Source organism: Streptomyces flaveolus (assembly GCF_044765825.1).
Taxonomy (GTDB): domain Bacteria; phylum Actinomycetota; class Actinomycetes; order Streptomycetales; family Streptomycetaceae; genus Streptomyces; species Streptomyces flaveolus.
In genome coordinates this window covers 211916-323815 of the sequence record NZ_JBIWKU010000009.1, presented here as the reverse complement: position 1 = coordinate 323815, position 111900 = coordinate 211916, and the positions used below count along the sequence as shown (strand labels likewise).

Below are 111900 nucleotides of genomic sequence, written 5' to 3'. Positions count from 1 at the left end.
GCGATCGCGCGCGAGATCCCCGGGGCGCGGCTGCTCGTCCTCGAGGAGGCCGCCACCGCGATCCCCGATGCGGCGGCCGAGGAGGTCGCCGAAGCGATGCGCACGCTCGGATAGAGGACGACGGGTGCCGCGCGGCCGCAACGATCGGCGCCGGAGTGCCGGACCTACCCGCGCGGCTCGGTAACACCTGTTACCATGACGGGATGGCAAAGACGCAACTGGGCGCGCGCGTGGACGAGGACATCGCGGACCTCGCGAAGAAGCGCGCCGCCGACCTGGGACTGAGCATCGGCGACTACCTCGCCCGCCTCGTGCAGGACGACGCCAGCGGCCTGCGTGCCCGCGCGGTGGACGCCGCCGCCCGCTTCCTGGCCGAACACCAGGCGGTCTTCGACGAAGCCGAGGACACCCGGCCGACGAACACGGCTCGGGGAGCACACGCGGCCTGATGGACCTGAACATCGACGTCCCCTGGATCCTGCAGGTCACCGAAGCCGCCGGAGCCAACGATCCGGCCCCCGACGACTACGGCGTTCCGCTCGCTGCGGTCGCCCGCCACCGGGCCGAGCTGTTCGAGCAGCCCGTCTACGACGGCCCCTACGCCAAGGCCGCCGCCCTGGTGCACACGCTGGGCCGCTGCCGCTGGCTGGAGCGCTCCAACCTGGCCGTCGCCGCCGCCACCGGCGTCATGTATCTCGAGGCCGCCGGGATCACCGTCAAACCCGCCCACGAGGACGCCCTCGCCCTCAAGGACGCGCTCCTGGATCCCGCCTGTACCGCCGGGAAGATCGCCGCCGTGCTGCGCAGCTGGCCCACCGCCACCTGACCAGAGGTCCGCTGCGAGGCGGCCGAGCGGCGTGGCCGGCCGTGACGTGAGCACCCGCGCAGCATCCCCGAGATGCGGCGCGGATGCCGGGCATGAGTCATGTCCCTCCCGAGGGGGCGTCCTCGGCCGCGGTGGGCGGGCGGAAACAGGCGATGACCGTCTTGCCGTCGTGACACGGCCGGGCCTCCCACTCGTCGGCCAGCGCGTCGACGAGGAACATGCCCCGCCCGCCGAGGCGTTGATCGCTCGGCGGGCGCGTTCTCGGCAGCTCGCTGGAGCCGTCCCGCACCGCGACGTGCAGACACTGGCCGTCCCACGTCATCACCAACTGCGCGTGGGAATGCGCATGGACGTGGGCGTTCGTGACCAGCTCGGAGACGGTGATCAGCACGGCATCCACTGTCTCTGGAGCGCTGTCGGTCCAGTCGAGCGTCTCCAAGTGCCCGAGCGCCCAGTCACGTGCCGCCTTCGGAGTGCTGTGCATGGGCAGCGAACGCGCCCAACCCACTGCACGTAGTGACGATTCCTCCACTGCGATTCCCCCAAGGTGATGGATACTCCCTTTCAGGTATCCCCGGAGCGCCGAATGAAGCAGCCGGGAGCGCCGAAATTACCGGCCGCTATCCAGGTGCTGCGCGGTAGCAGCCGTCCCGGTCGGTCGCATGGCCGCCGGACTTCACCAGTTGGCGCGGCCCATGAGCTGTATGCCGCCGGTGACCAGGACGCCGCGTACCAGGGCGGCGTCGATCAGGAAGGTCAGGGCGACGCCGAACCCCAGCTTCCGGAGAAGGGTGACGTCAGACGATCACCTGGTCCGGAGTTCCACCAGCCCTACCGCCCCGAACGGGGAGAAATGCCTCTGGGCCCGCCGTCCACCTTCCTGCGCGCTCCGTACGAGGCATCCCTGGCCGCACCGCGCCATCATGCGCAGGGCCCTCTGACCCCCTCACACAGAACGCCGTAAGGGGCAGCTCGCTTTGATAACCTGCGCCGATGGACAAGACGTTGGACGAGGGGCCTTTCTTTCACGGAACAAAGGCCGAGCTGCAAATCGGAGATCACCTCACCGCCGGTTTCCGTTCCAACTACCGGCCCGAAATCGTGATGAACCACGTCTACTTCACCGCCTTGCGTGACGGCGCGGGACTCGCCGCGGAACTCGCCGCCGGCGACGGAGCCCCGCGAGTGTATGTCGTCGAACCGACGGGGGAGTTCGAGAACGATCCGAACGTCACCGACAAGAAATTCCCCGGCAACCCCACCCGCTCCTATCGCAGCAGGGAACCGCTCCGGATCGTTGGTGAGATCACCGACTGGACGCGACAGACACCCGAAGCTCTCCAGATGTGGCGAGACCGGCTGGCCGCAATCCGTCAGGACGACCGCGCCGAAATCATCAACTGAAGGTTGTTCCGACACCACGCTGCGCTTTCTGTCCGGGCAGGCGCACGACGAGGGTCCCCCAACAGCACACACACCGCAGGCTGAATTTCGGGGCGGCACGAATCCCCCTCCTCGTCCGGGTTGCCGAGGCCGTAGAGGCACCCCTGCCGGAGCTGCCGGGGATGGGTGAGAAACCCCCAGGCGATGGAGAGCCGGTGGCCGAGGAGGCGGCCTCACTCGTAACGCAGGCGCAGCGACTCCCGTTCGGCCTCCTCGATCTGCTCGACGGTCAGGCCGGGCAGGTTCAGCTGGGCCAGCGTCACCTCGGCGCTGGTCGGCTGGGCGTCGGCAGGCACCCACTGCTCAGGCTGCCAGGCGTTGGCGCGCATCAGCGACTTCGGACAGTGCGGATAGACCTGCTCGGCCTGCACGACAATCGCCGCGACCGGCGGCTTGCCGACGGGAGTGAGCTGGGCGAGCAGCTCCGGCCGCGCCGAGACACAGGCGCGGCCATTGACGCGCAGCGTGGTCGGGCGGCCGGGGATGAGGAAGAGCAGACCGACGCGCCCGGTCTGCAGCACGTTGTGCACGGTGTCGAGCCGCTTGTTGCCGGTCGCGTCCGGGATCGCCAAGGTCCGCTCGTCCAGCACCGAGACGAATCCGGCCGGGCCGCCACGCGGCGTCACGTCCGCCCGGCCCTCGCCGTCCGCACTGCCGATGAACACCAGTGAGGAACAGCCGATCAGCGCCCGAGTCTCCTCGGTCAGGCGGTCGATCTCCTTGCGGAGTGCGGCCTCGTTCGGCTGCGGGTAAAGCTCCCGCAGCTCCTCCGGGCTGGTGAGGGCGTCCGCCCGGAGGGATTCGAAGAGCAGGCCGGGGGCCCCAGTGTCGATCATCATGGGGACGACCCTAGAAGACGACCGGCGCAGGGTCAGTGCGAATGAACAAGCTGCGCGCGTGACGGCCCCCGGTAGACCCGGCTGCTCGGTTCCCCGCGGGACGGTTGGCCCTGAAATCGCATCCACCGGTCGTGGGCTGTGCTCGGTCAGGGCCCCGTGGCCAGCCAGACGGTCACGGCCGCGGTGGCGGCGAGCCCGATGTTGAGCGTGATCCGGCGGTCTTCGCCGGTCAGATGGACGGCGATCGCACCGGTCTGCAGGACTACGAAGCCCACGGCCGCGGCCGGTGCCAGCGCGGGAACGATTCCGGTCAACGGCGGCAGGATCAGTCCGGTCGCGCCGAGCACTTCGACCGTGCCCAGCGCCCTGAGGGCGGGCAAGGGCACGCGGTCGACCCAGGCCATCATCGGGCGGAGCTGATCGCGGCTGCGGACCACCTTCAGCGCGCCGGAGTAGATGGAGAAGAGGGCCAGCAGCCCCGCGACGATCCAATAGGCGATGTTCATGGTTCCCGTTCATGGGCCGCCGGTTCGCGGGGCCCGTCGAGTGTGTCGATTGCCAGGGATCCCGGCAAGGCCCGGACTGTCACCGGGGCCCGGTCGGCTTCAGGTGAGGTCGGCGGCGGGTTCGGTCGCGTAGCGGCTCATCGCGTCGGCATTGGCCTGTGGCGTCAACGGCCGGCCGCCGGCGAGCACCTCCTGAAGGTCCCGGAAGTACTGCACGTACAGGTCGGGGGTGAAGGTGCTGAGCATGACGGCGGGGCGATCCGTCAGGTTGGCGAAGGTGTGCGGGGTACCGGGCGGAACCATCACGAGCGTGCCCGCGGTGGCGTCGTAGTCTTCATCCCCGACGGTGAACCTTACGGTGCCGGAGAGGATGTAGAAGCCCTCGTCGTGCTGCGCATGACGGTGCTGCGGCGGTCCCTGGGTGTGCGGGGCGAGGACGGACTCCGCGACGGCGAGGCGGTGTCCGGTGTGGCTGCCGTCCTCCAGCACGCGCATCCGCGTGGTGCCCAGAACGATCGTCTCGCCGTCGTCGGGGCCCACTACGGACAGGGCGGGTGCGGCCTGCGGCTCGCTGGTCTTCGCTTCTTCGGTCATGCTCACAAGTGCACCGCCGGGCCCCTGCCGGTGTCCAAGACCCATCCCGCGACGCCGATACCTGGACGGTATCGTCGCAGCGTGGAGCTACGGACCTTGCGCTATTTCGTGGCGGTCGCCGAGGAACTCCACTTCGGCCGGGCCGCCACCCGACTGCACATGAGCCAGCCACCGCTGAGCCGGGCGATCAAGCAGTTGGAGGCCGACGTCGGGGCCTTGCTGTTCGCCCGCTCGGCCACGGGGGTCACACTCACTCCGGTGGGGTCGGTGCTGCTCGACGAGGCGCGGGACCTGCTCGACCATGCCGACCGCGTCCGGGTTCGCGTGCGCGCGGCGGCGGGCGTCGCGACCCTCACCGTCGGCATCCTGGGCGACGGCACCGACCCTGGCGTGTCCAGGCTGGCGGCCGCCTACCGGCGCAACCACCCCGGCGTCGAGATCCGCATCCGCGACACCGACCTGACCGACCCGACGTGCGGGCTGCGTGCCGGACTGGTCGACGTCGCCCTCACCCGGGCGCCGTTCGACGAGACCGCCCTGACGGTGCGTGCGCTGCGAACCGATCCGGTCGGCGCAGTCCTGCGCGCCGACGATCCACTGGCCCGCCGCGACCTGCTGAGGCCGGCCGAGCTGGAGGACCGCCTCTGGTTCCAGTTCCCGCAGGGCACCGACCCCGTCTGGCAGTCGTACTGGAACGGGGGCAGACCGCGCGAGGGCCCCGTGGTACGCGCCGTCCAGGAATGCCTGCAGGCCGTGCTGTGGAACGGCACGGTCGGCCTGGCCCCGCTCGGACACGACCTGCCCGCGGAGCTGGCCGTGGTGCCACTGGCCGACATGGTGCCGAGCCGAGTGGTGGCGGTGTGGAACGAGGGGGACACCAACCCGTTGATCCGCTCCTTCGTCGAGATCGCGACAGCCGCGTACCGCTCCTGAGCGCTGCCGACCGGTGCCCGTGGTCGACCGGCACAGTGCCCACGGCGCCCCAAGGTTCGCCAGGGCCGAATGGACGCAGCACGCGGCGGCATCCACGAAGTTTCCCTCGGAGTCGCCGCGTGTCTGATCACCCACCGCGGTGTGCCGCCATCCGCGCACCCAGGCCCTGCCCCGCTGACTGCGCCCCCTCACAGTCGCAGCCTGAACTCGAGGGGGGCCTCGCCTCACCGTCGCCAGAACAGGTGGTGCGTCACGCCGCTCGGACTGGGCACCACCTCCAGGTGGAACCGGTCGAGCAGTTCCTCGGGGGACTCCCAGAGCCGCAGTCCGGACCCGAGCTTCAGCGGCGAGACCGCTACATGCAGGGTGTCGACGAGGCCGGCGTCGAGGAACTGCCGGATGGTGGTGACCCCGCCACCGAGTCGGACGTCCTTGCCCTGCGCCGCGTCCCGCGCACGTTCGAGGACCGTGGCCGGGTCATCGTTGACGAAGTGGAAAGTGGTGTCGGAGAGCGTGATCGACGGACGCGTGTGGTGGGTCATGACGAACACCGGAGTGCGGAACGGGGGCTCCTCCCCCCACCAGCCGCGCCATTCATGGTTCTGCCAGGGCCCCCGCTGGGGGCCGAACTTGTTGCGGCCCATGATCTCGGCACCGATGTTGCGCGCGAAGTCTCGCGTGAAGTAGTCGTCCAGCCCCCGGCTCCCCCCGGGGTCCGTGCGCATGGGCCAGCTCGCCGTGGCTCCCGCCCAGGCAAACAGCCTCTCAGGATGGTCGAAGCCGAACGGTCGCTCGAGACTCTGGTCCTCACCGGCACCGATACCGTCACTCGAGACGTTGAAGTTCATCACTCTCAGTAGTTGAGTCACGATTGTCCTCCTCAGGTCCTGTCGTGCGGCGATGCGCCGCACATCTTGACGTCGAACGGGACGCGGCCGGATCGACACCGGCCCGCAACTTTTTTCCGAGGCGTGCCAGGAAGCGGCCTCAGTGCCTGTGTGACCGACGGGGACGCAGAGGGCCGGCATGTTCGGCGCGGGGCAGCTCGGCGTACCCGGCCCGGGGCCGGGGGCCATGCGCGAACTCCTCGACCAGGCCCCGAACGCCGCTTGACGGTCAGGGCCGCTGAACGACCGTGACCGGACTGCTGCGCCGCCAGCCGTTGCGCATGCTACTCCTCGCCCCCGATACACACCCCTGAGCCGCCCCGATGAGGAGACGAGGACGTCGACCGGCGGTCGCCTCGCCGTCGCGCTTCAGCCGGGGAGGGGTGTGCACGGTTCCCCGCGGGGCAGGGGGTCCCTGCTGTGCGGCCTGCTCCAGGATCGCGGTCATCCGCGTGTCCGGCGCGAAGGGCCGGCCGGACTCGATGCCGAGCTCGGCGAGCAGGCCGAGCATCGGCTGCAGCTCTTCGACCGGCGGTTCGGCGTCGATCACCGTGTGCAGGACGCGCCAGTACTCAAGGCTGTCCTCTCAGGCCGGCGGGGTGGTGTCCACGGGCTGATCGTCGCGGTCACACCAGCGAGACTGACTCCCGCCGCCACTGACTGATCCGACATCGCCAGAGAATACCTGTGGCCAACTCCCGCCGGTCTCCCGGTTCGCCGGCCGGGTGCGGCTCGAGAGGCCCGCGCGCTGGGCGACGTCGCGGATGGTGACGCCGTTCGAACGTGCCACGGAGACCTCCTTGGGTGCCGTCCGCTGTCGCCTCACACGGCCGAACCGCAGTCGTGCGCCGACCGGGCGGCGGGCGGCTCACCTCGGCGGAACGGGCAAATAGTCCTCGATCGGACAGACCAGGGGCGGGTACAGCCGGAGCCTCGACACGCGTGGACGACCATCCGGTGCCGCTGACCCAGCTGGTCGGAACGCAGGCATCCCCACCGCGCTGCCACCATCGCCGACAGCGACCTCACTGCGGGCCGCACGATGGTGACCTTCCCCCGGACGGGCGGCCCGGTGTACGTCATCGCGGCCGCCCGCTCGGCAGCGTCCTCAACGCGTGCCGTTCCGCGCCGAGTCGCACCCCCGCGGCACGCTACGCTCCGGCCGTGCCGGAGGAGGTGACCTCCCAGGCCGCCTCGATCATCCGGAAGATCTCGTCCACCGCGGCCTTCGGATCGGCCTCCTCACGGGCCAGCGAATAGGCGTCGATCACGAATCTCGCGATCGCCCGGCAGGCCGTTGTGGTCCGTGACAGGTCGGTATCGGCGGCGATGGCCGTTGCCAGCGATTCCGCGTGGCGCAGCCTCATCGACTCCTCGTACTTCCGCAGGGCGGGTGACGCGTCGATCATGCGCCAGATCGGGGCGGCGCTGTCCGCGGTGCAGTGGTGCACCAGGGCCTGGATCTCGCGGCGCAGGGCGGGGATGAGCGGCTCGTGCGGGGCCCGGTCGGTGACCGCCCGTGTGAGGCGCTGCTCGAAGTCTTCGTCCTGCTCGAACACCAGGGCCTCTTTCGAGGCGAAGTGAGAGAAGAGCGTTGTGACGGCCACGTCGGCCTCGGCAGCCACGTCGCGGATGCCTACCGCGTCGTACCCGCGTTCCAGGAAGAGCCGCAGGGCGGCGTCAGCGATCTTCTGGCGGGTCACGGCCTTCTTGCGTTCACGGCGTCCGGTCGGCACGGTCATGCGCTCACGCTATCAGGTGCAACTCCGTAACGGATCCAAAAAGCTATCCGTTAGTGTTACGGTCGGAGCATGAAGAAAGTGATCTTCGCCGAGTTCGGCGGTCCGGACGTCCTGCACCTCATAGATGCCGACGAGCCCCACGCGGGCCGCGGCCAGATACGCATCGCCGTGCGGGCGGCGGGCGTGAACCCCGTCGACTGGCGGATCCGTGAAGGCCAGGTCCTTGGGGCCCATCCGATCGAGTTGCCCTCCGGGGTCGGGCTGGACGCCTCCGGGGTGGTGGACGAGGTCGGTGAGGGCGTCGAAGGGGTCGAGGTCGGCGACCGCGTGTTCGGTGAAGGGGCGAGTACGTATGCCGAGTTCGCCGTGCTGTCGGCCTGGGCCCGCATACCCGAGGGGCTGACGTTCGAAGAGGCGGCGGGCTATCCCTCCGTGGTGGAGACCGCGCTGCGCGTCATCCGCGAGGTCGGTGTGCAGTCCGGGCAGACGCTGCTGGTCAGCGGTGCGTCCGGGGGAGTCGGATCGGCGGTGCTGCAGATCGCCCGTGATCGCGGCATCACGGTGATCGGCACCGCTGGGGCCGCGAACCAGGAGTACCTGCGGAGCTTGGGTGCCATCGGCACGACGTACGGCGAGGGCTGGGTCGAGCGGGTGCGGGAGCTCGGCCATGTCGACGCGGCCCTCGACCTGGCCGGCTCGGGTGTGATCCGCGAGCTGGTCGAGCTGACCGGGGATGCGCAGAAGGTGATCTCCATCGCCGATCTCGGTGCGCCGGAGTTCGGTGTCCGCTTCTCCGGCGTGGCCGGGAGCGTGCCGGAAGCGCTTGCCGAAGCCGTCGGCCTCATCTCGCAGGGAAAGCTCCACATCCCGGTCGAGAAGTCGTACACGCTCGCCGAGGCCGCGGCGGCGCACATCGACAGCCGGGCCGGTCACACACGCGGGCGCCGGGTCCTGGTCGTCTGAAACCGGGCCGCCCTCACCGCTGCAGTTCCGGACGGCAGATGATGGGCGGGCGGTTCGGCCAAGGTCAGGCCGCCCGCCGGGCAGCCGCAGGGGCACCGTACTCGGCGTCGGCGACCGTCTCCGGGTCGCGGGCCACCGGCCGCGATGCCGGCCAGGCACCGCGCATGACGCGTACCGGCACCTGACGTTGCCGGCGGTCGTGACGAGGTGCGGTGTGGTGCCCTTGCCGTCGCCCGAGGGCCGCTGGCGGTGCGCGCCCCGAAGGGGGGTGTCCTTCGGGGCGCGTAGCCAGGGGCTCGGGGTCAGGCGTTGTAGCCGCCGTGGGCGTCCAGGACGGCGCCCGTGACGTACGACGCGGCGGGGCTCGCGAGGAAGGCGATCGCCGCGGCGATTTCGTCGGGGTGTCCCATGCGCTGCAGGGACAGCGAGCCGACCAGGACCTTGAGCGTCTCGGGGTCCGGCGGCTCCATGCCGCCCTCCATCAGCCCGGCCTCCACGACGTTGGCCGTGATGTTCCGGGGCCCTAGGTCGCGTGCGACGCCCATGGTGTACCTCTCGATCCCGGACTTGGTCGCCGCGTAGTCGGCAAGGCCGGGGGCGCCGACCCGGGAGCCCAGTCCAGAACTCACCGTGATGATGCGGCCGCCCGCGCGCAGCACTCGGGAGGCGGCCCGGATGACGGCGATCACGCCGAGGTAGTTGGTGGCGTGCATCCGGTCCAGTGCGGCGGTGTCGGTGTCCGGGTCGTCCACCGTGCCGGCCACGGAGATCGCCGCGTTGTTGACGAGGATGTCCAGGCCGCCGAAGTGCGCGACCACGTCGTCGATCAGCGCCGGCGCCCGACTCGTGTCCGCCTGGTCGGACTTGAAGGCGACAGCCTTCGCTCCCATTCCATGCACCTCGTCGACGACGGCCTGCGCCTGCTTCTCGGAGCTGACATAGGTGAAGGCGACGTCGGCGCCCTGCTCGGCCAGCAGTCGCACGGTCGCGGCTCCCAGTCCGCGCGACCCCCCGGTGACCAGGGCGACCTTGCCCGTGAGTGGCTTGCTCATTCTTCTCACCTCGTTGATTGACCCTTCCGATAGTCGTAACGTTAATCGTTACGACCGTCTGTTGCAACCTTCGCTGTTACGACTGTGCCGTCGTAACATAAAGCGTTGCGGTCGAGTCGAGAGGAGGGGTTCATGAGTGCCAACAGCAGGTTGACCATCGCCGCCCACGCACTGGCCTGGATCGGTCTCTACCAGCGCCAGGGCCATGAGATCGCCACCTCCGAGCAGATCGCGACCAGTGTGAACACCAACCCCGTGGTGATCAGACGACTGCTCGGCGAACTGCGCAGAGCCGGGCTCGTGGAGTCCCGGCGGGGGGCGGGCGCGGGCTGGTCACTGGCCCGCGAGCTGAAGTCGATGACCCTGCTCGACGTGTACGAGGCAGTGGAACCCGGCCCGCTGTTCGCGATGCACCGCACCACCCCGGACCAGGGATGTGTAGTGGGTTACGGCATCCAGCCGGCGATGCAGGGCATCTACGAGGGCATCGAGGAGACCCTGAGAAACGAGCTGGCCCGCGTCACGCTCGAAGACGTACTCCGGGACGTACTCGCGGCACCTCGTTAGCCTCCCCGTTACGCCCTGTTGACGGGCGGCCGTCGGGCGGGCTCAGCCGCCGCCGGTGAGCCAGGCATCCGGGTCCGTGTACTGGCCGTCGAGAAGGACCTCGAAGTGGAGATGCGGGCCGGTGGACAGACCCGTGGAGCCGACGAGCCCGACAGGGGCGCCGGTGCTCACGCTCTGGCCGGCGCTCACCTGGAGGGCAGACAGATGGCTGTAGGTGGTCTCCAGCCGTTTCCCGTCGATTGCGCCGTGGTCGATCACTACGCGGTAACCGTAGGCCGAGGTCATGCCGGCGAACTCGACCCGTCCCTCCCGCGCCGCGGACACCTGGGCCCCTTGCGGCGCGCCGAAGTCGACGCCCGTGTGGAGCTTGGTGACCTTGGTCAGCGGGTGGACGCGTGAACCGAACGGCGAGGTGACGGTGAGCGTGGTGACGGGCGGCCTCAACGGCGCGCCGGAGACCTGGGCGCTGTCTTGTTCGGGATTCTGCAGGACCAGGGCGTCGTAACGCGGTAGCCGCTTCTTGACCTCGGAAACGAACGCGCGGGCCGAGACGGGGGCCTTGCCGGCCTTTCTGACCTCGTCCACGCCGGCCGTGTACGCGGCGAGCGTGAGGTCGGCGACGTCGCCGCTGACAGCGCCCTTCGTGCGGAGTGCGGTCATCTTCTCCGCCAGGGAGCAGTCCTGCCGCCCCAACGCCATGATCGCGTCCACTGCATCGTGGGGCGAGGAGCTGCCGTTGCCGTCGTCGTCCCGGCCCCAGGTCTTCCAGCCGGCGTCCGTGAAACGGGCGATGCCCCGCTCGGAGAGGCTCGCACTGTCGTCCTGCCACCCGGAGAGCTGATCGATGTGCGCGGCGAGGAGCGCGGGCGTGATACCCGCGCAGTCCGCGGTCGCCGCGCGCAGCCAGGGCACGTAGGAGCCGTCCACATTGCTGATGTCCGACGGGCCCGGCTCCGAGGCCGGTGCCAGGGCCGTGCCGAGGCTGCCGCTCAGGGCGAGGAAGGCGAGGACCCCGGTGGCCGTCACCAGTCCGGGCAGCACGATCAGAACGAAGGGCCCCGGGCCCCGCCGACGGCGCACGGGTGCGCGAACACCGCGTTCCTCGACAGGTGGCGAGTCGTTCGCCGGTCCGGGCGCGGCCTCGAAGGCGGCCGACTCCGTCGTGGTGGGGTAAGTCGGGTCTTCCCTGTCCTTGGTCACTGCTGGGCCGGCCTCAGGAGGGTGCCACGGCGGGGCGTGATGCAGGCGGGGTGTATCGGCTCACAGGCCAGACGCTAAAGGGATGTTGACAGGGTGTCACCGGCCGCAAGGACATGGTGAACTGCCCGATAGGGCGCAGCCGATGCCCGCACGACGGCGTGGGCGGCGGAGCACGGGGGCAGGGGACGCGATCGTCTCCCGTGCGGGATCGCACACCGGCAGACGACACCGACGAGGCCGGTGATGATCTCGGGCGGCCGGAGGGTGGGGCCAGGACGCCGACGGGCTCTTGGCTACTGCCCGAGCCGATCGCCCCGCCGGGTACTCTCTCGGAGTGACGCAGCACCGTGTTCCCGAGGAGCAGCGGCCCGCGAACGAGGGGCGGAAGGCCGCGCCCCGTAATCGGGCCGCGCTGGTCGCTGCCGCGCGGGAGGTCTACTCCGAGTGCGGTCTGGACGCCCCGCTGTCCGCGATCGCGCGTCGCGCCGGGGTCGGCCAGGGTGTTCTGTACCGGCACTTTCCCGACCGGGAAGCCGTGGCGACTGCGGTGCTGGAGGAGAACGTCCGGCAGGTCGAGCAGGCGGCGGCCGTGAGGGGCACGGACCTGGCGCGAGTCCTGGGTGTCCTGACCTGGCACCTGACGGAGTCGGCGGCGTTCATCAGTGTCCTGCATGCCGACGGGGCGGGCAGCCCTTCCCACGTCCCCGCGTATGCGCACGCCCTGTCCGAGCGGGTCGAGCGTGCCCTGCGAGGACATCTGCCGGACGGGCACCGGCTGGCCGGGGCGGACGACGACCTCATGATCGCTGTCGCCATGGTCTCCGGTGCCGTCACCGGCCCGACCCGCGAGCAGAGGGAGCGCCGGGCGCGTGCGGCATGGCGGCTGCTCGGTGTCGATGTGGGACCGGTGCGGCCCTTCGAGGAGTAGGCGGAGGCGTCAGCCGCCGTTGGACTGGCGGATGCCCTTCGCGAGCGCGTCGAAGCTGTAGAGGTAGCCTCCGCCGGGCCCGCTGACGGTCATGTAAGCCTTGGTTCCACCGGGCGTGATGGCCACGTTGGTCGCGGATTCGAGTCCTCCGGCGGCGCGGCCCGGTACCTCGACGGTCGCCAGGCGCTCACCGTACTTGTCGTACACCGCCATCGCGGGGCGGCCGTGCAGGCCTTGGTACAGGTTGCCGTCCGCGTCCACCGCGATCGAGTCGGTCTGGGCGATCCCACCGTCGACGCGGATGGCGGTGTGCCGCGAAGCCACGCCGCCCTTGCCGTCCAGGAGGAGGTAGTTGATGCGGTTCTGGGTCAGCTCGCTGAACCACAGCCCGCGGTAGGCCGCGTCGAAGGAGATACCGTTCGGCGACGCCAGACCGTCCGCCAGGACAGTGGCACTCTTTCCCTCCCGGTCGATCCGCACCACGCGGCCCTTCGCCTCGCCCTCGGACATGCCGCGTGAGTCGCTGAGGTACAGGTTGCCCTCCCGGTCGAAGGCGAGGTCGTCGGGGTTCATCGGTGATCCGTCCACCTCGCCGGAGAAGAAGGTCCGCGGATCGCTGCCGTCCGCTGCCAGGCTCACGATGTCTCCGTGGGCGAAGTCGGTCAGGTAGATCCGTCCGTCGTGCGGGCTGATCTGGGCCGAGGTGTAGGCGCCGCGAGCGTCGGTGTGGACCGGTCGGGACGTCTTCTTCCGGACATTCACGCGCAGGACCTTCGGCTCGCCGGCCGGGGCGGTGACGTCGACGACGAGCAGCTTGCCGTCCTCGTCGAAGACCGGTCCCTCCAGCAGGGTCATCCCGGTCTGCTCGTGTACTTCCGTCAGGCGCATGACCTGTTGTGCGCGGACGGTCCGCTCGCCCCTGGTGGTTTCCGGGCCCTGCGGTGCACCCGCCGTCTGCGTCCCGCACCCTGTAAGGGCCAGCACGCCGATCGTGGCGGCCCCGGCGAGGGGACGGATCGGGAGTCGTCGCATGTGCATCTCTCTTCCTGTCCGAAAGTGTGCGGAAGCAACCCACAGCCAACCGGACAGTGTTGTCCGGTTGTTGTTACCGTAGAGCATGGCTGCTCAAGTCCTGAGACGTCCCCACCAGTTCACGGATGAGTGGCTCCTTGGCAGCGAAGCGGAAGAAAACGAGGCCCCCCACATGGCACATTCGCAGGAGTTGTCCCCCGAGGCGCTCGCCGGACTCAGGGAGCGTTACCGGGCCGAGCGGGAACGACGCGTGCGCCCCGACGGCGCGCGGCAGTACCTCGGCGCCGACGCCGAGTTCGGCTACTACGCTGCCGATCCCTACGCGGGGGAGACGTCCGAGCGCGGGCCGCTGCGGGACCGAGTGGACGTCGCGGTCATCGGCGGTGGATTCGGCGGCATCCTCGCGGGTGCGCGACTGCGCCAGCAGGGAGTCGGGCGCGTCCGCATCATCGAGAAGGGCGGTGACTTCGGGGGAACCTGGTACTGGAACCGGTATCCGGGCATCCACTGCGACGTCGAGTCCCATGTGTACCTGCCGCTGCTCGACGAGACCGGATACGTACCGGAGTGGAAGTACGCGCCCGGCGAGGAGATCCGCCGGCACGCGGTACGCATCGCCGAGAAGTTCGACCTCTACGCGGACGCCTTGTTCTCCACGGCGGTCACCTCACTGACGTGGGACGACACCAGCGAGACCTGGACCGTCACGACCGACCGGGGCGACACGTTCCGGGCCACCTACGTCGTCACGGCCACCGGGACCCTGTCCGAGCTGAAACTGCCCGGCATCCCCGGCATCGAAAAGTTCACGGGCCACACCTTCCACACCTCGCGCTGGGACTACGACTACACGGGCGGCACTCCGGACGGCGGCCTCACCGGCCTCGCGGACAAGCGCGTCGGCGTCGTGGGCACCGGCGCCACCGGCATCCAGGTGGTTCCGAAGCTGGCCGAGGACGCCGGCCACCTCTACGTCTTCCAGCGCACGCCCTCCAGCGTGGACGTGCGCGCCAATCGCCGTACTTCCGCCCGCGACGTCGGCGCCGACCGCGAGGGCTGGGCACGTGAGCGCCGCGACAACTTCCTGCGCATCGTCTCCGGGGAGCACGCCGAGGAGGATCTCGTCGCCGACCGGTGGACCTCGTCGGCGGGCCTTCTCGAGAAACTGTTGCCGAGCTTCCGCCGCCCGAGCGACCGGGCCGCCTTCGAAGCGGCCTACGAAGTGGCGGACGCCACCAAGATGAACGAGATCCGCGCCCGCGTCGAACGGACCGTCACCGATGCGGAGACGGCGGAGAAGCTCAAGCCCTGGTACCGCTATGCCTGCAAGCGCCCCACCTTCTCCGACACCTATCTCCAGGCGTTCAACCGCGGCAACGTCACCCTGGTCGACACCGCGGACACCCACGGCATCGAGCGCATGACCGAGAACGGCGTCGTGGTCGGCGGCACCGAGTACGCACTCGACTGCTTGATCTTCGCCACCGGCTTCTCCGTCGGGGTCTCCGGCATCCACTCCGGCAAGCTGCCCGTCCGTGGCCGGGACGGCGTGCCCCTGCTGCAGGCGTGGGCGGAGCGAGGACCGCGGACCCTGCACGGGTTCACCAGCAGCGGCTTCCCGAACCTGATCCAGCTGGGCGCCGTCCAGAGCGCCAGCAGCGTCAACTTCACCCACGTACTCGACGAGCACGCCGTTCACGCCGCTGCCCTCGTCGCGGCCGCCGAAGCCGAGGGCGCCCTCATCGAACCGTCCCACGAGGCCGAGGACGCCTGGATCGCCACCCTGGGTGAAGGCGCCCCCGATCACGCCTGGTTCCACGCCGAGTGCACCCCCGGCTACTACAACGGTGAGGGGCGGGGCCGACCGAACGGCCCGACCGCCTACCCGCAAGGCGCCTTCGCCTTCCACAACCTTCTGAGGAAGTGGCGTGCGGAGTCCATGGACGAGATCCTGAGGCCCAGGACCCCTGCGCAGGCGTAGATTCCTGTCGCGGGTTCCGCCGTGGACGACCGGCGCCGGATCAGACCGCCGACCAGCCGTCGTCCACGGGCAGAATCGCGCCGTTGATGTTGCTCGCGGCCTCGGAGGCGAGGAACAGGATCGCCGCGGCCTGTTCCTCCGGCCGGGACACACGGCCGAGGTTGACGAAGTGCGGCCCCAGCGCCGCCGGGCCGTGAGCCGTCCGGTCGGCCTCCACCGCGATGGCGGTCGCGGTGCCGCCCGGGCAGATGGCGTTGGCGCGGATGCCGTTCTTGCGGTACATCACCGCCAGCGACTTCGTCAGCCCCACCACGCCATGCTTGGACGCCGTGTACGCGGCGCCCGCCGCGCTCCCGCGCAGGGCAGCCTCGGAGGCGGTGTTCACGATGGCGCCGCGGCCCGCGGCCAGCATGTGCGGCAGTACGGCGCGGGCGAGGAGGAAGGGGGCGGTGAGGTTGACCCGGATGACCCGCTCCCATTCGGCGTCGCTCACGTCGGCCAGGGCCGACATGCTGTCCATGATCCCGGCGTTGTTCACCAGGACGTCCACGCCGCCGAACCGCTCCACCGCCGTCGCCGTGACGTGGTCCACCACCGCCTGTTCACTCAGGTCGCCGGTGACGGCCACCGCGGTGCCGCCCGACTGTCCGATCTCCTCGACGGTCGCCGCAGCCCCCTCGGCGTTGAGGTCCGCCACCACGACGCGGTCGCCCTGGGCGGCGAAAGCGAGCGCGGCCGCGCGGCCTATGCCCGACCCCGCCCCGGTGACGATCACGCTGCGCCCGTTCAGGCCCTTGGTCATCAACTGCTCCGTTCGCGAAAGTGCCGACGCGGCGGACTGCTGCCGCACCGTGCCGGCACCCTACAAGTTTATGTCTCTGAGTGACATAAAGTCGTGGGGCAGAATACGCATGACACCGATCACCGGCGCCGGAGGGCCAGATGACCGCAGCCCGTGGACGGACGGGGCGACCGCCGCTGACCGACGAACGCAAGGCCGCCATCCGGCTGGAGATCGCTCACGCCGCGGTCGGCCTGTTCATCGCCCAAGGCGTCGCCGCCACCACGGGTGAGCAGATCGGGCAGGCGGTCGGAATCTCGGCGAGGACTCTCTGGCGGTACTTCCCCACCAAGGAGAGCTGCGTACGGCCGCTGTTCTCGACCGGCATCGACACGATCGCCGCCGCGCTGCGGGAGTGGCGTCCTGGCCGGCCCCTCCAGGAGGCCTTCGACCACGTGTGGGCCGGCGACGAGGACCTGACCGGACCGGACGTCGGCGCTCTGCTGCGACTGACCCGGACCGAACCGGGCCTGCGCGCCGTCTGGCTGCAGACCCGCGACGAAGCGGAACCCGCCTTCGCACGTGCTCTCGCCGAGCGCGCCGGACTGCCCGACGACGACGTACGGCCGGCCGTCTGGGCCGCCATGCTCAACGCCGCGCTGCGCGCGGCCCTCGAGCACCACGCCTACCGATCGGCTGAGCCGGATTCCGGTCCACCCGCCCGAGCCGACCTCGCGGCGACTCTGCGCACCGCCTTGGTCCTCACGGAGGCCGGCCTCGCCTGACTGATCCCTACGTCGTTCTGCGGGACGTGGTGAGCCCTTCGTACGGTTCACCCACCCAGGGGCGCCGAGCAGGAACGTACGGATCGCGGCCGCACGCAGAGCCGTACGGTGCGGCGCGGATAGCCTGCCCGAATGAAGCGAACGCAGCGGGCCGCTGGCGCGGTCGTCGGCGCGGCGGTGGGTGACGCCCTGGGCGGTCCCTTCGAGTTCGGACCCGAGGGCGCGTTCTCCGCGCGGTTTCCCGTGCCTGGTGCCGGTGGGGAGATGTGCGGCGGCGGTGGCTGGGACCCCGGTGAGGCCACGGACGACACGCAGATGGCCGTTCTGGTGGCGGAGTCACTGCTGGACCGAGGTGGACTGGATCTGCCGGACATCTTCGCCCGCTTCCAGCGGTGGGCAGCAGCGGAACCGAAGGACATCGGCCTGCAGACCGAGGACGTCCTGACCAACGGCATGCCCTGGGACCTCGCCGCAGCGATCCATTTCCAGGTCAACCAGCGAGCAGCGGGAAACGGCTCGTTGATGCGGGCCTCGACCTCCGCGGTCTACTTCGCGCGCGCCGGCCAGGAAGCCACCATGGACGCGGCCCGCCGTATCGCGGCCCTCACCCACGGCGACCGCGCGGCCTGGGAAGGCACCGCGATCTTCCACGAACTCATCCGTCTCGTACTCGAGGACACCGACCCCCTCACCGCGCTCCCGGACACCCTCGCCGCCGTCCACCCCGACCACCGCGGCCGCTACGCCACCGTCCTCGCGCACGACTGGCACCCCGACCAGGCGACCGAGTTCAACGGCGCCGTCTGGCCCTGCCTGGGCTCCGCCGTCTGGGCCCTGCGCACCACCACCAGCTTCGAAGAGTCGCTACGCGCGGCGATCGACCTCGGCGGCGACACCGACACCGTCGCCGCGGTGACAGGCAGCCTCGCGGGGGCCTACTACGGGCTGGACGCCATCCCCCCGCACTGGACCCAGCCGCTCCACGTTCCCCTCCCTGGATTCGATCGACGGGTGCTGCGCCTGGCAGACCTGCTCCACCTCGCACACCGCCTCGAAAAGACGCCGGCGGCCTGATCCGCGAGGACGACACCGTGTGTCACCTCCAGAGGGAACCCGATCCGACCCCTGCTGCAATGGGCCCAGCCTGTGAGGGGGAGTGGCGCGTCTGCCACTCGGGAACGTCGGTGCCGCGTGGGGCCGTTACCCGTTGCGGCCAACTCGTACGAAACTGACCCCGCCGCCGACCTGACGCTCCTCGGGCGGTTGCGGCGGGATCACAGTTCGGCCTGCACAGGCGACCGCGTCTTCACCGTGGCGGCGCTGTGTGATCGGATCGGCCTGTATCAGCAGGCAGCGGCTCGGGGAGCGCCGCGCAGGAGGGGAAAACCGTGATGCCGGCCATCGCCGAAGAGACCACACAGCCATGCCCGGAATGCGGCACGGAGATCCGCGGCGACAGCCGGTTCACTGTCTGGTGCGCTGCCTGTGACTGGAACGTGGACCCCGAGGAGCCGCAGCCGGACACGGGACGGCTGGACCGGGCCGAGCGTGCCCTGGCCCGACGGCATGGCGAGCAGCTGCTCGCCGAGATGCTGAGCGGGCAGGATGCGCGCCCGCGGCGCGATGCCTCGGCGGTTACGGCCACCGCACTCGCTCTGACCGTGCACGGGATCACCCTCGCGCTCGCCATCGGCGGTGTCTGGTGCGTGGTGGCGGGCTGGGGAGGCGTCGGCATGGTGGCGGGGCTGGTCCTTCTGGCGCTGGCCTGGCTGTGCGCCCCGCGGTTCGGCCGCCTGCCCGACGACGGGCCCGTTCTGCTGCGGGCCGACGCGCCGGAACTGTTCGCCCTGGTGGACGAGGTGGCGCGGGCGGTCGGCACGCGGGGCGTGGACGCGATCGTCGTGGACGGGAGCATCAACGCCGCCGTCACGACGTACGGTGTGCGCGACCGGCGGCTGCTGGTGCTGGGCATGCCCCTGTGGGAGGTTCTCACGCCCGAGGAGCGGATCGCGCTGCTCGGCCACGAGTTGGCCCACTACGCCAACGGGGACACACGCAACGGCCTGGTGGTGGGCACGGCGGTGCGGACCCTGTCCGTGTGGCACCACATCCTCCAGCCGCTTCCGCACCCGACCGGGCTCGAGGTGATCGTCAACGCCCTCTACGTGCTGCCCCGCCTGCTGATCGGGGGGCTGCTGGTGCTGATCGTCCGGCTGACGTCACGGGCCGGAATGCGGGCCGAGTATCTCGCCGACCGGCTGGCCGCCCGCGCCGCCTCCACGCAGGCGGCGGTCGGCCTCATGGACCGCTTGCTCATCGCCGACTCGCTCGGCGTCCGGCTGCGCACCGAGGTCAACCGTGCAGCCCTCGGCGGACCCCGCTCCACCCGGAAGGCGACGGACCGGGCCGACGAGCTGTGGGAAATGCTCACCACGTACGCGACGTCCATCCCGGAGCACGAGTACGAACGACAGCGGCGCGCCGGAGCCCGTCGCGGACACCAGGTCGACACCACCCACCCGCCGACCCACCTGCGCCGCGCCTGCCTGCTCGCCGGCCGGCCGGAAACACCTGCGGTAATGCCGCAGGCGCACCGGACCGAGCTGATCGCCACGGAACTCGCCGCGGCCCGCACCGAGGTGGCCCGCCGCCTGCTGCGCGGCGGCTTCGGCGACTGAGGGCCTCCTGTGTGGAGCTCGCGGGGGTCCGGCACCGCACGCCGATCCGGCCTCATCCAACGAAGAAGCCCTGCCGCCCCGTTCGGCTGCGTGATTTCGTCGCGCCACACGGGTAGCCACCGGCGCTTCGCAGCACAACGGCGTCCGTCCCATCGGCCGTCGGGGAGCCGGGCTGCCCGGTGAGGGCGGCCTGCGTGCCCACGGAGCTGCCTGGCGCAGGCTCAGGCGGCCGGCCTTGGCGGCGTTCCCGGTCCTTGTCGGTCCGGTTGAGCCGCACGGCCGGCGCCGATGACAGGGCCTCGTCAGCAGCCGGCAGCACGCGCCCCTTGTGCCGGAGCGGGGGCCTCCCGCCGCCACCGACCCCGGTCAGGTGGTGCGTTCACGTACTCACCGTGCACGCGTCCGACCCCGTAGTGCTCCCGTCCCGCGCCTGGGTCCAGTCGATCGACGTCCGGCCTGCACGGACGATCCCCGGCACGGACGACGACCGGTGCGACGACGGAGACCCACGGCCGGGCCGGGGCCCTGGGCACGGTGCGGGGCGGTCAGCCGCGGGAAGGAGCGGGCGGCGGCCAGGAAACCGAGCGTCGTCAGCACGAACGGCCAGGTGAAGGCGTGCCCGCCGGACGGGGCGAGCAGCGCAGCGACGGCCGGGGTCAGAGCCGTCGCGGTCGCCGCGCCGAGCAGGGCGTACAGCAGCGTGGCCGGCGCCGCCGGCAGGAACACGCCGCACAGCGCCAGTGCGACCAGCACCGCGTTGCAGCCCAGGGTGCCGTCGGCGATCCGCTCGGCCGGTGCCCCGAGCGCCCAGGCGGTCACGATGCCCGTCACGCTGCCGGCGCAGGCGATCAGCCCGGCCGTCCGGCTCGCCAGGAAGACGCCCGCGAGCAACAGCGCGCCCACGTCCCACCGCTCCAGGAAGAAGAGCTGGGACATGGTGTGGAGGAACGCCCGGGGCAGGTCGTCCGGGTGCAGGGCGATCGGCCCGGAAACCGCGCCGGGCAGCGCGGCGAGGCCGTCGCCGTACGGCCAGATCCGTCGGAAGGCGGGCGCGGCGACGGTCACCGCAACCGCCAGGAGGCAGTACGGCAGGGTCAGCGGCGGCAGCTTCCAGACGCTCAGCAGACGCACCGTCGCCGCCGTGGCGACGGTGACGACGATGCACCCCGCGGCGGCGAGCAGTGCCGTGGCCGGCCTGTCGCGGCCGAGGAAAACGGCGAGGCAGAGGGCGAGCAACGCGGGGTTGAAGCCCTCAAGTCCTGCCTCCTGCCGGTCGCGTGGCACGCCGAGCCGGCGGGCGGTCCAGGTGCCCAGGACTGCGCCCCCCACCGCGTACGCGGCGTACCGCCAGTCGGCCATGCACAGGGCCACAGCGAAGACGGCCCCCGTCCATGGATTCACCTGGAACACCACTTGGCCCAGGCCGCGCAGCACCTGCGCGCAGAAACCCGGCACGTGTGCCGGACACCACCACCATCGGGCCCGCACCGACCGTCGCACGTCCCGCCCCCTCAGCCGGTTCTTCCGTGACACGATAATAACTTTCCGTATCACGGTATCTGCGGTTCGGGTGCGTCGAGGCGTCCGGAAGGAACTGACGGATGACCAAAGCCGGGTCACCGACGCGTGGACGTCAGGGACTCCGTCGGGCGCCGGTGCCCAGGCGTGGGTCGCGTCAGCCGCATCCGAGGGGCCCGCCGAGCGTGGCGATGCCGGTCCTCCCTCTCTGTCGGGCGATACGGTCATCTCCGGAAAGTCAGTCAAAAACACCTTGCTCGCTACCGTTCCGGGGAGTACTCGTGCCCGTGCTCGATCGTCTCGCCTCCGGCGTCCGGTCGTTCGCCGCGATGGCTGCGGACGGGGTGACGGACGGCGATCTGGCCGCGGCCCGGGCACAGATGGGCTTCTCACTGGCCTGGCACATCATCGTGGCCTGCCTCGGCGTGGGGTTGCCCGCCCTCACACTCATCGCCGAGTGGTACGGAATCCGCACAGGCGATCCGGCACACCGCCTGCTGGCACGCCGATGGGCCCGTGGAATGGGGGTCCTGTTCGCGGTGGGCGCTGTTTCCGGCACCATCCTCAGCTTCGAGATGGGGCTGCTGTGGCCGGGCCTGATGGGCAGGTACGGGCAGGTCATCGGTTTGCCCTTCGCGCTGGAGGGCATCGCGTTCTTCATCGAGGCGATCTTTCTGGGCATCTACCTCTACGCCTGGGACCGGATGCCGCCCAAGCGGCACCTGCTCATCGGCTTGCCGATCGTGGTGGCGGGCGTGGCATCGGCGTTCTTCGTCGTCTGTGCCAACGCATGGATGAACCAGCCCCGCGGATTCACGCTGCGGGACGGGGAAGTCGTCGACGTGGACCCCTGGGCGGCCATGTTCAACCCCGCGAGCCCGCCGCAGACCGTGCACATGATCCTGGCGGCGTTCATGGTGGCGTCGTTCCTGACCGCCGCGGTCTATGCGGTCGCCATGCTGCGGGGCCGTCGGGACGCCTATCACAAGGCCGGCTTCTTCATCCCGTTCACACTGGGAGCGGTGGTGACCCCTTTCCAGATCGTCGTCGGCGACTGGGCCGCACGGTTCCTGGCCGAGTACCAGCCTGCGAAGCTGGCCGCCATGGAAGGCGTGTACACCACCGGGTCCCACGTGCCCCTGACCCTCGGGGGCGTCGCCCGCGACGACGCCCTGCGCTACGGACTGGAGATCCCGAACGGACTCTCCCTGCTTGTCGGATACCACCCCAGCACCGTCGTCCAGGGCCTGGACAAGGTTCCGCGCAGTCAGTGGCCCGCGGTGACAGCGGTGCACTGGGCGTTCGACCTGATGGTGGCCGTCGGATTCTTCCTGTTGCTCCTGGGGGCCTGGCTGCTGTTCTCGTGGTGGCGTCGCCGACGCGGGCACGGTGAACTGCTCGACCAGCGTGGATCGCGACCGTTCCTCGGGCTGGCCGCGCTCGCCGGTCCGGCCTCGGTGATCGCGTTGGAGAGTGGCTGGTGCGTCACCGAACTCGGACGCCAGCCGTGGGTCGTCTGGGGGATCATGAGCGTGCGGGACGCCGTCAACCCGGCTCCCGGGCTGATGACCGGCCTGTGGCTGGTGCTGATCGTCTACGCCGCCATGACCGTCGCCACCGTGTACGTCCTGCGCCGTCTGGCAACGCGTACGGCCGTGCCGCTCGCGCCGCAGGAAGAGGACGTCGAACGCTACCCCGTCGTGTGACCGTGAGAGCTCCCGTCATCCGCTGCTGCGGTCCGGCATGAACCCATCCGCGCCCCGATTTCCCGGCCACCACTGGAGGTCACCGTGCTCGCAGACACGGCACTCGCTGTCATGTGGGTGGGTCTCACCTGCTACGCCGTCTTCGGCGGTGCCGACTTCGGCGCAGGCGTGTGGGACCTCCTCGCCGGCGGAACCCGACGAGGACGAGCCCAGCGCCAACTCGTCGAGCACAGCATCGGTCCGGTGTGGGAGGCCAACCACGTCTGGCTGATCTTCGTGGTCGTGCTGCTGTGGTCGGCCTTCTCACCGGTCTTCGCCGCCGTGATGTCCACGCTCTACCTGCCGCTGACCTTCGCGGCCTTGGGCATCATCGCCCGTGGAGCCGCCTTCGCCTTCCGCAAGGCCAGCACGGAACTGTGGCAGCAGCGTCTGTTCGGCGCCTGTTTCGCCCTTTCCTCGCTGATCACACCGTTCTTCCTCGGCACCGTGGCCGGCGGCGTCGCCTCCGGACGGGTCCCGCCCGGCCTCGCCGAGGGAGACGTCCTCACCAGCTGGCTCAACCCCACGTCGAGCCTCGGCGGCGTCCTGGCCGTGCTCACCTGCGCCCACCTCGCCGCGGTGTATCTGTGCGCCGACGCCGCCCGCGAGGGCCGGTCCGCCCTCGCCGCCGACTTCGCCCGCCGCGGCATCATCAGCGGCCTGGCGTGCGGTGCCGTGGCGTGCGTCGGCATCGCCGTCCTGAACGCCGACGCGCCGGACCTCTTCCACGGACTGACCCACCGCGGCCTGCCCCTGGTCGTCCTCAGCGCCGTGGCCGGTCTCAGCGGGCTTGCCCTGCTCCACAGGAGACGCTACGTACTGGCACGCCCCACCGCGGCACTGGCCGTCGCCGCGATCCTGTGGGCGTGGGGCGCGGCGCAGTACCCGGCCATGCTGGTGGGCGGTACGACGGTCGCCCAGGCCGCCTCCGACGGAGCGGTCCTCTCCGCCTGTCTGATCGCACTGGCGGTAGGAGCGGTCCTCCTGGTGCCCTCCCTCTGGCTGCTGTACGCGACCTTCCAGCGGCGCACCCCTGCCGAGCCGCCAGAGGCGCGCCCCCAGACCCCCGGCTCCCACTGAGCGGCCCATGAAGACGTACCAACGCGCCACCAGTTGCGGCAGGCCCGCGCACCGGTCCAGCCAGGTCACAAGGCGGTGCTGGCCACCAACTCGACGCAGCCGTCAGAACTGCCCCGGAGGGCCCGGACGCCGTCCGGGCCCTCCCGTACTTCGGAGCTGTGAAGCTCAGCTGACAGGCGTCAGCATTCGGACTCCGAGACCCAGGTACCCAGTGCGATCTCGGCGGTGATGCCGGGCCCGAAGCCGGCCATCAGCCCGCGGTGACCCTCGAGGGCTGATGCTTCGTCGAACATACGGCCCAGGGCGTCGAGTACCACCGCGCTGGCAATGTTGCCGTACTCGGTGAGGGTCGCGCGGCTGAAGCGGAACGCCTCGGGCGGCACGTCGAGGAAGAGGCTGAGGTCGTCCAGGATGCGCGGACCGCCTGCGTGGATGATGTAGAAGTCCATCTTGCTGGCGTTCCACTGGTGCTCCTCCGCGACGGCCTGCAGGACCGGGGCGAGGGGTTCCATGGTCCCGGGCACGCGCTTGTCGAGCTGGAAGTGGAAGCCCGTGGAGCGGACCGCGTAGGAGATCCACTCCTCGGTGCCAGGGATGATGTACGAGCCGTTGTGTTCCAGGCGCATTCCGGTGCCACCGTTGCCCCGGACCACGGCCGCGGCGATCCCGTCGCCGAACAGGCCGTTGGACAGCAGGGATCCCACGCCGAGATCGGTGGGCTGATAGCACAGCGAGCAGAACTCGCAGGCGACGACGAGCGCGTTGGCCTCGGGGTACGCCGTGCAGAAGTCGTGTGCCCGGTTGACGGCTGCGCCGCCCGCCGCACAGCCGAGCTGGGCGATGGGCAGCTGCCGGGTCTCCGGCCGGAAGCCCATCGTCTCGATGAGCCATGCGGTGGGCGGGGGCATCATGAAGCCGGTGCAGGACACGTAGATGATCATGTCGATCTGCTGGGGCTCCAGTTCCGCCTGGTCGAGAGCCCGCCGCACCACGGCCGGCACGCGGGCCTTGGTGTGCGCCTCGTAGGTGGCACTGCGGGCGTCGACTCCCGGGTGCTGCAGCACCTTCTCGATGGGCTGTATCAGATGTCGCTTCTGTACGCCGGTGTTCTGGATGAGCCTGAGGGCCAGTTCGAGCTGTGGATGGTCGCCGTGCAGCCGCTGCGCCAGCTCGAGTGTCTCTTCGTTGGTGATGACGTACTCGGGCACTTCGATCGCCGGCTTGCAGAGAACCGCCATGGAACGCCTCCCAGTGGACGTGGTCCACACGGCCGGACCGTGACCGGATACGGGCAGGTCGTTTCCCGGCCGCAGCCCACAGGGATCCGTCACACGGAAACGTGCGACACAGATCGCCTGTGGGCTCCGACGCCGGATTCGACATCCCAGGCACGGACGCGGTCGGGATGGACCGTCGAAGACTGAGTTCTCCCCGTTCGGACGGAAGATGATCCGCCACGGCTTGGTCAGCCGTCTGGTCCAAATTACGTCGGGAGGGTGAAGGCCGCATGTCGAGCGGAGCGCCCGACGGGACGGCCCAGGCACAGCCCGTGTTACCCGGTGGTGAGAGCGCCTCGGACGCAGGGACTCCATGCGCGCGCCGGGGCCGCGGCGGTCACCAGGTGACGGGCAGTGCGAGGGGATAGCGCCAGATCGACGTTTTGTTCCAGCGCACTTCTTCGGCGGGCTTCGCCAGCTTCAGGTCGGGGAAGCGCTTCAGAAGACTTCCGATCGCCACTTGGAGCTCGGTGGTGGCAAGCGGAGCACCGAGACAGTGATGTCCACCCCAGCCGAAGGTCATGTGAGACGGACCGGGGCGTTGCAGATCCAGCTCGTCAGGCCGGTCGAATTTCCGTGGGTCACGGTTGGCCGTCAGATAGGAGACGTGCACGATGTCGCCTGCCTTGATCTTCACCCCGCTCAACGTCACGTCTTCCGTGGCGACGCGGGGAATGCCGACGCCTTTACGGAAAGGGATGAAGCGCAACAATTCCTCTAGGGCCTGCGGAAGCATCTCAGGATCGGCACGCAGCATGGCGAGCTCTCGGGGACGAGTGAGCAGGGTGTAGGCGATGTTCCCGATCTCGTAGGTGGTGGTGTCCTGTCCGGTGATGAGCAGGACCATGGCCATGACCGCCAGTTCCTGGTCGTCGAGGAGCTCATCGCCGTCGCGTGCCGTGGCCAGCGCGCTGATCAGGTCGTCACCGGGGTTCTCGCGCCGGCTGCGGGTCAATACCTGGAAGTAGGAGCGGAGATCGGCTTTGGCCCGTACGGCGTTGTCCCGGTTGTCGATGCCGGTGTCCATCATGGTCCGTGCGTGGGCACGCAGTTGGGCCCGGTCCTCCTCGGGGATGTCGAGGACCTCGCAGATGGTGGCAAGGGGCAGAGGGTCGGCCAAGTGCTCGGTGAGGTCTGCGGGAGAACCGTGCTCCTCCATCCGGTCGAGCAGTTCGTTCACGACGTGCTGGGTACGTGCCCGCATGCGCTCCATGTGACGAGGTGCGAAACCCTTGGAGATCAGGCTGCGCAGGCGGCTGCTGGCCGGCGGGTCCATCACGTTGATGGCCTCGTCCTGAACGATGGGCTCAGGAGTCATGCGCGGAAAGTTCCGGCCGACGATGGCGCGGCGGCTGAACCGTCGGTCCGTAGTCACCGTGCGCACGTCGTCGTAGCCGGTGACGAGCCAGGCTTCCCCCTCACCATGGGGCAGCCGGATACGGGAGACGGGCTCTTCGGTCATCAAGTGATGGAGCATGGGGTCGAACTCGAGAGCCTCTGCAAAGTCGAACGGACAGATACGCGTTTCGGCGACTGGTTCCATGCGTGGCTCCCTCTGAGGATCTGACGAGCGGTGCAGAGCTTCCGAAGCAGGACGGAACATAGGTGCCCCATGACCCGCGAAGACACGCACCGGCCCGACCGTTCGGCCTAACGGACCCCGGCAAAGCCGTTGATCATGCGGCTGCGGGCGGGGCTGCTGCGGGCGCCAGGAGGTGCGGGAAACGGCGGTGCTGGGCGACCCTCCGCCTGCTGGGACCTCGACTCAAAGTCACCCCCATCTGCGGTGGGGTGTCGCGCGCATGGTCCCTGAGACAACCGACCGGTAACGGCATCTTCACCATCGCGGAGGCGTCGGCGGCCGGCCGTTCCCACGGCGACGTCGCTGACCACCCAGTCGGGCACCGCGTACGCCCCCTTACAGGCATACGCGGGCGAAGGCCGCCGAGCGCTGGGAGCCGCTGTGAGACGGCTGATGGTCGGAAGTTGACGTCAATGTCGCTATGACGTCGTCACCGCATGGCTTCGGCCACAGCCTGGTCGGACAAGAGGGCGAGGAGCTGTTTCGTGTGGCCGGGCAGTTCTGCCTCCGCCAGTCCGGTGACGATGTCGCGCAGCGGCATGGGCCGATCGGCCAGGAGAGTGTCGTGTGACAAGAGCCGGACGGGCACCAGCGTGCTCAGCTCGGCGTCGCTGAGGGCGCTGACGAGAGAGACGTGCGCAAGGATCTGGTCGGCGTTCCACTCGCCGTCCGGCGGGGTGGGGCCGGGGTCTTCGGCGTGGGCCGCGGTGGCGGCGTCGAGCAGCGCGTGGTAGGCGTTCCGAAGGGGGGGGCGGTGTCCAGCATGTCTTGCACCTCTCTGTGCGGGCGTCGTGCGGAAGGAACACAAAGAGGGGAGAGGTGTGGCTCAGGTGTGGGCGCGGGTCATCTCCCACGGGGCCTGCGGCAGGACCTCACCGGTTTCCAGCATCGACTTGAGGTTCGCCAGTACGGCCGGCCAGCCGGCCGAGATGCCGCCCAGCATCTCCTGGTTGGGGAGGTTCTCATGGGTCACGGTGAGGCGAACGATGTCCTGATGCGGTTCGACGAGGAAGGTGACGACCGACGGCTCTCTCGCCGATTCGGCATCGGGGGCGTCGTCGAAGGTGATGACCAGCCGGGTCGGGGGCTCGGCCTCCAGGACTTGGCCCACCACGTCGATCTTGCCTGAGCCGTCGGCTCGCTGGTGCTCCCAGGCCGAGCCCGGCTGCCAGTCGGAGACGTTGGCGTGTCCCCAGTAGCGCGCCGTCAGGTCGGCGTCGGTCAGGGCTTGCCACACCTGCTCCGCACTGGCGCGGATGTAGGTGACGTAGACGTAGTCCGGCACCGGAGTGGGTGCGTTGGTCATGGCGTACTCCTCTGCATGGTGCTTGATGGCGCTGATCGCTTGCAGGCGGGGCTTGTCGAAACCGGAGATCCAGCGCTCCTCGATCTCGTGGATCGGGGCCGGGTTGAGGTAGTGCAGCCGCTCCCGGCCACGCCGCACCACGGTGACGAGGTTGGCCCGCACGAGGATGTCCAGGTGCTGCGTCGCCGACTGGCGTGCCATGTCAAGGCGCTCGCACAGTTCGCGCAGGGTCTGCCCGTTGTGCTCGCGCAGCCGGTCGAGCAGGAGCCGCCGGGTGGGATCGGCCAGCGCCTTGAACACCGAGTCCATCGCTGTTGCTTCCAGGCTCACGCTTCCCATTATGCAGGTGTTCACCTGCCTATTGTCAAGAGTGAGGCCGGTGGTGCGAGCCGAGTCGCCCACGTCCGGGGTCGCTTCGTGGCGCCGTCGCACGCCGTTTCGTCAAGGCGGCACAGAACGCCTTGAGGCAGGCCGGGACCAGTGGACGGTCGAGCTGGTCCTCAGCGGACTGCTCACCAACTCCGGCCGGCCCGCACCCGGCCGCGCCCTGCTCAGCCTTACGGCGAGCCACACACGGTGGATGTCAGCGTCTGGGACAGTGCGCAGACCGCCCTCGTCCTGTGCCGCGGCGACGCCGAGCGGGGACACCACCGCTGCTGGATCTGGACCTGCACCGCTCGCTGTCGGTGACCGCCAGCGGCATGCGGCACCGCGCGGAAGACCACCATCTGCCCCCACCGGGCCGTCCCGGAGCCGCATCATGACCCCTCGCTCTTGGCCCGCCTTTGCCGTCTGTTTAGAATGGTCGCAGCGAAGGGGAGTAGTCCCGCAATACCGCTGGTCGACATACTGGACGGCTTGTCCGTCCCGGCCATCGGGCCCCGGCAGCACTGCCGCGGCGGACGAGACCTTCGGCCATGCATGACCACCGTGCCCGCGCACCCGTGCGGGCCGATCCGTTGTGCCGGGCCGAACTGGTTCTCGCCGCCCGCACGAGGTGCTGCGCGAACCGGTGGCCCGGCCCAGCAGAGAGCACCAGGATGACTTTCGATCCCGTCGCGATCCTCACTGCCTTCGGGCTGATCTTCCTTGCCGAACTCCCCGACAAGACGATGTTCGCTTCCCTGGCCATGGGCACCCGCATGCGCCCCCTGTACGTGTGGTTCGGCACCTCGACCGCGTTCATCGTCCATGTCGCCATCGCCGTCGGCGCAGGCAGCCTCCTCAGCCTGCTCCCCGACATGGCGGTCAAGCTCGTCTCCGCCGCCTTGTTCGCCTTCGGCGCCATCGTCCTGCTGCGCAGTGGCGGCGACGATGACGACGAGGACGGAGCGAAGACCGTAACGGGCTTCTGGCCCGTCTACACGACCGCCTTCATGGCCGTGTTCATCAGCGAGTGGGGCGACCTCACCCAGATCACCACCGCCAACCTCGCCGCCACCAACGGCTGGCTGCCCACCGCCATCGGCTCGGCCGCCGCACTCATGTCCGTCTCCGCCCTCGCCCTGCTCGCGGGCCGTTTCATCGCCAAGCGCGTCCCCCTGAAGACCGTCCAGCGCTTCGGCGGCCTGTGCATGGCCGCACTGGCCGTGTGGACCCTCATCGAAGCCTTCACCGGCTGAGACTCGCCCGCCCGATCACACGACTGTCTGACTGGTCGTTCGCATGTCAGGCACCATGCGGAGTGACTTCCCCGATGCCGAGTGGGAGCGGCTGCGGCCGTTCCTGCCGGTCAACACGAGCCGACGAAGCGCGCGGAGGCCAGCTTCGTGCTCAAGGGCCATCCATCTCGCTCAGTGAGACGGCGTCTCTCAGGCCAGACTGTGGCCGCCGCCACCGGGGGACCGGCGGAAGGTCCCGAGGCCCGCAGGGAGGCGGCCCCCACAGCTGCGGGCCGGGGCGACTGCACCGGAGCTGCCCGGACCATCATCTTTGGCATTCGCCGGCCTCGGGGCCAGGACGGCCTGGACTCCGGTGGCCTCGAGGCCGGTGAGGTAGCCGCTGAGGAAGGCTTGGTTCATGCCACACACCAGGTCGGGGGCCTTCGCGGCCAGCGGATGGAAGAGGCAGTTGAGCAGCCGCTGCCGGGCGGGGCCTTCCCGGCCGGGTTCGTAGTCGTAACCCTCCGGTAGCTTCTCGCCGACGGTCAGCCCGCGCTCGGGGCCCAGGCGCCCGCGCGTCGGCCTGCGAGATCGCCAAGCAGCAGGGTGCCTCGTTCGTGGAAGTGATGTCGGTGGGCTGTCTCGCGGATGCTCTGGCCGGGCCGTTCTTGCGCCGGCGGTCAGTTGGCCGGAGCCGCCCCCTCCTCCGCCCCTCGCGACAGTGGTCAGTTGCGGATGAGGAGAACCAGGCCGGCGAGCGCCGCGGCAAGCACCACGGCGATGACGCCGTACACCAGCCGATGCTCCTTCAGCCCGGGGAGGTACCGGTCGACGGCGAGCCTGCCGGGTCCGGTGAGAGCCAGTCCCGCCGCACCGGCCGCCAGCAGGACCTCGTACTCGACCCCCTCGGGTGCGAAGAACCCGCCGCCCCACTTGACCGCCAGCGCGTTGATCATGGTGCCGAGAACGGCGGCACCCGCGAGCGGCGTGAGGAGGCCGAAGAGCAGACCGAGCCCTCCAAGGGTCTCGGTAAGGCCCGCGACCACCGCCATCGCCTTGCCTGACGGATATCCGCTCATGGTGAAGAACTGGCCGGTGCCCTCGAGGCCGCCTCCGCCGAACCAACCGAAGAGCTTCTGTGCGCCGTGGGCAGCGATGGTCAGGCCCAGCGCCAGGCGCAGGACCAGCAGACCTACGTCGTAGGCGTGGGGAGACGAGACCTCAGGGCCACCAAGGGCAGTGGTATCGGCAGGGCGGGTGGTGACGGTCATGGGGAGATGGACCTTCCTGGACAGGAAATTGAAACTTCAAGCTATGGGCTACGACGATACCAAGTGCATGAAAGTTCAACAAACAAGCGCCCTGCCGCAGGTACGGCGCATCCGCGGACGCCGGGCACGCCATGGCGAATGCGGCCGCTACCAGCGGCGTGATGCTGGGCCTCGGGTACCTCCAGCGATGACCACGTCGCAGGTCTGCCCGCAGAAGGTCGCGGACGGCACCACACGCTGTCGCGCTGGAGGCGCATGCGGTCGCTGTGGCGAAGTTGGGGCCCTTCGCTTCGTACGCGGCCGTGACATGGCCCGCCGTCATGTTCACCGAGGCCATGGGAATCAACAGTGGTGAGACTGCGTCGGGGCCGTGCTCGCGCAGGCGGCCCTACTCGCGTTCCCAGGTCGTCATGCCGCCCGGAGCAGTCGCGAGTACCACTCCCACTCGTGCGCCGTCCCATTGTTCGGGGTCGAGGCCGGCCGGTGCAGTGCCTCGGTCGTCGCTGCCAACGCCATCTGCGTGCTGCGGTCGAGACGTCAGGCGATGCGCCGCCCGAGGACCGCGTCGCCGTCGAACTGCCGTGCCTGGCAGGCGAAGTCGACGGGCAAGCCTTCGAGCTCCGGCACGCGCCGGGCCGTGGGCCGGCCGGCTAGTAGGGCTTACCGGTGTCGGCCGCGCCCAGCCCGGCGGCGGTCACCATGCCGAAGCCGGTGACGGCGGGCCGGTGGTCGCCAGGACGGCGCTACCGTCGAGCACCTGAAGAATTGCGCCGTGTGCGCGTGCACGCACTGTCCCGCGGGTCAGAGGTTGTGCACCGACTACCTCACCCGGCTCCGTTACGGCTCGTGCCTGACTCAGTGCCTGTTCGTCACCCTGGCGAGGGAAGTTCGCGTCATCAGGAGGCGTCGCTGGAGAGGCGTCCTGAACGCGACCGTCGGCGCCAGGCCCGCGTCCGGCACCGGGGTGAGCAGTACTGGCTGTCTGATCGCTTGGCCCTCCCGATCGCGGTGTCCGCGGGCTGCCAGGCGCTGTTGCACTCAGGACAGGTGAACCGGGGCCAGGGGTGGCGACGACCTTCGAGCGTGGCTTCGAGGGCAACCCCACCGGCCTCGACCGCCCTACGTCGGGCCTTCATGGTGCGCCAGGCCCTCGTCCTGCACGCCGTTGAGCAGTACCGACGGCTCTTCCTGGACCCGCAGGGGAGAGGGGTTCCGCACTGGCTGCAACGCCGGGTCTTCCTGCTCACCACGTCTCCGGACTGCCCTTCTCCCATCGGTTCGCGACCATCTGGACTGATGCGCCGTTCGCCGAACAGCAGACCCTCTCAGTCAGCGGCAATGGCATCTGAGCAGGCGCGGAAAGGGTCAGCCCGCTTGCAGGCGGGTGGCCACGGGTGCTGGCCAACCTAAGACACCACCCAAAGCTGCTCGTGGCGGCGCGCTGAGGAATGCAGCGCCGCATCCGCACGACCCAGGTTCGTGGCTCAGGCCGCGCGATGTGCGGCTCCCTTCGGTCAGGAGCCGCACACCACGCTTATGTCACCATCCGATCACCGGCCCCCGCGTCCACCGTTGTCGTGGCCGCCGCGTCCACCGTTGTCATGGCCGCCGCGCCCGTTGTCGTGGCCGCCGCGCCCGTTGTCGTGGCCGCCGCGCCCGTTGTCGTGGCCGCCACGGCCGTTGTCGTGGCCGCGCCCGTTGTCGTGGCCGCGCCCGTTGTCGTGGTCGCCACGGCCGTTGTCGCGGTAGTCGCCACGGCCGTTGTCGCGGTAGTCACCGCGTCCGTTGTCGTGGCCCCTGTGGTGGTTGAAGTAGTCGCAGTCGTTGTCGAACGACCAGCGGTGGCCGTCGTCGCAGGAGCGGCTGTAGCTTCCGTGGCTGTCGTGCGACGAGTCGTTCGCCGAGGCGGTACCCGCAGTACCTATGGCGATGCCACCGGCCATCATGAGCCCGGCGGCCGACACCGCGAAGACACGCTTCGTGCGCTGTGCTCGCATGAGATTTCCCTTTCGTTCCATCGTCTCCCGCGCTTCCCGGAAGGGGATGGCGGGGAGTGGATGGCCGCTGCCGCACGGAAAGTGCGCGGCACGGTCTGGGCGTCACCGCATTTCACAGGGGGCACGGGAACAGACTGACCGCCGACGCCCTCGGACCGCCCGGAAAGGTTCACGGGCGGGCGCTCGGCCCTGGTCCGGAGCTACGAGGTCAGATCGGCCAGGTGCGCCGTGCCTGCGGCTTTCACTCACAAAGCCTAGCCCCGTATGGGCCGGCGAACCAGCGGAGCACAGACGCCACAGGGGAGACGGCCGTCCTGGGCGTAGATGGCGCCTGGAAGGGCCGGGCCACAGCCCTGACGCTCAAGAAGTAGCGCCCGGGCGCCCGAGCCGGTACTTGCCCGCGGCCGTCGGGAACGGCCCAGCGGCACTCACCAGTCACCGGACGCGCTGCTCACCCCACGCGATCGGAGGCCACTTGCTGACGACGCGTGCCTTCCCGCGCTGCCCGTAGCCGCAGTCGGTGGCGCGGACCAGCACCTTCACGGACCGCCTGTTCGACTGTCCCAGCGCCGCCGTACGCGGTGCCGTGGGCGCCAGGCGCACAGCCGGGCACTTCTTGATCCTTCCGGGATCGCCCAGCCGAGCCCGAACTCCGCCGGCTGCCCAGAAGCGGTGTTTCCGTGCAGCGTCTGGTGGATTCACCTGGACGGAATCAGTTTGCTTGCTGGGTGTGGTCGGGTGGCCCAGGGCGGTTCGATCGGGGCGCGCCGGGCGAGCGGTGGTTCTGATGTGCGGGGTCTGGTCTGCGGACTTGCCGGGGAGAGGTCCGGATGATCATTGGAGTAGCCGTGCCGCCCGGACTGCCCCGGCTACTACCCGGTAAGCGGCTGCCGCGTCCTCGGCCACGGTGGCGGTCCGCAGGGCGCCGGCCAGCCCGGTGACAGCGACGGCCCCACCCAGCCCACCTGGTCGACTGACCTCCGCCACTTCACCGTCGACCACCGGCCCCGCGCCCTGGACACGCCGTCCCGGGCCTGGCGGGGCTTGCCCCAGCGGGGAGGAGTGTCAGATCCACCGGAAGGGATGCTCGCGCACCGGCGTCCTGTGCGGTCGAGCCCCTCGGCCGGGCACCCCCGGGCGCCTGGACCAGTACCTTAGAGGCGATAGAGACGTATGGTCCCTATATGCCTGCTATTCAGCTTGCCAGCAGTCGCCGTGGCACGGGGGCGCCCCTGGTGGTGATCCGGCAGCTGGACAGGGAGGGTTGGGCCCCCGTCATCGACCTGCTGGCCCGCGAACGCGAGGTCGTGGCCGTCGACCTTCCGGGATTCGGTGACAGCCCACCGCTGCCGGGCATCAGGCCCACCGTCCAGGCACTGGCCACCGAGGTCGCTCGGTGGTTCTCCACGGCCGGCCTGACTCGGCCGCCCGTGGTGGGCAACTCCCTCGGTGGAGCCGTCGCACTCGAACTCGCCCGGGCCGGCGCAGTCACGAGCGCCGCCGCACTGTCCCCCATCGGCCTGTGGAACGGCCCCGGGGCCGCCTACGCCCTCGGCTCGCTCCGCATCGCGCGCACCATGGCCAGGGCCCTCGGCCACCACACCACACGGGTGACCAGGAGTCCGCTGGGCCGCACGCTCACGTTCTGGCAAGTCGTCGCTCGTCCGTGGCACATGACGGCAGAGGCGGCCGACGGTGCCATGCGTGACCTGGCCCGCTCGCCCGGCTTCGAAGCCACACGCGGAGCCGCTCGCACCTACCGGCTCTCCGGCTTCACTCCCAGCGTCCCGGTCACGGTCGCCTGGGGTACCCGAGACCTCCTGACACCCCCGCATCAGGCCAACCGCGCGGTCCGGCTCCTGCCTACAGCCCGCCATGTCCGGTTGCGCGGCTGCGGGCACTCACCCATGTCCGACGACCCCAGCCGGATTGCCCGCCTTCTGCTGTCCGCGAGTACCGGCTGAGGCAGGTGCCGCTGGATCACCCACGGCAATGACGGCTTCTTCGATCTCCTTCGGGATCGATATCGCGACGCGTTACCTGGACCTTGCCGGCGTCTCTCGTGTGCACTGCTGGGTGGCGCGGTGGCCCGTACGGCCGGCCTGGACCTGTTCGGATTCCTGGTGGTCGGCATCATTTCGGGTCTGGGCGGCGGCCTGATCAGGGATGTGCTGCTGCAGCACGGCACACCGGTCGCGCTGACCGACTACGCCTACCTGGCGACCGCCGTCGCCGGTTCCGTGGTCGTCTTCCTCATCAAGATCAGTGAGCAGTCCTGGAACCGGCTGTTCACCGCGCTCGATGCCGCGGTGGTCGGGTTCTGGGCGGTCGCGGGCGCCCATAAGGCGTTGGCGGTCGGCCTGGGCTGGCTCCCGGCCGTCCTTCTGGGCACTGTGACCGCTGTCGGCGGCGGCGCCCTGCGTGACGTCATTCTCGGCCGGGTGCCGGCTGTGTTCGGTGGCAACGGCCTGTATGCCACCGTCGCCGTCGCGGTTGCCGGCGTCATGGTGGCCTGTTCGTACCTGGGCGTCCCTCCGGTCGGCATCGGCCTGGGCGTCGCCCTGGCGCTGGTCTTCCGGCTCACCGCCGTGCACCACGGCTGGAACCTTCCTGACGGCCTGGACCGGCTTCCCCAGTCCAAAGTGGCCTTGACGGTGCGGCGGCACATCGATCCCTCCACCCGAAACGGGGAGGAAGAGTAGTCCCACCCGCGCAAGGAGGCAGCATGACCAATCGAGCCCACACTGTGCTGGCCGGCCTCGACGGCATCCGCTCCGACCTCGAAGGTCTCTATAAGGACGTGCATCAACATCCCGAGCTCGGCTTTGGGGAGCAGCGCACCGCGAAGAAGGCGTCGGACGCTCTGCGATCCTGCGGTTACGACGTGACCGACGGTGTGGGCGGTACCGGTGTGATCGGGGTCCTGGCCAATGGCGACGGTCCGGTCGTCATGGCCCGTGCCGACATGGACGCCCTCCCAGTACGGGAACAGACCGGCCTGCCCTACGCCTCTACCGTGACCGCGACCGATCCGGACGGCGCCGAGCAGCCGGTCATGCACGCCTGCGGGCACGATGTGCACGTGACGTGCCTGATCGGCTGTGCACGGCTGATGGCCCAGGCCAAGGACGCCTGGCGGGGCACCTTCGTGGCGCTCTTCCAGCCCTCGGAGGAGAACGGCGATGGTGCCGACGCCATGATCGACGACGGCCTGACATCCAGGGCGCCCAGGCCCGACGTGGTGTTTGCCCAACACGTCCTGCCCTATCCGGCCGGCTGTCTCGGGACCCGCCCCGGATCGTTCCTGTCGGCTGCGGACAGCTTGCGCATCACCGTGCACGGGCGAGGGGCGCATGGTTCCATGCCGCAGGCGGCGGTCGACCCGGTGGTGATGGCCGCGATGATTGTCGTACGCCTGCAGACCATCGCCTCGCGGGAACTGGCCGCCACCTGGGCCGGCTACGACACCCAGGGCGGGATTGCAGTACGAGCAGCGGGCGCACTGGATCCCCAGCGCCGGGGCCGGTCACCACGTGGGCGTCGACGGCCTGTCCCTGCCCCTGGGCGCCCTGACCTGTGCTGTTCCGGACCGTCGCCGTCCCACTCCTTGCGCGGGCCTTCTTGGTTCGGTGTGGATTGCGACATCTGCCGCCGACCGGATCGTGAGGATGTGTGGCGTGATTGGCGCCGTTGACCGCCTGGTCGGCGCCATGCCACCTTCGGGCATCGAAAGCCTTCACGGGAGGGACACGCGATGACCACAGGCAGCAGTGACAGAAGACGCGAAGCCGCCAGGATCGCCGTCGCGCTCACGGCAATCCTGGTCGCAACGGCCGTGGTGGGACCGGCCACGGCAGCCGCCGGCGGTGCGGCGACCGGCGCACCGGTGACCGCGCAGGCGACAGCGATGAGCGACCCCACGTCCGAGGAGCAGGAGCAGCTGCGGGCCATCGCCGGTGCCATCTGGACACCCGAGCTGGCGGCCGGATGGAACATGAACGCCGAGGTGGCCAACGTACTGTCAACGGCCACCGGCGAGATCCTCAAGTGCAGCGAGGCTTTCGCCCTCGTGCCGCGCCCGGCCGGTTTCGTGCCCGGACTCGGCTATCTGGTCAACTACTGGAAGAACCTTCGCGACTACTTCCTGGCCGTGAAGAGTGACCGGACGTACCGCGCCTGCGTGGTCACCGCCGCGGCAAACTACCGCTCACCCATCGAAATGGCCTCCATGGGAATCTGACCCGCCCGGCCGACGGGCCGCGAACCGCTGGTTGCACATGGCGCGAGCGGCCTCGCTGGTAAGTGATGTGAACTGAGGGCGAAGGGCGGACCGGCCGGTGATCCGACCCCGGACGAGAAGCTGACGGTGCCGGCCGTCCCGGTCTTCGGCATCCTCATCACGCCTACCGCGTTCGGGCAGGGCGTGCAGGACGCTATGGGGAAGATGGCCTCAGCATCAACGACCCTGATCGCCTACTCGCCGCCCGCAGCGGCGCCGGTCGGCTGAGCCGCCCGCCCCGCCGCGCGACGGGCAGGACACCGATGACGATGCCGATCACGACGGCGCTGATGATGCCGGAGAGCTCCATGTCTGCCCCTTCGTGGTTTTGACCCGCGCTTACGCATGCCCCTTCGACGCGCCGGCGGTCCCTCGCGGACGTGAGTCAGCGTGGGAGGGGGTGCCGGGAGGAGAGGGCAGCCGAAAGCGGCGATACCGGCCGGCGCGGCCGGAAGGCGTTCTTGCCGAGTGATCGCGTACGCAAGAGACTTCTACAGCACTGTAGTTGGCGAAGTGCGGTCGGTGACGCGTCCGTCTCCGGGCTGCGCCCGTCCTGGAAGGGAGCAGGCCAGGTGTTCGGTCTCAGTGAACTGGCCTTGGTGCTTCTCGTCGTGATCGTGGTTCTCGGGATCAAGAAGGGCCCGGAGCTGATGCGTTCGGCCGGGAAGGCGGCGCGCATCCTCAAGAGCGAGAAGAAGGCACTGAAAGACGACGATCGGTGAGCTGAGCGGACAGGGCAGGGGAGAGCCCCGGTCCTGCGCCGGGCGAGCGGGACCGGGGCGGGGTCCGATGTCAGACGTTGACGCCGAAGTCGGCGGCGATGCCGGCCAGGCCGGAGGCGTAGCCCTGGCCGACGGCGCGGAACTTCCACTCGGCGCCGTGGCGGTAGAGCTCGCCGAAGACCATCGCGGTCTCGGTGGAGGCGTCCTCGGAGAGGTCGTAGCGGGCGAGTTCCTGGTTGCCCGCCTGGTTGACGACCCGGATGAAGGCGTTGCGGACCTGGCCGAAGCTCTGGCCGCGGTTGGCCGCGTCGTGGATGGAGACCGGGAAGACGATCCGGTCGATGTCGGCGGGGACGGCGGCGAGGTTCACCTTGACGGTCTCGTCGTCGCCCTCGCCCTCGCCGGTGAGGTTGTCGCCGGTGTGCTCGACCGAGCCGTCCGGGCTGGTGAGATTGTTGTAGAAGACGAAGTGTCCGTCCGAGGGCACCCTGCCCGAGGCGTCCAGGAGCAGCGCGGAGGCGTCGAGGTCGTAGTCGGTGCCGGTCGTGGTGCGCACGTCCCAGCCGAGGCCGACCAGGACGGCGGTCAGGCCCGGCGCCTCCTTGCTGAGCGAGACGTTGCCACCCTTGGCCAGGGAAACTCCCACTGCGTGCTCCTTCTCGGCGAGTGCGGGGCGTGGTCCACGGCGCGAAACCACGCCTATTGAGGACGAGAAGACACCTTGAGGGGTTGCCTGTCAGCGCCGGGAATTGCCGAACAGCAGGCGGTAGCCGATCAGGAGAACGAGGGCGCCCGCGATGGCGGACCCCCACGTGGCCGCGTCGAAGAACTCCCGCTGGACGGGCCGGTCGAGGAACTCGGCCGACAGCCAGCCGCCGAAAAAGGCGCCGGCGACGCCGATCACCGTCGTGCCGATGCAGCCGCCCGGGTCCCGTCCGGGAAGGATCAACTTGGCGATGGCCCCGGCGAGGAGACCCAGGACCAGCCAGGCGATGACGCTCATCTCTCCGGCGCTCCTTTCCATTGCTCTGTTCGTGAGGGACGGACCCGGGCACCCTACCTTCTACAGGTGTGTAGAGGGTGTGGTGGTGGGCAGGAGGGCTCGTCCGTGCGTGAGGGGGAGCCGCGGGCGTCTGTACGGTGTCCGCCCGGGAAACGGGCGAGTGGGTGCAAAGGAGGCAGGACATGGCGGACGGCCGACGTCCCAGACGGCGGGGACAGGGCGAGCTGGAGGCACTGGTGCTGTCGGCGCTGCGGGAATCGGGCGGGTCGCGGTCCGCGGATGTCGTGGTGACCACGGCCGTGCTGCGCCGTCTGGGGCCGGTGGAGCGCAGGGCGCTGTTCGCCCATGAGCGGGCCCATCTCGCGGGCCGCCATCATCGGTTCCCGCTGGCTGTGCAACTCGCCTCACGCGCCAACCCGTTCCTGAGCCCGCTGCGTACCACCGTGACCTGTACGGCGGAACGGTGGGCCGACGAGGAAGCGGCCCGGACGGTGGGAAGCCGACGGGTCGTGGCGCATGCGATCGGCAAGGCGGCGCTGGTGTCACGGGGAGTGCCGGTGGCGACGCCGGCAGGCGTGGCAGGGCCCGGCCCGGTGCCGCGCAGGGTGGCGATCCTGACCGGACCCGCTCCGGCACCGCGCAACTGGTCGTCGGTGTTCACCTCGGTGGGCTGGGCTGTGTGGGCCGCGGCGGCGGGCACCGCCGTGTCGGCGATCTCGTCGGCGAATTCGGCCGTGACCATGTTCTTCATCCTGCACGCCGTGACCCCGCTGTGACGGCGAGGCCGAAGGTCAGGCTCGGTCCGTGACCACCGCGAGACCGGCGACGATTCCGGCGAAGGCCAGGACGGCGAGCGCGCAGACGAGCAGCACCAGCCAGCCGGTCACGATGCCGGCGAGGGCGACTCCGCGGCCGCTCCCGCCCAGGCGGCGTCCCCGGAGGCGCCCTACGTGGCCGACGGGGATGGCGAGCAGTGCGCACACGGCGGCCAGGCCCACGAAGATGGCGGGATTGAGCCAGGCGATGCCGGTGGCGAAGTTGCCGAGGAACGCGACCGACGCCAACGCGAAGAAGCCGCTGACCTTGGCCGGCCGGTTCGAGGCCGTGTTCTCCCGCACGGACGCCTCGGCAGACGCCCCTGCTTCCTCCGCACTTCTCATCCTGAGCCTTCCTTCCCGACCGGCATACCTGCTCGACCAGGATGTCAGGGCGCGGTAGCACCTCGTATGCCGAGTGGCCGGGCATTCCCCGGAGTTCTACATGACTGTAGAGTTCGGCTGCCCGGCGGAACAGGCGGCGGGTGCCCGGGCGCGAGGAACGGGGCGATCTGGCTGAGCGGAGGAGTGGCCCCGGTGAGTGGTAAGGGAAGGCGGCGCGCTGCCTCGGACAGGCCGCCCAGGCTGACGCGGCGGGGGAGGATCGTGCTGTGGAGCGCCGGGGTGTGCTCCGCGCTCGTCCTGGCTGTCGCCGGGGTCGGAGCGTGGGTCTACAGCGACCTGGACGACAACATCAACGCCGCTGACGTCGACGACAAACTCGGTGGAGAGCGGCCGGCCAACCTCAGTCCAGGCTCGAAGAACATCCTGGTAGTGGGTTCGGACAGCCGGGACGGTACCAACGCCGAGTACGGCAAGGGTCTGACCACCATGCAGTCGGACACGCTGATGGTGCTGCACATTCCCGCGAACCGTGAGTGGGCCACGGTCGTGTCGTTCCCGCGCGACTCCTGGGTGGAGATAGCCGGCTGCGACAAGGCTGATGGTGCGACGTCCACACCGCACCACGCCAAGATCAACGAGGCGTTCGCGATAGGCGGCGCCGGCGGCGAGGTGGCCGATGCCGCCGCCTGCACCATCAGGACGGTGGAGGCCAACACCAACCTGCGCATCGACCACTTCATGTCCGTCGACTTCCAGGGCTTCAAGGGCATGGTCAACGCTCTCGACGGCATAGAAATCTGTCCTGAGGAGGCCATCCATGACGAGAAGGCCCACCTGGACCTGGAGGCCGGCTGCCAGACCGTCAAGGACGAGGAGGCGCTCGGCTACGTGCGTGCCCGCTACAGCGTCGGCGACGGCTCGGATGTCGGGCGTATCGGCAGGCAGCAGGAGTTCATGGAGGCACTGGCCGCCAAGGCGCAGTCCCAGCTGACCAGCCCCAGCGCCCTCTACAGCTTCTTGCGGTCGGCCACCAAGTCGCTGACCACGGACCAGGACTTGGCCGGCATCAAACCGCTCTCCGCTCTCGCGTCCGAGCTCAAGGGCATTCCGAGCGACCGGCTCACCTTCCTCACGGTGCCGAACTACCCGCGCGAGGCCGACGTGGCCAGCGACAAGGCCAACGTCGTGTGGCAGTACCCCCAGGCCGCCGAGGTGTTCACTGCGCTGGCCAAGGACCAGGAGATCGACAAGGAGCGGGTGGAGGCGGACGCGAAGGACCCGCTCCATGCCTCCGCCGTCCGAGTGCGGGTCCTCAACGGCACCGGGGTGTCCGGGCGGGCCGCTGCCGTCGCCGAGCAGCTGCGCGAGGCGGGCTTCACCGTCGTCGGCACGGGCAATGCGCCCAAGAGCAGCAGCTCCACGGTGAAATACCCGCCCGCCCTTGAACGACACGCAGAAGTTCTTGCATCCAGAGCGACCGGCGTACGGACCGAACAGGACGCGGAGGCTGCCTCGGGCATGGTGACCCTTGTTGTCGCAACCGACCTCGATCCTGCGCGCATCCGCTGAGCATGAAGGTGGGGCCGTGGCGGATCCGGACGGGGACCGGGGCGTCCCCGCCGATCCGGGCTGCCAACGGTGTACGGACCACCGGGACGGGGCGCGCAACGCTGAACCGCCCCGGCGCCGGCATGCCCTTACGGGTCAGAGGTCGAACTCGTGCGGCGGCAGGTCCAGGGCGAAGCACGCCTCGCGGACGACCGCCTGCTCGTCCTTGTCGAAGTCGCCGTCGGCGCCGCCGATCACGATGCCGATCTGCACCACGGCGCACGCCTCGGCGGGCTTCTTCTTCGCCTTGGCGATCTCCTGGAGAACAGTGACCTTGCCCAAGGCGAAGTCGGAGGTGAGCTTGTTGAGGTTGTCCTCGATCCATGAGGCAGTGCCGTCCGATCGGAAAGGTCTGAACGGACGGCACCGAGTCCACCTGCCGGGGGACTACTTGGCGGCTTCGAGAGCGGCGAGTGCCTGGGCCCAGCGGACGTAGGGCTCAAGCAGTTCCGTGCCATCGCGACCTGCTTCGACAAACTCGCCGTCCACCTGCGGATGCGCGGCGGCCGGCGCGAGGCCGTCACCCATCCGCAGCCATGCCCGGCCAGCGTGTGATCACCTTGGTCAGGTTCACGTTGGGTTCGTCAGGCCAGGACTCCGGCCACCGCGTCGGCGAAGGCGCGGACCAGTGCGGTCTCGCGGTCGCCGCGCCAGACGAGCCCGAGTGCGGAGTCCGGGAGGCCGGTCACCGGGACATAAGCCACATCCCGGCGGTGGTGGTGTTCGGTGGTGGGGTAGCACAGCAGCATCACGCCCCGGTTGGCCGCGACCAGTGACAGACCCTCCTGGAGGGTGCCGGCCTCCGGTCCCCGCGGCACCGGGGTGCCGGACGGAGTGAAGGTGGGTGCCTGCGTCTCGCGCCAGTAGTCCGGTGCCGGGGCGGCGACGCCGACGAGTGGTGTGGTGGCCAGGTCCTCGGCGTCCAGGGAGATCCGGCCTGCGAACGGATGCCTGCGGGAAACCGCCAGGTACTGCGGCTGGCGGGAAAAGACCGGTCCTAGTACGAGGGTCGGCTCCGCGACCGGCAGCAGTACCACGGCGATGTTCACCTCGTCGCGGTACAGCGGTCCGAAGGGGTCGGAGAGCGGCAGTTCGGCGATCTCCACGGCGCATTCGGGGAACCGGTCCTCGAACTCGCCGATCACGTCGATGAGTCCGTGTCCCACGACGCCCTGGAATCCGATGCGCAGCGGCCCGCTGAGCCCTGAAGCCGCCGCGCGGGCGTTGTCGACGGTGTCGCGCAGTGCGACGTAGGCAGGGCGGAGGGCGGTGAGGAAGTCCTCGCCGCGCCGGGTGAGGCGCACCCGGCGGCTGGTGCGGTCCACCAGACGGGCCCCGATGCGCTGCTCCAGGGAGCGGATCAGCTGGCTGACTCGGCTCTGGGACACGTACAGCCGGTCGCCGGTCCGGCCGAAATGCAGTTCCTCGGCGAGGATCAGGAAACATTCCAGCTCGCGGATCTCCACCGTGCCCGCCGCTGCCCGTTGCCCGCCGGCACTACCCGTTTCGGCCACCGCCATGGTGCAGCCCTCTCCTGCCTGGTGAGGCCCGGTGCAGGCCGCACTCCGTCCGCGCCGTCGTTCGATTAGCTCACCTCATGGAAGCATGAGAACTCCGCGCTTGTTCCGAGTGGCGCAGGGCAGTTGGCTGAGGACATGGCGGAAGTTGATGACCTGTCCGTGGACGCGCCCGCACCGGAGAGATCCCCGAGGGGCGGGTGGCCCGCGGTGGCGGCCGTGGCAGCCGGCACCTTCACCGTGGTGTCGTCCGAGATGCTGCCGGTGGGCCTGCTCACGCCCATCAGCGGTTCCCTGGAGGTGAGCGAGGGCACGGCCGGGCTGACCCTCACCGTCACCGGTCTGGTCGGCGCGTTCTCGGCGCCGCTGATCACGGCGGCGGTGGGCCGCACCGACCGACGCGTGATCCTCTGTTCTCTCATGGCGCTGGTGGCGGCGGCCAATGCACTCGTCGCCTGGTCGCCGCACTTCGCGGTGATGATGGTGGCTCGGGTGCTGGTCGGTGTCGGGATGGGCGGTCTCTGGGCGCTCGCCGGTGGTCTGGCGGTGCGGCTGGTCGCGGCCAGGTCGATCGGACCGGCGACCTCCATGATTTTCAGCGGTATCGCCGTCGCCTCGGTGGTGGGCGTGCCGGCCGGTGCGTACGTCGGTGAACTGGCGGGATGGCGCGCGGCGTTCTACGCCGTCGGGGGGCTGGCACTGCTCGTGGCCGCGGCCATGGCCGTGCTGCTGCCGCCGCTGCCCGCCCAAGAGGTGGTCGTGCTGGGCGGAGTGTTGCGGCTGTTCGGCAACTCGCGGGTGGCCACGGGGCTCGCGGTGGTGAGCCTGCTGGTGACCGGCCACTTCGCCGCCTACACCTACGTGCGGCCGGTCCTGGAAGAGGTGTCGGGCGTCAAGGCATCGATGATCGGCATGTTGCTGCTGGTCTACGGGCTCGCCGGTGTCACGGGCAATTTCGTGGTCGGCGCCCGGGTGGGTAGGTCGGTGCGCGGCACCCTGCTTCTGATCAGCGGCACACTGGCCGCCTCCGTGCTGCTCGTGCCACTGCTCGGGCTGTCCGTGGCTGGTGCGGTGTTCCTGCTGGTGATGTGGGGTCTGGCCTACGGCGGTGTGTCGGTGAGCACTCAGACCTGGCTGGTGCTGGCCGCCCCCGGAACCCGGGAGGGCGTGACCTCGCTGTTCGTGGGCGTGTTCAACGGAGCCATCGCTTTGGGTGCCTTCGCGGGCGGCCGGGTGGCGGACGGCTTCGGCACCCGGTGGGTACTGTGGCTGGGCGGTGCGCTGGCGTTGGGCGCCTTCCTGATGACCTCACTTGGACGCGCACCCTCATCGCGTGACACCAGGACCGAGGCCACGGACTGAGCTGCGCGGTCGGACGGCCCCGCACCGACCGGGCCACCCAGCCCCTCGCTCCCCGCCGCCGTCGACCGCCTCGTGTATTGGCCCTTGCAGCCGCGACTCGTCCGGTCCAGGCGGGGAGAGGGAGTTCTCCATCCGCTGTCAGCCGCCCCGCATGCCCGGCGGGCCGGCGGCGACAGGGCTCAGACCCGGTCCCGTGGCCGGTGCCGATTGCCGGACCGGCGGACTCGGCGCGAGGCGGTGGGGCGCGCACGAGGATGCCCGCCCCACCGCCTCCTGGACGCCTGTCCCTCAGTCTCCTGCGCGAGGTCGTCGCGGCCGTCGAGGGGGAAGTCGGGTGGTCCATGCCCAGACCGGCAGCGCGGTGGCGCGAGCCTTCCTCGGACCGTGGCGGGGCTGGGCAAGATCCGTTTGAAGACGGACCCTAGTGCTGCGACCGGAAAGGTCTCGCGACGCCCGGCAGGATTGCGGTCACAGGACTAGGACTTGTGGACCAGGGCGATCGGCCGATGGTCGCGCGAGAGCGTGATACCTAGGCTGCTGAGCAGGAAACCGGCAGCTCAGGAAGAGGTCACGATGTCCGTCAACGGTCATAGTCACATCCGCATCGCCCGGCCTTCCCGGGACCTGGCGGTGGCCGAGCGGTTCTGGGTGCGGGGGCTGGGGCTCGGTGTGGTGTGGCGGGCAGAGGGAGGGGCGGAACCCGGTGGGCACGACCTGCTGATGGTGGGCTGGCCGGATGCCGACTGGCATCTGGAGCTGGTCCACGAGCCCGCCCGGCCCGTCGAGCCCAGGCCCACCGAGGAGGACCTGCTAGTGATCTACGTCGACGGCCCGGTGCCCGATGACCTGGTCACCCGTCTGGAGGAGCACGGCGGCAAGCGGGTGCCGTCGCCGAACCCGTACTGGAACCGGTGGGGCGTCACGGTCGAGGACCCGGACGGGTACCGGCTCGTGCTCTGCGAGCGGGGCTGGTCGAACGCGTAGCGGCGGGGGCTTGCCGGGCCACGAGGGGTTGCCGTAAAACAGGCGCTCATGGCAGCCGCAGGGCCCTTGGCCGCACGGATCTTGCGGGAAGCTCGGGCGGCGGCGCGCGTGGAGCATCCGGCTGTGGTCACCGTGTACGACGTGGTGCTGGAGGACGGCCATCCGTGGATTGTCATGGAGCGGGTGCACGGAGGGTCGCTCGCAAACCGCCTTGACGGTAGCGGAGCCCTCGCCGAACACGAAGCTGCCCGGATCGGTCTGGCTGTTGCGGAGGCGCTTGCCGCCGCACACGCGCGGGGAGTGCTGCACCGGGACGTGAAGCCCGGCAACGTTCTGCTCGGCAGGGGCGGCAGGGTCGTCTTGACCGATTTCGGCATCGCCTACATCGTCGGCGAGGAGTCGCTGACCCAAGTAGGGGAGTTTGTCGGCTCGCTCGCCTACACCGCGCCCGAACGGATGGGAGGACAGAGTCCTGAACCCGCCTCGGACATGTGTGGTCCCTTGGCGTTCTCCTTTACGAAATGGTGGAGGCCACATCCCCGTTTCGGCGAGCGTCGATGGAGGCCACGGTCGGCGCGGTCCTCACGGGCAGGATGCCGACACGTTCACGCCCCCCGGAGAGTGCTGGGGTGACGCGTCCTCCGCGCCGGCGAACCTGGCCGTCACTCAGCACTGAGCCGCCCAGCACCCGAACCACACGGGCTTGCCTCAGTGAACAACTTCTGCCGGTCGTGCTCCAGCTGCCGCATCTTCGGGGCCGGCCTCGGCCTCCCAGCGCAGCAGGTCGCCCGGCTGGCACTCGAGCGCCTCGCAGAGCGCGGCGAGCGTCGCGAAACGCACCGCCTTGGCGCGGCCGTTCTTGAGGACCGCCAGGTTGGTGGGCGTGATTCCTATGCGCTCCGCGAGTTCGCCCACGGACATCTTGCGTCTGGCCAGCATCACGTCGATGTCTACCGCGATCGGCATCAGATCACCTCGGCCAGTTCGGCCTGCATCTGTGCCGCTTCGACGTCGCGCGCGACGGCCTGGGCGAGCAGCATCCGCAGCACATGCACGATCAGTGCGACTCCCAAGATGGCCACGCCGATGCCGCCCATGATGACGGTCACGCCCGGATCGTCCCGCTGGCCCGGCGCGTTGAGGGCAGTGACCGTGAACCACAGGAGGGCAGCCGCCACGATCGCACCGATCATCCCGTTCACGTATCGGAAGGCGGCGTGGGAGAAAACGGTTCCGCGTCGCACCATCGTCACCAGTCGCCATACGCAGACCAGGGCGACTTGGGCCGACACCATGCCCAGGATCGTGACCACCCGCAGCGGGGTGAGGGGGAGTGTTCCGGCCTCCGGGTCGGTGGCCAGCGCCCACACCATCGACACCTGCACGAAGCCGGTGCCGGCGAGCACCACAACGAGCACGGCGCGCAGCACATTCACGGTCAGCTTTCTCATGACCCACCCCTTCCAGCAACGAATTACGATGGAAACCTATCGACTATCGATAGGTTGGGCAAGTGGGCGACGGCGCTTCGAAGCATGGGGCCAGTGTTGATGCGGGCCCTCGTCCGGCGAGCGTCACGCCGCGTGGGGCGATGATGCGCGGGGGTTCCACGAAAACCTCAGCGAGTACACGTACCAGGAGGAGGACGCGTTCGGGGGCAGGGAGTTGTTCGGAAGGACGCTTTCGCACCCTCACATGCAGGCGAGCCGCCGTCCGCCAGGCCGACCCTTCCGCTCTTCAGCCGAGGGGACCGGCACCCAGCGCCCACCGGCGCGGGCAGCCCACGCCGTCATCTTTCACCCCGTCATCGTGAGAGACCAGCCGCAGCCGACCGCCCCCGGGCCGACCCCACCGCCGCACGCATCGACCTGCGTTCAGGAGGGCCATGCCCGCAGGGCCAACTGCACCGTTTCCTGGAGCTGTTTGCGAGGCACGCCGCTCGCTGCCTGTACGGCCACTCCGTAGGCAACGGTGAAGACGTAGCGCGCCAGGGCCGAGGGGTCGCTGTCGGGCGGCAGGTCGCCCTCGGTGCGGGCGGCCGTGAATCGTTCACAGATCCGCCTCTCACCCTGCTTCCGCCAGTCGGTGAGTAGTTTGTGCGCTGCCGCGTCGGGCGTGCCGGGTGCCAGGGCGCCCTGCACGGCGAGGCACCCGGTAGGGCGGCCCGGGAGTGTCCCGGCGACAGCGGCGCCGTGAAGCACGTGCTCGGCGACGGCCCTCGCCGTCGGTTTCCGCACGGCTTCGAGGAGGTAGCCGGCCGGCCCGTTCCCGTAGCGGTCGATGACCTTGCGGAACAGTTCCTCCTTGTTGCCGTAGGCGGCGTACAGGCTGGTCTTGGTGATGCCCATGGCTTCGGTCAGGTCGGACAGTGTCGCGCCTTCGTACCCCTGGCGCCGGAACACGTCCAAGGCCTTCTCCAGCGCCTGCCCCCCGCCCACCGTTCCGCGCCTGGCCCGCCCCGCGCCGCGCCGCGCTGGACCGGACCCGTAATGACGTGCAGCACGACGGTGTCCGTTCCGGCGGCGGCGATGACCGCATCCTCCAGCGGCAGCAGCACTTCGCCCTGCTCGATCACGACGTCCTGGCCGTTGCCGAGCCCACCCCCGGTCGTCGTCGAGACGGCGGGCCACCATAGCCCTCGCACACGACCAGCCGGGTAACTTCCGAGGCGGATCGGCTCCGTCACCCTCATTTTGTTTTGATCGCCTCAAAGTTCTTCTTATAATCTGAACTCTCAGTTTCCTCACAGGAGGTCCCCTTGAACACCGTCCTCAGGCGCCGGGCCCGTCTTCTGGCCGCAACCACTGCGGCGGCCGGGCTGGCCCTGGTGGCCGGCTGCACCTCCAGTGACGACGGCGGCGGCAAGAAGACCGCCGCCGGTGGCGTAGAACTCGTCAAGGCCGGGCGGCTCACCACCTGCACCCACCTGCCGTACCCGCCCTTCCAGTCGGAGATCGACGGCAGGGTGCAGGGCTTCGACGTGGCCCTGGTGGACTTGGTCGCCGAGGACTTGGGCGTCGAACAGGACATCGTCGACCAGCCCTTCGAGAACTTCAAGACCGGTGGATCTCTCAACGCCGGCCAGTGCGACCTGGCTGCCGCCGGCATGACCATCACGGAAGAGCGCAAGAAGAACGTCGACTTCTCGGACCCCTACTTCCAGGCGACCCAGGCCGTCCTGGCCGACAAGGACAGTGGGATTTCCTCCTTCGCCGACCTGAAGGGCAAGAAGGTAGGTGCCCAGGCGCAGACCACCGGCGAGGACTACACCAAGGGGCAGGGCCTGGACCCGGTCTCCTTCGAGTCCTCCGACGCCGTCCTCAACGGCCTGCGCACCGGCCAGGTCGACGCCGTCGTCATCGACTACCCCGTCGTCCAGGGCTGGCTGAAGGACAAGGCCAACGCCGGCGCCTTCGAGGTCGCCGAGCAGATCGACACCGGCGAGCAGTACGGCTTCACCGTGAAGAAGGGCAACGACAAGCTGCGCAAGGCCATCAACAAGGCCTTGGCGGACGCCAAGGCCGACGGCACGTACAAGAAGCTGTACGAGCAGTGGATCGGTCCGTACGACGAGTCCGCGGCCTCCCCGTCCGCCTCATGACGCATCCGGACACGACGCTCCAGCCGAAGAAGAAGGGCCTGTCCCGCCGTCGGCGGCGCAGTCTCTCGCGCGGCGTCCAGTACGTCGTCTTCATCGCGGCCGTGATCGCCTTCGCGGCCGCGGCGGACTGGGACCGGCTGCGCAACCAGTTCGCCCAGCGCGCCATCGCCGAAGAAATGTTCCCGGAAGTCATCACGCTGGCGCTGAAGAACACCGTGTTGTACACCGTGTCCGGCTTCGCCGTCGGCCTGGTGCTCGGCATGATCATCGCGCTGATGCGGCTGTCGTCGGTGGGCCCCTATCGCTGGCTCGCCGGCATCTACATCGAGATCTTCCGTGGCCTGCCCGCCCTGCTGATCTTCATCTTCATCGGCGTGGCCGTGCCGCTGGCCTTCCCTGGTACGGAGATCATCGGCGGCACCTACGGCAAGGTGGCGCTCGCGCTCGGTCTGGTGGCCGCCGCGTACATGGCGGAGACCTTCCGCGCGGGCATTCAGGCCGTGCCCAAGGGACAGATGGAGGCGGCCCGTTCGCTGGGATTCTCACACGGCCGCGCGATGGTCTCGATCATCCTCCCGCAGTCCTTCCGGGTCATCCTCCCGCCGCTCACCAACGAACTGGTGCTCCTGTTCAAGGACTCCTCGCTGGTGCTGTTCCTCGGGGTCACCCTGGAAGAGCGGGAGCTGTCCAAGTTCGGCCGGGATCTGGCCAGCCAGACCGCCAACTCCACACCCATCCTCGTCGCCGGCCTGTGCTACCTGCTGGTTACCGTCCCGCTCGGCTTCGTCGTACGCCGCATGGAGGCCAGGGCCCAGGAGGCCGTGAAATGAGCCGACCGGAGATCTCGATCAGCGCCCTGCACAAGTCCTTCGGGACCAACGAGGTGCTGCGCGGCATCGACCTGGAGATCGAACAGGGCGAGGTCGTCTGCGTCATCGGCCCGTCCGGCTCCGGCAAGTCCACGCTGCTGCGTTGCGTGAATCTGCTCGAGGAGCCGACGAAGGGGCAGGTCTTCGTCGGAGGCACGGAGATCACCGATCCTGACGTCGACATCGACGCCGTACGCCGTCGGATCGGCATGGTGTTCCAGCAGTTCAACCTCTTTCCTCACCTTACGGTGACGGAGAACCTGACGCTGCCGCAGCGCCGCGTGCTGCGGCGGGACAAGGCGACGGCCGCGAAGGCGGCCGCGGAGAACCTGGCGCGGGTGGGTCTCGCTGAAAAGGCCGACGCCTACCCCTCCTCCCTCTCCGGCGGCCAGCAGCAGCGCGTCGCCATTGCCCGCGCGCTGGCGATGGGCCCCGAGGTGATGCTGTTCGACGAGCCGACGTCCGCGCTCGACCCGGAACTGGTGGGCGACGTGCTCGCGGTGATGCGCATGCTCGCCCGGGACGGGATGACGATGATGGTGGTGACCCACGAGATGACCTTCGCCCGCGAGGTCGCCGATCGGGTCGTCTTCATGGACGGTGGGGTGATCGTCGAGGACGGCGCCCCCGAGCAGGTCATTTCTCACCCCCGTCACGAACGAACCCGCCACTTCCTGTCCCGCCTCCTGGACCCTGCGATGGCGGACGTGGAGGAGGAGACGTCGGAGCAGACGGACGGGGCCGGTTGACGCTTCGCTGGGTGCCCCGTCTACGGGCCCGACCCGGTTCGCGGTCTTCGCGGTACCTCGCCATGCCGATCGACACACCGTGCTCAATGACGGCGTCCTTGCCGAACAGCACGTCGCCCGTGGTGCCCCTTGACCTGGGCCCGTCACTGATGAAGTACGCCTGCGAGCCCGATGCAGGCAAGAGCGGCCTTGTCGAAGACCAACACCGACCGGGGCGCGGAACAGCCGTCCTTGTGGGTGATGCCGACGCCGTGGCGCCCGGCCGCGTCTACGGCGTCGGTGATCCAGAGGACGCCAGGAATCTCGGCGACGACCTTGTGATCATGACCGTGCACGCGACCGGCTACGTCCCGCTCCTGTCCCGTTCCGAGATCGGGTTCGAGCGGACTTGCGCACTCCGCGCGGAACGAGGCGTCCTGGCGGGTGGTGACCAAGACGGGCTTCGCCCTGGAGGGCACCCGGCGCCACTCCCATTTGTACGCCGACGGCCGGCACGACATGCATCTGCACGCCAGGTTCCGCGGGGACGACGCGAACGGCTGACCGCGACGGAGGCGTTGCCGGACGTTCGATTCGTCCCCCGCGGCGTCGCGCCGTTCAGTCCCGTTCGACGTCCACCTCGGTGAGCCGCGCATACCGCTCAGGCTCGGTGCGGCGGATGCGCAGGGCCACCACGAACCCGGCCACGAGCACCACAGGCAGCGGCACGAGCAGCGCCGCATTGACCGCACCCGTGCGCCCGGTGAGCAGATCGAAGTGGAGCGTCGCGAGCACCGACAGGACCGCGAGACCCACGAAGGCGATCAGCGGTGCGACCGCGACCCGCCAGACCGACATGCCGCACCGGTCACGACGGAAGAAGAAACAGACAGCGAGCGCTGCCAGCGCCTGCATGATCATGATGCCGAGGACGCCGGTGCTGTTGGTCCACAGGAAGATCTCGGAGTACGGATCCGCGCCGATCAGCGCACCACCCACCACGATCACCAGCCCGAAGACGGTCTGTGTGACGACTGCCGTCACCGGTGAACCCTGCCGGAGCGACACCCGGCCCAGCCGACGCGGCAGCAGACCCTCGCGGCCCAGGGCGTAGAGGTAGCGGGCCGCGGCATTGTGGAAGGCGAGGGTGGCGGCGAACGCACTGACCACGATCAGCACATGCATGGAGTCGGCGAGCCACCGGCCGACGAACTGGTCGGCCGCGTGGAACGTCAACTGCGGGCCGTCCGACGACCTGGCCATCGTGACCGATTCGTCCGTGCCGAAGCTGCCCATCAGGATCCACACCCCGACGGCGTAGAACAGTGCCAGGAATCCGATCGCGACGAAGGTGGCGCGAGGCACCGTGCGCTCCGGGTCGCGCGCCTCCTCAGCGTAGATCGCGGTCGCCTCGAAGCCCGTGAACGCGCCGATGACCAGGACGAACATGCCGGCCATGCCGCCGGAGGTGGCCAGCACGGACGGGTCGAAGGACGTGATGTCCAGGGCGTCGGTGCCCCGGTCCGCCAGCACCCCGACATCCATCACCAGCAGCACCAGGACCTCCAGGACCAGCGCCACCCCCAACACTTTCGCGCTCAGCGTGACCCGCAGCCAGCCCAGCACCCCGGTGCCCAGCACGCAGAGGGTCGACAGCGGCCACCAGGGCAGTTCCGCACCGGTGAGATCGCTCAGGGTCGTCGAGGCGAAGTAGCCGAATCCGGCGGCGACACCGGGGGCGACGAGGTTGTACGAGAGCGTCGCCAGGTAGGCGGTGGCCACGCCGAGCGTCCGCCCGAGGCCACGGGCGACGTACGCGTAGAAGGCTCCGGCGTTGCGTACGTAGCGGCTCATCGCGGTGAACCCGGCGGCGAACAGCACCAGCAGTGCACCGGAGACCAGATAGCCGAGCGGGGTGCCCGGACCGCCGATGCCGATGGCGAACGGCGCGACACCGGCCAGCACGGTGAGCGGCGCGGCCGCCGCCACGACGAAGAAGACCAGATCGAAGGTGCCGATCTGCCCCTTGGCGAGGCGCCCCGCCGAACCGCCGGACGGCGCGGCGGTGTCCGGGAGGTCGGAGGAGGGGGAGGAGGGCGGCGGGACGGCCGTCGAGGGTTGCGTCATCGGTGGTTCCTCAGGTGCGAACGGGCGGCTGGACGCCGAAGCCGATGCCTGCGTCAGGCATGGGTCAGCGGAAAAGACCAGTTCAGGGCGGCCGGATTGGGTGCGGCGCTCAAGTTATCTGGTATACCGAATACCAAGCAAGGGTCTACGGGACCTTTCCGGGATCTGCGATGATCACGGCACGGGAGCCGGAAGAGACCGGCTCCGACGGGCAGGAAGCGAGTCCATGAGCAGCAGCCGAACCGCAGGCCTCACCGCCACCATCGGTGCGGCACATCAGTCACTGCGCGACCAGGTCTATGTAGAACTGCGCGAGCGGATCATCGACGGCCGCTACCCCTCCGGGCACCGGGTCGTCGAACGGGAACTCGCGGACGAGCTGGGGGTGTCCCGTATCCCCGTGCGGGAAGCCATCCAGCGACTGGAGACCGAGGGATTCATCGCTGCCCAGGCACGGAAGGGCGCGTTCGTCGCCCCGCTGGGCCCGGCCGAGGCCGCGGACTTCTTCGACATCCGGGAACACCTGGAGGCGCTGGCGGCCTCGCTGGCCGCCCGGCGCGCCGACCGGGAAGGCCTGCGCACCCTGGAAAGACTCCTGGACCGCGCCCGCCGCGTCGCGGACTCCTCCCGCCGGACCCGCGAACTGGGCTCGGTCCATGCCGACTTCCATCAGCAGATCGTCGTCATGTCCGGCAATCCGCTGCTCCAGGACCTGATGGCGCCGCTCGACGGCCGGTTGCGCCGACTCTTCAGCCTCACCTCCGAGCCGGGCGACGGTCCCGCAATGTGCGGTGAGCACGAACTGCTCTACCAGGCAATCAGCAGCGGCGACGCGGAGGCGGCGGAGCGGATCGCCCGCCGTCATGTGGCCGGTACGCGCGAGACCGCGATGCAGATGCTCGCCGCCGCCACCGATGAACCCACCCAGCGCCGGCCCTGACCAAGGCGCCCATCCCGCGCACGACGTCGCGCACCACATAAGGAGCCCCCGCCCCATGGCGACGCCCGCCCCCGCCCGCCCCCATGTCCTCTTCACCGCCGTCCGTATGCTCGACGGGCGCACCTGTGACCTGCTGGTCTCCGACGGTCGGATCGCCGCGTACAACCCGGCCGAGTTGCCCGACGGCTGCGTGACCGTGGACGCCGCGGGAGCCCTTGCCCTGCCCTCGCCCGTCGACGCGCACATCCACCCCGACAAGTCGACCTGGGGCGGGCCCTGGCTGAGCCGCGAACCCGCCGGGACGCTCCGTGACCTGATCGAGGGCGACGTCCGGGCCAGGACGGCTTTCACGACTCCGGTGGAGGAGCGGGCAGGGGCACTCATGGACCGGGCCATCACCCGTGGCACCCGCGCCATGCGGGCCCATGTAGATGTCGCCCCCGTCCACGGCCTCTCCGGGGTGCACGGGGTGCGGGCGGCGGCCGATGCCCGCAGGAACCTCCTCGACGTACAGATCGTCGCCTTCCCCCAGCTCGGCCTGCTGAGCGAGCCCGGCACCGCCGAACTCATGGAGCAGGCCCTGTCCGAGGGGGCCGACGTCGTCGGCGGCCTCGACCCGATCGGCATCGACGACGACATGGACGGCCAGTTGGACTTTGTGTTCGGGCTGGCCGCCCGCAAGGGCGTGCCGGTCGACATCCACCTGCACGACGGCGGGCCTGCCGGCCTGCGCCAGGTCACCGAGATCGCCCGGCGTACCGTCGCCGCCGGGATGCAGGGACGCGTCACCCTCGGCCACGCCTTCGCCGTGGCCGAGCTCGGGGGCGACGAACGCGACGCCGTGGCGGCGCGGTTGGCCGGTGCCGGCGTTTCCCTGGTCACCTGTGCCCTGGGCGGTGACCCGGTCCTGGACCCCGCACGGCTCAGCCCGCACGGCGTGCGGGTGGCCGTCGGCTCGGACGGCGTGCGCGATGCCTGGACGCCGTTCGGTGACGGCGACATGCTCGCCCGGGCCCATCTGCTCGCCTACCGCACGGATGCCCGCACTGATGCCGAACTCGCCGCCTGCTACGAGGCGGTGGCCCACGGCGGCGCCTCCCTGCTCGGTCTGCCCGCCTCCCGGCTGGAGACCGGTGATCCGGCCGACTTCGTCCTGGTAGCCGCCGGTTCGCTGCCCGAGGCAGTCGTGGACCGCCCGATTCCGTCCATGGTCGTACGGGCCGGCCGGGTCATCGCCCGCGGGGGCCGGCTGATCTAGCTCGACTCAGGACTTCGACCGGGGGACCCTCTGCTGGTCCGGGAAGGTCTGGAAGGCGGTCGGCAGCCTCGGTGAAGGGGTTTTCCCCGGTAACTGACCGGCCGCTGAGTCGCTCGAGAGGTCCATCCGGGACCAGGTCCCAGCTCACCTCCTTCATGCCGCGGACCGCTTGGCGGAGGCAGAAACCGTTGCGTCGTAGCTTGGGCTCGGTAACGCGTTCAGCGAAGCTTGGAGAAGGCATTACGCGCGCCATGCCGTCGGGGGCAATCCCGGCGAAGGTCGTTTCCGTATGGATTCACAAGAGGCAAAACCTCCTACACAACAGCATCACGAGAAGTTTCGCCAGCTTTTGTGATCCATATCCTGACTCAGTGGGACTGGATCACGCCTCGCTGACCAGCTTGGCCGCCCTCGGTGAGGCCCCACGCCGCCGCATGTTCGAGCTCTCCCGGCAAGAGCGGCGGCCGACACACTCGATCGAGGAGTTCGGTCACGAGCCGGAGCGCACCGCACCTACCCTGATCCGCCTGTGCAACGGCACCTTCCACCCTCCCCATGGCGGCCAAGGCCCCTGAACTGATCTGCGCCGTCAAGCAGGCTTTTCCGGCCGGCTACGTGCACGCCTGGGAAGCGAAAAGACCACAGCGGTACTCGCCCCGCGGCTCCGCTCCTGCTGTGTCGAATGCGCGGGAACGGCACGGCGGGCGACAGACCGGAGAGGGTGCGGCGCCTGCGAGCTGTGAGCCGAGCCGGTGCTTGCCGCTCGCGGTCGCCGGTTCCCCGGCGGATCCGCTGAGTGCACATGAACAGCTGGAGTCACCATGAACTCCATCTCTGCCAGCGACGTCACCCTGAGGGGACTGGGAGCGATCTGTGCCGTCGGCAATGTGGTGCTGCACGGGCTCCTCGTCCCTGATCACCTGGAGGAGAAGTTCTACATCGGTTTCCTGTTCGCCCTGGGCAGCGGCGTCATGCTCGTCGTGGCGGTGGCATTGGTCACTGTGAAGCGCCCCAAGATCGCATGGTTGACCGGAGCCCTCGTCAGCCTCGGCATGATCATCGGCTTTCTGCTGTCGCGCACCGTCGGTCTGCCCGACGGCTACTACGAATCCGGTTGGGAGCCGCCGTACGGTCCCCTTTCCTTGATCGTCGAGGGACTGTTCATCCTCGCATTCCTCGCCTGGCTGCGAGGGAAGTCAACGGCCGGCGCCGTGCCGGCACCGTCACACAGGGCGGACCGCGAGCGGATCACGTCCGGGGGGAACGGAGGGAGGAAGTGAGGGTGGGACTTACGGCGAGTTTCTGACCGACTGACGGTCACGGGGCGGCTGCCGGTACGTGCACCGCCCGAACGGGCGATTCTCCGTGCTGATCGGATGACAGTGCGGCGTGTCACCGACGTCAGCCAGGATCAGCGGAAGGGATCCGGGCGTCGGGCACCGCACCGGTCGCCCCTTTCCGGGCCGTACCGGCGCGTGTCCTCTTCCGCGCACTGATCGGGAAGGAGCACCCCCGCTGCACCGGACAAGGATCCCCGTCACGCTCGCCCTGACAGCCGCCCGGACTGGACAGTTTCGTTCGTATCACCGGGCAGACCGAAGGAAGATGCCTGCGATGTGGAGTCCGGCCAGGTAGACGGTTGCGGGCGGGCAGCCCTCCCCGACATCGCAGTGCGCTCCGGCCTGGTCGACCGCCTAGTCATTGCCGCGGAGCTGTCTCAACCTGTCGACGCGGACAACGAACGCCAGGTCTTGCTGCCCGGTAACGAACGCGATCAGCCGGACCGCGAATGGTGCAGGGCCGCCGTTGCCGCACACGCCTCTGAGGTACGCGCGTTGCCGGCGGACAGACTCTCCGGACGGACTGATCAGATCGGACGACCGCGTGTGCCTACTCAAGGCTCTTGAGCCGCAGAGGATGAAGCAGGCCGTCCATCCTCGGACCGTGCCCGAGCGGCCGTCGCGTGAGGTACCACCGCCGGCACCCCCTATCCGAGGGATCCGAACGTCATTCACCCACCGTCGCACGTCGGTGAGCCGGACGCGGTCGTAGCCTGCGGCCCATGAGTGACGACATCTCTGGCGGCCTCGTCGGCCCACGTGAAGCCCTTGACCTGCTCCTGTCCGGCAACCAGCGCTTCATCGACGGGGCGCCCGAGCATCCCAACCAGGACGCCGCTCGCCGCACCGGCACGGTAACCGCCCAGCATCCATACGCGGTACTGCTGGGATGTTCGGACTCCCGCCTGGCCGCCGAGATCATCTTCGACCAGGGGCTGGGAGACCTGTTCGTCGTGCGGACCGCAGGGCATGCCGTAGGGGCGGAGGTCCTCGGTAGCGTCGAGTACGGGACCAGCGTGCTGGGCTGCCCGCTGGTCGTGGTCCTCGGCCACGATGCCTGCGGTGCCGTGGCGGCGACCCGCGCGGCCGTGGAGAACGGCACGACCGCCCAAGGCTACGTCCGGGACGTGATCGAGCGGGTGACCCCCAGCGTGCTGGCCGCCCGGGCCGCAGGTGTGAGCGGCGACGACGGCTTCATCGACACGCACGTCCGGTACACCGTCGACGTCATCATGGAGCGCTCCCGGGAACTCGCCGACCAGGTCGACTCCGGGCGTACGGCGGTCGTCGGCCTGTCCTACCGTCTGGCCGAAGGCAGCGTCCGGCCGGTCACCTCCCGGGGCCTGGACCTGCCGTCGACCCCCGCCCCCGCGACAGCGCCGGGCTCGGACAGCCGATGACGCGGCGTCGTGCTTCCCGAAGCCGACTTGACCGACGACGGCACCGGCCTGCTGTGCGACACTCTCCTGCTCCGCCTGCGCGAGAAGATCGGTGACGCGCCTCCCGATACCGTCGTCCATGTCGTCGCCACCGACCCGGCGGCCCGCTCGACCTGGCTGCCTGGTGCCACATGACCGGCCACACTGATCTCGGCCCCGTCCCCGGCGAGCGGCCGGTCTACGCCCTGCAGCTTGCTGCCGATGCCCACCTCACCCGCCAGGACGCACCGTGGCACCCGGTCCGGCCGGGCTAGATGATCCGCGGGATCAGTGGGAAGCCCTCCCGATCTGGCCCGGCAGCCGGCCCTCGGGCTGGGCCGCCGGGCTTGGCCGGCCACGTGCACCGGCTCCGTGTCCCGGAAAACCCGCTACACCCGCGAATTCCCGCTTCCGTCGCAGTGCGGCCGTTGCCCTGATCGTCGGTGCCGGCGGTGCGTCTGCAGGTTCTTCGCCCAGCGCAATCTGTGGGACGCGCTTGCACGAGGACCTCGGCCGGATCGCACCCGGCATGTACGCCGACCTCGCCGTCGTCGACGGTGATCCCCTCACCGACATCAAGGACGCCGCCAACGTTGGACAGGGGCTCGTCTCGGGCATCGCGCACACCGCCGACTCACTGGTGCAGCCATTCTCCGAAGCTGACGAGTGGGCGACCGCACAGTACGTCCCGCTCGGGTGCCGCCAAGGAGTTGCTGAATACGCACCGCTACCTGATCACGGTAGCGGCTAGGGTGCGGACATGGCTGTCATGGATGTCCGCAACGATTCCAAAGGATGGCTCGTCATGTGGCTGGAGCCACTTGGTGAGGATCGATGGCTCAGGCCGGACGAGACGTTCCGGGTCCGATCCAACTACAACGGCGATGAGCTGGCCTTCTCCATGACTTTCTGGGTGGATGACGACGACCGGTCGGCGGGGATCGAGAACGTCGCCGTCTGGGTCGAGAACGGTGACTGCTATGCGGAAGTCACCGACAGGGCGGGCGACCTTGTCGAGTGCGGGCACCAGAGACCTGAAGAGGTCAACAGGCGATGGCAGGCCGCGCTCGAAGAGGCGCACAGGCGTGCAGCGGAGCGGAAGGCCGGAGGGGAGGCAGCCGGATGATTGCGGCACCGCGCCGCACCTCGACCGCGTCGTCCCCGTCCCCGGGGGGGCCCGCGGAGTCCGTGCGGATCAGCGTCTGCCGCCCGCGCCGGTAGCACTTGGGCAGCTGGACCAGGACCAGTTGGGCGGTGGTGATGTGGACAGTTGCCGTGTTGGATCCTGCGTTCCCCGGCCTGAAGAGGACGGCGGCCGGCTGGTGGCGGACCGACAGCGCACCCCGCGCTATGGCGAACTGGCGCAACCCAGCGGCCGGCGCCCTGCGACCGAACGGCGCGAAAAACATCGCCTCTGGCCGTGCGCGTGACGCCCGCCGACCCCCTCACGCTTCTCGACCTGGCCTGATCGCGAAGTGGACGTCACTCGGCTGACGCCGAAGCCCTGAGGGCTGTCGCAGAACAACTTCAGGCTTTGATCTTGGGCAGGCGGGCTGTCTCGCGAGGTCATCGAGTGGAACGGCGCTTCGGCGTTCGTGAGTTGTTCTCCGACGGCTCTCTGGGCCGCTCAGGGGCCGACACGGTCCGGAGCATGCGTTCTCGGCGTTCTCTCAGGACGAGACGAGAGGTAACGCCGCCTCAGATGGTCGGGGTGTCGTCAACAATCGGCCTGTGAATCTCAACGACCGGCTTCCACCCCGCGGAGAACTCGATGAAGTCCGCACGGGTGGGGTAGGTGTCGATCGCGCGACGGTCACGCTTGGGGCTGTCGCTCCCCTTGCGCCCCCGGGGAATCTGCTCCTCGAAGATGTCGACCTTCACGTCGGGAACCTCCTTGAGGCCCTGGCGCCAGATCTGCACGATGTCGGCGCCGAACGCCTGCCGGGCCGCAGCGTAAAGGGCTGTGAGGGACCCCTTGTCCCCACCAGGGACGAAAAGTGTCAGGTCCAGCACGACACCGGCGGACTGTAGGACCTCGATGGTCACCGAGCCGTTCTCGTCGGCCACATAGATTCCGGCTTCATTCTCGTCGTCGGGAAGGCAGGATACCTCTTCCTCGAATACGGTCCTCGCCGTGATCGAGCCGCCCTCGAAATCCTCACCGGACTTGGTCAGGAAAGCAGGGACGTAGCAGTCGGGAAGTTTAAGTTCTGCCGTGTCGGCGGAAACGAAGACCCTGTCCTTCACGCCGAGTTTCGTCACCTCTTCCAGTGAGAGGCGGCGAGCGGCGATCTTCTCCGTGTTCACGATTTCCCTTTCAGGTTGCACTGTCCCTCCGAGCAGGGACGTTACCACGAAACATGAAGGTCAACTGCCCAGCAATCTTTGGGTAGATGGCCCCCGGTGATCCGCACGGGAAGATATCGACGCGAGTGCCACTCGGTCGGGAACGCGCATCCGCCAGGCAGTATCCCTCGCCGTGGTGTTGGAGATCAACTGGTGATTGCATTTCGGTGCGTTGGGTGGCACGGATGAACTAAAAGAGAGTTTACGGTAAATATCGCCCATATCCCCTGCGGGGATGTAGTGGCTGAGGGCTGTCCCGTAAAATATCTCGGACATGCCTGCGGACCGGCTCGTTGCTTGGTCATCCGGCGAGGGTGGGTTTGTGCAGGCGGGCAATGCCGAGCATGGCGTGGTGGACGCCGTCGCCTTTCAGACGGCAGTCACGCAGGATCTTTCAGCTCTTCACGCGGGCGAAGACGTGCTCGACGCGGGCGCGGATCTCGCGGTGGGAGGCGTTGTGTTCCTCTTTCCAGTCCGGGAGTTCGGTCTGACCGGGCTTGCGGCGGTGCGGGATGACCAGGCCGGTGCCCCGGTAGCCGCCGTCCGCGATCACCACGGCCTTGCCGACGGCGACCTTGGCGCCGGACAGCTCCCATGCCTTGCAGTCGTTGCGATTGCCGGGCAACGGCTGGCCGACAGCGGCGACGAGCCGAGTGTCTGCGTCAATGACGACCTACACCGCTGGACCATGGAACGGACCATGGCCTGGCTCGCCGGGTGCCGTCGACGCCACCGCCGCGGCGAGCGCAAGGCCGGGCATTTCCTCACCTTCACGAGCATCGCCTGCACCCTCGTCGTGTTCGGAAGTACGGTCGCCCGTTCGGCGAACTTGCCGTCGCGATCACTCTCTTGAAAGCGCCCGGCGTCTCCAGTACCAGGGCATTCCGCCATCACCCGGCTGCCCGCCCGGGGCTAACGGCTCATGAGAGACGTCGCGCACCTGGCCCCAGCCGGACGGTGACGTCCTGGGAAGTCAGGGGGGTGTGCTCCGCGGAGCACTGGACGGTGACGTGGACCGGGGCGCCACAGTCGGTGTGGGTTACGTCCAGGACGGGGCCCGGGCTTGCGGGGTCGACGGCGTGCGTCTCTCCCCACTGGCTGAGTGCCACCAGGACGGGCCACAGGTCCCATCCTTTGCGGGTCAGGTGGTACTCGTTACGGGAGCGGCGGCCTGGCTCCCGGTAGGCGACGGCCTTCAGCACGCCGGCTGCGGTCAGCTTCCGCAGGCGGTCACTGAGGACGGCCTCCGAGAGGCCGATGTGACGGTGGAAGCTGTCGAAGCGGCGCACCCCGTTGACGGCGTCGCGCAGGATCAGCAGCGTCCATTTCTCCCCGACCACATCCAGCGCGCGCTGGACTGGGCAGTTCTCCGTGCTCACCTCAAGCCACTCCATCTGGACATCGTAGAGCCCCTGGCTTCGTCATTGACAGTCAGATGAGGGCACAGCTAGCTTCACTCGGGAAAGTCAGATGATCAGAAGGAAGGCGCTGGGCTGTGGGGCGAACACGTACGTACAGCTGGGACGATCCGGCGATCCCGGCGCAGGCCGCTGCGGGTATGGCGGGTCTCGACTTTCTGCGCGAGGTGCAGGCGGGGCGACTTGCCGCGGCGCCCGTCGGCCGGACCCTCGACTTCGCCCTGGACGAGGTGGAGCACGGCAGGGCTGTCTTCTCCCTGGTGCCGGGCGAGGAGCACTACAACCCCATCGGGAGCATGCACGGCGGCGTGTTCGCCACGCTGCTCGACTCCGCGGCGGGCTGTGCTGTCCAGTCCACGCTTCCGCAGGGGATGGCGTACACCTCGCTCGATCTGACGGTGAAGTTCCTGCGGCCGGTCACCGTGGACACGGGCCGGGTGCGCGCCGTCGGCACGGTGATCAGCAGTGGTCGCCGAACCGCGCTCGCCCAGGCCCAGTTGGTCGACGCGGCGGACCGTCTGCTCGCGCACGCCACCAGTAGCTGCCTGCTCTTCCCCGTGCCGGCGTGACGTTCTGCGGCAGCGAGACACCGTGATGCCGGCGACCGATTCACAGGTCGCCGGCATCACGGTGTCTCGCTGCCGCCTCCGTCTTTCGAGCCGGCTCTGCTGCTGGTCTCTGCCGAAGCCCTCGAACGAGGCAGGGCGGATGCCGAGAACACCCCGGACACACTGAACGCTGTGATGGCGATCGTCCGGCCGGTCGTCGAACGCAACCGGACCCAGGTCGAGAACGAGCGCGTCTACCTGCGCGAGATGGTCTTCGGCGACCCCGCCCGGCCCCATCACCAGACCGAGGGGGCAGTGGCCGCCGTGCTGTGCCGGGACTCCCAGGTCAGCGAGGCGGACGCGGCGACAACGGCGCGCGTCGAGTCAGCCGTGATGTTCCTCGCGATGGCGTCCGGCGTGAACGTCGCCGCGAGCGTCGACGAGATCGTGCGCGACATCCGGGAGCAGGTCGCAGTCCTGCTGGCACGTTGACGTCGGCTGCGCAACCGGCATTTCACGGGCATGTGGCCCGGGACTGACTGGCGCCTGGTGAAGTCGGTGCGCCAGGCGCCGGCGACCTTCTGCCGCCGCCTCCGTCTGGCCGCGGACGCCTCCTCGCTCACGAGTGCAGTCGACGTACACCCGCACCGCGCCCTCGGTCAGCCTGCTTCCGTCAAGGCTGCGTGCGCGGCGGCGAGAATCTCTTCGGAGAGCGGGGAGCCGTTGGTGGCCCGGGACAGGACCAGCGCGCCGAACAGGGTGCAGAGGCGGACGATGCCGTCCTGGTCGTCGGTGGCGAGGAAGCCGGCGAAGTCGGCCACCCCTTCGGTGTAGACGCGACGGGCCTCGCGCCCTCCGCCTTCGCGTGCGATGTCGGTGGCGAGTGCGGCGACCGGGCAGCCGTCCGCCGGGGTGTCGCGGTGTTCGACGGAGAGGTAGGTGTCGATCAGCGCCTGCTGGGCGGCTTCGCGCTGCCCGTCGTGCCGCTCGAGCCCGCCGCTGTAGCGCTGGGTGAGCTCGGCGAAGGCGTGGGCGGTGGCCTCGTCGACGAGCGCCTCTTTGGAGGCGAACTGCTTGTAGAAGGCGCCGTGGGTCAGGCCGGCCGCCTTCATGAGGTCGGCGACGCTGACCTGCGTGCCCTGCTCGCGGAACAGCCGGGAGGCGGTGTCCACCACCCGCCTGCGGTTTTCCTGCGCCTGTGCCTGCGATACGCGGCCCATGGCCACCTCCCGTTGGATGTCGACTGGCATCTATCGTAACTCCATGTTTAGATTGATTGCGTAATCTAATTCGTGCGGGTGGCCGTCGGCGCCCGCCGGCATCTGGAGTGAGCATGGAACTGAAGAACGCGGTCGCGGTCGTCACCGGCGCCAACCGGGGGCTCGGGCGGCACCTGGCCGCCCAGCTCCTCGAGCGCGGCGCGAAGGTGTACGGCGCGGCTCGACGCCCCGAGGCGGTTGACGTGCCGGGCGTCATCCCGCTGCGGCTGGACGTCACGGACGAGGCGTCGATACAGGAGGCCGCCCGCGTGGCGTCCGACGCGACAGTGCTGATCAACAACGCGGGCATCTCCACCGGCGCGACGCTGATCGGAGGCGACGTGGCCGAGGTGCGCCGGGAGATGGAGACCAACTTTTTCGGCCCGCTCGCCGCGACCCGGGCGTTCGCCCCCGTCATCGAGGGCAACGGCGGTGGCGCTGTACTCAACGTCCTGTCCGCCCTGTCCTGGTTCCACCCGGGCGGCCTCGGCTCCTACGCGGCCTCCAAGGCCGCCGCCTGGGCGCTGAGCGACGCGACCCGGGAGGAGCTGGCACCGCGCGGGATCACCGTCTCGGCGCTGCACGTCGGCTACATGGACACCGACATGGCCGCCGGCGTGCCCGCCGATCAGAAGGTCGCCGCCGCAGACGTCGCGGCCCAGGCCCTGTACGGCATCGAGACCGGCCTGCCCGAGATTCTCGCCGACGAGACCAGCCGGTACGTCAAGCAGAGCCTGTCCGCGGCACCCCAGCCGAACGCGGGCTGACGCTCACCCCGGCCCCCTTCTCACCCCTCAGGCAAGGACATCTCATGCGTTACACGACCTTCGGGCACCGGACCGGACTGCGCGTCTCCGAATACGCGCTCGGCACCGCGAACTTCGGCACCGGATGGGGAGCGGGCGCCGAGCCGGACGAGGCACGCCGGATCTTCGACCGGTTCGCCGAGGCCGGCGGCACCTTCCTGGACAGCGCGGACGGCTACCAGTTCGGCGAGTCGGAGGAACTGACCGGAAAGCTGATCTCCGCCGACCGCGACCACTTCGTACTGGCCACCAAGTTCACCCTCGGCGCCGCCCCGCAGCCGGACATCTCCAAGACCGGCAACAGCCGCAAGAACATGGTTGCCTCCGTGGAAGCCAGCCTGAAGCGCCTGGGCACCGACTACATCGACCTGCTGTGGGTGCACTTCCCCGACGAGCTCACTCCGATGGAGGAGCTCCTGCGCGGACTCGACGACCTGGTGAGCGCCGGCAAGATCCACCACGCCGCGCTGTCCAACTTCCCCGCCTGGCGCGTCTCGCGCGCGGTAACCCTCGCGGACCTGAAGGACTGGGCCCCGATCGTGGGCATTCAGCACGAGTACAGCCTCGTCGAACGCACCGCCGACCGCGAGCTCCTGCCCATGGCCGAGAGCCTGGGCCTGGGTGCCGCCCTGTGGTCGCCGCTCGGCGGCGGTCTGCTCACCGGCAAGTACCGCAGCTCGGCCGAGGGGCGCCTGAGCGATCTGGGCATGGTCATCCACACCGAGAGCACCGGTCAGAAGACCGCCGTCGTCGACACCGTCCTGGCGATCTCCGAGGAGACCGGCGTGACGCCCGCCCAGGTGGCGGTGGCCTGGGTGCGCGAGCGCGCCGCCCGTTCCGTGGCCACGCTCGTCCCGATCATCGGCCCGCGCACCCTCTCTCAGCTCGACAGCTACCTAGGCGCCCTCGACACCCAGCTGACCGACGCGCAGTTCACCCGTCTGGCTGAGGTCAGCGCGGTGCCGCTCGGTGTGCCTCACGAGGGGATCGCCGCCTCCCTGGACCGCCTCCAGGGAGGCGCCGCCGACCGGATCACCACCCCGGTCGTTCCGGTGGCCTGATCGCCGGACGCGGCCGAGGGCCCAATGCGCCTGCGCCGCACCCAGAAAGACAACACGAACTAGTTCGCACTGGGACAATCCCGGTCCGAACGGAGACCCTCGTCCTCACGGACGGGACACGGAACGGAGGCGACGATGAGGGCTTTCATGGTCGAGAAGTACGGCGGCGAAGCCGGGATGCGTGCCGCCGAGCTACCCGACCCCCGGGTAGGTGCCGACGACGTCCTGGTCAAGATCCACGCGACGGGCGTCAACCCGCTGGACCTCAGGCTCCGCAACGGCGACTTCAAAGCGTTCCTGCCCTACCGTCTCCCGCTCGTTCTGGGCAACGACCTCGCCGGGACGGTCGTCCGGGTCGGCCCGTCCGTCACCCGCTTCGCGGTGGGCGATGAGGTCTACGCCCGGCCCGACAAGGACCGTATCGGCACCTTCGCCGAACTCATCGCCGTCCATCAGGACGACCTGGCACCCAAACCGGCCACGCTCACCATGACCGAGGCCGCATCCCTTCCCCTGGTCGCGCTGACCGCATGGCAGGCACTGGTCGAGCGGGCCCACGTACAGCCGGGCCAGAAGGTCCTCGTCCACGCGGGCGCCGGCGGCCTCGGCTCCATCGCCGTCCAGCTCGCCAAGGCGCTGGGCGCGCACGTGGCCACCACCGTGAGCACCGCCAAGGTCGACCTGGCCAAGGACCTCGGCGCTGACGTCGTCATCGACTACCGCGCCCAGGACTTCGAAGAGGTCCTCGACGGCTACGACGTCGTCCTCGACAGCCTCGGCGGCGAGAACCTCGCCAAGTCCCTGCGCGTACTCAAGCCCGGTGGCAGGGCCATCAGCGTCGCGGGCCCGCCCGACCCGGCCTTCGCCCGCGAACTCGGCCTGAACCCGTTCCTCCGCCTGGCTATGACCGCCCTCAGCTTCAAGACCCGGCGCGATGCCAAGCGCCACGGCGTGACGTACTCGTTCCTGTTCATGAAAGCCAGCGGCGACCAACTGCGCGAACTCACCCCCCTCATCGACGCCGGAAAGGTCCGTCCCGTCGTCGACCGCGTCTTCCCGTTCGACGAGACCCTCCAGGCCATGGAGTACGTCGAAAAGGGACGCGCGAAGGCTGGGAAAGTCGTCGTCTCCATGACGTGAGCGCGGGCACAGCCCAGCCGGACGCGAGGCAGGCCGTCACAACGAGAAGCCCCCCACACCCCCGTGCCCTGCAGGGCGTCAACTTCGCCTACCGGCAGCTCGGCCCGGACGACGGCGTACCGCTGATCCCGCTCGACCACCTGTCCGCGGTCCTGGACAACTGGGATCCGCAGGTCGTCGACGGACTGGCCGCCCGACGCCGCGTGATCACCTACGACAACCGCGGCGTTGGCGCGTCCGGCGGCTCCACACCCGACACCATCGAGGCGATGGCCCGCGACACCGTGCTGTTCATCCGGGCCCTCGGGTTCGACCAGGTCGACCTGCTCGGCCTGTCGACGTCCCTCACCGTCCAGGACATGCTGAAGGCGACGCTGCGGCACTACCGCTTCTTCACCCAGACCGAGGGCGGCCAACGGGCGGCGCGCGAATTCCTGGCGCGGCTGAAGGAGCGCACGGACGACCGCGACAAGGCGATCTCGGTGCAGTCGTTCCGCGCCCAACTGAAGGCCATCAAACGCTGGGGCCTCACGCACGGCTCCGCAGGACCCAGCGGTTTTGACACGCGGTCGAGCGCGGTGCGGCCGCGGGCCGGTGGTCGACCTTTCTGGACCCACCGCCGAGCCTGCGTGCCACGTCCAGCGCATGCTCATGTCGCGGACCTGGTGGACAGCGCCTTCGACGGCCGGTTGGAGTGGCGCTCACGCCATCTCCTGCGCAGTGTCCGGCCGGAGAGGTCCGATCGGCCTGCTGATCCGGGTGAACCCGCGAACTGTCTTGCCGTAGACGATCACAAGCGCTTCAATGCACCCACCGTCCACAGAAGGAAACCCGATTCATACCCAGAGAAGGGCTTCTCCTTGACCGCCATACGCGCCACCGCCGTCACTGCGGCCGCCTGCGCCACCGTGCTCGCCATTGCGTCGCCCTCGTCCGCGATCAATTCCTACAACGCGACCCCCGCCCCCGAGCGCACCGAGGTCGGCGCCCTCGTGGCCACCTGGGACGACGACGGCAACCCGGCCACCCCGGACCGCGTCGACTGGGTCTGTTCGGGCACGATGATCGACGCGGACACATTCCTGACGGCCGCTCACTGCACAACCGATTGGCCGGACAACGTACGATTCCACGTCTCGCTCAGCCAGGACGTCCAGGCCGACCTGGACGCCGCCGCGAAGAAGTACCCCGGTGACCCCGCCGCCCAGGCGAGAGCCGTCGCCGTTCAGGGCACGGCCCACAGCCACTCCGACTACCCGGGACCGGCCTCCGACACGCACGACATCTCGGTCGTCGAACTCCCCGCCGCGCAGCTGAAGTCACGCTGGTCCTTCACCCCGGCCGCGTTGCCGACTGCCAACCAGCTCGCAGCACTCGGGCCGAAGAAGCTCAACTCCACCGACTGGGTCGTCGCCGGATACGGCACCCAGGAGGCAGTGAACGGACCGGGCGGCCACACTCATCCGGGTGGCGGTGTCAGGATGAAGGCGCCAGTGAGCTTCAACGCCCTCAACGATGCCTGGGTGCGCCTCGCCATGACGGCGCCGCAGGGCAACGGAGGTGCCTGCTACGGCGATTCGGGCGGCCCCAACTTCGCCGTCATCGGCGGTAAGCGCATCCTCGCGGCGACGACCGTCACCGGCGACAGCCCGTGCTACGCCACCAATGTCACCTACCGGCTGGACACTCCGGGAGCGCGCGCCTTCCTGTCGCCGTTCGTGCAACTGCCGTAGCCATCGAAGCGCACAGGGCCGGGTGGTGCCGGTGGCCCGCCGCGCTGCCCCCTGCCGGGCCACCTCGGTCCTGTCCCCGCCGACAGGCATGAACAGGCGCCGGTCTCCGCTCCTGCATCCCGTGACCGGTCGGGCCCGGGTCATGTGCACCTCGCCCGGCCGGCCTCGGCCACCGCCATCATCACGGAGATCGACGTTCGGCCGCACCTGGTCTCCCACCCAGGTTCCGGTGCCTCCGTGAGTCACTGTGCCTCCATTTGCCGGGTCCTCCCTTTCTCCTTTTTCCGCCCACTGGAGCCGGGCGATGCGGGCCTGGGTCGCCGAGCAGGGCTGGCTCACCCTGGAACGATCACCCGCTTAGGCTCCCGAGCTGAACCCGGTGGAACTGCTGTGGTCCTCACTCAAGAAGCGTGATCTCGCCAACCTCGCCAACCTCGTCGATGTCGCCGACGCCACCGAGCAAGGCAGCCACCGCATCAACGCGAACCCCCGACTTCCATGGTCATTCCTCGCCCATGCCGGCCTGAGCATCCGCCCACTACACCCACCGAACCTACGAAAAGATCAGTACTGTAAGTAGTGGGACCGACGGCGGCTCCGAGTCACTGGTTCAGCTGAAGGTGCGTCGGTAGGTCTGCGGGCTGACGCCGGTGGTGCGTTTGAAGCGGTCGCGGAACGTTGTGGGCGAGCCGAAGCCGACCTGGCCGCCGATGCGCTCAACGGAGTGCTCCGTGGTTTCCAGCAGGTGCTGTGCCTGGCGGATGCGGGCCCGGTGGAGCCACTGGAGCGGGGTAGTGCCGGTCTGGTCACGGAACCGCCGGATCAGGGTCCGGGTGCTGGTCCCGGACTGCGCGGCGATGTCGGCCAGGGTGAGATCGCGGGCCAGGTTCTCCCGCAGCCAGGTGAGCAGCGCCTCCAGTTCGGAGCCCTTCGGTGCGGGGGTGTGGTCGTGGACGATGAACTGCGCCTGACCGCCGTCGCGTTCGAGTGGCATCACCGACAGGCGGGCGGCGTGGGCGGCGACCGCCGATCCGTAGTCCCGGCGGATCATGTGCAGGCACAGGTCCATGCCCGCGGCCGCGCCGGCCGAGGTGAGGAACTGGCCGTTGTCGACGTAGAGGACGTCCGGGTCGACGTCGACGTCCGGGTGGCGGGCGGACAGCATCTCGGCCGCGCGCCAGTGGGTCGTGACGCGCAGCCCGTCGAGGAGCCCGGTGGCGGCCAGGGGGAAGGTGCCCACGCAGATGGAGGCGATCCGGGTTCCGTCGGTGGCGGCCGACCTCAGCGCGTCGCGTACGGCGGTGGAGAGCGGGACCGTGGGATCGGTGACGCCCGGCACGATGATCGTGTCCGCGTCCCGTAGCCCCTCCAGACCCCAGGGAGCACGCAGGGCGAAGGCGCCGGCGTCGACCTCGTCGCGTTCGGCGCACACCCGGACCTGGTAGCCGGGCCGCCCGTCGGGCAGACGGGTCCGAGAGAAAACCTCGATCGGGGTGGACAGGTCGAACGGGATCACCTGGTCCAGCGCGAGCACGGCGACTGTGTGCATGGCCAGAACCTACCCCATCACCGCACGACGGATACGGACCGGCATCCGGGAAAACCCATGTCACTGCACTTCAGAAGCCCTCGGAGGCGCATGGCAATTTCTCGTTGAAAGCTGTCACTTGTGCCACTGGGCGACCGGGTCGACGGACGGTTGACTTCAACGCGTCGGAGAGAGATCGACCCCGCAGGAGCGGCCCCATGCACATCCAGATCGTCTTGTTCGACGGTTTCGACCCGCTCGATGTCGTCGCCCCCTATGAGGTGCTGTACGCCGGTGGTACGGCATCGGGGGGCGCGGTGACTGTCGAGCTGGTCTCCGCAGAGGGCCCCCGCGAGGTGATCAGCGGCACCGGGGGACTGGCGCTGCGCGCCGCCGGCGCCCTTGACCTGGAGCGGGCGGACATGCTTCTCGTGCCCGGCGCCTCCGGCCGCGTGGGCGAACCCGGCGAGGTGCCGGAAGAAGAGGTGGGCGCCGGCGAGTGGAAGCAGGACGAGTTCATCCCGGTGCTGCTGGGCCGGACGCTGACCACCGAGCTCCCCGCACTCCTCAAGCAGGCAATGGACGGCCCGGACGTCGCCGTCGCCACCGTCTGCGGCGGCTCGCTTGTCCTGGCCATGGCCGGCCTGCTGGAGGGACGTCACGCCACCACCCACCACATGGGCCTCGACATGCTGGACGCCACCGGCGCGCACGCGGTCCGCGCCCGCATCGTGGACGACGGCGACCTGATCAGCGGCGCCGGCGTCACCTCCGGGCTTGATCTGGGCCTGTACCTACTGGAGCGCGAGGTGGGCCCCCGCGTCGCGCACGCCGTCGAAGTGCTCTTCTCCCACGAGCGGCGCGGCACTGTCTGGCGCGCGCAGGGCCCGACGCCCACCGCCCTCTGAGCACCTGGCCCTTCGCAGATCAGTCGCTCACCATTCCCCTTGCACAGTCAGGAAGAACTTCAGCATGTCCGTCGAAGGCACCTGGAACCTGTCCATCTCCACCCCTATCGGCAAGATCAATGCCGTGGTCGAACTCTGTGAGCAGGACGGCATCCTGACCGGCGTCGCCCACGGAGCCGGCGAGGAAACAGCACTCGCCGACATCACCCTGGCCGGCGACCGGCTCACCTGGAAGCAGACCGTCACCAAGCCCATGCGGCTGAACTTGACATTCGACGTGACAGTGAACGACGACACCCTCCAGGGCACCTCCAAAGCCGGCCGTCTTCCGTCTTCGAAGGTCACCGGCGAACGCCAGACCACCCCGGAGTACCAGGCGTGACCAAGCTTCTTCTGTCCTTGCACGTCCTGGCCGCCATCATCGCCGTCGGCCCAGTCACGGTAGCCGCGAGCATGTTTCCCGCAACGCTGCGCCGCGCCCTCGGCGACTGCGACGACGGTAACGCCCGCACCACTCTGCAGACGCTGCACCGCATCTGCCGCGTCTACGCGGGCATTGGTATCGCGGTTCCCCTCTTCGGCTTCGCGACGGCCAGCAGTCTCGGTGTCCTCGGCGACGCCTGGCTGATCGCCTCGACACTGCTGACCGCGACGGCCGCCGGCGTACTGACCCTCCTGATCCTGCCCGCCCAGGCCCGCGCTCTGGCCGGGACGACGGGTTCCGCCTCGGAGTTGCCAGCGCCAACTCCCGTGACGCCGCGCCGCCTTGCCATGGCCACTGGCATCTTCAACCTGCTCTGGGCCACCGTAACCGTAGTGATGATCATCCGTCCCGGCTCCACCACGGGGGCATGACCATGCACTTCCGGCCTCCACTCCATCTGCGCATCGCGGCTCACGCCGAGCTGATCTCCCTGATCGTGATGCTGACCAACGTGTTCACCATCCACCTCAAGCCCATCTCATCCTTGATGGGCCCTACCCACGGCTGCGCCTACCTGTTCGTCGTCATCACGACCTGGCGCCTCAGGCAGGCCCGGGCCGCCGTCAAGGTCCTGGCCCTCGTTCCGGGCGCCGGCGGGCTGCTCGCGCTGCGACAGCCCGACCGCGGCGATTCGGCACGCCCCCAGGAGAAAGATGACATCCCCTCATGAACCTTGTGTCACCGGTGATCGTCGGCATCATCTACTGCCTGCTGATGTCCCTGATCAAAGAACCGCACCGACGCCACTTCAACGCGATCATGGTGGGCGGAGCCGGCGCTGCCTATCTGAGCGGGGGCGGATTCGGCCCGTGGGAGCTCCCATTCGTCGCACTCATGGCCTACGTCGCCTACCGCGGCCTGGACTCCTGGGCCTTCATCGGTGTCGGCTGGCTGCTCCATACGGCCTGGGACATGGCCCACCACCTCAAGGGCAATCCGATCCTGCCGTTCTACCACGACTCATCCCTGGCATGCGCCATCTGTGATCCGGTCATCGCCCTGTGGTGCTTCCGCGGAGGACCTTCCCTGACCGCGCTCGTCCGCCGCGGGTTCAGGCCCGGCCGGACAGCAGACCACGCACACGATCACGCCTCTGCTCCCTCTTGACCCGGACTGCACCGGCACCTGACGGTCAGATCGGGAGCCGGAAGACCTGAGCGAGGACGGGGGTGTGGGCCAAACTCCGTCCAAATCTACCTCCTCGTCGCTCGTCGGGGCCTACCCCTCTCGATCGGCATCTCCGCCGCCAACCTCCACGGCAGCCAGGCCCTCATCCCACTGGCCGGCGGTATCCCGCCCGTCCGCTCACGGCCCACGGCGCAGGTGGCCCGGGAAGCTGCACGGTGACAAGGGCTACGACTACCGTCAGGTCCCTGAGCCCGTCGCAGACCAGCATGAGGACGTCGTTCACGCCGCAGTTCTTGATCTCGGTGAGGATGTGCAGCCAGTGCTTGGTGTCCTCGCCGCCGTCCCCGGCCCAAAGCGTGATGCGGTTCGCCGCCGACTTTGAGACGCTGAACAGCGGAGCGAGCTGCCGCATCGTCACATTCGTGCGCCAGTACGCGGCGGCCACCAGCAGTGCCCGGTCCTGCAACGGAAGGCTCCACGGCCGGCCCTTGCGGACCGCGTCCGCGCCCTCGCGCCGCAGATCCGTCACGAGCTTCCCGAATGCACGCGGGCTCAGCCCGGTCAACGGGGCTGTCCAGGACGGCTCCGATGCTGTGACCACACCAGGCGCGGCGAGATCATTCCACTGCTTCCCGCCCGTCCTGCTCGAACGCGATGCGGCAGCGTTCGACCTGCTCGGCCACCTTCTCCATGAACCAGCGCATGATCTCGTAGGAGATGACGTGTTCATCATGGCTGTGGATGTGGACGGTCGGTTCCAGGTCCGGATCCCCGTCGGGGACGAACGCCACCAAGAAGGCGGCTCCAGGCAAGTGCCTCTCGGCGCTGGGGTTATCGGCCCACGCGGCTGGTGCCGACACGGCCTCGCTCAGCTCAGCAGCCCAGGCATCGTCGGGCAGGGCGTAGTGGAACGGGATGGCGTAGTGACGCCTGCATGTTCTCGCAGCTCGGCTGGCATGACGTCAGGCTGCCACAGGCGCGAGGTCTCAGTAACCGAGAAGGCGCCTCACAACCTCTCAACGACCCGGGGCTCTGGCCTGGAACTCCATTCTTCCCGCTTTATACGATTACCCCATTCCAATCCGGCGGCGGCGCCATGAGCGTTCGGAAATTCTTGACATTGAATCTGCCTTTCTGGATCGCGCGCAGCCCTCCGGCGGGGTTCACGCCTATGGACCGTAGCCACCGCCCGAGGCGCACGGGTTCACGTCGATCGCGAAGGCCGATGTCGAACCAGGCGTGAGGCTTGAGGTGTTCTTGGAAGGGCAGGGGGATGATCTGACCGGAACCGTCCATGTCGCCCTGTGTGACGACATAAAGCGGTGCGTCTGGTTCTTCTCCCGGCTTAAGCGAGAAATGCCGTGAAAAGAACGTGAAATTTCCGCCGGGGTCGGCTATCTGGAAACTGAAGAAGGTGTTCCCAACGGCCGGGTTTGCCCAGCCGATGGTGACCGTTTCGCCTCCCGACAGCCGGTAGGTTACTTTCCCCTCCGTTCCTGTCAGGACTCCGTTGGACGCGGCCCGCCATTCCACTTGCTGATCGGGGCCAACTGTAACCGGCGGCGCTCCCGCGCTGGTGAATTCTCCATGCTCCAAGGGGGCGTCAACCAGCGAGAGGGGACTTGCGGACATGTTGTCCACCCGTATGCGGACACTGCGAAAAGCCATTACTCTTCCCTTTCGAGACTGGACGTTGGTCATGTGAGCCGGGCTCGCTGAGGAAATTCGACCAGCGGGCCCGGAGTGACGGTTTCTTTCTCGCTTACGGTTCAGGCGAGGCCGGCGAGCACAAGAACCAGCCCGCTGCCCGAGGGGAGAGGTGTCAATGCTTTCCCCAGCACGGCGCCAAATGCCGCCTCGCGGTCGACTGCCGGCATCGCGTGTCCTGGCGTCGACGAGGTCGTGAGAAGGTCTCCAACCTCAATGGCTCGCGCGGAGGCGTCTGCTCGACACCACACCTTGCCCACTACCGCGATGCCAGCACACTTGGCACGCTTTCTGCGGTCGAGGATGAGCGCCGGCACGCGATCACCAGCGCCTGACACCACGCCGGCCACTCGTGTGTCGTAAACCTGCTTGCACGGTGCCAGTGCGCCTTCGCCGTCGAAGACGACCACCGCGCCTGGGCCGACCTCGGCCGCGTCGCCTCCTTGCGGAGCAAGGTCGAACTGTTCGGCCACATCCCCCCCGAGCAGCTCGAGATCACCCTTGACCTGCATGTTTCCCGTCACGAGGACGCCGCCGTCAAAGAACCCGGCCCTCCCCCCGGGTGCGCTGCTCAAAGCGTAGACACCGTTCGCGCCCCTGCCGTACAGGCCGTTTCCGCCGTGGTCGTTCACTCCGGCGACGCCGGCCTTGGCGGAGATGGTGCCTTCTCCCAGTACACCGTCGTCGGTATCGCTCACCCCGTGGACGCCGTTCCCGCCCTTTCCTTCTCCCGTCACGCCGACCCGGCCCCTGCCGTACAGGCCGTTTCCGCCGTGGTCGTTCACTCCGGCGACGCCGGCCTTGGCAGCCAATTCGGTCAGACCCAGAACACCGTCTCCCCCCTTTCCGTGCCCCCACAGGCCGTTGAGGCCGCGACCGTATACTCCGTTGCCGCCGTTTTCGTCAACACCGGCAACGCCAGCTTTCCCGGGAGCCTGGCTGACTCCGAGAACCGCGTCATCCGTGTTGCTTGTTCCCTCTACTTTCGCCATGGCTGATCCCTTTCCGATGTGCCTGGCTTAGCAATGTGGCCGTTGATTGTCACATCGCGCCGGACGAGGCTCGTTCATGTGTCTAAAACTCAACCTTCCAGTGCGGCAAATTCGCCATCTGGTGACTTTCCGTATCCCTGCCTGATCATCGAAGGAAGGCATCTATGGTTGCTTGACTGGTGAACGTCAGTGATGAGGGCTATGAATTGTTCGTGAAGCCGATGAGCTCTTGGCGTACAGACGCGTGAGGTGCCATGGTGAGCGTGGCGGCGCGTCGGTCGCTAGGAGCTGTCCCGTATTCCCGGGTGGATCGGGGGGAGGTTGGATGTAGTGTCTCGCAAGCCGGAGGTGCGCACTCACGCTGGGTGTATCCGGGCGATCCGACAACACCGGCGGGCGAGGGCACTGCCGCTTCCACGCACAAAGCCGGGAAATGTGATGTATTTCCTTCCTCCACTCTCATCCCAGAGCCCGACGGGCGCAAGTGGGAAAGCCAAGGAAATCGAGACGATGCCGGAGGATCGAGTTCCCCGCAGAACTGCGTCGTTGTCGCTGAGTTCGGCGTTCCTCGGATGATGCAACAAGGTGATCAGACGGCGGGCGGGGGTTGCGAGACTGCTGGCGAAAGCCAACGGTGATGTTGGTGCAGTCAGTGGGCCGTAGCGTCGACGGCCGGGTTCTCAGGGCAGCAATCGCCTGGGGCGCGGCACCGGTGCGGAAGACCGAGGCGTCCTTCGCGTGGATGACGTTCCGGACGCCCATCCGCTGTCGCCGCGGCCCGCGCCGCCGACGTCCGGCCAAGGTCCACGCCGCCAAGGGATACGACTACCACCACCTGCACCCATGGCTGCGCAAGAGAGGAATCCGCCACCGCATCGCGCGCGGAGGCATCGAGTCCTCGCAGCGGCTGGGCCGTTCACCGGTGGGTCGTCGAGAGGACGGTGTCCTGGCCGGCCGGCTGCCGTCGCTTGCACCGGCGCCATGAGTACAAGGCCGAGCACTTCCTCGCCTTCGTCGGCATAGCCGCAGTTCTCATCGGCTACCGCCGCCTTGTGCGGTGAAGTCATCACAGGGGCCCTTGTATTGGTCTGACCCCACCGGTGTCGCGTCGCACGAGGCCGGTGACCCGGCTCAGCCAGCTCCTGCGTGGCCTGTTGTCCCTCTCGACCAAAAATCGCGCTGTCTGTAGCGGGTCACGCGGGGGCTGACCTGCCTGGTGGCGGCGCCAGTAGCGGGCTACTCTCCTCTCCAGATCACCCAGGTCCACGCCGCCGGTCCTGGCCAGCACGACCGATGCCTCTGGACCTTCGGGGGCAGTCAGCGCCAACACGCCGCCGTCCGGTGAGTACACCGCTGTGTACTCACCTTCATCTACGTCAATCACCTCGATCCAGTTCGTAGCGTGGACGAAGGACTCGAAGACGAAGAGGTCCTCGTCGCGATCGAAGATGAACACGGTGTCAGGAGGGCACTCCATAGGGATCACTGTGTCAGTCCCGTTCGATGTGCCGCGACCAAAATTGACGATGTCTCAGAGCTTGACGTCCAACGCCGGCCCCTGACTTCAGCGGGTGCATGAAAAGGACGATGACGCGGCTCGCCGCCTCGTGCGGCTGCCTCTTCGTGTGCCGCTCGTCCTCGACGGCGAGCTGGTCGTCGCCACGGAGGGACGTCTCGGCTTCGGCCAGCTTCAGCAGCGGGCCCGGCACCGCGGCGCCGGTGCCTGGCAGGCCGCTCGGACCGCCCCGGCGCATCTGATCGTGTTCGACGTCCTCGACACCGCCGACGGCCCGCTCCTGGACGAGCCCTACCAGGCGCGGCGGGCCCGGCTGGAGGCGCTGTTCGCGGGGGCGGTGCCGACCGCGCCGTTCGTCCTGTGCCCGGCCACCACCGACCGGGCGATGGCCGAGGACTGGCTGGATCCGGCGTGGGGCGCGGCCGGTATCGACTGCGTCGTCGTCAAGGGCCTGTCGCAGCGGTATCAGCCGGGCCGTAGGGGCTGGCTGATGGTGCGGGCTCGCGCCAGTGCGGAGGCGGTCGTCGCCTCGGTGACGGGCCGGGTGACCGCGCCGGCGACGCTGCTGCTGGGCCGCTGCGACCAGACAGGCCGCCTGCGGTTCATCGCGTAGACGGCGCCCCTGTCGGCGACGGCACGGCGGGAGGTCGGTGGCCTGCTGTAGCCGGGCGGCGCGGAGCATCCGTGGCAGGGACGCTCCGCGGACTGGGGCACCCGCGAGACGCTCAACCACCGGCCCGATCGTGCCGGACGCTGTGGCCGAGTTCGCCGGGGACGGTGCGGTGGACGAGCCGTTACCGCCATTCCGTCCGCTACCTGCGCGGTGCGCGACGACCTGAGCCACGATCAGTTGCCGCCCCCAGAGGCGTAAGCCTTCTGGATCACGCCGCCGAAGGACGATGTCGGGCACGAGTTCCGATGAAGGGTCCGGCGGACCGGTCGATGACGCCATGAGTCGGATCCCGGACCTGAAAGGCTGCGAGCGGGCGCAGAAGCCGAAGCGGTCGTTGTCCGGGGCCCGGGAGGAGCGGTGAACGAAGCGCAAGTCCGCCCGCCGGAAGGTCGGCCAGCCCGTCGGCCATGCGGAAGTCCGCCACGGGGGAGGCGGGCGACAGCGCCAGGGCGGAGAGAACGCCGACTGGACGGTGCACGGAATGCGGTGCAGGACTGACGAACCGGGCAGCCTTCAGCGGCCCTCTGTCCTCACTGTCGGGAGGTTGCGCCGACTCGCCGCTGGCACTCTGGGGGTGGTGGGGTGTCGGCCGGATGGCACCGGGGGCGTGCCGTGGCGGTGATCACGCCGGTTCTGCGCGTCAACCGTCGAGGCTCGGTCGGACAAGGCCGCTCTGGTAGGCGATGACGACCAGTTGGGCCCGGTCGCGTGCGTTGAGCTTGGTCATCGCGCGGGAGATGTGGCTGCGTACGGTCAGGTGGCTGAGGACCAGCTGATCGGCGATCTCGTGGTTCGACTTGCCCAGCGCGGCCAGCGCCATGACTTCACGTTCGCGCTCGGTGAGCAGGGTGAGACGTTCCGGCGCGGTGAGGGGCACGTGGTCGGCCGGGGAGGCCAGAAAGCGGGTGATCAGTGCCCGGGTGGCCGTGGGGGACAGTAGGGAGTCTCCCGCTGCCACGGTGCGGATGCCTGCCAGCAGGACGTCGGCTCCGACGTCCTTGCCGAGGAAGCCGCTCGCCCCGGACCGCAGGGCGTTGGCGACGTTCTCGTCGTTCTCGAACGTAGTGAGGATCAAGACCCGGGTGCCCGACAGTTCGGTCCGGGCGCAGATGTCGGCCGTGGCCGCCAGTCCGTCGATGCCGGGCATGCGGATGTCCATGAGGACGATGTCGGGCTGGTGCTCGAGGGTCAGCTGCACGGCCTGCTGCCCGTCGGCTGCCTCCGCCACGACCGTCATGTCCGGGTCGGAGTCGATGAGGATACGGAAGGTGGCCCGCAGCAGCGCCTGGTCGTCGGCGAGCAGAACGCGGATGGTCATGAGGTGCTCTCCTCGGAGCTGGGAAGGGGGAGCGTGCAGGCGACTTCGAAACCGCCTCCGGGCCGCGGGCCGGCGTGGAATGTTCCGCCTGCCGAGAGGGCACGTTCGCGCATGCCGAGCAGTCCGAAGCCACGGGAGTCGGCAGCGGCCGAGGCAGGTGAGCCGGCTTCGTTGGTGATGGTGAGCGTCAGGTAGTGGGGGGTGTAGTCCAGCCGGACCCGCGCGGAGGGTGTGGCGGCGTGCTTGGTGACGTTGGTCAGTGCTTCCTGGACGATCCGATAGGCCGTGAGGTCCATGCCGGGCGTGAGTCGTCGTGGCTGGCCCACGCGGGTGACGGAGACATCCAGGCCCGCTGAAGCACAGGTCTCGACGAGCCCTGAAATCTGCTCGAGGCCTGGTGCGGGAGCCAGATCCTCGGAGTCGGTTTCCTGACGCAGCAGGCCGACGGTGGCCTTGAGCTCGCGCAGGGCTGAGGCCGTCACTTCCGGCAACTTCTCGATCATGGCGATGGCCTGGTCGGGCCGGGTCCGCATCAGATGGGCGGCGGTGCCGGCCTGGGCGTTGGCGAGCGCGAGATGGTGGGCGACCACGTCGTGCAGTTCGCGTGCGATGCGCATGCGCTCCTGAATCACCCGCCGGCGGGCCTCCTCATCCCGCTCCTGGGCGGCATGGTCGGCGCGAGCGACGGCGTACTCGCGGCGCACGCGCACGTAGCTGCCGAAGGAGGCGACCATCAGGACCCAGGCCGCCGGATTGACCAAGCCGATGATCCATTCGTGCGGAGAGTCCGTGGTGATGAAGCCGGTGAGCGCGATTCCGGCCGCGGCTGCCAGGGCGCTGTACCAGGTGGTCCTGCGATCGGGTCGCAGGCTCACGGTGTACTGCGCGACCAGCATCGGCCCCATGAGCAGCGGGGTCAGGAGGTATCCCAGGAAACCCTGGGTCATGACGCACACCGTGGTCACCAGCAGTACGAGAACAGGGTGGCTGCGGCGGCGCAGCAGGGCCGCGCAGGCCAGGGCGGACAGCACGAGGCCGGGCCAGAGGACGAGGGTCTCCTCCTTCGCCACTACCGCCCGGGTGAGCAGGACACCGCCCACGGTGAAGGCGAGCAGTATGCCCGTAGTGGCCGCTTGGACCAGGTAGGGACGGTCGGCGGCGCGGTTTTTCCATCGTGCACTCATCGTCATACTCCGAGGTGGCGCTGGCCGGTTCAGGGTGACAGACGCGCCGCGGCACCGTTGCACGGCACCGCGGCGCGTCTGAGCCTGCTTCGTCTCAGGCGGTGCGGGCCGGCTCTCGGGTCTCCCCGCCCGTCGGGGCGGATGTCGGAGCCTGTGAGGCAAGCCCGGCACCTTCGACATCGACTCGGGGCAGTGCCTTGTCGAGCCACCGGGGCAGCCACCATGCCTTGTCCCCCAGCAGGGCCAGTACGGCGGGCACCAGGGCCATGCGGACGACGAAGGCGTCGAAGAGAACCGCCACGGCGAGACCGAACCCGATCGTCTTGATCATGGACTCTCCGGATCCGATGAAGCCGGAGAAGACCGCCATCATGATCACGGCCGCGGCGACGACCACGCGGGCACTGTGCCTGAAGCCACTCACCACCGCCTGACCGGGGCGCTCACCGTGGACGTACGCCTCACGCATACGGGCGACAAGGAAGACTTCGTAGTCCATGGCCAGTCCGAACACGATGCCCACCAGGAAGATCGGCATGAGGCTCATGATCGGGCCGGTCTGCTCGACGCCCAGCAGTTCGGCACCCCAGCCCCACTGGAAGACCGCGACGACCGTGCCGAGCGCAGCGAGTACCGACAGCAGGAACCCGAGAGCAGCCTTGAGGGGCACGAGTATCGAGCGGAAGACCACCAGGAGCAGCAGGAGGGACAGCAGCACGATGACGCCCAGGTAAGGCACCAGGGCGTCCTGCAGGGCCTGTGCGACGTCGATGTTCATCGCGGTGCTGCCGGTGACCTCGAAGGTCGCACCGGTGTCCGCCTCCAGACCGGGGCGCTCCGCCCGGATGGTCTGGACGATGTCCTTCGTGGCCTCCTCGTTCGGGCCGGTGGCCGGCACGGCGGAGAAGAGGGCGGTGTCCCCGGCCTCGTTGAACTGCGGGGGCGTGACGGACACGACGCCGTCGGTGTCCTTGATCTGCTCGGCCATCGCGGCCGTGGCCGCCTGGGGGTCGGCGGCTTCCCGGACGTCGGCTACGATGGTCAGCGGGCCGTTGAAGCCCGCGCCGAAGCCGTCGGCCAGTGCGTCGTAGGCACGTCGCTCCGTCGTCGATGCCGGCTTCGCCTCGTCGCCGGGCATGCCCATCTCCAGTTGAGTGGCGGGCAGCGCCAGGGCTCCCAGAGCGGCCACGCCCAGCAGAAGGACCGCTACGGGCCGCTTCATCACCAAGCGAGCCCAACGGGTGCCGCCGTTGGCAGGGAGCACGGAACGGGATCCGGTGCCACCCCTCAACTTCCCGGTTTTGCGGGCCCTGCGGGACAGGACAGCGTTCGGCCACATCCCGAGCAAGGCGGGCACCAGGGTCAGTGCGACCAGGACGCCGATGGCGACCGCTCCGGCGGCGCAGAGACCCATCTTGGTCAGCATCGGTACTCCGACCACGGACAGGCCGGCGAGCGCGATGATCACGGCCAGGCCGGCGAAGACCACGGCGGAACCGGCCGTGCCGACGGCGAGGCCGGTTGCTTCCCGTGGGTCGTGTCCGTTCGCGCGCTCCTCGCGGTAGCGGGAGACCACGAAGAGGGCGTAGTCGATGCCGACCGCGAGTCCGAGCATCGAGGCGAGGGTGCCGGTGGTCATGGACAGCCCCAGGGCGCTGCCGAGAGCCAGAATCGCGCACATGCTGACGCCGACGCCGATGACGGCGGTCAGCAGCGGCAGCCCGGCTGCGGCCAGGGAGCCGAAGGTGATCAGCAGGACGACTGCGGCGAGGGCGATACCGATCCCTTCGGCCGAACCTCCCGCGGATGGTTGCGAGGCGAGAGCGGTGCCGCCCACCTCCACCGTGAGCCCTGCCTCGCGGGCCTCTTCGATGGCCTTCTCGAGGCTGTGCTTGGTGGTGTCGGTCAGGTCGCCGGCGTTGACCTTGTAAGTGACCGTGGCGTAGGCGGTCGAGGCGTTCTTGCTGACCGCGCCGCTCTTGAAGGGATCAACGGCGCTGTCCACCTGAGAGCCCTCGGCGACGGTGGACACCAGTTCGCCGATGGCGGCGCGGTTGTCGTCGGCCGTCACCTTCTCCCCATCGGGGGCGATGAACACGATGCGAGCGTTGGCACCATTGGCGTCCGCACCGGGGAACCGCTCACCGATCAGGTCGAAGGCCTTCTGGGCCTCGATGCCGGGCATGAACGATGCGCCGTCGTCCCCTGCGGCCGGAGCCTTGACGGCACCGAATCCGGCACCAGCGAGGATCACCGCCCACAAAAGGGTCACGAGCCAGCGCCGCCGGAAGGCGGTTCGCCCCAGTCTGTGCAGGAAGGTAGCCACGAGAAAGGTCTCTCCAAAGTCTGTTCTCAGGTAGGTACCAAGGCTCTCCTTCCAGGTGCTGCCGGAGCATCGTGCCACTGCAGTGACCTGGTCCTCGTGGCTGCACAGCAGGCAGGGGACCGTCCACATGCGAAACGACGATGCCGTTCTCCTACCTGAGGATGACCACTGGGCCGAAGCCATGGCCGTTTCGATTCGCCACGCTGGTGCGGATTCTCCGGTCAGTTCGTGGGACATTTGGTTAGCCATCGCCCAGTGGATCATCGTCTGGGATCGCTGCGGCAGGGTTTTGTAGTCCCGTGCCAGGCGGCGGTGCCGCATCAAGCAGTCGAAGGTCCGCTCGATCACCCACCGCTTCGGCAGGGTCTCGACCCCCTTCGTCCGTGGCCGCTGTACGACCTCGACACCGATGCGCCAGGCACCGGCCCCGCCTCCTCGGATTCCCCGAGGGTGGGGGAGGGGCCGGGATCTCGAGGACGTCGATCGGGGGCGGGGACGCCGACGTCCTCCACGAAGACCACGGCGCCCACGGCCCAGTACCCGTAGTGGCCGAGCAGCGGGGCCAGGTGGGCCGGCGGGCCTGCCGGCGGCACCATACCTGCACCGTGCTCCGCACCTCCGAGCCCGAGCGGCGCTCAGCGGACGGCGCTCCCGCAGGGTGTGCCGTACGCCGCCTCCGAGGTCGGAGAGGCGGACGGCACACCTTCGCAGGGGAAGGGTGAAGAGCTTCCCGCGGGCCTTACTTCTCGGGCAGTTTTAGCTTCTGGCCGGGCGCTATCTCGTCGGCGTCGGCGAGCTTGTTGAGGGCGGCGATCTCGCGCCAGCGGTTGCCGTCACCGAGCTTGCCGGCGGCGATGGACCACAGGGTGTCGCCCTGCTTCACCGTGTACGTGGTGCCGTCCGGCGAGCCCGTACCGCTGGACGACTCGGCGCCCAGTCGCTCGGCGATTCTGGCGCGCATCGACGCCATGGTGAAGCCACGGGGGTCGACCTTCCCCGGCTGCCACTCCAGGTGCCCGATCGTGCTGCGCTCGCTCCAGCCGTGCTCCCGGCAGATCGCCGCGGCCACCTTCTCGATGGCGAGGAGCTGCGCGGCCGGCCACGGGTCCTTACCGTCTCCGAGGTTCTCGCACTCGAAGCCGTAGAAGCACCGGTTCCCGTCGGTGTTGGCCTCGTTGTCGACGGGCAGGGCCTGCTCGCCGATGACGGCGCGCAGCACGTCGTCGTCGCCGCTGCCGGCGTGGTTGGCGCGGCCGTAGCCGACCAGGTGCACGGTGCCGTCCTTGGTGATGACGCCGTGGCACAGCGGGCCGGGCAGTCCCGAGTACCCCTTGCGGCAGATGTCCACCGTCCGGGCGCTGCCCTTGGTGACGGTGTGATGGATCATCACCCCGTGCACGGGACCCCAGGGGCCCCTGCTGTTGCGGTTGTGGGTCCGCCAGTCGCCGACCTCCACGACGGTGAGGCCCTCGGCCTTCAGTGCCTTGACGAAAGCGTTCGCGGACAGCGGTACGGCCATCATGACTCCTTGGAAAAGGGTGTGACGCGCGGGGCCCTGAGCCGGTCCCAGGCGATCTGGTCGGGGACGCCCCGCGCGCACCGCTTCGGCGTCCGACAACGGCAGTTGCGCCCCGAAGAGCGCGACGACACCTGTCCAGGCCCCCCCGGAAGCCGGTTGTCGGTGTGGTCTTCCCGCTCGAGGTGGCGGGTCGTGACGGCAACGATGGCAGAGCGGCGTCCGCCGCGGAAGAACCCGGCGCCCGGGTACGGCTCGTACCGGGCGGCAGGAGAAGCCTGAACCCGAGGTGGGCGCAGGACACTGTACGCCCGCGCACGATCCAGAATCCCGTTACTCCGCTTTTGTCAATGGAATCTGGTATTCCATCACGGCATTGCCGAAGATCACCCGAAATCTCTCGCGAAGCCCTTGAAAAGCCTCGCGTTCACAGGTCATTCTCAGTCCCTCGCAGCCCCCTGGAGTCCGCGACAGGAACAGGACCGGTGGGGCGGCGGCCTGCCACGGGGGACGTGTTCGGGGGAGCGGCCGGATGGCCGTACTGGGGGGATTCGCCATGCCGGAATCGGGCCAGAGACAGAACCAGAGACAGAATCTACGCGCGCAGGCGGCAGCCGTGGGGGCGACGATCAGCCCGCTCGGCGGCTCCGAATCGGCGACCGGCGCGACAGAGACAGCGGACGTGGCCACCACGGCGACCACCACCGTCGCCCTGCCCGGCAGCGCCTCGCCGACGCCGCCGCTGGTGGTCGCCGGGCCGCTGCTCAGGCGGGTGGAGCCGGGGTCGGTCACCGTGTTCGTGGTGACCCGGGAGGCCCGCACGGTCACCCTCGACGTGCTGCCCGGCAACGGGCCCGCCGATGCCGCGCCCCTGCTGACCGGCAGCGCCGCGACAGTCGCGCTGGGCGCGCGGACGCATGTCGTCGCGGTCACCGCGACCGGCGGCACCCCGCTGGCCGCCGGTGCCGGATACCGCTACCGGGTGGTCTTCACCGCCGCCGGGGGCCCCCGGCAGGGTCTGCTGGAGGCGGGCGTGGTGGCGGCCGGGGCCGACGAGGCCCGGGCGTTGCTCTGCTATCCGGGGACCGACCTGCCCGGGTTCGCGCTGCCCAGCGGCCCCGACGACCTGCGCGTGCTGCACGGCGGGCCGCGACTGCCGCACGCCGCCGGTCCCGATCTGCTGGCCCACGCCGACACCGTGCTCGCCGAGGCCGTCGCCGCCGCGTCGCAACCGTCGCCGACGCCGCCGGCCGAGGGCACGCCGGCCCCGCCCGTCCGGCCGCACCTGCTCCTGCTGCACGGCGACCAGTCACCCGCCGACGACGTGTCCGCCACCATGCTCGCCGTGGTCCGCTCCGCCGTCGCCACCCTGGGCATCCCGCACGACAAGCTGCCCCGCGCCGCCGACGCCGAGCAGCCCGCGGTGCTCGGTCCCGGTGAGCGGGCCGCGCTGTGCGGCGCGTCGAAGATACCCGGCACCTGGCCGAGCCACCTGCTCTCCTTCGCCGAGTACACCGCCGGGCAACTGCTGCTCTGGAGCGACGCGGTGTGGCCCGCCGCGCTGCCCGGCGTAGAAGCCGTGCACCCCGACGCGCGCTGGGCGTCCTTCCCGGCGGCGCTGCGCACCGCCGTCCTCGACCGGGCGCCCTACACCGCCACCGAGGCCCAGGCGCCGCTGGTGGCCCGGCTGGAGGCGTGGCGGGACGAGAGCGCGCGGCTGACCGAACTGCGGGCCGGGCTGCCCAAGGTGCGGCGGCTGCTGGCCAACGTCCCGGTGCTGATGGGCCTCGGCAGCCAGGACGTCACCCGGGGGTGGAACGGCGGCACCGCCGACGCCACCGGACTGCTGGGCGACTCCACCGGCCGCCGGGTGGTGCAGAACGCGCTGGCCGCCCACGCCGTGCTGCGGGCCTGGGGCAACACCCCCGACCGGTTCGCGGCGGCCACCTCGCCCGGCCGGACGCTGCTGAACGAGCTGGCCGCCTGGCTGACGGCCGCCGTCCCCGGCGAGGACGCCCACTGCGCCGCCGTCGCCCAGCGGGCCGGGCTGCCCAGCCCGGAACTGATCCGCCCGGCGGGCGCGCTGGACTACCACTTCGTGGTCACCGGCACCCGCTGGCACCTGCTGGTGCTGGACACCGCGACCCGCCGTTCGCTGGCCGTGCCCGGCGGCCCGGACCGCCGCCCGGTGGGCGACGCCGACCTGGAGGCCATGCTCGACCTGCTGCCCGAGGCCCGCCCGGACACCCTGACGCTGGTGGCCTCGGCGGTGCCTCTGCACCGGGTGGCCACGGCCGTCACCGAGGGCACCGAACCGGCAGTGGACCAGTCGGACTCCTGGGCCGCCGACACCGCCGGGTACCACTGGGCGCTCAACCGCCTGGCCACCCGCAGGGCCCCGGCGGACGCCGACCGGATCCGGCGCCGCAAACTGGTGCTGCTCGCGGGCGGGGTGGGCCACTCCTACGGTGACGTGGTGCGGTTCTCCGCCGAGAACGCCTATCGCGTCCAGGGCACCCCGGCGGGCACCCCGGTGAAGGCCGAGTCGGTGCTGCTGCACCTGACGGCGGGCGCACTGCGGGGCACCGGCTCCGACGACCGGGCGCTGCACACCGCTGGTCGGCGCTCCGGGCCGACCCGCCAGACCCGTGTGATCGGCTGGGATGCGCCCGTCGGCGCCGTCCAGGCCGGGACCCAGCTCCGGGCGGGCGACCAGCCGCCGGTGCCCTGGCAACTGGGCGGAGGACCCCCGCAGACCGGCACGCTCTCTCCCGACCGCCGGCTGAACCTGCGCCCCGACTGGTTCCTGGGACTGACCGCCGCCGAGCACGACCCGTCCGGCCCGGGCGCGGGGCTGCGGCCTGGGCAGCCGCTGGGCGTGGATCCGTACGACATCGTCACCAGCGGGACGGCGGACCCCGAGGACTCCGGCGAGCTCCCGGAGACCGACGCGGGACCAGGGGGCACCCTGGGACTGCGGCACTATGTGAACGCGCTGACCAATCATCGCAACGCGCTGCTCAACTGGGTCAGCGGCACCTCGGTGGTCGGTGTGAACGCGCTGTCCGACGTCACCGTCGTCTTCACCACCGAGTTGCAGGCCGTCCGGCAGAGCGTCCACTTCCTGCTGAAGGAGGGCGATGACATCCGGCCGTACACCGACTTCGTGCTGCCCGCCGCACCCGGGCCGAGCATGTACGTGGACCGGCTGTACGCCAACCTGTCGCTCAAGCGCGGCGACCACGACCCGGCCGCCACCGCCGCGGTGTACGCGGGAACCGCGACGCCCGGCGGCGGCTTCCATGTCCGTGACCTCCAGCGAGATCTGACGGAACTGGGCTTCGCCGTGGTGGCGGGTGACCCGGTGGGGGTGTTCGGCCCGCACACCGAGTGGGGCGTGCGGGAGTTCCAGGCGTACGCCAGGAACAACCGGATCGCCCGCCAGACCACCCAGGTCCCCCCGCCCGCCCGCTGGGCCGAGCGTCTGGAGAGAGCCTGGTGCCCAGAGGAGGACCGCTACGCGGGACCGGTCAGCGGCGTGGTCAACGCCCAGACCCGGTTCGCCATCGCGCTGTGGAAGCGGGAGCGGTACCGCTGCCCGGTGGTGGTGGAGGCGTTCACCTCGGCGGGTGCGTCGGTCCCCGGATTCGACAACCTGTGGCGGCACACCCAGCCGGGCGTCACCGGCAACACCATCTGCGTCAGCGACTTCCGCGACGTGTACACCGTCCCCGCGGAGTACGGGAAACCGCAGCCGGGCGGGGTGCCGACCGGGGTGCCCCGGATTCCGCTGGGACACTGGGCCCGGTACCACCAGGTCTACACCAGGCAGGACACGGCCGTCCCACCGGTGACCCACGGCGTGAACGTGCAGTTCGAGGGCGGGCTGGTGACCCTGCCGGCGTCCTCCTGGCGCCCGTCGAGCGAGGTGCTGCCGGAGAGCCTGCTGCCCGCCCGCGCGCCCGCCACCACCCCGCCGGACCTGGCCGATCTGGTGGCGGCGGCGGACGCCGACCCGGCCGACGGGCGGCTGTCCACGTACAAGGTGATCAGAGCGGTCGCCGAGGTCGAGGCGATCGGCTTCTTCGATGTGCTCAACTGCTACGACAGCGCCTTCATCTCCGGCGGGCTCTACCATTGGACGGCCGGGCCGACCGACGTCCCCGTGCTGACCTTCCCGCCTCGCACCAACCCGGGCGCGCCGCCCAATGTGGACCCGACCTACGTGGCCGCGCCGGTCGACGACAACTGGGACGTGAACCGGGGCGAGCTGTGGGCCCTGCTGGCGCTGCTCAAAGCCCGCTATCCGCAGGCATTCAAGCGCCACTTCGCCGCCTACGGGGTGGATGTGCTGAACGCCTGGAACTCGGCGGCGACCTGGGCGGCCGGCACCCGCACCTACATTTCCTCCGCGAGCCGGGAGTCCGAGGGCGGTCCGGTGGCGATGCCGCGCAAGGTGCGCGAGTTCAACCAGTTCCGCGGCTGGCACTGGGCCTACCGGATGGCCATGGCGTTCCGTCTGGAGCCGGAGTTCCGCCATGCGATGTGGGACCTGGCCCGGCAGCGGGTGGCGGACGTGCTGTCGCTGTCCTGGCCGGACCTCCCGGGCGTCCCGGCCGCCGACAACTACGTGCTGGCGAACATCGGGACCGGGACGGGCGCCCATCGTCCGCTGGTCGGTGAGGTGTTCACCTCGGAGCGGGCCGTGGGCATGATCCTGCGCTGGCACGTCAACCGGCCCGGCGGCCAGATCGTCCACCAGAACCGGGCGGGCAAGAAGCTGCGCGAGGCGCTGCGCTGGGCCCGGCAGAACCCGGCGGGTGCGAACCTGCTCCAGCCTGTCACCAACTGGGGTGATGCCGAGGAGGCCCGGCTGGTCGCGGGGCTGTCGGCGGTGTGCCCCAGCACCCTGCAATCCACCCTGGACCAGGTCCGCGACTGGCCGGACTGGAACCTGGCCACGCCCGGCCAGAACCCCAACAACTACACGCTGCCGCTGGGTGACCTGCCCGACGCGGCCCCGGCGGGGACACCGCCGCCCGCCCGTACCGTCGGCGAGCGCCAGCTGCGGCCCGACCGCGGCAGTTTCCGGATGGACGCCATCGACCTGCCATGGGTCGGCAACCACTGACCCACTGACATCGCTGACCGCCGGCGACGGCAGCCGGGGGGCGACGCTGCATGCGCGCCCCTCCATCACCGGCCGCCCGAGCACCGAACCTTCCACTTCCGACACGCCGTCAGGACGGTACCGCCATGGGCGAGAGCCAGCCACCGGACCCCCGCCGCGAACACGATCTCCTCACCCGCCTGTGGCAGCAACTCGGTGTGCTCGTCGCGCCCTTGCTGGCGGCGGGCGGCGATCCGGGGCGCCGTCGGGCGCTCGCCGAGGAGCTGGGCTGGGACCTGGCCGCGCTCGGCCAGCAGCTCAAGATCGGCGATCCGGCCCAGCTCGAACAGAGCCTGGACCAGTGGATCTCGGCGGTCTCCACCGCCTACGCCGAACTGCGCGCCCAGACAGCCGCCGGACTGCCGGACTCGCTGGAGGCCGTCAAGGCCCGTGCCCAGCAGGCCGGGAAGGCCGCCGGGGTGCTCAAGGCGCTGCCGCCGGTGTGGCAGGCCAAGGCCCCCGACCCGTGGCTGCTGCCGGCCCTCGCCGAGGACCTCGCCGACCTGCTGGGCACCCGCTACCTGCGGTCCGAGGTCCCGGCGCTGTACCGGCTGCTGGTGCTGCTCGGTGTGATCGAGCCGGCCGGGCCGCAGCACGTCCGCGATCCGCTGCCCGCCCCTCCACAGGCTCCGGTGCGGCTGGCGGTCTCCCGGGACCGGCTGCGCCCGGACCGGCTGCGGCGGCTGCTGACAGAGCCCGAGGCACTGCTGTCCGAGCTGTACGCCTGGCATACCGACCCCACCGCCGAGCAGGCCGACACCACGGCCGGGCTGCTCTTCCCGCGCCTGGCCGACGTGCTCCAGGCACTGGGCCTGCCGGCCGGGTACGGCACGCCCGAGGGGGTTGGCCCGGCCCAGGACGCGCCCGGCGCGGAGCTCGCCGCCCACGCCCTGACGCTGATCGGCGGGGCGAAGGACGGCACCGTGGAGGGCGGCTGGGGCGCGGGGCTGGTGCTGTCGCCGGACGAGCGCGGCGGCATGGGACTGGTGGTGCTGCCCTGGGGTTCGGTCGAGGTGTCCACTGCGGCCGGCCCGTGGAACCTGGCGATGACGCTGAGCGGCACCCCCGGCGGCTTCGCCTGGGGACCGCGCGGGCTGCTCCTGCCGGACGGGTCGGACACCGAGGTCCGGTTTCTGCTGGCCGCCGAGAGGCGCGGCGCCCAGGGCGCCCCGGCCTGGACCTTCGGGGCGCCGAACGGCACCCGGGTGGAGCTGGACCGGCTGTCGTTCTCGGCGTTCGCGCAGTTCGGCGCCGAGAAGGCGGACTGGGGGGTGGCCGCGGAGGCCGCCGGTGGCATGGTCCGCGTCCAGCCCGGCGGCGCCGACGGCGACTCCTTCCTGCGGCGCATCCTGCCCGCGCAGGGCCTGACCGTGCCGTTCCGGGCAGGGCTGGGCTGGACCCGCCGCAACGGGCTGTCCTTCACCGGGCAGGCCGGGATGGAGGCCGACCTGCCGCTGCATCTGGCGCTCGGCCCGCTCACCGTCGACCGGCTCCACCTGGGAGTGCGGGCGGGTACTCCGAACGGCGGCCCGGCCGACCCGGTCGCCGCCGTCGAGGCGTCACTCAGCGCCCGGCTCGAGCTGGGCCCGGTGACCGCCTCCGTCGAGCGCCTGGGTCTGGCGGTGACGGCGGCCTTCCCGCCCGGGGGCGGGAACGCGGGCCCGATGCAGGTGTCCACCGCCTTCAAGCTGCCCACCGGCATCGCGCTGTCGGTCGACAGCGACCTGGTGTCCGGCGGCGGCTACCTCTCCATCGACGAGGAACGCGGCCAGTACGCCGGTGCGGCCCAACTCGCCCTGGCCGCGTACCGACTGACAGCCGTCGGCATCCTGACGACACGTCAGGCGGGTGGCGCGCCACTGCGCGACAAGGCCGGGCGCGACATCTACTCCCTGCTGGTGATCGCCACCGGCACAGCGCCCGCCCCGCCCAGCCCCGGCTTCGCCCTGGAGGGCCTGGGCATCCTGGTCGGCCTGCACCGGGCCGCCGACGCGGACGCACTGCGCGCCGGGGTGCGCACCAAGGCCCTGGACAGCGTGCTCTTCCCCGCCGACCCGGTGGCGGCCGGGCCGCAGTTGACGGCCTCGCTGTCCAAGCTGTTCCCCGTCGCGCCCGACCGGTATCTGCTCGGCCTGATGGCCCGGATCACCTGGGGCCCGCGCACCCCCGACCCCAAGAACCCGTCCGCCGGCAGCAAGGCCCTGGCCACCGCCGACCTGGCGCTCTTCGTCGAACTGCCCGCCCCGGTGCGGATCGGCCTGCTGGCCCGGGTGACCATCACCCTGCCCGCCCCGGCCGCGCCGGTGGTGGTGCTGCGGATGGACGCCGTCGGCCTGGTGGACCTCGGCACGAGGGAAGCCTCGCTGGACGCCTCGCTCGTGGAGTCCTCGGTGGCGGGCTTCCCGGTCACCGGCGACATGGCGCTGCGCGCCTCGTGGGGCGCCAAGCGGCAGTTCACCCTCTCCATCGGAGGCTTCCACCCGCGTTTCACCGACCGCCCCAAGGGGTTCCCCGAGCTGCGCAGGGTGGCCATCTCGCTGACCAAGGGCGACAATCCCCGGGTGAGGGTGGAGGGTTACCTCGCCGTCACCTCCAACACCGTCCAGCACGGCGCGCTCGTGGACGTACGGGTGGAGAAGGCCGGCTTCACCGTGCTGGGGCGCCTCGGCTACGACGCGCTGATCCAGTTCTCACCGTTCGGCTTCGTGGTGGACATCTTCGCCTCCGCCTCGGTCAAACGCGGCTCGCGGACCATTCTGGCGGTGGACCTCGCGCTCCAGCTCTCCGGGCCGAGCCCGTGGCACGCCAAGGGACACGCGCACATCAAGCTCTGGTTCATCTCGGTCGCCGTCGGCTTCGAGATCACCGCGGGCCGCGACGGGAAGAAGGTACTGCCCGCGCCCGTGGACCCCAGCGCGGCTCTGCTGGCGGCCCTGGCCGACCCGGCCTGCTGGTCCTCGCTGCCGCCGGACGGGCAGTCGGCGGTCACGCTGCGCGAGGTCACCGCCCGGCCCGGCGAGCTGCTGGCCCACCCGCTGGGCGGGCTCACGGTGGCCCAGCGGCTGCTGCCGCTGGGCGTCACGGTCCGCCGCATGGGCCCCGATCCGCTGTCCGCGCCGGCCGTCTTCGACATCGCCCAGGTCCGCTACGGCTCCGGGGCCACCGCCCGTCCCGGGAAGCTGGGCGCGCCGGTCAAGGACTGGTTCGCGCCCGCCCAGTACAAGGACATGGCGGACGCCGCCAAGCTGAGCAGCCCCTCCTTCGACCTGCTGAAGGCGGGCGTCGAACTGGCCGTCGACGGACTCACCGTGCCGTCCGGCAAGGGCGCCGACGGCACCGAGCTGACCACCTTCGCCGAACTGGACTACGAGCCCATCATCGTGGACGAGCCCCTGGCCGCCACCGTCGCCTCGTCCCTGCCGGTGCGCACCGGTGCCGGACCGGCGGCCGGGACACTCCCGGCGGCGGCCGACCGGGTCGCGGTGGTGGAGGCGGCGGCAGTGGCGCGGCGGGCCGCCGTGGCCGCCGAGGCACCGTCCGCCGCTGCGTCGAAGGGGCTCGCGGCGGCCCCGGCACGGCGGTTCGAGACCGTGCCCGCCGAACTCCTCAACGCCCTGGCCGCCGCCGGTCCCGCGGGCCGGACGGCTCGGGGCGCCCGCTGCACGGCGGCCGGCGTCACGGTCCGCCCGCACACCTGGCGGGTCGCCGCGCCGGCGCCCCGGGCGGAGGATCCGGGGCGCACCGCCGGGGCCCGCGCCGCCGCGACCGTCGCCGCGCCGCACCCCACCACCCACCTCGCCGAAACCCACACGGAGGCATGGGAGATGGCCACCGCACTGCACGAGTCCCGGCCCCCGGCCGGGGCGACCGAGGTCCGGGCACCGCGACGCCCGCCGCGGGTGTACGCCGCCCCCTTCGGCGGCGCGGACACCCCGGCGGCCGGAGGTGCCCGATGAGCGGGCTGCGCTTCCTGCCCTGGGTCCGCGACGGCCTCGCCGGCGGACTGCCCGGCGCCTCGTCCGGCGCCGTGTCCGGAGCCTCCCGTGCCGCCGTCGACATCGGCCTGACGGTCAGCCGGGGCACCGACCTGCTGCCTGTCGCCCCCGTCGCCGTCACCCTGCTGGGGCCGGGCGACGTCGTCGGCGTGGACCCCGGGCAGATCATCCGCACCTTCCCCGCCCCCGACGCCACCGGGGTGGAGACCACCGGCTTCGTCGCCGTCGAGTTCGACCGCCCCGACCTGCCGTGGATGTTCTCGCCGGGCGCACCCGACGAGCGCGGACGGCTGCGGCCCTGGCTGGCGCTGGTGGTGGTGCCCGAGTCCGATGCCCAGCTCACCACCGCCGACGGCAAGGGCACCGCGCCCGCCGTGCTGAGCTGCCCCGCCGACGCGCTGCCCGATCCCGCCCAGTCCTGGGCGTGGGCCCACGCCCAGCTCGTCGCCACCGCCGACGAGGACCCGCTGACCGTGCTGAAGGAGGCGCCCGAGCGGTCGCTGTCCCGGATCCTCTGCCCCACCGTCACCGACGACCGGACCCGGTACCTGGCCGCCCTGGTCCCGGCCTACGAGGCCGGGCGGCTCGCCGGCCTCGGCCTGCCGCAGGCCGAGGCCACCGGTCTCGCCCCCGCCTGGCAGCCCGGGGCCACCGGCCGGATCACCCTGCCCGTCTACCACTCCTGGCGCTTCACCACCGGCCTGGACGGCGACTTCGAGAGCCTGGCCGTTCGGCTCGAGGGCCGCCCGATCACCGGCGTCGGCGCCCGCGCCCTGGACCTGGCGCAGGCCGGCGTCCTGCCGCTGGCCTCGGGCACCCCGGAGGCCACCGCCTGGCTGGGCAGCGCCCTGCGCACTCCCGGCACCGGGCCGGCCTGGCCGGAGGCCACCCGCACCGCGTGGCGGGCCGCGATGCGGGCCCGGTTCGCGCGCAGCACCGACCGGCTGCCGCCGCCGCTGTACGGAGGTGCCTACGGCGGCGCACCCGACGGCACCCCACCCGCCGAGGGCGCCGAACCGGCCTGGCTGGCGGCCGTCAACCTGGAACCTCAGCACCGGGCGGCGGCGGCGCTGGGCGCCCGGGTGGTCCAGGACCGCCAGGAGGATCTGGTGGCCGCCGTCCAGCAGCAGGCGGCCGACCTGCGCGAGGCCAACGCCCTGCTGTCCTTCGCCCGGCTCGCCCGGGGCGCCGGATCCGCCCTCCACCGGCGGCGCTTCATGCCCCCGGCGGCGGTCGCCGCCGCGCCCACCGCCGCACCCACCGCGGCGGCGCCCGGGCCGACGGCGGCGGCCACGGCGGATGCCTCCCGTGCTCTGAGCGATGCCCAGCTCCTCGCCGTCACCCGGCCGGTGCACGACCTGGTGCGGATGCCCTCGGCCGCCGCCCTCGCGGGGCCCGGCACGACGGACGCGGTCCAGGCCGAGGCGTCCGGGCAGGACACTGCCGAGGCGGCCCCCGCCGCCCCGCTCGCCCGCGTCGCCGCGACCGTCGCCGACGTGATGGACCGCAACCCCGCGGTGGCCTCCGCCACCACGGCCGCGTTCCGCCGTGCCACCCGGGGCCGCGCCGACGGCGGCGACCGGCTCGGCGCCTCCACCGCCGCGACGGTGGCCGCGCTGGCCGGGGGCCTCGCCTCTCCCGTACCGCCCGCCACACTGCCCGCCGGAGCCGTACCGGACACCATGTTCCGGGACGCCCGGGGCAACCCGATCACCCTGGAGCAGCTCACCGCCGCGTTTCTGTCCTCGGCCGACCCGTGGTGGCTCACCCCTCCGCCCCCGCCGCCCGCCGCCTGGCTGGAACTTCCGCAGCAGGCCAGGACCGCACCCGTGGCGAACTCCGACGGAAGGCTGTACGTGCTCGCCGCGGCCGACCTCGGCTTCGGCGATCCCGTCGGGTCCCTGTACGAGTACGTGCCCGACCCTGCCGGCGGTCCGGGCCTGTGGCGCAACCACGGCGGACCGGAGGGCCCCGGCCGGGCGGGCCTGGAAGGCAACCTCGCGATCGTGCCCGGTGTCAATCCCCGGATCTTCGCCCTGCGCACCGCGGGCTGGGTGCAGGAACTCGTGGAACGCCGCTGGGTGACCGACCGCTGGATCTGGCAGACCCATGCGCTGTCCGACGGCGACTTCGTGCACAACGGCTGCGACCCGGTGGTGGCGGGCGGCGGGGTCTGGGTGGTCTCGGGGCAGGAGAACCTGTGCCGGTTGGACCTGGCCACCGGTGCCTGGAGCAGCTTCGGCAACGCCGCCTCGGGGGTGCTGAACCGGCTGTCCGGGCCGCTCGCCGTCTCCCCCGACGGCGCTTATGTCTTCGCCCACAGCGGCGGCATGTCCCTGTGGCGCAACACCGGCGGCGCCGGCACCTGGAGCTTGATCACCGCTCCCGTGGTGCACGGCCCGGGCGTCAGCGCCGGACCGGCCGACGTGCGCACCGTTTCCAGCAACGGTGAGCTGTACGACTACCGCTACGGCCGCACCCCGGCCTGGCGCAACCTCGGCAAGCCCCTCGGCCGCGCGCTGTCCGCCCTGTCGCCGTCCACCGGCGACGTCCAGCACGCCATCGCCACCGACGGCACCCTGCTGCGCGGCACCGGCGTCGCGGGCACCGCCCCCGTCTGGACGGCGTGGACGCTGCCCGCCGGCCACACCCCGAAGGCGGGCATCGCCCCGGTGGCCGACCCGTACGCCGCGAACGCCGCGTACGTGCTGACCACCGAGGGCCGGGTGCTGCGGGCGGTGTTCAGCGGAACGTCGGTCACCTGCACCGATCGGGGCAACGCCGTCGACCCCGGCGGCCAGGGTGGCTGGCTCGATTGGGCCGTGGCCGACCGCCGCCGCTACGCGCCGAAGGTCGGCCTGTTCGCATCGGTGCTGGTCAGCCAGCTCGACGTGTCCGGTGCCACGCCCGTCGCCCGGCATGCCACAGGCCCCGACCTCGGCTACGACGGCGCTCCCCGCGCCGCCTGGGTGCAGGGCGGCGGCCCCAACTCCCAGCTCGGCGCCGCCGGGACCAGGGGCGTGGGCACGGCGGTCGCCGATCTGACCGGCAACGGCCGGCCCGACCTGGTGGTCCTCTCGGTGGACTTCGCCGGCGGCAGCGGCCGGATCGGCTACCAGGTCGGCTTCGACCTCGACAAGAACGGTGTTCCGACGGGCGGCTGGGGTCCGGTGCAGTACGCGCCGGATCTCGTCGGGCCGGTCGTGGACGTGGACATCGCGCTGTCCGACCTCGACGGCGACGGCCGCCCCGAACTGATCGTCGCCTACGCCAAGGCCGAGGGCACGGGCGGCCGGGTGTCGTGGCGGATCGGCTGGCGGCTGAACGCCAGTGGCCGGGCCACCGGCGGCTGGGGCCTGACCCAGACCCTGCCCACGGCCACCGGCCCCCTGGCGGCTCTCGGGGTGGACGTGGTGGACGTCACCGACGACGACACCCCCGACCTGCTGCTGGTGACCGCCGAGCGCGGTCCGTACCGGGACGAGGTCACCCACAGGATCGGCCGGTCGGTCAACCGGCGCGGCCTGGTCACCGGCGGCTGGACCGAACCGGTGCCGTTCGGCGGGCCGAAACCCGCCGAGACCGCCCGGCTGTCGGGACTCTCGGTCGCCGCGGTGGACCTGACCGGCACACGCCGCGCCGACCTGCTGTTCCTGCGGTCCTTCCCGACCGGCGGCACACACCGCCCGGCGCTCTGCGCCGCCTTCGACCTCGACGCCTCGGGCGTGCCGGCCTCCTGGGGCGACACCACGGTCACCGCTCCGATGCCGCAGAGCACCGCGGTCGCGGGAAGCTCACTGGCCGTCACCGACCTGGACCCGGTGCTGACGGAGCGACGGGCCGCCATGGGCGACCGGTTCGTGGGGGCGGCGATGCGCCACCAGACGGTGGTGGCGGCCACCCAACAGCTCACCCGGCAGACCCCGCCGCCCGGCGTCCCGGTCACCGCCACCGCGGCGGCGCTGCGGGCCGCCCTGGACCCACTGGCCACCGTGCCCGAGCGGGCGCTGTCCCGGATCGGGCTGGACGGACTGCCGCTCTCCGACACCCTGCCGCCCGGCGCCGATCCGCTGCGCGGCCTGGTGACCGGTGTGGAGTTCGAGGAGCCGGTGTACGAGCTGCTGCGCGCCCTGTCGCCGGAACACCTGCTGGGCGGAGCGGAGAACGTGCCGGCCGACACCGTGGGCCTGCTGGAGACCGACCCCGCGTTCCTGGAGGCGTTCATGCTGGGCCTCAACACCGAGCTGGGCCGTGAACTGCTGTGGCGGGAGGTCCCGGTGGACCCGGCCACCACCTACTTCCGGCAGTTCTGGGACGTCCGGGGCGCCGCCCCGGACGGCGGCCGCCCGCCCGGTTCCCAGCTGCCCGACATCCCCCCGATCGCCGAGTGGGGCGGCGGCGCTCTGGGCGTGCACACCACCGGCGTGGGAGCGGCGGGCGAGGGCGTACTCGTCCTGGTGGTGCGCGGCGAACTGCTGCGCCGCTACCCGGACACGGCGGTGACGGCCCGCAAGGCGGCCTGGACCGGCAAGTACGGGGCGGCGCGCACGGTCCAGGAGGGCGGCGCCGAACTGCTGCCGCTGTTCTCAGCCCGGTTCGACCCGGACCTGCGGCTGTTCTGCTTCCCGCTGACCCGTGCCGAGGCGGTGGGCAAGCGCTTGGACGCGGGGTGGTTCTTCTGCTTCCGGGAGCAGCCCTCCGGGCTCCGCTTCGGCCTGGACGAGGGCGAGCAGCCCCCGGCCGACCCGTACAACTCGGCGCACTACGCGAGCCGGGTGCTCCAGCGTCCGGTGTTCGTGGCGCTCCACGCGGACGATCTGCTGCCCGTCGACTCCGCCACCGTCCCCGACGGGCCGGGCACCAAACCGAGGCGGCCGACCGCGGGCGCCCGGACGGCGACCGAAGAGAGCACAGCCGAAGAGAGCACCAGCCAGGAGAGCGCGACCGGACCGGCCGCGACGGACCCGTCGGAGGCCGACCAGTGACCGCCCCCACCGCCACGCCCGCGACCGCTGCCGCGACGGCCGTCGCGAGTGCCGCCAATGCCGAGCCGCCCGCCTGGACGCTGGCCACCTCGCACCCCCTCGCGCTGCTCCCGGTGCGGCTGGAGACCCGGTTCTCCGGTCCGGGCCACGAGCGCCTGCTGATCCGGGTCTTCCCCGACACCATCCATGTGGACAGCCACGAACCGGAACTGACCCCCGAGGAGATCGCCTCGGGCGCCGACTACTGGCGCGCCGTGTGGCGGGCCGCCCGCCACGCCGACCGCGAACAGGCCGCCTGGGAACGGCTCGTCGCCGCCGTCGGGGCGAACCGGGCGACCTGGACGGCCCGGGTGATGGAGCCGGACCCGGGCGGCCGTCCGCAGAAGCCGGTGGCCGACGACATGCCGCTGCCCGACGGGCTGCCCCGCTTCCCCACGCCGCTGGAGCGCGCCGCCGCCTGGACCCGGGCGGCGGTGGCCCGCGCCCTGCCGACCCGCTGGGTGGTGACCGCCACCTGCGGCACGGTGGTGGTGCGCGGGGTCGGCGGAGACATCAGTCCCGAGCTGGTGGTCGGCCTCGACCCGGCGGCCGACGTGTCCACCGTGCCGGACCACCTGCCGCCGGTGAACGCCTCCACCGCCTGGCTCACCGACTTCGAGGCCGCGCGGGCCGCCGGGATGGCGCTGATCCTCGACCTGCCGGCCGGACCCGCCCGGGGCCGGCTGGACCGGGTGCTGGTCTACGGCGTCCGCGAGAAGGCGGGACCCGAGGCCGCCGCCGAGGACCTGACGTCGCTGCTGGAGGCGCATGCCGCCACCTCGGGCCTGTCCTGGCTGCCGCCGGGCACCCCGACCAACAACACCGATGACCTGCCGTCGGGTTTCAGCACCGTCGTCCCGCCCGCCCGGGTCACCCACGCCGACGTGGCGCCCGCCGCCGCCACCTCCGCCGGGCGCGCCGCGCTCGCGCTCGGCCTGCACATGGAGTCCGGCAACGGCGGTCCGCTGGCCGCCGCCCGCCGGCTGCCACCGCGCCCGGACGAACCGACGGCGGCGGCTCGTGCCGCCCACGCCGGTGACGACGACGACACGCCGGCCCGGCTGACCCAGGAGGCACTGTGGCCGGCCGGCATCGGCTACCACCTGCGGCACATGATGGCGGGCAGCGTGAACGAGGCCGGGCTCGCCCGGATTCGCGACCACTACCTTGGCTGGGTACGGGCCGAGGGCCCACTGCCCGCGTTCCGGGTGGGCGCCCAGCCGTACGGCATCCTGCCGGTGATGGAGAACGGGCGCTGGCAGCCTCTGCCCGGCGAGCCGGACGACTTGCCGGGTCTCCGCCTGCTCAGCCGTCTTCACTCCCGTGTGTGGAAGCCCTCGGTACGGCGACTGCCGCGGATCGGTGCGCTGCCCGTGGCGGGCGCCCCGTCGCGGACGCCGGAGCAGAACCTGGTGCAGATCCTGGGCGCCGAGGCCCGGACCCGGGAGGTCCGCGCCCGCAGCGTGGTGGGCGGGGAGTACGTGGTGTGGCTGTGGCGGTTCCTGCGGCTGCGGCTGGGCACCGGATGGCAGCAGAGCGCCTTCGCCGAGGGCACCGCGCTGCTGCGCGGCCTGGGCCTGCCCGTGGACGTGCCGCTGGCCACCGCCGTGTTCGCCACCGGCTCCTTCCGGCTGGGCACGCCCCTGGTGACCGGGCCGGACGGCACCCTCGGCCATCTCGCGTCGCTGGCCGTCGCCGGGCTGACTCCCGCCCAGATCGCCGCGGCCACCGACCCCGGCGGCGGCCCGACCCCGCTGCTGTACCGGCTCGCCAGGGCGGGCCTGCTGCTCGAGGCGTCCCGGGCGGCGCACGCGCTGGGCGCGCCCGAGCCGGTCGAGCCGCAGTTGCAGGACATGGAGCACGGCGTGGTCACCGACACCCTCTGGCGCCGGCTCGCACGTCCGGCGCCCGCCGATCCCGCCCGTACCATCGGCCAATACCTCGCGGACCCGCCGGCCTCGGACACCGCGAGCGCGTCCCTGCGCTCCTACCGCTCCGCGCTGTCCGCCCTGTCGCGGCTGCCCGTGGAGACGGTCGAGCGGCACACCGCCGCGGCGCTCGGCCTGGCTGCCCACCGGCTCGACGCCTGGACCACCTCCTTCGCCACCAAACGTCTGGCGACGCTGCGCGCGGCCCGGCCCACCGGCGTCCACCTGGGCGCGTACGGCTGGGTCACCGACCTCCAGGCGGCTCCCGGACGCACCCCGGTGGCCAAGCCCCCCAAGGGCGAGGACGATCCGGACCGACCGCTGGTGAGCGCCGCCTCCGGTACCGGCTACGTGCTGGCGCCCTCGGTCGGCCAGGCCGCCACCGCCGCGGTGCTGCGCAGCGCGCAGCGCTCGCACGGCGGGACGGGCGGCGGACCGCTGGCCCTGGACCTGTCGTCGCGACGGGTGCGCACCGCCCAGGCGCTGCTGGAGGGCGCCCGGTACGGACTGCCGCTGAACGCACAGCTCGGATACCGCTTCGAGCGCGGGGTGCACGAGGCCCCACGCAGACTGCTGGAACGGTTCCTGCCCGCGTTCCGGGCGCTGGCCCCGGTCGCCACCACCGTGCTCCGCCCGGACGGTTCGACGACCACCGGCGAGCTGCCGTCCGCGGTCTGCGACGGCCTGGAGTTGTTCACCCGGCACCGGGACGGCCGGCTGCCGTGGGGCACCGCCGGCCTGCCCGCCCCGGGCAGCCCCGACCAACTCGCCCTGGCCGGGGTGCTGGACACCCTCGGCGACTCGGTGGACGCACTGCACGACGCGCTGCTCGCGGAGGGCGTCCATCAGGTGGTGCAGGGTCGTCCGGAGCGGGCGGGCGCTGCCCTCGACGCCCTGTCGCGCGGCGACACCACCCCGCCGGAGCTGGAGTTCCCGCGCACCCCGCGCGCCGCCTCGGCGGTCACCCACCGGCTGCTGCTGGTCGGCAACGTGCGCTCCGCCGACCGGGGGGCGTGGGGCGCGTCGGTGGGCCGGCAGCCCAGGATCGTGGCGGCCGCACACACCGACACGGTGGCCTCGGCGCTGCTGCCCGCGCCGTACCGCGTCTTCTGCCGGCTGCGCTGGGTTCCGCCGGGCGGCGGGACGCCGGTGACGGGTCAGATCTCGCTGGACTACCTCCAGATCGGCGCGGTGGATTACGTGGCCATGCCGCCGCGCGGGCTGGCGCCGTGCGGTGCGGAGCTGGAGCAGCGGATCGCGCTGGCGGCGTGGCAGAGTGCCAAGCCGGCCGCCGTCGACCGGAGCTGGACACTGGAGCTGGACTTCGGGCGGGCCGCCGAGTGGCCCGCCGACCGGCTGTCGATCACCGAGTTCCTGGCGGCGGTGGCGGCGGTACGGCGGCTGTTCGACCACGGCAGGCCGCTGACCGCCGCCGACCTGGCCGAGCGGAACACCGAACCCGCCCCCGGGCTCCACCCGCAGGACGCGATCAACCGGGCCGCGTTCGCCCTGGGCCATGTCAACGACACCCTGACGGCGCTGGCCGCCGCCTCCGCCTCCGGCGGCGACCCGCTTCGGGCGGCGTTGCTGAAGGCGGCGGGGGCGGGCGTACCCGGGGCCGTTCCGCCGCCGGTAGGGGCGGCCGGGGAGGCCGCGCTGCTGGCGGAGGCCGCCGCCTCGGCCGAACGCGAGCTGCGTTCCCGGCTGGCCGCCCACGACCGGTTGACCGCCGCCTGGGCCGCGGAGCACCCGGCCGGCTCCCCGGCTGCCTCCGACCCGGAGGTCTCGGCCCACCACCAGGCCCGGATCAGGGCGCTGCTGGGCGAGGACCTGCCCCTGCTCGCCTCGTTCCTGCCCCCGGCCGAGCCCGCCGGCACCGGCCTGACGGCCTCGCTGGCGGTGACCGCCGCCCTCCAGGGCGCCCCGGGCGAGGGTCGCCGCTGGCTGCGGCAGACCAGTCGGGTCCGGGGCGGCGCCGGGCGCCTCCAGGAGGTGTTCGACCTGGCGGCGGCACTGGACGCGCCGGTGGCTGCCGGCACCGACCCGGTCCGTGTGGCCCAGCTCCCGCACGTACCCGACGACCGCTGGTGGGGCGCCCGACGTCCGGCGGACGCGCCGGAGGGCGGGCGGCTGTCACTGGTCCTGGGCGTGCTGCCGGGGCCGGCGCTCGACCTGACCTCGCCGGTGTACGGGCTGGCCGTGGACGAGTGGGTGGAGACGGTGCCGGACGCGGTCCACACCGCCGCCGCGGCGCTGGAGTTCGATGCTCCCGCCGCTGTGCCGCCGCAGACCGTGCTGCTGGCGGTACCCGCTGTGCCGCAGGACATGGTGTGGACGCCGGGCGGGGTGGAACGGCTGCTCCACCAGACCCTGGACCGGGCCGCGACCCGGCTGGTGGACGCGGACGCCCTCGGCGGCGCGGGCCAGTTCCTGCCCGGCCTCCACCTCGGCCTCAACCCCGACAACCGGGCCGTGTCCACGGACTTCCGTCCCGACGCCGCAACCTGACCGCGCGCCCCGACCGGCCGACCCGCACCCACGTACAGCCGGCCGCCCGTCCAGCCATCAGCCCGCCCAGCCGACCGGAGACCAGCCGTGCCGCAGGAACCCTCCATCACCTCATGGACCCGCCTCGAACCGCGCACGCGCGCGGCCGACATGTCCCCCGGCCTCCAGGCCCGCACCGCCGACCCCCTGTGGCTGCTGGGGCGCCAGTGGCAGGTCGGGGAGTTCCAGGGCGAGGACGCCGGCTCGCCGGTCTCCGTCCGGCTGCGCGCCGAGTCCGCCCGGCTCACCCGTTTCCAGGGCGACGCCGATCCCTCACCCGTGCCTCTCGACACCGATCTGCCGCTGGAGGCGGTGGTGGAGCGTGACACCGCCGCCGCCACCCTGGACCGCCGGACGGCCGCCCAGCTCGGCCTGGAATACCTGCGGTTGCTCCGCGACGAGGGCGCCGGGACGGTCGCCTCGGCGCTGGCCGCGGCCTACCCGATCAGCGCCGCGCCGGGCGCCGTCGCCGACGACACCACCATCGGCTACCTCGCCGCCGTCGCCGGACGGGCCCCCGACGGGCTGGCGCTGGCCGCCGAACTCGCCCCGGCCCAGGGCACCCCGCGCGACACGCCCTCCCGGGTCACCGTGCCCGCCGAGCTGACCGCGGCCGTCACGCGGGCGAGTGCCGCCTGGCGCCGGGTTCTCGGGCTCCCGGTCACCGCCCCGGGAGGCGGCGGTGCCTGGATTCCCCAGCGTCTGGAGCACGGCTTCTCCGTCGCGGCCCGCCACACCGAGGCCGAGACGGTGCTGTCCGCCGCCGAGTACCCGGGCGGGCGGCTGGACTGGTTCGCCTTCGACCACCGTCGCGGCGCCACCCTCGGCGCCCCCTCGGACGCGCCGCAGCAGGTGGTCCGCACGGTGCTGCCGACCGTCGCCGCCTACCCGGGGATGCCCGCCACCCGCTGGTGGGAGATGGAGGACGCCCGCGTCTACTGGGGCGGCCTGACCGCCGAACGTACCGACCTGGCCCGCCTGCTGCTGGCCGAGTACGCGACCTCGTACGCCAACGACTACTTCCTCGTCCCGCTGGAACTGCCCGCCGGCACGGTCACCCGGGTGACCTCGGTGGTGGTCACCGACACCTTCGGCGAACGCGTGCTGCTGCCGCCGGCGCCCCCGGACTGGAGCCTGTTCCGCCCCAGCGTCTCCGGGGCATCCGGAACCGCCGATCTGCTGCTGCTCCTGCCGGGTGCCGTGGACGCGCTGGACGGCGAGCCGGTGGAGGAGGTGCTGTTCCTGCGCGACGAGGGCGCCAACCTGGCCTGGGCCGTGGAGCAGGCGGTCGCCGGGGCCGCCGGCCACCGGGTGGACCGCCACCGGCTGGCCGCCGTGGACGGCACCCTGGCGACCGCCCCCGTCCCGGCGGGACAAGGCGTGATGCGCCGCTACCGCCTCCAGACGGCCGTGCCCGACCACTGGGTCCCGCTGATGCCGGTCCCCGACCGGACGGCCCCAGGCCGGACCCTGCTCGACCGGTACGGGGCAGGGGCCAGGGGCCAGATCCTCCAGCCCGGCACCGTCTTGCGGTTCCCCTCGGAGGAGGTGCCCCGCGAGGGCGTCCGGGTCACCCGTCAGTGGCAGCTCGCCCGCACGGCGGCGGGCGCCACCGCGCTGTGGTCCTCCCGCACCACCCTTCCCGGCCGCGGCGAGGGCTCGAGCGGCCTGCGCTTCGACACATCGGACCCGGCCTAGAGCGCCGGGCGCGCGGGACGAACAGCGTATGGGTATCGGCCCCGGCGCTCGGCGACTCAGTCCTCGGACAGGAGCCAGGCGACATGCAGTTCTTCCGCGCCCGGGCGGAAGATCCGCAGGAGCTCGGCGCGCTCGGGGTCGCCTTCGGGGAGGTGCTCGGCCAGCAGCGCCTGCGCGGCGATCGTCTGCTGGCGCGCCGAGCGCGGCGCGCAGATGGAGCGAGCGGCGCAGCATCGCCAGCCGCTCCGTCGGCTCCTTGTGCGGCGCGAGGTGGCGGATGATGTAGGACTCGAAGAGCCCGTCGCCGGACTTCGTCGCGACCTCGAGCGCCGTCTCGTACCGCGGGAGAGCGCCGGCCGCGTCTTGGTCGATGTTGTCCAACGGGACGGCCCAGTGATATTCGGCCCAGGCGCTCAGTGTCACGTCGCCGTCCTCGGCCGCCGTGCGGTGGGCGGCCTCAGCCACGGCGCGGTCGTCGGCGCGGGTGTCGCGCCGGAACAGCAGGCGGCTGTAGGCAAGCCGTCCGGTGAGCAGCTGTGCGATCGGTGACGCGGGATCAAGTGCCGCTACCGCCTTCTCGGCCTCGGGTCGGCCCCGGAGTCCAGGAGCACAGCGAGGGCCTCGTGGTCACTCATCTTCACGACCTCATGCGCCGGTGTCCACGGCTCCACCTCAGGCCGGAAGTTAGGCCACAGCACATCGGAATCCACCCCGTTGGCCATCGCGTATCGGGGTACACGGTGCCGCATGGCACCGAAGACCGAACGCATCCAGTTCCTGCGGGCCGTGCGGCAATTGCGCCGTATCCGCTCCTTCTACGCTGCGGGCATCCTGCTGTGGACGGGCTCCGCCCTCTGGACCGGCTGGCAGGCACCCGGGAGCCGGCAGATGTGGGTGTCCGTCCTCCTCCTGGCCGTCTTCACCGCTCTCCTCGTCACCGCGAGCCTGTCCCTTCGCCGCCTCGCAGTTCCCGCAACGGGCCGGCCCGTGCATCACGCTGCCCCGCACAAGCTGCCGAGCACCCACCGCCACGCCCACGCCTGAGCCCCGCCAACCCGCCCAGCCGGAGTCGCCCAGGCTCCGGCCGCGCCCGCGTCAGAAGCAGTGCAATGCCGCCCTAGAGCCGAGGCGAAGCGGAGAGCCCCCACCCGTTTGTGAGGCGTTCATCCGGGGGCCAGGGGGAAGGCGCCCCGATAAGGGAGGCGCGCAATGATGCAACGTTCCGATTCCTTCACTCCGCCGGAATGGACCAAGCCAGGTAACCGGTGGGGACCGTGGCTTTACTGGCCGATGCTCTGCATAGGCGCCGCATTACTGGTGTGGCGGGTGAGTGACGATGCCAGTGCTGGACACATCGTGTTGGCAGCCGCGCAAACCCTCGTCTGGGCATGTCTCCTGATAGCCAATCGGAGCGCACGGCGCCGTCGGCAACACACACAATGAAGACTTCGCCTCTCCCCATGGTCAGCCGCCCGGTGGGCCCGGACGGTTCGGGAGTGCAGCGGACGGACTGGGCCCAACGCCGAGCTGTTCCGGCGGAGTAGAGGTATCACGAACCGGGGGAGGAGCGGGACAGGCATGCCTGTTTCCTGGTTCAGGGCCGGGGCAACCGAACCGTCATGATTCACGACACGGTAATGAAGGCTGCCTCGGACAGCGATGGCGGCAGTCCGGTATTCGTCCTGGTCCTGTGTTTCCTCCTGATCATGGGAATCGTTCAAGTCGTACGCCCTCAGTTGCTCTGGAAGGCCAACAGCCGTCTCCAGCGAGGCTGGGTGAAAAACCCCGATGCAACCGAGCCCACGAGCAAGGGGTACGCCATGAACCGGGCGGTGGGAGTGGTCTTTTTAGGGCTTGTCATATGGATACTGATTCAGCAGATTTGAGCCACACCGACTCCCTGTCCCTCCTCCGCCGCTCGGCCGGAGGCCCGTTGGGTCGACCCGCGAAGCAGAGGCTGCCTTGGATGCTCTGACCGGGAACCCCCGGTCACCGTCTGACCGAACTCCTGCCCGGGCCTCCATCCGCTCTGAGCTGCACGGCATGGCGAGGGGACAGCCTGGTTCAACCGGCACGCAGAACTCGCTCCAGTGGTGTGGCGGGGTGACCGGTCAGGTCGTCGATGGCAGTGGTCACGGTGGCGAGGGAGCCGTCGGCGATCGCGGTGTAGGTGGAGACCCACGCGTCGAGCTGCCAGCGGGGGACACCGTGGCTCTCCCGGGAGGCGTACGCGTCCTCGACCGTCTCCGGCACATAGGAGACGGGCCGCCCGGTGACCGTGCTGATCGTGGAGGCCACTTCGGTCATGGTGAGCGCCTCGGGCCCTGTCAGCTCGTAGGCATGACCCGCATGCGGGGTCGGCTCGCGGAGTACCGCGACGGCGGCGTCGGCAATGTCGTCCTGGGCGACCACGGCGGCCCGCCCGTCATCGGCGGGGCCGCGGATGACGCCGTCTTCACCCACGAGGGCGGGCATGAAGTCGGCGTAGAGATTGTCGCGCAGGAAGGTGAAGGGCAGTCCGCTGGCGCGGATGTGCTGTTCGGTGTGCCAATGGTCACGCGCCAGGGTGAAGGTCGCATCCGGTGCTGCTCCGTAGAAGGAGATGTACACCAGGTGCGCGACGCCGGCCCGGGCCGCGGCGTCGATGAAAGTCCGGTGCTGCTGAAGGCGGTCGGGGGTCTCCGAGGCGGAGACCATCAGGACGCGGTCCGTGCTGCGCAGACCCCGCAGGACGGCGTCGTGATCGGCGTAGTCGCCGGGTACCGCGGTGGCGCCCGGCAACTGGGGCGCACGGGCAGGGGTGCGGGCCATGAGGGTCAGCGCGATCCCCGCGTCAGCCAGTCGGCGGGCGATGCGTCCGCCCAGGCGGCCGGAGGCACCGGTAACGGCGAAGGTGGCCTCGGTGGGAGCCATCGTGGTTCTCCTTGCTACTGGTTGGGCGACTTCGGACACGCGAGCGGGGAGATCACCCGGTCCGCGGAGTGAGCGACGGCCAGGGCACGGCCGGCGAGCTGCTGCGGGACCTCCGGATACCCGTCATTGATCCGTATCAGACGCGTGCGGGGGCGGCTCTGTGTGACGCGCTCGGCGGGCAGGCGAATGACACCGGGGGTGTGGAAACCGGCGCCGATCTCCAGGACCAGGAGGTGCGCGGCTGCGGGCAAAAGCGCTGCGCGCCGCGCTTCGGGCCGGTTGTCAGTTCGGGGCGATGGGGCCGCGGTAGGGGAGGGTCTGGCTGTAGACGACGCTCGTGGTGGTGCTGCCGAAGCCGGCGAGTTCGTCCATGAGGGTCTCCAGGTGTTCCATGGAGGTCGCGGCCACTTTCAGGGTGTAGCAGTCGTCTCCGGTGGTGCGCAGGCACTCCAGGATCTCGCGGCGTTCAGCGAGGAGGCGGCGCAGCGGTTCGTGGCGGTTGCCCGGATATTTGAGGCGGACGACGGCGAGGACGGGGTAGCCGACCTTGGCCAGGTCGATCTCGGCACGGTAGCCCGTGATGATGCCCAAGGCCTCAAGATTGCGGACGCGTTCGGTGGTGGCCGATGGGCTGAGGTTCACGCGGCGGCCCAGTTCGCTGAGGGAGATGCGGGCCTCCCGCTGCAGCTGTTCGATGATCGCCCAGTCGACGTGGTCAAGATTCCCGGCCATGCGGCGAAAGTACCAACAAAATCACGGAGAAGCAGCAGCTATGCAGGGAGGTTTGGGTTCCGTGAGCCGTGATCACCGGAATAGCCTCGGGCCATGCAACTCGGCGTCAACGTACCGAATTTCGGCCCGGGGACCGATCCCGGCATCCTGCGTGAATGGGCGCGGCTCGCGGAGGGCCTCGGCTTCGGTGCCCTCATGGTGTCGGACCATGTGGCAGTCACCCCGGACGTGGCCGAGCGATACCCGGAGCCGTTCTACGAGCCGTTCACCACCCTGTCGTGGCTGGCCGCTCTCACCACCACGGTGCGGCTGGGCACGACCGTGCTCGTCCTGCCGTACCGGCATCCCCTGCTGGTGGCCCGCATGGCCGCCAACCTCCACCAGCTCAGCGGCGGTCGCTTCGTCCTCGGGGCGGGCGTCGGCTGGGCCCGGCAGGAATTCGAGGCGCTGGGCGTGCCATTCACCGCGCGTGGCCGACTGACGGACGAGTGTCTTGGCATCCTCCGGGAAGCCAGGGACGCGGGGCGCCAGGAGGGCGACGTTCCTGTCTGGATCGGCGGCCACAGCGAGGCGGCCCTGCGGCGCGCCGCGAGGCTCGGTGACGCCTGGCATCCGCTGCGGCTCTCCCTCCCCCAAATGCGCGCGGTCCTGCGACGGCACGCGCTGCCGGGGTTCGCGCCCCGCATCGCCCTGCGCGTCACCAGCGCACAGGTCGACGCCTGCGACCGGCCCGCCGGTGTCGGCACCGTCGAACAGATCCTCGACGATCTCGACCAGTTGCGCCTGCTGGGCGCGGACACCGTCGTACTCGACCCCTACCACGGAGACCCGGAAGAGACCCGTCGGCCCGACGCGGCATGGCGGGCACTGACCATCGTGGCCACCCACTGGAGCACTCGATCATGATCACCTCGGCCGACGAGGCCCTTCTGCGGCGTGCCATCGGCATCGCCGCCCACGCGGTCACCCTGGGCGACGCGCCGTACGGTTCCCTTGTGGCCGGACCGGACGGCACCGTGCTCGCGGAAGCCCACAACACGGTCCGGCGGGACAACGACATCACCGCCCACCCGGAACTGAAGCTCGCCCGCTGGGCGGCCCGCGAACTCGACCCGGACACGGCTGCCCCAAGCACCCTCTACACCAGCTGCCAGCCGTGCGGCATGTGCGACGGCGGCATCGTCCGCTCCGGCATCGGCCGGGTCGTCTATGCACTGTCGACCGAGCAACTCGTCGCACTCAACCCGCCGTCGGGCGCCTGGCCGACGGTGCCGCATGACGGGCCGGCCCTCCACGACGAGGCGCGCGACCCCGTAGCGGCCTACTACCGGCCCATCCGATGACCACGACCGGCAGTCCATGGGCAGCATGCCCGGGATGATGGCAGCCACGGATGACAACCGGGGTGACGACGACCCGTCCCCCTTGAGCGTCAATCACGCTCGCCCGGTCGCCGCGCGCCTCGACGGCGACTGGACCAACTGCACCGGTGTCGATGGCACGGTCAGTGACCACGGGCCGCTCGAGGCGGATGTAGATATACGTGAGTTTCGACGGCGGCACGCTGCGAGGCCGGCGCACCGGTGGGTGGGCGCCCGGAGGGCTGTATGGTTGCTGTGTTCGTGCTTGATCAGGAGCTGAGGACTGGGGAGGTGAGGTTGATGACCGCGCTCGAGGCCACGCTGTGCTGCGCCCGGGTCTCCCTCACGTCCCGAGCCGTGGCCTGACCTTCCTGCCGCCCTCGCTGAGAGCGTGAGCTCGCGGGCAACCACACGAACATCTCCTGGAACGGATCTTCCATCGTCATGGGCAACACCTGGATCACGCGCGCCGAAACCAGCGCCGACATTCCCGCCATTCGCGACATCGTCCTCGCCGCCTTCCCCACCCCGGCGGAGGCCGACCTCGTCGACGCCCTGCGCGCCGACCCGACTGCCTGGATCGAGGGCCTCTCCCTGGTCGCAGCAAGCGAGGCCGGCCACCCGGTGGGCCACGCCCTGCTGACCCGCTGCCACATCGACACCACCCCGGCCCTGTGCCTGGCTCCGTGCGCCGTCCGCCCGGAGCAGCAGCGGACCGGTGCGGGCACGGCGGCCGTTAGCGCGGCCCTGTCCGCGGCAAGGTCACTGGGCGAGCACCACGTGGTCGTCCTCGGACACCCGACCTACTACCCCCGGTTCGGGTTCACCCGTGCCTCCGGCCACGGCATCGGCCTGACCATCGACGTCCCCGACGACGCCCTGATGGCACTCAGCCTCGACGCCGACCATCCGCTCCCCAGCGGAACTGTTCACTACGCCGCCGCGTTCGGTATCTGACCCGCCTAGTGCCGGGCGAGGGTTCCAAACTCCCGCCCGGCACACCCCACCGGGCGCCGTTCCGGGGTTCTCCTCGTTGGCGTGCTGCCCATGCTCATGAGCATCGAACACGGCTCGGCGACAGTGACTCCCAAGGCCGTGAACAATCGCTGTCGCGACTGGTGAACAGAAGCACGCCCGCGCAGTGACCGGGGACCGGAAGACGTAGGCGCATACCCGCTCTTGGCGCCCGCCGGCCGAGGGACGTGGCCGCCCGGACCCGGGCCGCCACAACTACAGGCGGCAGCGCTGCATCGTGCGGCCCACGCTGAGCCGCCTGCGCACCCACGGCCGCCGGCCCCGTGCCAGAACCTGTCCGGCGGCCTACTGGCCGGGGTCCGGGGGTGTCTTGTTACCACGCCACTCGGTCCGGGCGACTCGACGAGCGCAGCGGACCCAGTGCCGGTTCATGTAGCTGACCTATGAACATGTACGTGACTCTTGACCTGATCATGCCAGGCCCTTACGGTCCCGCAAGAGAGCGCTTTCTATCCGCTGCCCATGGTGCCCGCGCGGCCTCTTCGGTTCATGCACACGAACCGGCCAATGTCCGCCCGGCCATCGACCCACCCCACACCTGGAGATCGAACGATGCAACTGAAACCTCTCGTCGCCGTCCTCGGCCTGCTCACGGGCACGCTCGCCACGGTGGCCTCCGGCACCACAGCGCAGGCCGCGGCGCAGGCCGCCACGACCGTGTACGTCGCGCCGTCCGGGACCGCGGGCGCCGCCGGCACCCTGGCCGACCCGACGACGCTGGCCTCGGCGATCAGCCGGGTCGCGGCGGGCGGCACGATCTACCTTCGCGGTGGGACGTACGCGTACAGCCAGACCGTCACCGTGCCCCAGGGGCAGAACGGCACCGCATCCGCGCGCACCACCATCACGGCCTACGCGAGCGAGAAGCCGGTGCTCAACTTCGCGGCGCAGAGCGAGAGTTCGGCCAACCGCGGACTTCAGCTGAACGGCTCGTACTGGCACGTCAAGGGCATCGTCGTCGAACGCGCCGGGGACAACGGCATCTATGTCGGAGGCAGCAACAACGTCATCGAGCGCACCGTCACCCGCTTCAACCGCGACACCGGCCTGCAGCTCGGCCGGATCTCCTCCAGCACGCCCGCGAGCCAGTGGCCGGCGAACAACCTGATCGTGAGCGCCGAGTCGCACGACAACGCCGACTCCGACGGCGAGGACGCGGACGGGTTCGCCGCCAAACTCACCACGGGCACAGGCAACGTCTTCCGCTACGCCGTCTCCCACCACAACATCGACGACGGGTGGGACCTGTACACCAAGACCGACACCGGCGCGATCGGCCCGGTCACCATCGAGGACTCGCTGGCGTACAGCAACGGCACGCTCAGCAACGGCACCGTGAACACGAACGGCGACCGCAACGGCTACAAGCTCGGCGGCGACGACATCGCCGTCAACCACGTCGTGCGCCGCAGCATCGCCTTCAAGAACGGCCACCACGGGTTCACGTACAACAGCAACCCGGGCGCCATGGCGATCTCCAGCAACCTGAGCGTCGACAACGCCGAGCGCAACTACTCGTTCGACAAGGGAACGTCGGTGTTCCGTTCCAACACCTCGTGCCGGTTCTCGGTGTCCGGCTCGAACGACAAGACCGTCGGGAACGTGGACAGCTCCAACCAGTTCTGGACGGGCACGAACGGCTCCCGCTGCTCCTCCTACAGCGGAGCCCTCGGCTGGTCGTTCGGCACGGACGGGAAGCTCGTCGTCACCCTCGGTGGCAAGGTCGTGACGCTGTAAGGCGCCCCACGGGCGGGGGGGGGGGGGGGGGGGGGGGGGGGGGGGGGGGCGCCGCCGCGCGCCGCCCCCGCCCCCCCCCCCCCGCCCCCGCCCCCCCCCCCCCGGCGCCCCCGGCGCCCGCCCCCCCCCCCCGGCCGCC

The 111900-nt window shown here is 70.4% G+C and carries 100 protein-coding genes and 10 pseudogenes (1 of these 110 running past the window's edge); 62 read left to right on the top strand and 48 right to left on the bottom strand.

What is annotated here, in order from left to right; translation table 11 throughout:
* The 3 genes from ACIRG6_RS27075 to ACIRG6_RS27065 form a co-directional block, all read left to right on the top strand.
* On the top strand, positions 1-114 hold the 3' portion of the coding sequence (locus tag ACIRG6_RS27075; protein WP_403324845.1) for an alpha/beta fold hydrolase. Its footprint begins 729 nt before the window's first position; the window shows 114 of its 843 coding nt (coding positions 730-843); its start codon lies beyond the left edge, outside the window; its stop codon occupies positions 112-114.
* Positions 115-203: 89 nt separating this feature from the next.
* A complete protein-coding gene (locus ACIRG6_RS27070; RefSeq protein WP_403324844.1) occupies positions 204-449 on the top strand; it encodes a hypothetical protein in 246 nt (81 codons plus the stop codon).
* Positions 449-826: a fic family toxin-antitoxin system, toxin component gene (locus ACIRG6_RS27065; protein ID WP_318216122.1), complete on the top strand. Its 378-nt coding sequence runs from the start codon at positions 449-451 to the stop codon at positions 824-826. Before ACIRG6_RS27070 ends, ACIRG6_RS27065 begins: the two co-directional genes overlap by 1 nt.
* A gap of 97 nt (positions 827-923) precedes the next feature.
* On the opposite strand, the gene ACIRG6_RS27060 is transcribed toward ACIRG6_RS27065, so the two are convergent.
* Positions 924-1310 carry an ATP-binding protein gene (locus tag ACIRG6_RS27060; protein ID WP_364823947.1) on the bottom strand — a complete coding sequence of 129 codons (387 nt, stop codon included), beginning with the start codon at positions 1308-1310 and terminating at the stop codon, positions 924-926.
* A 509-nt stretch (positions 1311-1819) separates the two neighbouring features.
* Here ACIRG6_RS27060 and arr point away from each other — a divergent pair.
* Complete coding sequence (gene arr, locus ACIRG6_RS27055) at positions 1820-2230, top strand: NAD(+)--rifampin ADP-ribosyltransferase (RefSeq protein WP_350718635.1); 411 nt, start codon at positions 1820-1822, stop codon at positions 2228-2230.
* A gap of 212 nt (positions 2231-2442) precedes the next feature.
* On the opposite strand, the gene ACIRG6_RS27050 is transcribed toward arr, so the two are convergent.
* The 3 genes from ACIRG6_RS27050 to ACIRG6_RS27040 all read right to left on the bottom strand — a co-directional run bounded on the left by ACIRG6_RS27050 (position 2443) and on the right by ACIRG6_RS27040 (position 4208).
* Positions 2443-3108, bottom strand: a complete 666-nt coding sequence (locus ACIRG6_RS27050; RefSeq protein ID WP_403324843.1) for an MSMEG_1061 family FMN-dependent PPOX-type flavoprotein — start codon at positions 3106-3108, stop codon at positions 2443-2445.
* 146 nt (positions 3109-3254) lie between these two features.
* Complete coding sequence (locus ACIRG6_RS27045; protein ID WP_403324842.1) at positions 3255-3614, bottom strand: DoxX family protein; 360 nt, start codon at positions 3612-3614, stop codon at positions 3255-3257.
* 99 nt (positions 3615-3713) lie between these two features.
* The gene (locus ACIRG6_RS27040) at positions 3714-4208 is read right to left on the bottom strand and encodes a cupin domain-containing protein (protein ID WP_403324841.1); all 495 of its coding nucleotides are present in this window, start codon (positions 4206-4208) and stop codon (positions 3714-3716) included.
* An 81-nt stretch (positions 4209-4289) separates the two neighbouring features.
* Between ACIRG6_RS27040 and ACIRG6_RS27035 the strand changes: the two genes are divergently transcribed.
* Entirely contained in the window at positions 4290-5141 is an 852-nt protein-coding gene (locus ACIRG6_RS27035) for a LysR family transcriptional regulator (protein ID WP_403324840.1), read from the top strand.
* A gap of 224 nt (positions 5142-5365) precedes the next feature.
* Here the strand turns inward: ACIRG6_RS27035 and ACIRG6_RS27030 are convergent, their stop codons facing one another.
* The 3 genes from ACIRG6_RS27030 to ACIRG6_RS27020 form a co-directional block, all read right to left on the bottom strand.
* Positions 5366-6010 (bottom strand): dihydrofolate reductase family protein, encoded by a 645-nt coding sequence (locus ACIRG6_RS27030; protein WP_403324839.1) that lies wholly within the window; start codon positions 6008-6010, stop codon positions 5366-5368.
* A 247-nt stretch (positions 6011-6257) separates the two neighbouring features.
* Positions 6258-6578 (bottom strand): hypothetical protein, encoded by a 321-nt coding sequence (locus ACIRG6_RS27025; protein ID WP_403324838.1) that lies wholly within the window; start codon positions 6576-6578, stop codon positions 6258-6260.
* A 601-nt stretch (positions 6579-7179) separates the two neighbouring features.
* Complete coding sequence (locus ACIRG6_RS27020; protein ID WP_403324837.1) at positions 7180-7770, bottom strand: TetR/AcrR family transcriptional regulator; 591 nt, start codon at positions 7768-7770, stop codon at positions 7180-7182.
* 69 nt (positions 7771-7839) lie between these two features.
* Between ACIRG6_RS27020 and ACIRG6_RS27015 the strand changes: the two genes are divergently transcribed.
* Positions 7840-8733, top strand: coding sequence for an NADP-dependent oxidoreductase (locus ACIRG6_RS27015; protein ID WP_403324836.1), 894 nt, complete (start codon positions 7840-7842; stop codon positions 8731-8733).
* 302 nt (positions 8734-9035) lie between these two features.
* On the opposite strand, the gene ACIRG6_RS27010 is transcribed toward ACIRG6_RS27015, so the two are convergent.
* Positions 9036-9785, bottom strand: coding sequence for an SDR family NAD(P)-dependent oxidoreductase (locus ACIRG6_RS27010; protein WP_403324835.1), 750 nt, complete (start codon positions 9783-9785; stop codon positions 9036-9038).
* Between the two features lie 132 nt (positions 9786-9917).
* Here ACIRG6_RS27010 and ACIRG6_RS27005 point away from each other — a divergent pair, with 132 nt between their 5' ends.
* Complete coding sequence (locus ACIRG6_RS27005) at positions 9918-10352, top strand: Rrf2 family transcriptional regulator (RefSeq protein WP_403324834.1); 435 nt, start codon at positions 9918-9920, stop codon at positions 10350-10352.
* Between the two features lie 42 nt (positions 10353-10394).
* Here the strand turns inward: ACIRG6_RS27005 and ACIRG6_RS27000 are convergent, their stop codons facing one another.
* A complete protein-coding gene (locus tag ACIRG6_RS27000; RefSeq protein ID WP_403324833.1) occupies positions 10395-11552 on the bottom strand; it encodes a M23 family metallopeptidase in 1158 nt (385 codons plus the stop codon).
* Between the two features lie 334 nt (positions 11553-11886).
* Between ACIRG6_RS27000 and ACIRG6_RS26995 the strand changes: the two genes are divergently transcribed.
* Positions 11887-12480 carry a TetR/AcrR family transcriptional regulator gene (locus tag ACIRG6_RS26995; protein WP_364683626.1) on the top strand — a complete coding sequence of 198 codons (594 nt, stop codon included), beginning with the start codon at positions 11887-11889 and terminating at the stop codon, positions 12478-12480.
* Positions 12481-12489: 9 nt separating this feature from the next.
* Here ACIRG6_RS26995 and ACIRG6_RS26990 read toward each other — a convergent pair whose 3' ends face one another.
* Complete coding sequence (locus tag ACIRG6_RS26990; RefSeq protein ID WP_365022067.1) at positions 12490-13512, bottom strand: SMP-30/gluconolactonase/LRE family protein; 1023 nt, start codon at positions 13510-13512, stop codon at positions 12490-12492.
* A gap of 172 nt (positions 13513-13684) precedes the next feature.
* On the opposite strand from ACIRG6_RS26990, the gene ACIRG6_RS26985 reads away from it, so the two are divergent.
* Complete coding sequence (locus ACIRG6_RS26985; RefSeq protein WP_403324832.1) at positions 13685-15493, top strand: flavin-containing monooxygenase; 1809 nt, start codon at positions 13685-13687, stop codon at positions 15491-15493.
* A 40-nt stretch (positions 15494-15533) separates the two neighbouring features.
* On the opposite strand, the gene ACIRG6_RS26980 is transcribed toward ACIRG6_RS26985, so the two are convergent.
* Positions 15534-16295, bottom strand: a complete 762-nt coding sequence (locus ACIRG6_RS26980) for an SDR family NAD(P)-dependent oxidoreductase (protein ID WP_364683632.1) — start codon at positions 16293-16295, stop codon at positions 15534-15536.
* 140 nt (positions 16296-16435) lie between these two features.
* On the opposite strand from ACIRG6_RS26980, the gene ACIRG6_RS26975 reads away from it, so the two are divergent.
* From ACIRG6_RS26975 to ACIRG6_RS26965, 3 genes are all read left to right on the top strand, one after another.
* Positions 16436-17059, top strand: a complete 624-nt coding sequence (locus ACIRG6_RS26975; protein WP_364683634.1) for a TetR/AcrR family transcriptional regulator — start codon at positions 16436-16438, stop codon at positions 17057-17059.
* A 132-nt stretch (positions 17060-17191) separates the two neighbouring features.
* The gene (locus ACIRG6_RS26970) at positions 17192-18133 is read left to right on the top strand and encodes an ADP-ribosylglycohydrolase family protein (protein WP_364683636.1); all 942 of its coding nucleotides are present in this window, start codon (positions 17192-17194) and stop codon (positions 18131-18133) included.
* Between the two features lie 317 nt (positions 18134-18450).
* Positions 18451-19737, top strand: a complete 1287-nt coding sequence (locus tag ACIRG6_RS26965) for a M48 family metallopeptidase (protein WP_403324831.1) — start codon at positions 18451-18453, stop codon at positions 19735-19737.
* Positions 19738-20124: 387 nt separating this feature from the next.
* On the opposite strand, the gene ACIRG6_RS26960 is transcribed toward ACIRG6_RS26965, so the two are convergent.
* Positions 20125-21192 (bottom strand): urea transporter, encoded by a 1068-nt coding sequence (locus ACIRG6_RS26960; RefSeq protein ID WP_403324830.1) that lies wholly within the window; start codon positions 21190-21192, stop codon positions 20125-20127.
* A 392-nt stretch (positions 21193-21584) separates the two neighbouring features.
* Here ACIRG6_RS26960 and ACIRG6_RS26955 point away from each other — a divergent pair, with 392 nt between their 5' ends.
* Together ACIRG6_RS26955 and ACIRG6_RS26950 are read left to right on the top strand one after the other, a co-directional pair.
* A complete protein-coding gene (locus ACIRG6_RS26955; protein WP_364683663.1) occupies positions 21585-22961 on the top strand; it encodes a cytochrome ubiquinol oxidase subunit I in 1377 nt (458 codons plus the stop codon).
* 84 nt (positions 22962-23045) lie between these two features.
* Positions 23046-24080, top strand: a complete 1035-nt coding sequence (locus ACIRG6_RS26950) for a cytochrome d ubiquinol oxidase subunit II (protein ID WP_403324829.1) — start codon at positions 23046-23048, stop codon at positions 24078-24080.
* Between the two features lie 179 nt (positions 24081-24259).
* Here ACIRG6_RS26950 and ACIRG6_RS26945 read toward each other — a convergent pair whose 3' ends face one another.
* The 3 genes from ACIRG6_RS26945 to ACIRG6_RS26935 form a co-directional block, all read right to left on the bottom strand.
* On the bottom strand, positions 24260-25318 hold the full coding sequence (locus tag ACIRG6_RS26945) for a type III polyketide synthase (protein ID WP_239768735.1): 1059 nt from the start codon (positions 25316-25318) through the stop codon (positions 24260-24262).
* A 376-nt stretch (positions 25319-25694) separates the two neighbouring features.
* Positions 25695-26900, bottom strand: coding sequence for a cytochrome P450 (locus ACIRG6_RS26940; protein WP_403324828.1), 1206 nt, complete (start codon positions 26898-26900; stop codon positions 25695-25697).
* Positions 26901-27765: 865 nt separating this feature from the next.
* Positions 27766-28554, bottom strand: a complete 789-nt coding sequence (locus tag ACIRG6_RS26935; RefSeq protein ID WP_365022108.1) for an ArsR/SmtB family transcription factor — start codon at positions 28552-28554, stop codon at positions 27766-27768.
* A gap of 731 nt (positions 28555-29285) precedes the next feature.
* Between ACIRG6_RS26935 and ACIRG6_RS26930 the strand changes: the two genes are divergently transcribed.
* Positions 29286-29867: a TMEM165/GDT1 family protein gene (locus ACIRG6_RS26930; protein ID WP_350718686.1), complete on the top strand. Its 582-nt coding sequence runs from the start codon at positions 29286-29288 to the stop codon at positions 29865-29867.
* Positions 29868-30571: 704 nt separating this feature from the next.
* On the opposite strand, the gene ACIRG6_RS26925 is transcribed toward ACIRG6_RS26930, so the two are convergent.
* The 4 genes from ACIRG6_RS26925 to ACIRG6_RS26910 form a co-directional block, all read right to left on the bottom strand.
* The gene (locus ACIRG6_RS26925; RefSeq protein ID WP_364683647.1) at positions 30572-31117 is read right to left on the bottom strand and encodes a DoxX family membrane protein; all 546 of its coding nucleotides are present in this window, start codon (positions 31115-31117) and stop codon (positions 30572-30574) included.
* A complete protein-coding gene (locus ACIRG6_RS26920; protein ID WP_403324869.1) occupies positions 31068-31499 on the bottom strand; it encodes a beta-ketoacyl synthase N-terminal-like domain-containing protein in 432 nt (143 codons plus the stop codon). The genes ACIRG6_RS26925 and ACIRG6_RS26920 overlap by 50 nt, the downstream gene beginning before the upstream one ends.
* A 1168-nt stretch (positions 31500-32667) precedes the next feature.
* Positions 32668-33114: a hypothetical protein gene (locus ACIRG6_RS26915; RefSeq protein ID WP_403324827.1), complete on the bottom strand. Its 447-nt coding sequence runs from the start codon at positions 33112-33114 to the stop codon at positions 32668-32670.
* A gap of 435 nt (positions 33115-33549) precedes the next feature.
* Entirely contained in the window at positions 33550-33717 is a 168-nt protein-coding gene (locus ACIRG6_RS26910; protein WP_403324826.1) for a hypothetical protein, read from the bottom strand.
* Positions 33718-34298: 581 nt separating this feature from the next.
* Here ACIRG6_RS26910 and ACIRG6_RS26905 point away from each other — a divergent pair.
* The 5 genes and pseudogenes from ACIRG6_RS26905 to ACIRG6_RS26885 all read left to right on the top strand — a co-directional run bounded on the left by ACIRG6_RS26905 (position 34299) and on the right by ACIRG6_RS26885 (position 38115).
* Complete coding sequence (locus tag ACIRG6_RS26905; RefSeq protein ID WP_403324825.1) at positions 34299-35078, top strand: alpha/beta fold hydrolase; 780 nt, start codon at positions 34299-34301, stop codon at positions 35076-35078.
* 120 nt (positions 35079-35198) lie between these two features.
* Positions 35199-35816, top strand: coding sequence for a trimeric intracellular cation channel family protein (locus ACIRG6_RS26900; RefSeq protein ID WP_403324824.1), 618 nt, complete (start codon positions 35199-35201; stop codon positions 35814-35816).
* A 23-nt stretch (positions 35817-35839) separates the two neighbouring features.
* Positions 35840-36631 (top strand): annotated as a pseudogene (locus ACIRG6_RS26895) (amidohydrolase); the annotation flags it as partial.
* Positions 36632-36868: 237 nt separating this feature from the next.
* Entirely contained in the window at positions 36869-37354 is a 486-nt protein-coding gene (locus ACIRG6_RS26890; RefSeq protein ID WP_403324823.1) for a hypothetical protein, read from the top strand.
* Positions 37355-37965: 611 nt separating this feature from the next.
* On the top strand, positions 37966-38115 hold the full coding sequence (locus ACIRG6_RS26885) for a twin-arginine translocase TatA/TatE family subunit (protein ID WP_403324822.1): 150 nt from the start codon (positions 37966-37968) through the stop codon (positions 38113-38115).
* A gap of 70 nt (positions 38116-38185) precedes the next feature.
* Here the strand turns inward: ACIRG6_RS26885 and ACIRG6_RS26880 are convergent, their stop codons facing one another.
* A complete protein-coding gene (locus ACIRG6_RS26880; RefSeq protein WP_391986628.1) occupies positions 38186-38761 on the bottom strand; it encodes a TerD family protein in 576 nt (191 codons plus the stop codon).
* Positions 38762-38851: 90 nt separating this feature from the next.
* Positions 38852-39118: a GlsB/YeaQ/YmgE family stress response membrane protein gene (locus ACIRG6_RS26875; RefSeq protein WP_403324821.1), complete on the bottom strand. Its 267-nt coding sequence runs from the start codon at positions 39116-39118 to the stop codon at positions 38852-38854.
* A 263-nt stretch (positions 39119-39381) separates the two neighbouring features.
* Here ACIRG6_RS26875 and ACIRG6_RS26870 point away from each other — a divergent pair.
* A pseudogene (locus tag ACIRG6_RS26870) lies at positions 39382-39894 on the top strand (M56 family metallopeptidase); the annotation flags it as partial.
* A gap of 15 nt (positions 39895-39909) precedes the next feature.
* Here the strand turns inward: ACIRG6_RS26870 and ACIRG6_RS26865 are convergent.
* Entirely contained in the window at positions 39910-40278 is a 369-nt protein-coding gene (locus tag ACIRG6_RS26865; protein WP_364686273.1) for a hypothetical protein, read from the bottom strand.
* A gap of 192 nt (positions 40279-40470) precedes the next feature.
* Between ACIRG6_RS26865 and ACIRG6_RS26860 the strand changes: the two genes are divergently transcribed.
* Positions 40471-41847, top strand: coding sequence for an LCP family protein (locus tag ACIRG6_RS26860; protein ID WP_450152413.1), 1377 nt, complete (start codon positions 40471-40473; stop codon positions 41845-41847).
* Between the two features lie 135 nt (positions 41848-41982).
* On the opposite strand, the pseudogene ACIRG6_RS26855 reads toward ACIRG6_RS26860, so the two are convergent.
* Together ACIRG6_RS26855 and ACIRG6_RS26850 are read right to left on the bottom strand one after the other, a co-directional pair.
* Positions 41983-42204, bottom strand: a pseudogene (locus ACIRG6_RS26855) (TerB family tellurite resistance protein); the annotation flags it as partial.
* 266 nt (positions 42205-42470) lie between these two features.
* Positions 42471-43406, bottom strand: a complete 936-nt coding sequence (locus ACIRG6_RS26850) for a LysR family transcriptional regulator (RefSeq protein WP_403324819.1) — start codon at positions 43404-43406, stop codon at positions 42471-42473.
* Positions 43407-43613: 207 nt separating this feature from the next.
* On the opposite strand from ACIRG6_RS26850, the gene ACIRG6_RS26845 reads away from it, so the two are divergent.
* The 3 genes from ACIRG6_RS26845 (at position 43614) to ACIRG6_RS26835 (ending at position 46382) form a co-directional block, all read left to right on the top strand.
* On the top strand, positions 43614-44765 hold the full coding sequence (locus tag ACIRG6_RS26845) for an MFS transporter (RefSeq protein ID WP_403324868.1): 1152 nt from the start codon (positions 43614-43616) through the stop codon (positions 44763-44765).
* Positions 44766-45338: 573 nt separating this feature from the next.
* Entirely contained in the window at positions 45339-45749 is a 411-nt protein-coding gene (locus ACIRG6_RS26840) for a VOC family protein (protein ID WP_350724699.1), read from the top strand.
* Positions 45750-45797: 48 nt separating this feature from the next.
* Positions 45798-46382 (top strand): serine/threonine-protein kinase, encoded by a 585-nt coding sequence (locus ACIRG6_RS26835; RefSeq protein ID WP_403324818.1) that lies wholly within the window; start codon positions 45798-45800, stop codon positions 46380-46382.
* Positions 46383-46457: 75 nt separating this feature from the next.
* Here ACIRG6_RS26835 and ACIRG6_RS26830 read toward each other — a convergent pair whose 3' ends face one another.
* From ACIRG6_RS26830 to ACIRG6_RS26820, 3 genes are all read right to left on the bottom strand, one after another.
* Positions 46458-46715 carry a helix-turn-helix domain-containing protein gene (locus ACIRG6_RS26830; protein ID WP_364686283.1) on the bottom strand — a complete coding sequence of 86 codons (258 nt, stop codon included), beginning with the start codon at positions 46713-46715 and terminating at the stop codon, positions 46458-46460.
* The gene (locus ACIRG6_RS26825) at positions 46715-47200 is read right to left on the bottom strand and encodes a DUF2975 domain-containing protein (protein WP_403324817.1); all 486 of its coding nucleotides are present in this window, start codon (positions 47198-47200) and stop codon (positions 46715-46717) included. The genes ACIRG6_RS26830 and ACIRG6_RS26825 overlap by 1 nt, the downstream gene beginning before the upstream one ends.
* Positions 47201-47623: 423 nt before the next feature.
* Entirely contained in the window at positions 47624-48187 is a 564-nt protein-coding gene (locus ACIRG6_RS26820) for a TetR/AcrR family transcriptional regulator (protein ID WP_403324816.1), read from the bottom strand.
* Positions 48188-48507: 320 nt separating this feature from the next.
* Between ACIRG6_RS26820 and ACIRG6_RS26815 the strand changes: the two genes are divergently transcribed.
* From ACIRG6_RS26815 to ACIRG6_RS26805, 3 genes are read left to right on the top strand one after another with little or no spacing between them, the layout of a single operon-like run.
* Complete coding sequence (locus ACIRG6_RS26815; protein WP_364686292.1) at positions 48508-49350, top strand: transporter substrate-binding domain-containing protein; 843 nt, start codon at positions 48508-48510, stop codon at positions 49348-49350.
* The gene (locus tag ACIRG6_RS26810; RefSeq protein WP_403324815.1) at positions 49347-50180 is read left to right on the top strand and encodes an amino acid ABC transporter permease; all 834 of its coding nucleotides are present in this window, start codon (positions 49347-49349) and stop codon (positions 50178-50180) included. The genes ACIRG6_RS26815 and ACIRG6_RS26810 overlap by 4 nt, the downstream gene beginning before the upstream one ends.
* Positions 50177-50968: an amino acid ABC transporter ATP-binding protein gene (locus tag ACIRG6_RS26805; protein WP_403324814.1), complete on the top strand. Its 792-nt coding sequence runs from the start codon at positions 50177-50179 to the stop codon at positions 50966-50968. The genes ACIRG6_RS26810 and ACIRG6_RS26805 overlap by 4 nt, the downstream gene beginning before the upstream one ends.
* Before the next feature lie 143 nt (positions 50969-51111).
* Here ACIRG6_RS26805 and ACIRG6_RS26800 read toward each other — a convergent pair whose 3' ends face one another.
* The gene (locus ACIRG6_RS26800) at positions 51112-51402 is read right to left on the bottom strand and encodes a hypothetical protein (RefSeq protein WP_403324813.1); all 291 of its coding nucleotides are present in this window, start codon (positions 51400-51402) and stop codon (positions 51112-51114) included.
* Here ACIRG6_RS26800 and ACIRG6_RS26795 point away from each other — a divergent pair.
* Positions 51356-51511 (top strand): annotated as a pseudogene (locus tag ACIRG6_RS26795) (GNAT family N-acetyltransferase); the annotation flags it as partial. The gene ACIRG6_RS26800 and the pseudogene ACIRG6_RS26795 overlap by 47 nt on opposite strands.
* A 54-nt stretch (positions 51512-51565) precedes the next feature.
* Here the strand turns inward: ACIRG6_RS26795 and ACIRG6_RS26790 are convergent.
* Complete coding sequence (locus tag ACIRG6_RS26790) at positions 51566-53074, bottom strand: APC family permease (RefSeq protein WP_403324812.1); 1509 nt, start codon at positions 53072-53074, stop codon at positions 51566-51568.
* A 226-nt stretch (positions 53075-53300) separates the two neighbouring features.
* On the opposite strand from ACIRG6_RS26790, the gene ACIRG6_RS26785 reads away from it, so the two are divergent.
* From ACIRG6_RS26785 to ACIRG6_RS26750, 8 genes are all read left to right on the top strand, one after another.
* Complete coding sequence (locus tag ACIRG6_RS26785) at positions 53301-54014, top strand: GntR family transcriptional regulator (protein ID WP_318216177.1); 714 nt, start codon at positions 53301-53303, stop codon at positions 54012-54014.
* Positions 54015-54069: 55 nt separating this feature from the next.
* The gene (locus ACIRG6_RS26780) at positions 54070-55272 is read left to right on the top strand and encodes an amidohydrolase (RefSeq protein ID WP_403324811.1); all 1203 of its coding nucleotides are present in this window, start codon (positions 54070-54072) and stop codon (positions 55270-55272) included.
* A 371-nt stretch (positions 55273-55643) separates the two neighbouring features.
* Positions 55644-55847 (top strand): hypothetical protein, encoded by a 204-nt coding sequence (locus ACIRG6_RS26775; protein ID WP_403324810.1) that lies wholly within the window; start codon positions 55644-55646, stop codon positions 55845-55847.
* A gap of 246 nt (positions 55848-56093) precedes the next feature.
* Complete coding sequence (locus ACIRG6_RS26770; protein ID WP_364686310.1) at positions 56094-56552, top strand: hypothetical protein; 459 nt, start codon at positions 56094-56096, stop codon at positions 56550-56552.
* Positions 56553-57334: 782 nt separating this feature from the next.
* A complete protein-coding gene (locus ACIRG6_RS26765) occupies positions 57335-58012 on the top strand; it encodes a carbonic anhydrase (RefSeq protein WP_403324809.1) in 678 nt (225 codons plus the stop codon).
* 9 nt (positions 58013-58021) lie between these two features.
* A complete protein-coding gene (locus tag ACIRG6_RS26760; RefSeq protein WP_364686316.1) occupies positions 58022-58186 on the top strand; it encodes a hypothetical protein in 165 nt (54 codons plus the stop codon).
* A 373-nt stretch (positions 58187-58559) separates the two neighbouring features.
* Positions 58560-58781, top strand: a complete 222-nt coding sequence (locus ACIRG6_RS26755; protein WP_403324808.1) for a hypothetical protein — start codon at positions 58560-58562, stop codon at positions 58779-58781.
* Positions 58782-58790: 9 nt separating this feature from the next.
* Positions 58791-59156, top strand: coding sequence for a hypothetical protein (locus ACIRG6_RS26750; protein WP_364824869.1), 366 nt, complete (start codon positions 58791-58793; stop codon positions 59154-59156).
* A gap of 37 nt (positions 59157-59193) precedes the next feature.
* Here ACIRG6_RS26750 and ACIRG6_RS26745 read toward each other — a convergent pair.
* From ACIRG6_RS26745 to ACIRG6_RS26730, 4 genes and pseudogenes are all read right to left on the bottom strand, one after another.
* Positions 59194-59352 (bottom strand): annotated as a pseudogene (locus ACIRG6_RS26745) (IS1380 family transposase); the annotation flags it as partial.
* A 376-nt stretch (positions 59353-59728) separates the two neighbouring features.
* Entirely contained in the window at positions 59729-60337 is a 609-nt protein-coding gene (locus ACIRG6_RS26740) for a hypothetical protein (RefSeq protein ID WP_318216444.1), read from the bottom strand.
* A 340-nt stretch (positions 60338-60677) separates the two neighbouring features.
* Positions 60678-61049, bottom strand: a pseudogene (locus ACIRG6_RS26735) (transposase); the annotation flags it as partial.
* A gap of 247 nt (positions 61050-61296) precedes the next feature.
* Positions 61297-61770 carry a winged helix-turn-helix transcriptional regulator gene (locus tag ACIRG6_RS26730; RefSeq protein ID WP_403324807.1) on the bottom strand — a complete coding sequence of 158 codons (474 nt, stop codon included), beginning with the start codon at positions 61768-61770 and terminating at the stop codon, positions 61297-61299.
* Positions 61771-61871: 101 nt separating this feature from the next.
* Here ACIRG6_RS26730 and ACIRG6_RS26725 point away from each other — a divergent pair, with 101 nt between their 5' ends.
* Both ACIRG6_RS26725 and ACIRG6_RS26720 read left to right on the top strand, forming a co-directional pair.
* Complete coding sequence (locus tag ACIRG6_RS26725) at positions 61872-62363, top strand: PaaI family thioesterase (protein WP_364824836.1); 492 nt, start codon at positions 61872-61874, stop codon at positions 62361-62363.
* 171 nt (positions 62364-62534) lie between these two features.
* Entirely contained in the window at positions 62535-62834 is a 300-nt protein-coding gene (locus ACIRG6_RS26720; RefSeq protein WP_403324806.1) for a hypothetical protein, read from the top strand.
* 167 nt (positions 62835-63001) lie between these two features.
* On the opposite strand, the gene ACIRG6_RS26715 is transcribed toward ACIRG6_RS26720, so the two are convergent.
* Positions 63002-63562 carry a TetR/AcrR family transcriptional regulator gene (locus tag ACIRG6_RS26715; RefSeq protein WP_403324867.1) on the bottom strand — a complete coding sequence of 187 codons (561 nt, stop codon included), beginning with the start codon at positions 63560-63562 and terminating at the stop codon, positions 63002-63004.
* A gap of 113 nt (positions 63563-63675) precedes the next feature.
* Here ACIRG6_RS26715 and ACIRG6_RS26710 point away from each other — a divergent pair, with 113 nt between their 5' ends.
* The 4 genes from ACIRG6_RS26710 (at position 63676) to ACIRG6_RS26695 (ending at position 68341) form a co-directional block, all read left to right on the top strand.
* On the top strand, positions 63676-64368 hold the full coding sequence (locus tag ACIRG6_RS26710; RefSeq protein WP_365022693.1) for an SDR family oxidoreductase: 693 nt from the start codon (positions 63676-63678) through the stop codon (positions 64366-64368).
* A 44-nt stretch (positions 64369-64412) separates the two neighbouring features.
* Positions 64413-65468: an aldo/keto reductase gene (locus tag ACIRG6_RS26705; RefSeq protein WP_403324805.1), complete on the top strand. Its 1056-nt coding sequence runs from the start codon at positions 64413-64415 to the stop codon at positions 65466-65468.
* A gap of 135 nt (positions 65469-65603) precedes the next feature.
* A complete protein-coding gene (locus ACIRG6_RS26700) occupies positions 65604-66608 on the top strand; it encodes an NADP-dependent oxidoreductase (RefSeq protein ID WP_403324804.1) in 1005 nt (334 codons plus the stop codon).
* A complete protein-coding gene (locus ACIRG6_RS26695) occupies positions 66605-68341 on the top strand; it encodes an alpha/beta fold hydrolase (protein WP_403324803.1) in 1737 nt (578 codons plus the stop codon). Before ACIRG6_RS26700 ends, ACIRG6_RS26695 begins: the two co-directional genes overlap by 4 nt.
* Positions 68342-68951: 610 nt before the next feature.
* Here the strand turns inward: ACIRG6_RS26695 and ACIRG6_RS26690 are convergent.
* On the bottom strand, positions 68952-69890 hold the full coding sequence (locus ACIRG6_RS26690) for a GlxA family transcriptional regulator (protein ID WP_364684223.1): 939 nt from the start codon (positions 69888-69890) through the stop codon (positions 68952-68954).
* 197 nt (positions 69891-70087) lie between these two features.
* Here ACIRG6_RS26690 and ACIRG6_RS26685 point away from each other — a divergent pair, with 197 nt between their 5' ends.
* The 6 genes and pseudogenes from ACIRG6_RS26685 to ACIRG6_RS26660 all read left to right on the top strand — a co-directional run.
* Positions 70088-70777, top strand: a complete 690-nt coding sequence (locus ACIRG6_RS26685; RefSeq protein ID WP_403324802.1) for a DJ-1/PfpI family protein — start codon at positions 70088-70090, stop codon at positions 70775-70777.
* Positions 70778-70841: 64 nt separating this feature from the next.
* Positions 70842-71159 carry a hypothetical protein gene (locus ACIRG6_RS26680; protein ID WP_403324801.1) on the top strand — a complete coding sequence of 106 codons (318 nt, stop codon included), beginning with the start codon at positions 70842-70844 and terminating at the stop codon, positions 71157-71159.
* Positions 71156-71632 carry a DUF2269 family protein gene (locus tag ACIRG6_RS26675; RefSeq protein WP_403324800.1) on the top strand — a complete coding sequence of 159 codons (477 nt, stop codon included), beginning with the start codon at positions 71156-71158 and terminating at the stop codon, positions 71630-71632. The genes ACIRG6_RS26680 and ACIRG6_RS26675 overlap by 4 nt, the downstream gene beginning before the upstream one ends.
* Positions 71629-71931 carry a DUF3817 domain-containing protein gene (locus tag ACIRG6_RS26670; protein ID WP_403324799.1) on the top strand — a complete coding sequence of 101 codons (303 nt, stop codon included), beginning with the start codon at positions 71629-71631 and terminating at the stop codon, positions 71929-71931. Before ACIRG6_RS26675 ends, ACIRG6_RS26670 begins: the two co-directional genes overlap by 4 nt.
* Positions 71928-72368 carry a DUF6010 family protein gene (locus tag ACIRG6_RS26665; RefSeq protein ID WP_403324798.1) on the top strand — a complete coding sequence of 147 codons (441 nt, stop codon included), beginning with the start codon at positions 71928-71930 and terminating at the stop codon, positions 72366-72368. Before ACIRG6_RS26670 ends, ACIRG6_RS26665 begins: the two co-directional genes overlap by 4 nt.
* Positions 72369-72452: 84 nt before the next feature.
* Positions 72453-72633, top strand: a pseudogene (locus ACIRG6_RS26660) (IS5/IS1182 family transposase); the annotation flags it as partial.
* On the opposite strand, the pseudogene ACIRG6_RS26655 reads toward ACIRG6_RS26660, so the two are convergent.
* The 5 genes and pseudogenes from ACIRG6_RS26655 to ACIRG6_RS26635 form a co-directional block, all read right to left on the bottom strand.
* A pseudogene (locus ACIRG6_RS26655) lies at positions 72607-72744 on the bottom strand (transposase); the annotation flags it as partial. The pseudogenes ACIRG6_RS26660 and ACIRG6_RS26655 sit on opposite strands and share 27 nt — an antisense overlap.
* Positions 72745-72990, bottom strand: a pseudogene (locus tag ACIRG6_RS26650) (helix-turn-helix domain-containing protein); the annotation flags it as partial. It abuts the pseudogene before it with no gap.
* Positions 72991-73006: 16 nt separating this feature from the next.
* A complete protein-coding gene (locus ACIRG6_RS26645; protein WP_403324797.1) occupies positions 73007-73180 on the bottom strand; it encodes a hypothetical protein in 174 nt (57 codons plus the stop codon).
* A 268-nt stretch (positions 73181-73448) separates the two neighbouring features.
* On the bottom strand, positions 73449-74090 hold the full coding sequence (locus ACIRG6_RS26640; protein ID WP_403324796.1) for a hypothetical protein: 642 nt from the start codon (positions 74088-74090) through the stop codon (positions 73449-73451).
* 68 nt (positions 74091-74158) lie between these two features.
* The gene (locus tag ACIRG6_RS26635; RefSeq protein ID WP_403324795.1) at positions 74159-75088 is read right to left on the bottom strand and encodes a hypothetical protein; all 930 of its coding nucleotides are present in this window, start codon (positions 75086-75088) and stop codon (positions 74159-74161) included.
* A gap of 664 nt (positions 75089-75752) precedes the next feature.
* Here ACIRG6_RS26635 and ACIRG6_RS26630 point away from each other — a divergent pair.
* Positions 75753-76149: pseudogene (locus tag ACIRG6_RS26630) on the top strand (IS5/IS1182 family transposase); the annotation flags it as partial.
* Positions 76150-76154: 5 nt separating this feature from the next.
* Here ACIRG6_RS26630 and ACIRG6_RS26625 read toward each other — a convergent pair.
* The gene (locus ACIRG6_RS26625; RefSeq protein ID WP_403324794.1) at positions 76155-76544 is read right to left on the bottom strand and encodes a hypothetical protein; all 390 of its coding nucleotides are present in this window, start codon (positions 76542-76544) and stop codon (positions 76155-76157) included.
* 169 nt (positions 76545-76713) lie between these two features.
* On the opposite strand from ACIRG6_RS26625, the gene ACIRG6_RS26620 reads away from it, so the two are divergent.
* The gene (locus tag ACIRG6_RS26620) at positions 76714-77217 is read left to right on the top strand and encodes an ATP-dependent DNA ligase (RefSeq protein WP_403324793.1); all 504 of its coding nucleotides are present in this window, start codon (positions 76714-76716) and stop codon (positions 77215-77217) included.
* A gap of 700 nt (positions 77218-77917) precedes the next feature.
* On the opposite strand, the gene ACIRG6_RS26615 is transcribed toward ACIRG6_RS26620, so the two are convergent.
* The 4 genes from ACIRG6_RS26615 to ACIRG6_RS26600 all read right to left on the bottom strand — a co-directional run bounded on the left by ACIRG6_RS26615 (position 77918) and on the right by ACIRG6_RS26600 (position 83624).
* Positions 77918-78595, bottom strand: a complete 678-nt coding sequence (locus tag ACIRG6_RS26615) for a response regulator (protein WP_403324792.1) — start codon at positions 78593-78595, stop codon at positions 77918-77920.
* Positions 78592-79779: a sensor histidine kinase gene (locus tag ACIRG6_RS26610; protein ID WP_403324791.1), complete on the bottom strand. Its 1188-nt coding sequence runs from the start codon at positions 79777-79779 to the stop codon at positions 78592-78594. The genes ACIRG6_RS26615 and ACIRG6_RS26610 overlap by 4 nt, the downstream gene beginning before the upstream one ends.
* 94 nt (positions 79780-79873) lie before the next feature.
* Positions 79874-82105: an MMPL family transporter gene (locus ACIRG6_RS26605; RefSeq protein WP_403324866.1), complete on the bottom strand. Its 2232-nt coding sequence runs from the start codon at positions 82103-82105 to the stop codon at positions 79874-79876.
* A 739-nt stretch (positions 82106-82844) separates the two neighbouring features.
* Positions 82845-83624, bottom strand: coding sequence for a LysM peptidoglycan-binding domain-containing protein (locus ACIRG6_RS26600; RefSeq protein ID WP_403324865.1), 780 nt, complete (start codon positions 83622-83624; stop codon positions 82845-82847).
* A 679-nt stretch (positions 83625-84303) separates the two neighbouring features.
* On the opposite strand from ACIRG6_RS26600, the gene ACIRG6_RS26595 reads away from it, so the two are divergent.
* From ACIRG6_RS26595 to ACIRG6_RS26565, 7 genes are all read left to right on the top strand, one after another.
* Positions 84304-88752 carry a peptidoglycan-binding protein gene (locus tag ACIRG6_RS26595; protein ID WP_403324790.1) on the top strand — a complete coding sequence of 1483 codons (4449 nt, stop codon included), beginning with the start codon at positions 84304-84306 and terminating at the stop codon, positions 88750-88752.
* Positions 88753-88877: 125 nt separating this feature from the next.
* On the top strand, positions 88878-92747 hold the full coding sequence (locus tag ACIRG6_RS26590) for a DUF6603 domain-containing protein (RefSeq protein WP_403324789.1): 3870 nt from the start codon (positions 88878-88880) through the stop codon (positions 92745-92747).
* The gene (locus ACIRG6_RS26585) at positions 92744-97771 is read left to right on the top strand and encodes an FG-GAP repeat domain-containing protein (RefSeq protein WP_403324788.1); all 5028 of its coding nucleotides are present in this window, start codon (positions 92744-92746) and stop codon (positions 97769-97771) included. The genes ACIRG6_RS26590 and ACIRG6_RS26585 overlap by 4 nt, the downstream gene beginning before the upstream one ends.
* Positions 97768-102246, top strand: a complete 4479-nt coding sequence (locus tag ACIRG6_RS26580; protein ID WP_403324787.1) for a hypothetical protein — start codon at positions 97768-97770, stop codon at positions 102244-102246. The genes ACIRG6_RS26585 and ACIRG6_RS26580 overlap by 4 nt, the downstream gene beginning before the upstream one ends.
* An 87-nt stretch (positions 102247-102333) precedes the next feature.
* A complete protein-coding gene (locus ACIRG6_RS26575; protein ID WP_403324786.1) occupies positions 102334-103983 on the top strand; it encodes a hypothetical protein in 1650 nt (549 codons plus the stop codon).
* 747 nt (positions 103984-104730) lie between these two features.
* The gene (locus ACIRG6_RS26570; protein WP_403324785.1) at positions 104731-105027 is read left to right on the top strand and encodes a hypothetical protein; all 297 of its coding nucleotides are present in this window, start codon (positions 104731-104733) and stop codon (positions 105025-105027) included.
* A gap of 575 nt (positions 105028-105602) precedes the next feature.
* The gene (locus tag ACIRG6_RS26565) at positions 105603-105869 is read left to right on the top strand and encodes a DUF6199 family natural product biosynthesis protein (protein WP_364684193.1); all 267 of its coding nucleotides are present in this window, start codon (positions 105603-105605) and stop codon (positions 105867-105869) included.
* Positions 105870-106047: 178 nt separating this feature from the next.
* Here ACIRG6_RS26565 and ACIRG6_RS26560 read toward each other — a convergent pair whose 3' ends face one another.
* From ACIRG6_RS26560 to ACIRG6_RS26550, 3 genes are read right to left on the bottom strand one after another with little or no spacing between them, the layout of a single operon-like run.
* Positions 106048-106896, bottom strand: coding sequence for an SDR family oxidoreductase (locus ACIRG6_RS26560; RefSeq protein ID WP_403324784.1), 849 nt, complete (start codon positions 106894-106896; stop codon positions 106048-106050).
* 14 nt (positions 106897-106910) lie between these two features.
* Positions 106911-107147 (bottom strand): hypothetical protein, encoded by a 237-nt coding sequence (locus tag ACIRG6_RS26555; RefSeq protein WP_364826244.1) that lies wholly within the window; start codon positions 107145-107147, stop codon positions 106911-106913.
* 31 nt (positions 107148-107178) lie between these two features.
* Complete coding sequence (locus tag ACIRG6_RS26550; protein ID WP_350720860.1) at positions 107179-107628, bottom strand: Lrp/AsnC family transcriptional regulator; 450 nt, start codon at positions 107626-107628, stop codon at positions 107179-107181.
* A 93-nt stretch (positions 107629-107721) separates the two neighbouring features.
* Between ACIRG6_RS26550 and ACIRG6_RS26545 the strand changes: the two genes are divergently transcribed.
* The 4 genes from ACIRG6_RS26545 to ACIRG6_RS26530 all read left to right on the top strand — a co-directional run bounded on the left by ACIRG6_RS26545 (position 107722) and on the right by ACIRG6_RS26530 (position 111761).
* On the top strand, positions 107722-108534 hold the full coding sequence (locus tag ACIRG6_RS26545) for an LLM class flavin-dependent oxidoreductase (RefSeq protein WP_403324783.1): 813 nt from the start codon (positions 107722-107724) through the stop codon (positions 108532-108534).
* Positions 108531-108971 (top strand): nucleoside deaminase, encoded by a 441-nt coding sequence (locus ACIRG6_RS26540; protein ID WP_403324782.1) that lies wholly within the window; start codon positions 108531-108533, stop codon positions 108969-108971. The genes ACIRG6_RS26545 and ACIRG6_RS26540 overlap by 4 nt, the downstream gene beginning before the upstream one ends.
* A gap of 462 nt (positions 108972-109433) precedes the next feature.
* Positions 109434-109946, top strand: coding sequence for a GNAT family N-acetyltransferase (locus tag ACIRG6_RS26535; RefSeq protein WP_403324781.1), 513 nt, complete (start codon positions 109434-109436; stop codon positions 109944-109946).
* Positions 109947-110513: 567 nt separating this feature from the next.
* On the top strand, positions 110514-111761 hold the full coding sequence (locus ACIRG6_RS26530; protein ID WP_403324780.1) for a right-handed parallel beta-helix repeat-containing protein: 1248 nt from the start codon (positions 110514-110516) through the stop codon (positions 111759-111761).
* The last annotated feature ends 139 nt before the right edge of the window (positions 111762-111900 follow it).

Bases quoted from the DNA above. Each gene is read 5' to 3' on its own strand.
- ACIRG6_RS26755 (WP_403324808.1), top strand. From the start codon at position 58,560: ATGTACGCCGACCTCGCCGTCGTCGACGGTGATCCCCTCACCGACATC.
- ACIRG6_RS27070 (WP_403324844.1), top strand. From the start codon at position 204: ATGGCAAAGACGCAACTGGGCGCGCGCGTGGACGAGGACATCGCGGAC.
- ACIRG6_RS26850 (WP_403324819.1), bottom strand. From the start codon at position 43,406: ATGGCGGTGGCCGAAACGGGTAGTGCCGGCGGGCAACGGGCAGCGGCG.
- ACIRG6_RS26925 (WP_364683647.1), bottom strand. From the start codon at position 31,117: ATGACCGTCACCACCCGCCCTGCCGATACCACTGCCCTTGGTGGCCCT.
- ACIRG6_RS26790 (WP_403324812.1), bottom strand. From the start codon at position 53,074: ATGACGCAACCCTCGACGGCCGTCCCGCCGCCCTCCTCCCCCTCCTCC.
- ACIRG6_RS26590 (WP_403324789.1), top strand. From the start codon at position 88,878: ATGGGCGAGAGCCAGCCACCGGACCCCCGCCGCGAACACGATCTCCTC.
- ACIRG6_RS26965 (WP_403324831.1), top strand. From the start codon at position 18,451: ATGCCGGCCATCGCCGAAGAGACCACACAGCCATGCCCGGAATGCGGC.
- ACIRG6_RS26975 (WP_364683634.1), top strand. From the start codon at position 16,436: ATGACCGCAGCCCGTGGACGGACGGGGCGACCGCCGCTGACCGACGAA.
- ACIRG6_RS26715 (WP_403324867.1), bottom strand. From the start codon at position 63,562: ATGGGCCGCGTATCGCAGGCACAGGCGCAGGAAAACCGCAGGCGGGTG.
- ACIRG6_RS27065 (WP_318216122.1), top strand. From the start codon at position 449: ATGGACCTGAACATCGACGTCCCCTGGATCCTGCAGGTCACCGAAGCC.
- ACIRG6_RS27045 (WP_403324842.1), bottom strand. From the start codon at position 3,614: ATGAACATCGCCTATTGGATCGTCGCGGGGCTGCTGGCCCTCTTCTCC.
- ACIRG6_RS26945 (WP_239768735.1), bottom strand. From the start codon at position 25,318: ATGGCGGTTCTCTGCAAGCCGGCGATCGAAGTGCCCGAGTACGTCATC.
- ACIRG6_RS26915 (WP_403324827.1), bottom strand. From the start codon at position 33,114: ATGCGAGCACAGCGCACGAAGCGTGTCTTCGCGGTGTCGGCCGCCGGG.
- ACIRG6_RS26990 (WP_365022067.1), bottom strand. From the start codon at position 13,512: ATGCGACGACTCCCGATCCGTCCCCTCGCCGGGGCCGCCACGATCGGC.
- ACIRG6_RS27015 (WP_403324836.1), top strand. From the start codon at position 7,840: ATGAAGAAAGTGATCTTCGCCGAGTTCGGCGGTCCGGACGTCCTGCAC.
- ACIRG6_RS26940 (WP_403324828.1), bottom strand. From the start codon at position 26,900: ATGGAACCAGTCGCCGAAACGCGTATCTGTCCGTTCGACTTTGCAGAG.
- ACIRG6_RS26765 (WP_403324809.1), top strand. From the start codon at position 57,335: ATGAGTGACGACATCTCTGGCGGCCTCGTCGGCCCACGTGAAGCCCTT.
- ACIRG6_RS27050 (WP_403324843.1), bottom strand. From the start codon at position 3,108: ATGATGATCGACACTGGGGCCCCCGGCCTGCTCTTCGAATCCCTCCGG.
- ACIRG6_RS26540 (WP_403324782.1), top strand. From the start codon at position 108,531: ATGATCACCTCGGCCGACGAGGCCCTTCTGCGGCGTGCCATCGGCATC.
- ACIRG6_RS26705 (WP_403324805.1), top strand. From the start codon at position 64,413: ATGCGTTACACGACCTTCGGGCACCGGACCGGACTGCGCGTCTCCGAA.
- ACIRG6_RS26680 (WP_403324801.1), top strand. From the start codon at position 70,842: ATGTCCGTCGAAGGCACCTGGAACCTGTCCATCTCCACCCCTATCGGC.
- ACIRG6_RS26830 (WP_364686283.1), bottom strand. From the start codon at position 46,715: ATGCCGATCGCGGTAGACATCGACGTGATGCTGGCCAGACGCAAGATG.
- ACIRG6_RS26835 (WP_403324818.1), top strand. From the start codon at position 45,798: ATGGCAGCCGCAGGGCCCTTGGCCGCACGGATCTTGCGGGAAGCTCGG.
- ACIRG6_RS26930 (WP_350718686.1), top strand. From the start codon at position 29,286: ATGACTTTCGATCCCGTCGCGATCCTCACTGCCTTCGGGCTGATCTTC.
- ACIRG6_RS26685 (WP_403324802.1), top strand. From the start codon at position 70,088: ATGCACATCCAGATCGTCTTGTTCGACGGTTTCGACCCGCTCGATGTC.
- ACIRG6_RS26710 (WP_365022693.1), top strand. From the start codon at position 63,676: ATGGAACTGAAGAACGCGGTCGCGGTCGTCACCGGCGCCAACCGGGGG.
- ACIRG6_RS27020 (WP_403324837.1), bottom strand. From the start codon at position 7,770: ATGACCGTGCCGACCGGACGCCGTGAACGCAAGAAGGCCGTGACCCGC.
- ACIRG6_RS26730 (WP_403324807.1), bottom strand. From the start codon at position 61,770: ATGGAGTGGCTTGAGGTGAGCACGGAGAACTGCCCAGTCCAGCGCGCG.
- ACIRG6_RS26600 (WP_403324865.1), bottom strand. From the start codon at position 83,624: ATGGCCGTACCGCTGTCCGCGAACGCTTTCGTCAAGGCACTGAAGGCC.
- ACIRG6_RS26615 (WP_403324792.1), bottom strand. From the start codon at position 78,595: ATGACCATCCGCGTTCTGCTCGCCGACGACCAGGCGCTGCTGCGGGCC.
- ACIRG6_RS26905 (WP_403324825.1), top strand. From the start codon at position 34,299: ATGCCTGCTATTCAGCTTGCCAGCAGTCGCCGTGGCACGGGGGCGCCC.
- ACIRG6_RS26610 (WP_403324791.1), bottom strand. From the start codon at position 79,779: ATGAGTGCACGATGGAAAAACCGCGCCGCCGACCGTCCCTACCTGGTC.
- ACIRG6_RS26785 (WP_318216177.1), top strand. From the start codon at position 53,301: ATGAGCAGCAGCCGAACCGCAGGCCTCACCGCCACCATCGGTGCGGCA.
- ACIRG6_RS26550 (WP_350720860.1), bottom strand. From the start codon at position 107,628: ATGGCCGGGAATCTTGACCACGTCGACTGGGCGATCATCGAACAGCTG.
- ACIRG6_RS26635 (WP_403324795.1), bottom strand. From the start codon at position 75,088: ATGGCGAAAGTAGAGGGAACAAGCAACACGGATGACGCGGTTCTCGGA.
- ACIRG6_RS26980 (WP_364683632.1), bottom strand. From the start codon at position 16,295: ATGACCAAGGGCCTGAACGGGCGCAGCGTGATCGTCACCGGGGCGGGG.
- arr (WP_350718635.1), top strand. From the start codon at position 1,820: ATGGACAAGACGTTGGACGAGGGGCCTTTCTTTCACGGAACAAAGGCC.
- ACIRG6_RS27010 (WP_403324835.1), bottom strand. From the start codon at position 9,785: ATGAGCAAGCCACTCACGGGCAAGGTCGCCCTGGTCACCGGGGGGTCG.
- ACIRG6_RS26810 (WP_403324815.1), top strand. From the start codon at position 49,347: ATGACGCATCCGGACACGACGCTCCAGCCGAAGAAGAAGGGCCTGTCC.
- ACIRG6_RS26750 (WP_364824869.1), top strand. From the start codon at position 58,791: ATGGCTGTCATGGATGTCCGCAACGATTCCAAAGGATGGCTCGTCATG.
- ACIRG6_RS26805 (WP_403324814.1), top strand. From the start codon at position 50,177: ATGAGCCGACCGGAGATCTCGATCAGCGCCCTGCACAAGTCCTTCGGG.
- ACIRG6_RS26935 (WP_365022108.1), bottom strand. From the start codon at position 28,554: ATGGACTCGGTGTTCAAGGCGCTGGCCGATCCCACCCGGCGGCTCCTG.
- ACIRG6_RS27005 (WP_403324834.1), top strand. From the start codon at position 9,918: ATGAGTGCCAACAGCAGGTTGACCATCGCCGCCCACGCACTGGCCTGG.
- ACIRG6_RS26545 (WP_403324783.1), top strand. From the start codon at position 107,722: ATGCAACTCGGCGTCAACGTACCGAATTTCGGCCCGGGGACCGATCCC.
- ACIRG6_RS26840 (WP_350724699.1), top strand. From the start codon at position 45,339: ATGTCCGTCAACGGTCATAGTCACATCCGCATCGCCCGGCCTTCCCGG.
- ACIRG6_RS26570 (WP_403324785.1), top strand. From the start codon at position 104,731: ATGGCACCGAAGACCGAACGCATCCAGTTCCTGCGGGCCGTGCGGCAA.
- ACIRG6_RS26535 (WP_403324781.1), top strand. From the start codon at position 109,434: ATGGGCAACACCTGGATCACGCGCGCCGAAACCAGCGCCGACATTCCC.
- ACIRG6_RS26690 (WP_364684223.1), bottom strand. From the start codon at position 69,890: ATGCACACAGTCGCCGTGCTCGCGCTGGACCAGGTGATCCCGTTCGAC.
- ACIRG6_RS26875 (WP_403324821.1), bottom strand. From the start codon at position 39,118: ATGAGCGTCATCGCCTGGCTGGTCCTGGGTCTCCTCGCCGGGGCCATC.
- ACIRG6_RS26865 (WP_364686273.1), bottom strand. From the start codon at position 40,278: ATGAGAAGTGCGGAGGAAGCAGGGGCGTCTGCCGAGGCGTCCGTGCGG.
- ACIRG6_RS27040 (WP_403324841.1), bottom strand. From the start codon at position 4,208: ATGACCGAAGAAGCGAAGACCAGCGAGCCGCAGGCCGCACCCGCCCTG.
- ACIRG6_RS26585 (WP_403324788.1), top strand. From the start codon at position 92,744: ATGAGCGGGCTGCGCTTCCTGCCCTGGGTCCGCGACGGCCTCGCCGGC.
- ACIRG6_RS26530 (WP_403324780.1), top strand. From the start codon at position 110,514: ATGCACACGAACCGGCCAATGTCCGCCCGGCCATCGACCCACCCCACA.
- ACIRG6_RS26825 (WP_403324817.1), bottom strand. From the start codon at position 47,200: ATGAGAAAGCTGACCGTGAATGTGCTGCGCGCCGTGCTCGTTGTGGTG.
- ACIRG6_RS26890 (WP_403324823.1), top strand. From the start codon at position 36,869: ATGACCACAGGCAGCAGTGACAGAAGACGCGAAGCCGCCAGGATCGCC.
- ACIRG6_RS26670 (WP_403324799.1), top strand. From the start codon at position 71,629: ATGACCATGCACTTCCGGCCTCCACTCCATCTGCGCATCGCGGCTCAC.
- ACIRG6_RS26970 (WP_364683636.1), top strand. From the start codon at position 17,192: ATGAAGCGAACGCAGCGGGCCGCTGGCGCGGTCGTCGGCGCGGCGGTG.
- ACIRG6_RS26565 (WP_364684193.1), top strand. From the start codon at position 105,603: ATGATTCACGACACGGTAATGAAGGCTGCCTCGGACAGCGATGGCGGC.
- ACIRG6_RS26770 (WP_364686310.1), top strand. From the start codon at position 56,094: ATGAACTCCATCTCTGCCAGCGACGTCACCCTGAGGGGACTGGGAGCG.
- ACIRG6_RS26985 (WP_403324832.1), top strand. From the start codon at position 13,685: ATGGCACATTCGCAGGAGTTGTCCCCCGAGGCGCTCGCCGGACTCAGG.
- ACIRG6_RS26955 (WP_364683663.1), top strand. From the start codon at position 21,585: ATGGCTGCGGACGGGGTGACGGACGGCGATCTGGCCGCGGCCCGGGCA.
- ACIRG6_RS26665 (WP_403324798.1), top strand. From the start codon at position 71,928: ATGAACCTTGTGTCACCGGTGATCGTCGGCATCATCTACTGCCTGCTG.
- ACIRG6_RS26560 (WP_403324784.1), bottom strand. From the start codon at position 106,896: ATGGCTCCCACCGAGGCCACCTTCGCCGTTACCGGTGCCTCCGGCCGC.
- ACIRG6_RS27060 (WP_364823947.1), bottom strand. From the start codon at position 1,310: ATGCACAGCACTCCGAAGGCGGCACGTGACTGGGCGCTCGGGCACTTG.
- ACIRG6_RS26640 (WP_403324796.1), bottom strand. From the start codon at position 74,090: ATGACCAACGTCCAGTCTCGAAAGGGAAGAGTAATGGCTTTTCGCAGT.
- ACIRG6_RS26780 (WP_403324811.1), top strand. From the start codon at position 54,070: ATGGCGACGCCCGCCCCCGCCCGCCCCCATGTCCTCTTCACCGCCGTC.
- ACIRG6_RS26700 (WP_403324804.1), top strand. From the start codon at position 65,604: ATGAGGGCTTTCATGGTCGAGAAGTACGGCGGCGAAGCCGGGATGCGT.